The sequence below is a fragment of the Shewanella sp. HL-SH4 genome (assembly GCF_051164845.1).
GTDB classification, from domain to species: Bacteria; Pseudomonadota; Gammaproteobacteria; order Enterobacterales; family Shewanellaceae; genus Shewanella; species Shewanella glacialimarina.
Genome location: NZ_CP195037.1, coordinates 3,938,061 through 4,053,403 on the forward strand (window position 1 = coordinate 3,938,061; position 115,343 = coordinate 4,053,403).

At 41.1% G+C, this 115,343-nt stretch carries 101 protein-coding genes and 2 pseudogenes (2 of these 103 cut by a window edge); 55 read left to right on the forward strand and 48 right to left on the reverse strand.

Translation table 11 applies throughout. From position 1 onward, the window contains the following. From ACRWQL_RS18260 to ACRWQL_RS18295, 8 genes are all read right to left on the reverse strand, one after another. Positions 1-1,339, reverse strand: partial view of a tryptophan halogenase family protein gene (locus tag ACRWQL_RS18260; RefSeq protein WP_434951454.1) — the 5' portion only. 149 nt of this gene lie to the left of the window's left edge; 1,339 of the gene's 1,488 nt are visible here — the first part of the coding sequence; it begins with the start codon at positions 1,337-1,339; its stop codon lies beyond the left edge, outside the window. 99 nt (positions 1,340-1,438) lie between these two features. Continuing rightward, a complete protein-coding gene (locus ACRWQL_RS18265) occupies positions 1,439-2,515 on the reverse strand; it encodes a cupin-like domain-containing protein (RefSeq protein WP_434951456.1) in 1,077 nt (358 codons plus the stop codon). A gap of 4 nt (positions 2,516-2,519) precedes the next feature. After that, a complete protein-coding gene (locus ACRWQL_RS18270) occupies positions 2,520-3,251 on the reverse strand; it encodes a SapC family protein (protein ID WP_434951458.1) in 732 nt (243 codons plus the stop codon). A gap of 64 nt (positions 3,252-3,315) precedes the next feature. After that, positions 3,316-4,923, reverse strand: a complete 1,608-nt coding sequence (locus ACRWQL_RS18275) for a tryptophan halogenase family protein (protein WP_434951460.1) — start codon at positions 4,921-4,923, stop codon at positions 3,316-3,318. A 327-nt stretch (positions 4,924-5,250) separates the two neighbouring features. Next, positions 5,251-8,250 (reverse strand): TonB-dependent receptor, encoded by a 3,000-nt coding sequence (locus tag ACRWQL_RS18280; RefSeq protein WP_434951462.1) that lies wholly within the window; start codon positions 8,248-8,250, stop codon positions 5,251-5,253. A gap of 395 nt (positions 8,251-8,645) precedes the next feature. Continuing rightward, on the reverse strand, positions 8,646-9,647 hold the full coding sequence (locus ACRWQL_RS18285) for a LacI family DNA-binding transcriptional regulator (protein ID WP_434951464.1): 1,002 nt from the start codon (positions 9,645-9,647) through the stop codon (positions 8,646-8,648). Positions 9,648-9,775: 128 nt separating this feature from the next. Continuing rightward, entirely contained in the window at positions 9,776-11,101 is a 1,326-nt protein-coding gene (locus tag ACRWQL_RS18290; RefSeq protein WP_434926445.1) for a glycoside-pentoside-hexuronide (GPH):cation symporter, read from the reverse strand. A gap of 34 nt (positions 11,102-11,135) precedes the next feature. Further along, positions 11,136-12,464 (reverse strand): GH1 family beta-glucosidase, encoded by a 1,329-nt coding sequence (locus ACRWQL_RS18295; protein WP_434951466.1) that lies wholly within the window; start codon positions 12,462-12,464, stop codon positions 11,136-11,138. Between the two features lie 311 nt (positions 12,465-12,775). Between ACRWQL_RS18295 and fucP the strand changes: the two genes are divergently transcribed. From fucP to ACRWQL_RS18335, 8 genes are all read left to right on the forward strand, one after another. After that, positions 12,776-14,089: an L-fucose:H+ symporter permease gene (gene fucP, locus ACRWQL_RS18300; protein ID WP_434951468.1), complete on the forward strand. Its 1,314-nt coding sequence runs from the start codon at positions 12,776-12,778 to the stop codon at positions 14,087-14,089. A gap of 68 nt (positions 14,090-14,157) precedes the next feature. Next, positions 14,158-16,779: a glycoside hydrolase family 3 protein gene (locus tag ACRWQL_RS18305; RefSeq protein WP_434953423.1), complete on the forward strand. Its 2,622-nt coding sequence runs from the start codon at positions 14,158-14,160 to the stop codon at positions 16,777-16,779. A gap of 149 nt (positions 16,780-16,928) precedes the next feature. After that, positions 16,929-19,013, forward strand: coding sequence for a family 16 glycosylhydrolase (locus ACRWQL_RS18310; RefSeq protein WP_434951469.1), 2,085 nt, complete (start codon positions 16,929-16,931; stop codon positions 19,011-19,013). Between the two features lie 233 nt (positions 19,014-19,246). Beyond that, positions 19,247-20,044, forward strand: coding sequence for a 3'(2'),5'-bisphosphate nucleotidase CysQ (cysQ, locus tag ACRWQL_RS18315; RefSeq protein ID WP_434951471.1), 798 nt, complete (start codon positions 19,247-19,249; stop codon positions 20,042-20,044). Between the two features lie 73 nt (positions 20,045-20,117). Further along, entirely contained in the window at positions 20,118-21,014 is an 897-nt protein-coding gene (mak, locus tag ACRWQL_RS18320) for a fructokinase (protein ID WP_434940655.1), read from the forward strand. 165 nt (positions 21,015-21,179) lie between these two features. Beyond that, a complete protein-coding gene (locus ACRWQL_RS18325) occupies positions 21,180-21,983 on the forward strand; it encodes a YdcF family protein (protein ID WP_434951473.1) in 804 nt (267 codons plus the stop codon). Further along, positions 21,984-22,655, forward strand: coding sequence for a DUF2982 domain-containing protein (locus ACRWQL_RS18330; RefSeq protein WP_434951475.1), 672 nt, complete (start codon positions 21,984-21,986; stop codon positions 22,653-22,655). Continuing rightward, the gene (locus tag ACRWQL_RS18335) at positions 22,656-23,084 is read left to right on the forward strand and encodes a GFA family protein (RefSeq protein ID WP_434938119.1); all 429 of its coding nucleotides are present in this window, start codon (positions 22,656-22,658) and stop codon (positions 23,082-23,084) included. 43 nt (positions 23,085-23,127) lie between these two features. On the opposite strand, the gene ACRWQL_RS18340 is transcribed toward ACRWQL_RS18335, so the two are convergent. From ACRWQL_RS18340 to galE, 3 genes are all read right to left on the reverse strand, one after another. Next, a complete protein-coding gene (locus ACRWQL_RS18340; RefSeq protein WP_434951476.1) occupies positions 23,128-23,478 on the reverse strand; it encodes a bactofilin family protein in 351 nt (116 codons plus the stop codon). Between the two features lie 111 nt (positions 23,479-23,589). Next, positions 23,590-24,072, reverse strand: coding sequence for a ferredoxin-type protein NapF (napF, locus tag ACRWQL_RS18345; RefSeq protein ID WP_434938116.1), 483 nt, complete (start codon positions 24,070-24,072; stop codon positions 23,590-23,592). 40 nt (positions 24,073-24,112) lie between these two features. Then, positions 24,113-25,126, reverse strand: a complete 1,014-nt coding sequence (gene galE / locus ACRWQL_RS18350) for a UDP-glucose 4-epimerase GalE (RefSeq protein ID WP_434951478.1) — start codon at positions 25,124-25,126, stop codon at positions 24,113-24,115. 317 nt (positions 25,127-25,443) lie between these two features. Here galE and phhA point away from each other — a divergent pair, with 317 nt between their 5' ends. From phhA to ACRWQL_RS18385, 7 genes are all read left to right on the forward strand, one after another. Beyond that, on the forward strand, positions 25,444-26,241 hold the full coding sequence (gene phhA, locus ACRWQL_RS18355) for a phenylalanine 4-monooxygenase (RefSeq protein WP_434951480.1): 798 nt from the start codon (positions 25,444-25,446) through the stop codon (positions 26,239-26,241). A gap of 72 nt (positions 26,242-26,313) precedes the next feature. Next, positions 26,314-26,652 (forward strand): 4a-hydroxytetrahydrobiopterin dehydratase, encoded by a 339-nt coding sequence (locus ACRWQL_RS18360; protein ID WP_226415150.1) that lies wholly within the window; start codon positions 26,314-26,316, stop codon positions 26,650-26,652. Between the two features lie 161 nt (positions 26,653-26,813). Continuing rightward, positions 26,814-28,352 (forward strand): transcriptional regulator TyrR, encoded by a 1,539-nt coding sequence (gene tyrR / locus ACRWQL_RS18365; RefSeq protein ID WP_434926434.1) that lies wholly within the window; start codon positions 26,814-26,816, stop codon positions 28,350-28,352. A gap of 272 nt (positions 28,353-28,624) precedes the next feature. Continuing rightward, complete coding sequence (locus ACRWQL_RS18370) at positions 28,625-29,611, forward strand: fumarylacetoacetate hydrolase family protein (RefSeq protein WP_226415152.1); 987 nt, start codon at positions 28,625-28,627, stop codon at positions 29,609-29,611. A 71-nt stretch (positions 29,612-29,682) separates the two neighbouring features. Further along, complete coding sequence (maiA, locus tag ACRWQL_RS18375) at positions 29,683-30,333, forward strand: maleylacetoacetate isomerase (RefSeq protein WP_434938110.1); 651 nt, start codon at positions 29,683-29,685, stop codon at positions 30,331-30,333. Next, on the forward strand, positions 30,333-31,040 hold the full coding sequence (locus tag ACRWQL_RS18380) for a nucleotidyltransferase family protein (protein WP_434951482.1): 708 nt from the start codon (positions 30,333-30,335) through the stop codon (positions 31,038-31,040). The genes maiA and ACRWQL_RS18380 overlap by 1 nt, the downstream gene beginning before the upstream one ends. Positions 31,041-31,184: 144 nt before the next feature. Then, positions 31,185-33,194, forward strand: a complete 2,010-nt coding sequence (locus ACRWQL_RS18385) for a DNA topoisomerase III (protein WP_434951484.1) — start codon at positions 31,185-31,187, stop codon at positions 33,192-33,194. A 468-nt stretch (positions 33,195-33,662) separates the two neighbouring features. Here the strand turns inward: ACRWQL_RS18385 and ACRWQL_RS18390 are convergent, their stop codons facing one another. Next, on the reverse strand, positions 33,663-34,208 hold the full coding sequence (locus ACRWQL_RS18390; RefSeq protein ID WP_434951486.1) for a hypothetical protein: 546 nt from the start codon (positions 34,206-34,208) through the stop codon (positions 33,663-33,665). A 278-nt stretch (positions 34,209-34,486) separates the two neighbouring features. Here ACRWQL_RS18390 and ACRWQL_RS18395 point away from each other — a divergent pair. Then, a pseudogene (locus tag ACRWQL_RS18395) lies at positions 34,487-34,933 on the forward strand (YidC/Oxa1 family membrane protein insertase). A 113-nt stretch (positions 34,934-35,046) separates the two neighbouring features. Here ACRWQL_RS18395 and ACRWQL_RS18400 read toward each other — a convergent pair. Further along, positions 35,047-37,527 (reverse strand): TonB-dependent receptor, encoded by a 2,481-nt coding sequence (locus tag ACRWQL_RS18400; RefSeq protein ID WP_434951488.1) that lies wholly within the window; start codon positions 37,525-37,527, stop codon positions 35,047-35,049. 501 nt (positions 37,528-38,028) lie between these two features. Next, complete coding sequence (locus tag ACRWQL_RS18405) at positions 38,029-39,318, reverse strand: alpha/beta fold hydrolase (protein WP_434951490.1); 1,290 nt, start codon at positions 39,316-39,318, stop codon at positions 38,029-38,031. Positions 39,319-39,481: 163 nt separating this feature from the next. Here ACRWQL_RS18405 and ACRWQL_RS18410 point away from each other — a divergent pair, with 163 nt between their 5' ends. From ACRWQL_RS18410 to ACRWQL_RS18440, 7 genes are all read left to right on the forward strand, one after another. Then, the gene (locus ACRWQL_RS18410; RefSeq protein ID WP_434951492.1) at positions 39,482-40,126 is read left to right on the forward strand and encodes an MBL fold metallo-hydrolase; all 645 of its coding nucleotides are present in this window, start codon (positions 39,482-39,484) and stop codon (positions 40,124-40,126) included. Positions 40,127-40,314: 188 nt separating this feature from the next. Further along, on the forward strand, positions 40,315-41,367 hold the full coding sequence (locus ACRWQL_RS18415; protein ID WP_434951494.1) for an XdhC family protein: 1,053 nt from the start codon (positions 40,315-40,317) through the stop codon (positions 41,365-41,367). After that, the gene (locus ACRWQL_RS18420) at positions 41,367-42,089 is read left to right on the forward strand and encodes a nucleotidyltransferase family protein (protein ID WP_434951496.1); all 723 of its coding nucleotides are present in this window, start codon (positions 41,367-41,369) and stop codon (positions 42,087-42,089) included. The genes ACRWQL_RS18415 and ACRWQL_RS18420 overlap by 1 nt, the downstream gene beginning before the upstream one ends. A 3-nt stretch (positions 42,090-42,092) precedes the next feature. Continuing rightward, the gene (locus tag ACRWQL_RS18425) at positions 42,093-42,557 is read left to right on the forward strand and encodes a (2Fe-2S)-binding protein (protein ID WP_434931701.1); all 465 of its coding nucleotides are present in this window, start codon (positions 42,093-42,095) and stop codon (positions 42,555-42,557) included. 2 nt (positions 42,558-42,559) lie between these two features. Then, positions 42,560-44,803: a molybdopterin cofactor-binding domain-containing protein gene (locus ACRWQL_RS18430; RefSeq protein ID WP_434951497.1), complete on the forward strand. Its 2,244-nt coding sequence runs from the start codon at positions 42,560-42,562 to the stop codon at positions 44,801-44,803. 207 nt (positions 44,804-45,010) lie between these two features. Continuing rightward, positions 45,011-46,453, forward strand: coding sequence for a methyl-accepting chemotaxis protein (locus ACRWQL_RS18435; RefSeq protein WP_434951499.1), 1,443 nt, complete (start codon positions 45,011-45,013; stop codon positions 46,451-46,453). A 104-nt stretch (positions 46,454-46,557) separates the two neighbouring features. After that, a complete protein-coding gene (locus ACRWQL_RS18440; RefSeq protein ID WP_434951501.1) occupies positions 46,558-46,962 on the forward strand; it encodes an ACT domain-containing protein in 405 nt (134 codons plus the stop codon). A 238-nt stretch (positions 46,963-47,200) separates the two neighbouring features. Here the strand turns inward: ACRWQL_RS18440 and ACRWQL_RS18445 are convergent, their stop codons facing one another. Beyond that, positions 47,201-48,883, reverse strand: a complete 1,683-nt coding sequence (locus tag ACRWQL_RS18445; protein ID WP_434951503.1) for a sensor domain-containing diguanylate cyclase — start codon at positions 48,881-48,883, stop codon at positions 47,201-47,203. 426 nt (positions 48,884-49,309) lie between these two features. Continuing rightward, positions 49,310-50,929 (reverse strand): NAD(P)/FAD-dependent oxidoreductase, encoded by a 1,620-nt coding sequence (locus ACRWQL_RS18450; RefSeq protein ID WP_434951505.1) that lies wholly within the window; start codon positions 50,927-50,929, stop codon positions 49,310-49,312. 232 nt (positions 50,930-51,161) lie between these two features. Between ACRWQL_RS18450 and ACRWQL_RS18455 the strand changes: the two genes are divergently transcribed. From ACRWQL_RS18455 to ACRWQL_RS18465, 3 genes are all read left to right on the forward strand, one after another. Continuing rightward, a complete protein-coding gene (locus ACRWQL_RS18455) occupies positions 51,162-52,031 on the forward strand; it encodes an EamA family transporter (protein WP_434926417.1) in 870 nt (289 codons plus the stop codon). Positions 52,032-52,116: 85 nt separating this feature from the next. Beyond that, positions 52,117-52,455, forward strand: a complete 339-nt coding sequence (locus tag ACRWQL_RS18460) for a MerR family transcriptional regulator (RefSeq protein ID WP_434951507.1) — start codon at positions 52,117-52,119, stop codon at positions 52,453-52,455. Positions 52,456-52,593: 138 nt separating this feature from the next. Continuing rightward, a complete protein-coding gene (locus ACRWQL_RS18465; protein WP_434951509.1) occupies positions 52,594-53,103 on the forward strand; it encodes an NAD(P)H-dependent oxidoreductase in 510 nt (169 codons plus the stop codon). Positions 53,104-53,327: 224 nt separating this feature from the next. Here the strand turns inward: ACRWQL_RS18465 and ACRWQL_RS18470 are convergent, their stop codons facing one another. Further along, positions 53,328-54,038, reverse strand: a complete 711-nt coding sequence (locus tag ACRWQL_RS18470; RefSeq protein WP_434951511.1) for an SIMPL domain-containing protein — start codon at positions 54,036-54,038, stop codon at positions 53,328-53,330. A gap of 178 nt (positions 54,039-54,216) precedes the next feature. Between ACRWQL_RS18470 and ACRWQL_RS18475 the strand changes: the two are divergent. Both ACRWQL_RS18475 and ACRWQL_RS18480 read left to right on the forward strand, forming a co-directional pair. Beyond that, positions 54,217-54,705 (forward strand): annotated as a pseudogene (locus tag ACRWQL_RS18475) (HD-GYP domain-containing protein); the annotation flags it as partial. Continuing rightward, positions 54,691-55,332, forward strand: a complete 642-nt coding sequence (locus ACRWQL_RS18480) for an HD-GYP domain-containing protein (RefSeq protein WP_434953424.1) — start codon at positions 54,691-54,693, stop codon at positions 55,330-55,332. The pseudogene ACRWQL_RS18475 and the gene ACRWQL_RS18480, both read left to right, overlap by 15 nt. Positions 55,333-55,492: 160 nt before the next feature. Here the strand turns inward: ACRWQL_RS18480 and ACRWQL_RS18485 are convergent, their stop codons facing one another. Together ACRWQL_RS18485 and ppsR are read right to left on the reverse strand one after the other, a co-directional pair. Beyond that, the gene (locus ACRWQL_RS18485; protein WP_434951513.1) at positions 55,493-56,554 is read right to left on the reverse strand and encodes a 3-deoxy-7-phosphoheptulonate synthase; all 1,062 of its coding nucleotides are present in this window, start codon (positions 56,552-56,554) and stop codon (positions 55,493-55,495) included. 272 nt (positions 56,555-56,826) lie between these two features. Continuing rightward, entirely contained in the window at positions 56,827-57,639 is an 813-nt protein-coding gene (ppsR, locus tag ACRWQL_RS18490) for a posphoenolpyruvate synthetase regulatory kinase/phosphorylase PpsR (RefSeq protein ID WP_434926414.1), read from the reverse strand. Between the two features lie 126 nt (positions 57,640-57,765). Between ppsR and ppsA the strand changes: the two genes are divergently transcribed. The 5 genes from ppsA (at position 57,766) to ACRWQL_RS18515 (ending at position 64,901) form a co-directional block, all read left to right on the forward strand. After that, a complete protein-coding gene (ppsA, locus tag ACRWQL_RS18495) occupies positions 57,766-60,135 on the forward strand; it encodes a phosphoenolpyruvate synthase (RefSeq protein ID WP_434953426.1) in 2,370 nt (789 codons plus the stop codon). Positions 60,136-60,292: 157 nt separating this feature from the next. Continuing rightward, positions 60,293-63,337, forward strand: coding sequence for a D-2-hydroxyglutarate dehydrogenase YdiJ (gene ydiJ / locus ACRWQL_RS18500; protein ID WP_434951515.1), 3,045 nt, complete (start codon positions 60,293-60,295; stop codon positions 63,335-63,337). Positions 63,338-63,372: 35 nt separating this feature from the next. After that, on the forward strand, positions 63,373-63,789 hold the full coding sequence (locus tag ACRWQL_RS18505) for a DUF1285 domain-containing protein (RefSeq protein ID WP_434953427.1): 417 nt from the start codon (positions 63,373-63,375) through the stop codon (positions 63,787-63,789). A gap of 108 nt (positions 63,790-63,897) precedes the next feature. Next, positions 63,898-64,314 carry a MarR family winged helix-turn-helix transcriptional regulator gene (locus ACRWQL_RS18510; protein ID WP_434951517.1) on the forward strand — a complete coding sequence of 139 codons (417 nt, stop codon included), beginning with the start codon at positions 63,898-63,900 and terminating at the stop codon, positions 64,312-64,314. 86 nt (positions 64,315-64,400) lie between these two features. After that, positions 64,401-64,901, forward strand: coding sequence for a GNAT family N-acetyltransferase (locus ACRWQL_RS18515; protein ID WP_434953428.1), 501 nt, complete (start codon positions 64,401-64,403; stop codon positions 64,899-64,901). Positions 64,902-65,022: 121 nt separating this feature from the next. On the opposite strand, the gene fur is transcribed toward ACRWQL_RS18515, so the two are convergent. Beyond that, positions 65,023-65,454, reverse strand: coding sequence for a ferric iron uptake transcriptional regulator (gene fur, locus ACRWQL_RS18520; protein ID WP_226415204.1), 432 nt, complete (start codon positions 65,452-65,454; stop codon positions 65,023-65,025). 404 nt (positions 65,455-65,858) lie between these two features. Here fur and cobB point away from each other — a divergent pair, with 404 nt between their 5' ends. Together cobB and ACRWQL_RS18530 are read left to right on the forward strand one after the other, a co-directional pair. Further along, entirely contained in the window at positions 65,859-66,593 is a 735-nt protein-coding gene (gene cobB, locus ACRWQL_RS18525) for a Sir2 family NAD+-dependent deacetylase (RefSeq protein WP_434951519.1), read from the forward strand. Between the two features lie 143 nt (positions 66,594-66,736). Next, positions 66,737-67,162 (forward strand): AAA family ATPase, encoded by a 426-nt coding sequence (locus ACRWQL_RS18530; protein ID WP_434953430.1) that lies wholly within the window; start codon positions 66,737-66,739, stop codon positions 67,160-67,162. A 66-nt stretch (positions 67,163-67,228) separates the two neighbouring features. Here the strand turns inward: ACRWQL_RS18530 and ACRWQL_RS18535 are convergent, their stop codons facing one another. After that, positions 67,229-68,515 (reverse strand): citrate synthase, encoded by a 1,287-nt coding sequence (locus ACRWQL_RS18535; RefSeq protein WP_434926411.1) that lies wholly within the window; start codon positions 68,513-68,515, stop codon positions 67,229-67,231. Positions 68,516-68,931: 416 nt separating this feature from the next. On the opposite strand from ACRWQL_RS18535, the gene sdhC reads away from it, so the two are divergent. The 11 genes from sdhC (at position 68,932) to ACRWQL_RS18590 (ending at position 80,613) form a co-directional block, all read left to right on the forward strand. Beyond that, positions 68,932-69,327, forward strand: coding sequence for a succinate dehydrogenase cytochrome b556 subunit (gene sdhC, locus ACRWQL_RS18540; RefSeq protein ID WP_226415282.1), 396 nt, complete (start codon positions 68,932-68,934; stop codon positions 69,325-69,327). After that, positions 69,321-69,668, forward strand: coding sequence for a succinate dehydrogenase, hydrophobic membrane anchor protein (gene sdhD, locus ACRWQL_RS18545; RefSeq protein ID WP_434926410.1), 348 nt, complete (start codon positions 69,321-69,323; stop codon positions 69,666-69,668). Before sdhC ends, sdhD begins: the two co-directional genes overlap by 7 nt. After that, positions 69,669-71,435, forward strand: coding sequence for a succinate dehydrogenase flavoprotein subunit (sdhA, locus tag ACRWQL_RS18550; protein WP_434926409.1), 1,767 nt, complete (start codon positions 69,669-69,671; stop codon positions 71,433-71,435). 15 nt (positions 71,436-71,450) lie between these two features. Further along, a complete protein-coding gene (locus ACRWQL_RS18555) occupies positions 71,451-72,158 on the forward strand; it encodes a succinate dehydrogenase iron-sulfur subunit (protein ID WP_226415291.1) in 708 nt (235 codons plus the stop codon). A 222-nt stretch (positions 72,159-72,380) separates the two neighbouring features. After that, positions 72,381-75,203, forward strand: a complete 2,823-nt coding sequence (sucA, locus tag ACRWQL_RS18560; RefSeq protein WP_434951521.1) for a 2-oxoglutarate dehydrogenase E1 component — start codon at positions 72,381-72,383, stop codon at positions 75,201-75,203. Positions 75,204-75,231: 28 nt separating this feature from the next. After that, complete coding sequence (odhB, locus tag ACRWQL_RS18565) at positions 75,232-76,431, forward strand: 2-oxoglutarate dehydrogenase complex dihydrolipoyllysine-residue succinyltransferase (protein ID WP_434926407.1); 1,200 nt, start codon at positions 75,232-75,234, stop codon at positions 76,429-76,431. A gap of 76 nt (positions 76,432-76,507) precedes the next feature. After that, on the forward strand, positions 76,508-77,674 hold the full coding sequence (gene sucC / locus ACRWQL_RS18570) for an ADP-forming succinate--CoA ligase subunit beta (RefSeq protein ID WP_226415298.1): 1,167 nt from the start codon (positions 76,508-76,510) through the stop codon (positions 77,672-77,674). Further along, a complete protein-coding gene (sucD, locus tag ACRWQL_RS18575; RefSeq protein ID WP_434926406.1) occupies positions 77,674-78,546 on the forward strand; it encodes a succinate--CoA ligase subunit alpha in 873 nt (290 codons plus the stop codon). Before sucC ends, sucD begins: the two co-directional genes overlap by 1 nt. 106 nt (positions 78,547-78,652) lie before the next feature. Next, complete coding sequence (locus ACRWQL_RS18580) at positions 78,653-79,579, forward strand: AEC family transporter (RefSeq protein WP_434926405.1); 927 nt, start codon at positions 78,653-78,655, stop codon at positions 79,577-79,579. A 123-nt stretch (positions 79,580-79,702) separates the two neighbouring features. Beyond that, entirely contained in the window at positions 79,703-79,900 is a 198-nt protein-coding gene (locus tag ACRWQL_RS18585; RefSeq protein ID WP_434951523.1) for a hypothetical protein, read from the forward strand. A 308-nt stretch (positions 79,901-80,208) separates the two neighbouring features. After that, complete coding sequence (locus ACRWQL_RS18590; protein WP_434951525.1) at positions 80,209-80,613, forward strand: NUDIX hydrolase; 405 nt, start codon at positions 80,209-80,211, stop codon at positions 80,611-80,613. A 103-nt stretch (positions 80,614-80,716) separates the two neighbouring features. Here ACRWQL_RS18590 and ACRWQL_RS18595 read toward each other — a convergent pair whose 3' ends face one another. From ACRWQL_RS18595 to ACRWQL_RS18610, 4 genes are read right to left on the reverse strand one after another with little or no spacing between them, the layout of a single operon-like run. After that, positions 80,717-81,118: a CBS domain-containing protein gene (locus ACRWQL_RS18595; protein ID WP_434951527.1), complete on the reverse strand. Its 402-nt coding sequence runs from the start codon at positions 81,116-81,118 to the stop codon at positions 80,717-80,719. Further along, positions 81,115-81,465 (reverse strand): P-II family nitrogen regulator, encoded by a 351-nt coding sequence (locus tag ACRWQL_RS18600; RefSeq protein ID WP_434926403.1) that lies wholly within the window; start codon positions 81,463-81,465, stop codon positions 81,115-81,117. Before ACRWQL_RS18600 ends, ACRWQL_RS18595 begins: the two co-directional genes overlap by 4 nt. Then, positions 81,455-82,249: a DUF1538 domain-containing protein gene (locus tag ACRWQL_RS18605; protein ID WP_434926402.1), complete on the reverse strand. Its 795-nt coding sequence runs from the start codon at positions 82,247-82,249 to the stop codon at positions 81,455-81,457. The genes ACRWQL_RS18600 and ACRWQL_RS18605 overlap by 11 nt, the downstream gene beginning before the upstream one ends. A 9-nt stretch (positions 82,250-82,258) precedes the next feature. After that, positions 82,259-82,993, reverse strand: a complete 735-nt coding sequence (locus tag ACRWQL_RS18610) for a DUF1538 family protein (protein ID WP_434931714.1) — start codon at positions 82,991-82,993, stop codon at positions 82,259-82,261. A 239-nt stretch (positions 82,994-83,232) separates the two neighbouring features. Between ACRWQL_RS18610 and ACRWQL_RS18615 the strand changes: the two genes are divergently transcribed. Continuing rightward, a complete protein-coding gene (locus ACRWQL_RS18615; RefSeq protein WP_434938039.1) occupies positions 83,233-83,664 on the forward strand; it encodes a PliI family lysozyme inhibitor of I-type lysozyme in 432 nt (143 codons plus the stop codon). Continuing rightward, positions 83,657-84,826, forward strand: a complete 1,170-nt coding sequence (locus ACRWQL_RS18620) for a lipid-transfer protein (protein ID WP_434951529.1) — start codon at positions 83,657-83,659, stop codon at positions 84,824-84,826. The genes ACRWQL_RS18615 and ACRWQL_RS18620 overlap by 8 nt, the downstream gene beginning before the upstream one ends. Before the next feature lie 148 nt (positions 84,827-84,974). Here the strand turns inward: ACRWQL_RS18620 and ACRWQL_RS18625 are convergent, their stop codons facing one another. The 5 genes from ACRWQL_RS18625 to ACRWQL_RS18645 all read right to left on the reverse strand — a co-directional run bounded on the left by ACRWQL_RS18625 (position 84,975) and on the right by ACRWQL_RS18645 (position 90,012). After that, positions 84,975-85,319: a hypothetical protein gene (locus ACRWQL_RS18625; RefSeq protein WP_434938035.1), complete on the reverse strand. Its 345-nt coding sequence runs from the start codon at positions 85,317-85,319 to the stop codon at positions 84,975-84,977. Between the two features lie 202 nt (positions 85,320-85,521). Beyond that, positions 85,522-85,944 carry a CBS domain-containing protein gene (locus ACRWQL_RS18630; RefSeq protein ID WP_434926397.1) on the reverse strand — a complete coding sequence of 141 codons (423 nt, stop codon included), beginning with the start codon at positions 85,942-85,944 and terminating at the stop codon, positions 85,522-85,524. A 120-nt stretch (positions 85,945-86,064) separates the two neighbouring features. Beyond that, positions 86,065-87,798 carry a GNAT family N-acyltransferase gene (locus ACRWQL_RS18635; RefSeq protein WP_434938033.1) on the reverse strand — a complete coding sequence of 578 codons (1,734 nt, stop codon included), beginning with the start codon at positions 87,796-87,798 and terminating at the stop codon, positions 86,065-86,067. Next, positions 87,798-88,766, reverse strand: a complete 969-nt coding sequence (locus ACRWQL_RS18640) for a UDP-2,3-diacylglucosamine diphosphatase (RefSeq protein ID WP_434951531.1) — start codon at positions 88,764-88,766, stop codon at positions 87,798-87,800. The genes ACRWQL_RS18635 and ACRWQL_RS18640 overlap by 1 nt, the downstream gene beginning before the upstream one ends. 214 nt (positions 88,767-88,980) lie before the next feature. Continuing rightward, entirely contained in the window at positions 88,981-90,012 is a 1,032-nt protein-coding gene (locus ACRWQL_RS18645; RefSeq protein WP_434938029.1) for a Glu/Leu/Phe/Val dehydrogenase dimerization domain-containing protein, read from the reverse strand. 392 nt (positions 90,013-90,404) lie between these two features. Between ACRWQL_RS18645 and ACRWQL_RS18650 the strand changes: the two genes are divergently transcribed. After that, the gene (locus ACRWQL_RS18650; protein ID WP_235084457.1) at positions 90,405-90,845 is read left to right on the forward strand and encodes a DUF4826 family protein; all 441 of its coding nucleotides are present in this window, start codon (positions 90,405-90,407) and stop codon (positions 90,843-90,845) included. A gap of 112 nt (positions 90,846-90,957) precedes the next feature. Here the strand turns inward: ACRWQL_RS18650 and ACRWQL_RS18655 are convergent, their stop codons facing one another. The 6 genes from ACRWQL_RS18655 to ACRWQL_RS18680 all read right to left on the reverse strand — a co-directional run bounded on the left by ACRWQL_RS18655 (position 90,958) and on the right by ACRWQL_RS18680 (position 96,746). After that, positions 90,958-92,094, reverse strand: a complete 1,137-nt coding sequence (locus ACRWQL_RS18655; protein WP_434951533.1) for a JmjC domain-containing protein — start codon at positions 92,092-92,094, stop codon at positions 90,958-90,960. Positions 92,095-92,199: 105 nt separating this feature from the next. Beyond that, entirely contained in the window at positions 92,200-93,570 is a 1,371-nt protein-coding gene (purB, locus tag ACRWQL_RS18660; protein ID WP_226415337.1) for an adenylosuccinate lyase, read from the reverse strand. A gap of 47 nt (positions 93,571-93,617) precedes the next feature. Then, positions 93,618-94,238 (reverse strand): high frequency lysogenization protein HflD, encoded by a 621-nt coding sequence (gene hflD, locus ACRWQL_RS18665; protein ID WP_434951535.1) that lies wholly within the window; start codon positions 94,236-94,238, stop codon positions 93,618-93,620. Positions 94,239-94,250: 12 nt separating this feature from the next. Next, positions 94,251-95,366 carry a tRNA 2-thiouridine(34) synthase MnmA gene (gene mnmA, locus ACRWQL_RS18670; protein ID WP_434951537.1) on the reverse strand — a complete coding sequence of 372 codons (1,116 nt, stop codon included), beginning with the start codon at positions 95,364-95,366 and terminating at the stop codon, positions 94,251-94,253. 152 nt (positions 95,367-95,518) lie between these two features. After that, positions 95,519-95,977 carry an NUDIX hydrolase gene (locus ACRWQL_RS18675; protein WP_434951539.1) on the reverse strand — a complete coding sequence of 153 codons (459 nt, stop codon included), beginning with the start codon at positions 95,975-95,977 and terminating at the stop codon, positions 95,519-95,521. Positions 95,978-96,044: 67 nt separating this feature from the next. Next, entirely contained in the window at positions 96,045-96,746 is a 702-nt protein-coding gene (locus ACRWQL_RS18680; RefSeq protein WP_434951541.1) for an rRNA large subunit pseudouridine synthase E, read from the reverse strand. 585 nt (positions 96,747-97,331) lie between these two features. Between ACRWQL_RS18680 and ACRWQL_RS18685 the strand changes: the two genes are divergently transcribed. Continuing rightward, entirely contained in the window at positions 97,332-99,557 is a 2,226-nt protein-coding gene (locus tag ACRWQL_RS18685; protein WP_434951542.1) for an NADP-dependent isocitrate dehydrogenase, read from the forward strand. 124 nt (positions 99,558-99,681) lie between these two features. Here the strand turns inward: ACRWQL_RS18685 and cspD are convergent, their stop codons facing one another. Further along, positions 99,682-99,888, reverse strand: a complete 207-nt coding sequence (gene cspD / locus ACRWQL_RS18690; RefSeq protein WP_226415349.1) for a cold shock domain-containing protein CspD — start codon at positions 99,886-99,888, stop codon at positions 99,682-99,684. A 195-nt stretch (positions 99,889-100,083) separates the two neighbouring features. Here cspD and clpS point away from each other — a divergent pair, with 195 nt between their 5' ends. Beyond that, complete coding sequence (clpS, locus tag ACRWQL_RS18695) at positions 100,084-100,392, forward strand: ATP-dependent Clp protease adapter ClpS (RefSeq protein WP_434951544.1); 309 nt, start codon at positions 100,084-100,086, stop codon at positions 100,390-100,392. Positions 100,393-100,451: 59 nt separating this feature from the next. Next, a complete protein-coding gene (gene clpA, locus ACRWQL_RS18700) occupies positions 100,452-102,710 on the forward strand; it encodes an ATP-dependent Clp protease ATP-binding subunit ClpA (protein ID WP_434926386.1) in 2,259 nt (752 codons plus the stop codon). Positions 102,711-102,914: 204 nt separating this feature from the next. On the opposite strand, the gene infA is transcribed toward clpA, so the two are convergent. The 3 genes from infA to aat all read right to left on the reverse strand — a co-directional run bounded on the left by infA (position 102,915) and on the right by aat (position 104,627). Then, positions 102,915-103,133 (reverse strand): translation initiation factor IF-1, encoded by a 219-nt coding sequence (infA, locus tag ACRWQL_RS18705; protein WP_011496276.1) that lies wholly within the window; start codon positions 103,131-103,133, stop codon positions 102,915-102,917. Between the two features lie 77 nt (positions 103,134-103,210). Next, on the reverse strand, positions 103,211-103,930 hold the full coding sequence (locus tag ACRWQL_RS18710; RefSeq protein ID WP_434951545.1) for an arginyltransferase: 720 nt from the start codon (positions 103,928-103,930) through the stop codon (positions 103,211-103,213). Next, the gene (gene aat / locus ACRWQL_RS18715) at positions 103,920-104,627 is read right to left on the reverse strand and encodes a leucyl/phenylalanyl-tRNA--protein transferase (RefSeq protein ID WP_434951547.1); all 708 of its coding nucleotides are present in this window, start codon (positions 104,625-104,627) and stop codon (positions 103,920-103,922) included. The genes ACRWQL_RS18710 and aat overlap by 11 nt, the downstream gene beginning before the upstream one ends. A gap of 54 nt (positions 104,628-104,681) precedes the next feature. On the opposite strand from aat, the gene ACRWQL_RS18720 reads away from it, so the two are divergent. Next, positions 104,682-105,170, forward strand: coding sequence for a glycine zipper 2TM domain-containing protein (locus tag ACRWQL_RS18720; RefSeq protein ID WP_434951549.1), 489 nt, complete (start codon positions 104,682-104,684; stop codon positions 105,168-105,170). A gap of 87 nt (positions 105,171-105,257) precedes the next feature. On the opposite strand, the gene ACRWQL_RS18725 is transcribed toward ACRWQL_RS18720, so the two are convergent. Together ACRWQL_RS18725 and ACRWQL_RS18730 are read right to left on the reverse strand one after the other, a co-directional pair. Next, the gene (locus ACRWQL_RS18725; protein WP_434951551.1) at positions 105,258-105,635 is read right to left on the reverse strand and encodes a hypothetical protein; all 378 of its coding nucleotides are present in this window, start codon (positions 105,633-105,635) and stop codon (positions 105,258-105,260) included. A 120-nt stretch (positions 105,636-105,755) separates the two neighbouring features. Then, complete coding sequence (locus tag ACRWQL_RS18730) at positions 105,756-105,938, reverse strand: hypothetical protein (RefSeq protein WP_434951553.1); 183 nt, start codon at positions 105,936-105,938, stop codon at positions 105,756-105,758. A 174-nt stretch (positions 105,939-106,112) separates the two neighbouring features. Here ACRWQL_RS18730 and ACRWQL_RS18735 point away from each other — a divergent pair, with 174 nt between their 5' ends. Then, entirely contained in the window at positions 106,113-106,865 is a 753-nt protein-coding gene (locus tag ACRWQL_RS18735; RefSeq protein WP_434953431.1) for a Nif3-like dinuclear metal center hexameric protein, read from the forward strand. Between the two features lie 126 nt (positions 106,866-106,991). Here ACRWQL_RS18735 and ACRWQL_RS18740 read toward each other — a convergent pair whose 3' ends face one another. The 6 genes from ACRWQL_RS18740 to ACRWQL_RS18765 all read right to left on the reverse strand — a co-directional run bounded on the left by ACRWQL_RS18740 (position 106,992) and on the right by ACRWQL_RS18765 (position 112,978). Then, a complete protein-coding gene (locus ACRWQL_RS18740) occupies positions 106,992-107,312 on the reverse strand; it encodes a YdbL family protein (protein WP_434926380.1) in 321 nt (106 codons plus the stop codon). A 12-nt stretch (positions 107,313-107,324) separates the two neighbouring features. After that, positions 107,325-107,483 (reverse strand): YnbE family lipoprotein, encoded by a 159-nt coding sequence (locus tag ACRWQL_RS18745; protein WP_226415897.1) that lies wholly within the window; start codon positions 107,481-107,483, stop codon positions 107,325-107,327. Positions 107,484-107,526: 43 nt separating this feature from the next. Then, positions 107,527-110,682, reverse strand: a complete 3,156-nt coding sequence (locus ACRWQL_RS18750) for a YdbH domain-containing protein (protein ID WP_434951554.1) — start codon at positions 110,680-110,682, stop codon at positions 107,527-107,529. 93 nt (positions 110,683-110,775) lie between these two features. Further along, positions 110,776-111,621, reverse strand: coding sequence for a D-hexose-6-phosphate mutarotase (locus ACRWQL_RS18755; RefSeq protein ID WP_434951556.1), 846 nt, complete (start codon positions 111,619-111,621; stop codon positions 110,776-110,778). A 95-nt stretch (positions 111,622-111,716) separates the two neighbouring features. Next, entirely contained in the window at positions 111,717-112,319 is a 603-nt protein-coding gene (locus ACRWQL_RS18760; protein ID WP_434951557.1) for a DUF938 domain-containing protein, read from the reverse strand. Further along, the gene (locus ACRWQL_RS18765) at positions 112,316-112,978 is read right to left on the reverse strand and encodes a response regulator transcription factor (protein ID WP_434926376.1); all 663 of its coding nucleotides are present in this window, start codon (positions 112,976-112,978) and stop codon (positions 112,316-112,318) included. Before ACRWQL_RS18765 ends, ACRWQL_RS18760 begins: the two co-directional genes overlap by 4 nt. A 384-nt stretch (positions 112,979-113,362) precedes the next feature. Between ACRWQL_RS18765 and katG the strand changes: the two genes are divergently transcribed. After that, positions 113,363-115,343, forward strand: the 5' portion of a protein-coding gene (gene katG, locus ACRWQL_RS18770) for a catalase/peroxidase HPI (protein WP_434951559.1). 176 nt of this gene lie beyond the right edge of the window; 1,981 of the gene's 2,157 nt are visible here — the first part of the coding sequence; the start codon lies at positions 113,363-113,365; its stop codon lies beyond the right edge, outside the window.

Here is a 115,343-nt window from a genome sequence, read left to right on the forward strand (position 1 = left end):
TAGGCATTATGCCTTGTCCCATCATGACTTGGATCCACGAGCTTTCACCAAACAATTCATTGCCGTATTTATACACTTTGCCCGATTGACTGAACATATCGATACGATGCTGTAATGAGGCTGGTATCGGCATGTTTTTACAGTAGCGCCAAAAGCGGCTGTCTTCACGGTCGGTGACTTTATAATGCAAAATGATAAAGTCGCGAATATTGTCTACTTCTAGCTTAGTTTGCTGATTGAATTCATTAATATCAGTAATATCAATCCCCTGCGATGGGAATAACTGCATTAATCGTACTATGCTGCGTTGAATAAGGTGAATGCTGGTGGATTCTAATGGCTCTAAAAAACCGGCAGATAAACCGACTGCAACGCAGTTTTTATTCCAGTGTTGACGACGCGATCCGGTTTTAAACTTGATCACTCGGGGTTTATTTAAGGGTTCGCCTTCAATGTTAGCCATTAGGGTGTCAATTGCTTCATCGTCAGTCATGTATTTACTGCAAAATACAAAACCATTACCTGTGCGGCTTTGTAATGGAATACGCCATTGCCAACCAGACTCGCGTGCAATGGAGCGGGTATAAGCAAGCGGCGCGTTAACTGATTTAGTTTGCACTGCAATGGCACTGTCGCACGGTAAATAATGGCTCCAATCGTCAAAGCCAGTATTAAGCGTACCTTCTATTAATAACGCTTTAAAGCCGGTGCAGTCGATGAATAAGTCACCTTCAATGAGTTGGCCATTATCTAACTGCAATGCTTTGATATAGCCATTGCTGTCATGTTGCAAAACGTCGGCTATTTTACCTTCAATACGGGTTAAACCATTACCTTCTGCCATTTTGCGTAAATACTTAGCATATAAGCTGGCATCCATATGGTAGGCGTGGTTGTAGTCTTGATTAGGTAACACGGCAAAACGCCCCTGGCGCGCAGCTAAATGTTCGGTGCAATAGTCGCCAATTTCGCTGACCAATCCTTGCTGTTTGCCTTTTAGCCAAAAGTGCTGAAACCCACAAGCCCAGCAATCTTTACCTAAAAAACCAAATGAATGCAGATAATCTTTACCTTTGTCGTGCCAGTTTTCAAAGTTAATACCAAGTTTAAAGGTAGCATTAGTGGCGGCCATAATATCTTGTTCTTTTAGGCCTAATAAACGGTGAAAAATATGCAATGTGGGAATCGTCGCTTCACCCACACCGACAGTGCCAATCTCATCTGATTCTACTAGAACGACTTCAATATGCTTACCCATTAATTTGGTTAGCGCCGCTGCGGCCATCCAGCCAGCAGTACCACCACCGGCAATAACCACTTTTTTAACTGCTGTATTCATTTGGTGTACCTCATGCGTGATATTTTTATTGTTGCGCTTTAAATAAACAGCCGTTTTAGGTATTCAGCACTGCTATGTTATAAACCCTAATTGCGCCTGTTAGCGCTTAAGTTTATTGGTTAAGTCTGCTCGTAGCTTTCGCGCATTCAGTTCATCTAGTGGCTTGGTTAACATGCCCTTAGCGCTATCGGGGATATGGCTTTCATCCACGTCATCATGGTCGAATATGTAATATTCAAACATGGCTTTCCAGGCTTGGCGTTGTGCTTTAGGCAAAGATCGTAGGCTAAGCATACTTTGTAATAGGGCGTTATTTGGCCGACCCAGAAAACCTGGAGTATCTCGCCACCAATGGGTAATGAGTACATTAAAGTTTTCTATACCGCGCACATGGTGCCACCACATGCTGGGGATAAATAACACATCACCAGGCTCAAGTGCTGCGGTGAATGATGCTGCTAGTGCTTGTTCGAATTTTGGAAAGCGTTCAAAGTCTGGCTTATCAAAATTCACCATGCTGATTTCTTGACCGCCTGGGGCAAATTCCATGGGGCCAATGTATAGGTTGCCGATTTGATCTGGCGGGAAAAGGGTGAAAGTACGTTTACCCACCATATTACAGGCTAGATTATGCGGGAAATCAAAGTGAGCTGCCACGCGGGTTTGATTGCCTAACCAGATATTGGTCATCGGGTTAACTTGCTCAAGCTGTAAACAGTTTTCGGCAAATAAGCTTGGAAAATACTGATGTATATTGGTTGAGCCCATATACACACTGGCGGGTTCAGCTTCAGTCGACTCAGCTTGTAAGCGCGCCAAAATTTGGCTTAAGGCTAACTTACCCGCTTGATAGTTAAACCCATCAACCGCCTCGTTATAAAATACTCTGCCTTGTTGCTCTGGCGGTAAATAATAGGCTGTTAACGGCTGCTCAGTGTCATGCTTGAGTAAATAATCCATCGCAGACTGACTAGATTCAAGACCTGCTTGCACTAGCGGGAAATGACGGCACAATCCTTTAAATATCATCGGTGTGTCGGCATCTTTAATGCGTTCATACAATGCTGCGATTGTGCAGTCGGTGTATTCAGGCACTCGATGAGTTGATGCTTGATTGACAGGAGCTTGCGACGAAGGCTTCCCCGAGCGGTTACTCGTATTCAATGGTGTATTCATCAGGCTATGCAGCTTTATTTTGCGCATTTTTACGGTCTAATAGGTTACGCATATTAGACTGTGATGCCATTGACATGTATATCGCTTGTAGGTAGCCATGCTGGTGCAATGTCGCCAACACATCAGCACTAAGTTGGTTTAATTTATCTTCATTAATAGTATAAAAACCAATCATTTGATGCTTATCACCGTTATCTAATTCGATATCTAAGGTGAATGATTCAAGTAAGTCATGTTCGAGTAACATGGCTGTAAAGGCGCTGTTATCATTTAACCCCTGATGAATAGCGGCGAGCATATCGCCAACTTCGTCTAAATAATCAGTATTACCCCCAAAAGGATGGAATACCGCTTCACCTTCAGTAGTGCTGACCCTTGGGTTATCTAAATCGACGTGAATAACATGCTGTTGCTGCTCAACACCATCTTCTTGCACCATTTGCTTGCCAATAAGAAATGGCTGACGACGAATGGCTAGTGGCACATAAGAAGCGTCCCACCCTTTATCTGATAAGAATAAGTTTTGTTCACTTTGAAAACCAAATAAAGCCACCGAGTTAAATAGTCCTGTAGCGGGATCTTTTTGGAAAAAAATAGGATAGTGGGCTTGAATACTTCTAAATTCGAGCGGGAAAGTGACTGAGTACCATAAGTTGTCACCATACTTGGCCGAGCGCTCGGTAATGATTTTAAGGTCTTTGTGGTCGACACTATTGAGTAATACATGTTGGGTCATGTTGTTGTCCTATTCTTATTGTATTTCTATCTGAGTTAATGCTGACTTTCTCACGTCACATTGACTAAATTTTAGCAAACCCGTTCAGTTTGAGCTTATTAAGTAACGCTCTGTTGGTCGGTAATATTTGGGTTAATTGCTGTGTTCGTTGGCTATTTTCAGTAAATAACTGCTGGGCCTTATGCTTCATAGACGGCTTAAGTTGTGCAGGTATTTGGGTGTCATATTGCATACCGTAGAGTACAAATTGATAGCTTGCCGCGGGGAATAACATTTCACGGTAAATAAAGTCTTGCTGGCTTGGCACCTGATGGCGCCATAAAGCTAATTGTTGCTGTAAGGCATCTGGTATTGAGCTTGCTTGGCGATGATCATGCCAATAGTCACTGTCGGTTCGATGGCTAGTAACATAATGCAGCTTTAAGAATTCGATAATTTGTTGCCAGTGATGCTGAAACTGCTCATTAACCCGTTCTGCAATCATGTTCATCGTATCTCTTGTTGGAGGAAGTTGAGTCGCAACCGCTTTGGCGGTCCACTCTACCAGTGCGAGTGCAGAGGCTTCTAGTGGCTCAATAAATCCTGCTGCCATACCAATAGCTACGCAGTTGTTTTTCCAACAAACTTGATGATGTCCTGGACTGATATTGAGTTTACGTGGGTTGATATCAGCGGCTTTTTTACCCAGTGCAGGGGTAAGATAATCAATCAGTTGGCTCAAAGCTTGTTCATCACTAGTGTGCGATGATGAATACACGTGGCCTACACCACGGCGGGTAGGTAAACCAATGTCCCAAATCCAACCATTTGTTTGTGCAGTTGAATGGGTGCATGAAGCAATAGGGCTGTTGTCATCACTATAAGGTACTTGCACCGCAAGTGCCGAGTCATTAAACAGTACCTTTTTTTGACAGATAAACGGCACGCCTAAGGTTTCACCTAACAGCAGTGATTTAACCCCGGTGCAGTCGATAAATAAGTCAGCACTGATTTCACCATTTTGTTTGGTCAGCACATGGCTAATATCACCCGCTTGTAATCCACTCTGGTCAGCTTGATTTGCAATTTTGATGTCCATGACATGATCAACAATATGCTTTACTCCCAGTTTTTCAGTGCAGTGTTGTTGTAACAACTGACTAAATTTAGCGGCGTTTAAGTGATAACCATAGTTATTAATAAAACTAAACTCAGGTGTGGTGATCAGCTTTGGTGCTAACGCCAGTTGACTGACTTTATTTTGCTGGCAAACGGCGTCGGCAAAGCTGACTTGATCTTGGTGTGCTAACCAAAAAGGCGCGATAGCAAATTGAGGCTCACCAATGGGCAAACTAAAAGGGTGCACATAACTGTGTGGTTGATGACTTTGAGAGTTTAGTTGGTTTTGCCAATGAATAAAGCGTGAACCTTGCTTAAAACTAGCATCGCAGTGCAGTAAAAATGTGGTTTCATCGATACCAATTTTTTGCAGGGTTGAACGCATAGAAGGCCAGGTGCCTTCGCCAACACCAATTGGGGCCACATCGGGTGATTCAATTAAGGTGATATCGAGTTTAGGCGAGGGTGACACTTGACCATTGTCGGCATTGTGTTCGGCAGCAATTAATCCAGCAGTTATCCAGCCAGCTGAACCGCCGCCCACTATGACTATTTTGGTGATTGCTTTTTGCATTTACTTAGCCTACTACATGTTATTATTTTTAGTTTTAAGCGTTCAATTAAGCTTTAATATTAGAATAATGGCATTCACGTTTGTTGATAATACTGACAGGTTAATGTACTCAGCAAAACACTTAATCTAGGGTGTTGTTTAGAATTCATTAAAATATAAGCACTTTCAAGTGTTAATTTTATTGGGGTGAAAGTCAAAAAAATTGGCAATATCCCTATCGCCGAGTTTTATAATCCTTATAAAGAAAGGGGCGACTGTATCGGCGCCCCAAGCGACCTAAAAGGGAAATAAGCTCATCCAATTGAACGATATTGAATGAGCTATTGCTTAGAAGGTGTAACGTGCTCCTATGCCATAACGTGCACCTGTTTGGGTGTAGTTTAGGACTTGCTCTGTGGCTCGACCATGAACACGTGTAGATTCATTAGTAATGTTTAAGCCTTCAAAGAAAACCGTTAAGCCTTCAACTTGCTCAATATCATAGCCCACACTAAAGTCGATTTGTGAGTAAGCTTCGGTGTACTGAGGGTTTGCACCTGTTCCGTTACCGGTTGCATTTAAGAACTCATCACGCCAGTTCCAGGCAACACGGGCGGTTACGCCATAGTTTTCATACATAGCCACTAGGTTAGCCGTGTCACTAATACCCACTTCAACATTTTGTGGTAAATCGCCAGGGCGATTTAAGTTGCTGTTGTCGTAGCTGTCACCTGCGTTAACTAAGGTGTAGTTAGCTTGTACACCAATCCCTGATTCACCAAAGAAGTGCTGTACCGCAAATTCCCAACCATCAATTACAGAACTTTCGCTGTCATTTGTTGGTTGATTAATTAAGAATATTAAATCGTCATCACCCGCATTACCGGTGATTTCAATATTGCCGTTAGCAGGGTTAATGGTCACATTCGGATCAGTTGCACCGTAATTGTCATAAATCCATTGACGTTGTTGTACTGCCGTGGTTTGACCCGCTGCTATGGCTTCATCAACATAAGCACTGTGTGATGGGTCAGCAATATTATAAATATTAGACTCAACTACACCGTTATCGATAAAGTTGGTGACATCTTTACGGAAGTAACCCATTGACACATAACTACCTTGATCGAAATACCACTCAGCAGATAAATCATAGTTAGTTGACTCTAAAGGCAACAATCCTGGGTTACCACTTGTGCCACTACCACCGCCACGGTTAGCCAATGTGCCTATGACTGTACCACCTTGAATCGAGGTGTAGTCTGGGCGACCAATGGTTTCGCTGTAGGCTGCACGAACGTACACATCTTCCACCACTTCAATATTGAAGTTAACACTCGGTAAGAAGTAGTCGTATTCGCCGGTTTGAGTTTGGAATACGCGCTCGCCCGATGGATTAATTGCAATTTCAGTTTCAGCAATCCAGGTTGCACTGTTATAACCCGATACTGCAGAGGTTGATTCCACATCAGTTTGCTCATATCTAACACCTAAGTGAACATCAAATGGCATATTAGCCATTTCGCCGAAGTAGTTATATTGTAAGTAAGCTGATTGTGACTGCTCTTGAGTGAAGCGGTCAGTGTCACTGGCATAATCAGTAGATGGGCAGAAACCGTTACCGCAATCACCCACAGCGCTTGAGGCATACAGTTCAGCTGCACGAGCGCGAACAGCTTCAAAGTCCCATAGGAAAATAGTGTTTAAAGGATCGGTTGAGGCTGTACCTTGGTAATTAGAAAACGTGCCTTTTGAACCATCAAATTTATCTTGAACAGTATCAGCAGGGAACCACGCGGCGTCTAAATCACCCGCTGCGCCAATTCCGCCCCAATCATTACGTTGCACGTTAACCGATTGAGAGTGGTTATTGACATCAGTTGCTGCAATACCAAAATCGATGCTGCCAGCATCTTCTAAATCATAGCTACCAGAAATTTGCAGTTGTTCTATTTCAGAACGATTTACAGCGTTACCAAACACTGAACCTGTAATACGCATATCTTCAGGGCGAACATTATTTCCATTGCCGACAGCTAGTACAGGTACTTCACCACTAAAATCAGTTGCTGCACTGGTACGGATAAAGGCTGCAGTACTTAAATTACTGCTACTACCATTAGGGTTATTTGGGGTGCGCTCTGCATATGAATCGTGATAATCGACTTCAAGTAATAGTTTCTCAGTCACATCCCATTCAACATTAAAGCCTAAAGAGCCACTTTGATCGCGAGTACCGAAATCACCAGCAGCCATAGATAAATCTGCGCCGCCGTCTGGGTAAGTTTCAGAATAAACTAGCGGTGAAGATACTGGGCCATCAGACCAGGTGCTTTCTTGAGTTGGCACAAAGTTAAACCATGCTGAAACGTCATGTGACTGAGTATCAACATCGTTTTGCATGTAATTATAGTCGAGGGTGGCACGCACAGAATCGATCGGTTGATATTGAAGGACTAATTGACCATTTGTACGGCTACGTTGTTGTTCTTCAAAGCGGTAAATAGTGGTTTGTGGTACAGAATAAACGTCATTGTCGCCAGGACGGTTAATTTGGTTGGCATCTTTTGGCACGCCGCCCCATTCAGGGTTTGCACCAGGTGAACCGCTCCAGTCCTGGTCAACACTGCCAGGAAAGCTGCGCCAACCAGTGCCGACTTGGGCTTGCTGATTGCCACTTTCGCGGTCTTGATAGCTACCAGAAATTAGAATACCAAATTTGTCATCACCAAATGTATTTGAGTAAAGGCCTGATAATTCAGGGGTAACAGAGCCATTGTCAGTTGATGTATCATCAACGGCTTTAACCCCAAACGATGCCTTTTGACCCGGAGAGCTAAGTGGGCGCTGGGTTAATACATTGATTGTTGCACCAATACCACCGGTTGAATTTTTTGCTTGGCTTGTTTTTTCAACTTCAACGGCACTGATTGATTCAGAGGCTACGTTGGCAAAGTCAAATGAGCGCGAACCTGTAGTGGTTGGCATTTGACGGTTATTAAGGGTGACTAGGTTACGATCTGGACCAAAACCACGTACAGTGACCTTGCTACCTTCACCATTACTTCTGTCAATGGACACACCAGTAATGCGTTGTAATGATTCAGCTAGGTTAGAATCTGGAAACTTGCCAATGTCTTCGGCGTTAATAGCATCGACAATACCATTTGAGCTTCGTTTCAAATCCATCGATTTAATTAAACTACCACGGATCCCCGAGACCTGAATAACTTCAATATTTTCTTCACCAGCTTCATCAGCAGCATGAGCTGGCATCATTGAACCGAGACCAAGCACAAGTGATAGACTCGTCGCTAGCTTAGTTTTGGTAAATGTTCTTGTTTTCATCTAGGAAATCCCCATTGACTAGATTTTACTATTTTAATAGTTCACCCATAAAAAAAGTGCAAACCGATTTGTAATTCTCTATTAGCGTCACATTGTTGTTAATAGTTATGTAAGCGCTTACATAAAACTAGATTAATTTGTGACCTGAGTCAATATAAATGGTAATTAAAATCAACAATTCATTAACTTTTGTGAGGTGTTATATAGGTTTTTTATATAGGTGTCTGTATTTAATAGCAAATACTTAGTGTTGCTTTGATGTTGGATTTGTAAGCGCTTTCTTTGTGGTATTGAGGATATGTTTCAAGTAGCAGTAAGCAGAGTTGACTCAGCTGATGTGTAAATGGCCATTTACACAAGTTTTAGTTACATTTTGGCTTTTATGAGGACAAAGATTACTTTGCCGTTATTGCTGATTCTCTAACGAAAAGTGCTGGTGAGAATGAACAATCGACAGTGACCTTGTCATTTTTATACACATTTTTTAATACCCAAAATGCTGCCATTTTACCCATTTCATCAATCGGGTTACTGACTGTGGTGAGCTTGGGTGATATGTATTGAGGGAAGGGGGTGTTATCGTAACCGATAAATGAGATATCAGCAGGCACGCGGATACCGTTATCTAAACAGATAGCTATCGCACCTGATGCCATTTGGTCACTTGCACACACTACAGCGGTAAATTTTTTATTTAAGCTGAGCAAATGCCTCATCCCATCGCTACCGCCAAATTCACGGAAGTTTCCCTCAAAGCACAAAGCAGGGTCAAACATGACTTTATGCTCTGCTAATGCTCTTTGGTGACCTTGGAGTCTGTCTCTGGCATCTCGTTTGTACATAGGCCCAGAAATGTAGGCGATATCTTTATGACCTAAAGATAAAATGTATTCTGTTGCCAGATAGCCACCACGTTCATTTTCAAGATAAATACAATTGTCTTTTAACGCTTCTATGTAACGGTTGATCAACACAACAGGGGTTTTTTGTTTATGCAGTTCGATCAGGTATTCATCAGAAACCGCTTCTACATCTAAAATGAGAGCATCGCAGCCTCGACTCAATAAAAACTCGACACCGTCTTTTTCTTGCGCCTCATCAGCGTGCCCTGCTGCAATGATGACGTGTTTATTGGCTGTGCGAAGTGCCGTTTCGATTTCGGTCATCATTGGGCCATAAAATGGACCATCGAGTTGAGATACCAAAACCCCGATGCTATTTGAACAACTAGAAGCAAGCGATTGCGCAATAGTATTAGGGCGATAACCTAATGATGCCATAGCATCTAGCACCTTTTGTCGAGTTTTATCACTGACCTTGGTGTTGTTATTCATCACCCGCGATACGGTCGCGAGTGAGACACCTGCCAGTATTGAAACATCGTAAATTGTCGCCATATTTTTGCTTGCTTCTTGTATAAATTAAAATCGGCAGAAGGTTAACATGGTTTCTATTACATTTGGAAATCAAACAAATAAAAACCAAAAATATTGAAAGTATTTGTGATTAAACTCATCGATAACCACTAGGTTTGCTTATTCAGTTGCAAATGAATTTCATCTACCTTGGCAGAGTCTAATTTATACCAACTCATCACAACGGCAACAAGAATTGAGCCAATAGCAGGAAATAAGGTAAACGACATTAATATACCCTCTAAGGTTTCAGGTGTTTGAGCTGTATCAGCTTGATAACCATAACCAGACAATAACCAACCTGCAGCAGCGCCGCCAACAGCAACGCCCAACTTAATAAAGAAAATTATTGATGAATAAATCATCCCAGTAATTCTGACGCCGGTTTTATATTGCCCATAATCAACGGCATCTGCCATTTTTGCCCATAAAAGGGGAGTGGCCATGTTGAAGGTAAAACCCCAAGCAATAAACATAATAAAGGCAAGTGTCGTTTGGTCTGCGGTGACAAAGTAACTGGCAATACATAACGCAGCTGCAATAACCTGTAAGCTTATATAGGCTTTAACTTTACAGACTTTTTTGGCTAGCGGCTCTGCTAACATACAACCAAAAATGTTACCCAACATACCTAAGGTAATAAATAAGGTAATAGAATCAGGCATGTTCAAAAAGTATTTAACGTAGTAAATCGCCAAGCTGGTTCTGAGTACCATACCAGAAAGCAAACACACAGAAGCTATTGACAGTATTCGCCATTGATCATTTTTTAACAAATTAGCTAAATCCTGTTTAAAGCTAGATTGCTGATCAATAGGTGGATGTAAACGCTCTTTAGTGCCCCAAAAGCAAGTTAGAAACATCGCTACGCCTAAAATACTCATCGCAGCAATCGTCAGTTGATACCCTTTGGCTTGATCGCCTTGGCCTAAAAACTCGACCAGTGGGAGAGTTAATCCAGATACCAGTAGACCGCCTAACATAGCAAACACAAAGCGATATGATTGCACCGATACACGCTCTTTAGGATCGGCAGTTAATACGCCACCTAACGCACAATAAGGTATGTTGATAGCGGTATAAACCATCATTAATGCCGTGTAAGTGACAAAGGCATAAATCATTTTACCATCTTCAGACAAATCAGGCGTGGTAAACGCCAGCACACTGATCACCCCAAATGGCAACGCAAACCACAGTAAGTAGGGGCGAAATTTACCCCACTTAGTATTGGTTCTATCTGCTAACGCCCCCATTAAGGGGTCGGTTATCGCATCAATTAAGCGAACAGCTAAAAACATCGTGCCCACAAATGCGGGCGATATACCAAAAATGTCGGTATAAAAAAAGGTGAGAAATAACATCACAGTTTGAAACACAATATTACTGGCAGTATCACCTAATCCGTAGGCGATTTTCTCTTTTATGCTGATCATACTAGCCTCTTATTATTCTGATTTTATGACGCTTCTAACGAGAGCTAATTAAGTCACGGTAGGCTTTACCGCTGGCTTTTATGGTACGTTGTTGAGTGTGATAATCAACATATACAATACCGAATCGTTTTAAATATCCTTCCGCCCACTCGAAATTATCCATCAAGCTCCAGGCGAAATAACCCGCCACATTAACGCCCTGGGTTATAGCATTGTTTACTGCATTGAGGTGCGATTGATAATACTCGATACGATCGACATCATTGACCTGACCGTCAATTAACTGATCAGGCATTGCTGCACCATTTTCGGTAATGTAAATAGGCGGTAAAGGGTAAGTTTGACTCAGCGACACTAATAAATCGGTAAAGGCTTGTGGGTATATTTCCCAGCCCATGTCCGTTTTCGGCGCATTGACCATGTCCACTTGAGCGTAAATGGTTTCTGGATGGGCTTGATATACTGCACGAGTATAGAAATTAATGCCTAAAAAATCGATTTTATGCGCAATGATATCAAAGTCGCCAGCTTCAACCACCGGGCGGACATCATCAGATAAGTCATTAATGATATCCGGATAGCATTTATCAAAAAGCGGCTTGATGTACCATTGATTCATATACTCATCGGCTTTTTTGGCTGCGTTAATATCAGCGATGTTATATGAGTGTGGGTAGCAAGGGGTAAAATTAAGCACAATGCCATTAAGAGTATGAGGACTTTGTTTTTGTAGCACTTGCATACCTAAGCCATGCGCTAACAATATATGGTGTGCAGCTTGACGACCATAAGCGACCTTGGCTTTGCCTGGTGCATGGATACCAATTTCGTAGCCTAAAAATGCGCTGCAAAAAGGTTCATTAAAGGTAGCGTAAGAATGCACTCTGTCACCCAATGCTGCCACTATTTTGCTGGCATAGTCTTGAAATAAATATGCAGTGCTGCGATTGAGCCAGCCACCGTTGTCTTCAATATGCTGCGGTAAATCCCAGTGATATAAAGTGACATAAGGTTTTATGCCCTTAGCAAGTAAGCTATCTAATAACTGGATATAAAAGTTAACACCCTCTGAGTTCAGGCTGCCGTCTTGCTTTATGACTCGAGGCCATGAAATAGATAAACGATAAGCATCAACCCCCAGTGATTCAATAAGCTCAACATCCTGTTGCCATAGCTTCACATGCTCACATGCTTGCTTTCCATCAGAACCGTCACTAATTTTACCGGGGGTTGCACAAAATGTATCCCAAATAGACGGTAAGCGATTGTGTGCGCTGCCTTCAATTTGAAATGAGGCGGTAGCCACTCCAAATGTAAAATCCTTAGAAAGCATAGGTGATGTAGCGGGTAAGGTTATTTTCATATTTCTATTCACTTAGTTTTGTTTGAATTGACCCATGTTATGTCGAAACGAAATTGGCTGAGTAAAGTCTTTAAGTGCGCGTTTGCATCACTTCACGGTTTATCTTCGTTGTTGACCAATCACGTCAAAAAATGTTTAGTTTGAATCAAAAATCGTTGACATCGGTTATCGTTATGTTAAAAATGAAAGCGCTTACATTGAGACTAGTGATTAATTATCAAAAGGTCAATACAAGTTTTAAGCGTAAAAACGCGATAACTTGTTTTACACACGCTTTTAAACAAACATATAACTATAACAGGTGGAAACATATGGCCGGGGCAACTTCTGATGCATCAATTCAAACTACCGTGGCACAAGATGCACTGCATCAGCCAGGGAAGTATCGTTTTGCGTTAATTGCATTAACGTCACTATTTTTTATGTGGGGATTTTTAACGTGTTTGAATGACATCCTCATTCCGTATTTAAAAAACATGTTTGATTTAAGTTATACCCAGGCCATGTTGGTGCAGTTTTGTTTCTTCGGTGCATACTTCATTGTATCTATTCCTGCAGGTAATCTAGTCGGTAAAATCGGCTATCAAAAAGGTATTATCGCTGGTTTAATTATTGCCTGCATAGGGTGTTTATTATTTTATCCTTCTGCCAGTTTAGCTTCTTACAATATGTTTTTATTTGCTTTTTTTGTGTTGGCCTCTGGGATTACTATTTTACAGGTTTCTGCTAATCCGTATGTCAGTACTTTAGGGCCAGCAAATACTGCTTCATCACGTTTAACTATGACCCAAGCATTTAACTCATTGGGGACAACAGTTGCGCCATTCTTTGGCAGTTGGTTAATTCTATCAACTATTGAACATCCTGATTCGGTTACTGAGCTAGATCAAGCTATCGCTACTTTAACGGTTGCTGAGCAAGCCAGTACGGTACAAGTGCCATATTTAATTCTTGCGGCCGCATTATTTCTGCTAGCAATTATTTTTATGTTTTTAAAATTACCCTTGTTAGGTAAAAAGGATCCAAGCGAAAGCCATCAATCTGGCTCTGGTAGCGCATGGCGTTATCCACATTTAGTGTTAGGCGCGGTGGGGATTTTTGTCTACGTGGGGGCAGAGGTGGGTATTGGTAGCTTTTTGATTAACTTCCTAACCCAAGATGAAATTGGTGGGTTAACAGAATCACAGGCGGCTAAATACATAGCTTACTATTTTGGTGGTGCCATGGTCGGACGCTTTATTGGCGCTTTGGTAATGCAGAAAATTAACGCCGGTAAGGTGCTAGCGTTTAACGCTATTTTTGCTTGTTTACTGGTGGCTACGGCGATATTTTCCCAGGGTACGACGGCGATGTGGGCGTTACTGTTAGTCGGGCTTTGTAATTCAATTATGTTCCCAACGATATTCAGTTTGGCGTTACAGGATTTAAAACAATATACCAGCCAAGGTTCAGGCATTTTATGTTTAGCCATTGTCGGTGGCGCTGTAGTGCCATTGTTACAAGGGATGTTAGCCGATTCATTTGGTATTCAAGTAGCGTTTGTATTGCCACTGCTTTGTTATGGTTTTATTGGTTATTACGGACTCATTGGCTGTAATGCTAACCGTCCTAACGAGTCAATTTAAAGGATCTTAAAATGTTATTTAACACAACAAAAAATGATTCTGCTGTGCGCCATAGTTTATCCGCAGTGATGCCGTTGAGCCGTACTATGCTAACCTTATCGACCTTAATGGGTTTGGGATTAATCGGCTGTCAGCCTCAGGCTGTATCTACTCCGGTAGAGGGTGCTGATAAGACTCTTGCGGTTGTAGTTGATACCTCTGCGGCAAATTTGCAGGCTGTGCCAGCTAAAGATATTAGTCTTTGGCCTCAGCAAGCACCGGCTATAGCAGTTGATCCTGTATTAGAGGATAAAATTGCCAAATTATTAGTGACCATGACACTTGATCAAAAAGTGGCGCAAATGATCCAACCTGAAATTCGTGATATCACGGTTGAGGATATGCGTAAATATGGTTTTGGCTCATACCTAAATGGCGGTGGTGCTTATCCCAATAACGATAAGCATGCTACGCCAGCTGATTGGATAAAACTGGCTGAAAATTTTTATCAAGCATCGATAGATGATTCTGTTGACGGGATAGCGATTCCGACAATGTGGGGCACTGATGCGGTTCATGGCCATAACAATGTGATTGGTGCGACTTTGTTTCCGCACAACATTGGTTTAGGTGCTGCAGATAATCCAGCGTTAATCGAAAAAATAGCCGCAATTACCGCCAAAGAAGTCATGGTAACGGGCATTGATTGGGTATTTGCACCTACAGTTGCCGTGGTTCGTGATGACCGATGGGGCCGTACTTATGAAGGGTATTCTGAAGATCCTCGTATTGTCAGGGATTATGCCTTTGCGATAGTTGAAGGTCTGCAAGGTGCTGTAAATGGTGATTTTTTAAGTGATCAACATGTGTTGTCAACGGTAAAGCATTTTATCGGTGACGGCGGCACAGAAAAGGGCATAGATCAGGGGGATAATGTTGCTTCCGAACAAGATTTATATGCTATTCATGCCCAAGGCTATGTCGGTGGTTTATCTGCTGGCGCTCAATCTGTTATGGCTTCATTTAACAGCTGGCACGGCGATAAAATTCACGGTAATCAATACTTACTAACGGATGTACTAAAAGGTCGCTTTGGCTTTGATGGTTTTGTTGTGGGTGATTGGAACGGCCATGGACAAGTGCCTGGTTGTACTAATGAATCATGTGCGCAAGCGGCGAATGCCGGACTGGATATCTTTATGGTGCCAACCGCTGCGTGGAAACCCCTGTATTACAATACAATTGAGCAAGTTAACAGTGGTGAAATTGCCCAGTCTAGAATTGATGATGCAGTGACGCGTATTTTACGGGTTAAATTTCGTGCTGGATTATTTGATAAACCTAGTCCTGCTAAGCGACCACTTTCGGGGAAAACTGAGTTAATTGGTCAAGCCAGTCATCGTGAAGTTGCAAGGCAAGCGGTGCGTGAATCACTCGTGTTGTTAAAAAATAAACAAAATTTATTGCCATTATCGCCTAAGTTGACCGTATTAGTGGCTGGTGATGCTGCAGATAATATCGGTAAGCAATCAGGTGGTTGGACAATTACTTGGCAAGGTACTGACAATGAAAACAGTGATTTTCCTGGGGCAACGTCTATTTTCGCTGGCATTGATAATGTCATTACCCAAGCTGGCGGCAAAGCGATATTAAGTGCCAATGGTGAGTTTGAATTGGCGAAAAAGCCGGATGTGGCCATAGTGGTGTTTGGTGAAGAGCCTTATGCCGAAGGTAATGGCGACATTGATAATGTAGAATATCAACGCGGTGATAAACGTGATTTAGCATTACTTAAAAAGCTTAAAGCACAAGGCATACCTGTGGTGTCGGTGTTTATCAGCGGCCGACCAATGTGGGTTAATGCAGAACTTAATCAGTCGGATGCTTTTGTTGCAGCTTGGTTACCCGGTTCGGAAGGTAATGGGATTGCAGATGTATTGTTTACTGATGCAGAGGGTAAAGTTAACTATGATTTTGTCGGTAAGTTATCATTTTCATGGCCGGCTAACCCGCAACAAACTTCAGTCAATGTGCCTTTAGAAACGGAAGCATTAGTTGCGTTAAACAGCAATTATCAACCACTTATTCCCTATGGTTACGGTTTAAGCTATCAATCCGCACCAACAGATGTCATCACCTTAGATAATTTATCAGAAGATAATTTGTCATCAACTCAATCTCTTGAAGATTTAGCGTTATTTGAACGTGCGGTTAAATCGCCATGGTCAATGTTTATTGCTACAGCAACGCAGCGAGAAGGACTCAGCAGCAGTGTGGCTAAAAATAGTGCGCTTAAAATTCGCACCATGGACAGAGTTGTTCAAGAAGATGCCCGTTTAGTGACATTTAATGGTACTGAACTAGGTACAGTGGGTTTACTGAGTAATTTCCCAAGAGATTTTCGTGCCTATAGTAATACTGATTCGGCGTTGTCGTTTAGTATTAAGGTTGACACTGCATTAACTCAACCTTTGTGGCTGGGTATGGCGTGTGAAGGCGATTGTCGTCCTCAGTACGACATTAGCAAGCAAGTGACTGTTGGCGAGTGGAACAATGTCAGTGTGGCATTGAATTGTTTTGCATCTGAGTCAATGGATTTTGGCAAAATTGTATCGCCTTTTTTCCTTGCAACAGACGCTAAGGTTGAACTGAGCTTTAGCGATGTCATTATTCAAGCAAACTATCAACCAAATACTATTCAATGTAATTAATCATTAAGCCACAGTGCGGCTAAGCTTTGCTGATGTCAGTAAAGCTTAGCTAAGTGCATGCAAAAATGTGCCGAGTGAAAGCAGTTGATGGGCCCTGAGTTGGGCGCCGTTATTGACAAAGCGCGATTAAATTTCGTTCAGGAGCAAAAATGAACCAGCAAGTAAATTGGCTACCTTTTAAGCTTAATATCACCGCGATTGCCTTGTCAGGACTGTTTTTATTAGGGTGTGGTTCAGACAACCCCACCGATATTGAAGAAGTTGAAGCAACACCTCCCACAAGCATTACGGGTTGGCAAATGGTTTGGCAAGATGAATTTGACGGTACTGAAGTTGATAGCAGCAAGTGGAGTTTTGCAGTTGATTGTTTTGGTGGTGGTAATGACGAAGCCCAATGTTATACCGCAAGATCTGAAAACTCGCAGGTGGCGCAAGGGTTATTAACCATCACCGCCCTAAGAGAGACATTCTCTGGGCCTGCGGTGAATGACTCTGATCCAAATTATGATCCTTTAGATACTTCTAAAACTTTGGACTATACCTCGGCAAGGTTAGTCTCCAAAAATAAAGGTGACTGGAAATATGGCCGTTTTGAAATTCGCGCTAAATTACCGCAAGGCCAGGGCACATGGCCTGCTATTTGGATGTTGCCAACTGACTGGGTATATGGCCCTTGGGCGGGATCGGGTGAAATAGATATCATGGAAGCCGTTAACTTAAAAACGGTGACCAATGGAGGCGAACCTGAATCAGCGGTTCACGGCACACTGCATTTTGGCAAAACCTGGCCGAATAATGTTTACAGTGGACAAGATTACGCTTTACCTAACGCACAAAACCCTTCCGATGATTTTCATGTTTACGCCCTAGAATGGCAAGAAGATGAGATCCGTTGGTATGTTGATGATGTTCATTATGCGACGCAACGCTCATCTGGTTGGTATAGCCAATACATTGATGAAAATGGCAATACTGTCAATGCACCCGATGATGCACCTTTTAATCAACAATTTCATATGTTATTGAATCTTGCAGTTGGCGGGTCTTGGGCGGCGAATGTCAATAATACGGGTATTGATGAAAGTGTGTTCCCTCAGGCAATGCAAATTGATTATGTGCGTGTGTATGAATGCGCCGACTCTCCAAATACGGGAGCAGGTTGCGCCACTATTGATGATGCGGCGATTATTGTGCCGGGTCACAGCGCCCCAGAGATTGTGATACCGGATACGCAATTTGGTCAAGGGCCCACTTTTAGCCTATTTAGTTATGCCGATGCCATTGCACTTAACACAGATTTATCTTTTGGAAGTTATAATCCTGATGGTGCTATATCCTATCAAGTTGGCAGCGATGATGTGCGTGGTGAGGTCCTAGAAATTACCAAAACAGCAGCGGTAGGTAATCTATTTTTTGAATATTCTCCTCGAGTTGATTTATCCCATTGGCAAGAGCTCGGTGAGCTAGTATTTGATATCAATGTGACCTCAATTGGAGAGGGAACAGAAGTATTGGTTAAAGTGGATAGTGGTTGGCCAAATACTGGCGATATCAGTATTTCACTGCCGGATAACCTCAATCAATGGCAAGAAGTCAGAATATCATTTGCCAGTCTTGTGGACGGTGGTAATCGCTTTTCACCCGGCAGTACGGTCAATTTAACCGATGTTGTTAATCCATTTGTTATCGAACCAACAGGACCTGTGGTATTAAAACTGGATAATATTCGTTATGAATACCAAGTGGCTCAGCAGACTGAATTGGTGGTATATGATGATGCCGCTGTGGCGCCCTATGCTTTTGGTCTGTTTGCTGCATCTGGACAATTACTAGAGGAGCAAGTTGATGTTGGAGGCGAACATAAAATAGTGACCCAATTAACCTTTAACACCAATGAAGCTGTAGGATTTTATCAAAGCAGTGGCACTGTGATGGATTTCAGCCGGTTTAACTTCTTATCATTCGATTTGAATGTGGTGACAGATCTGCGTGAAGTGCGAAGTATGAAGATTAAAATGGACTGTCAAACCCCGTGTAGTTCTGGAGATTTTGACATAATGCCTCCCGACGTAGGTGTATGGACCCATTATGATATTGCATTAACTGATCTGGTGGCTAACAACGGCTCAAGTCTGGATTTAGCCAAAGTTGATACCCCGATTGTTATTTTTCCTAAGTGGGGCGACCAACAAGGTGTGGTGTTGCAAATTGATAATATTAAGCTGACCCAATAAGCTCAGGGCTACACTGATTTAAGTGCATCTTATTATGAGTGTTTTTATTGAATACGAATGCAAAAACGCACTGTTTTCTTTGCCTGACTCAGTGCTTAGCATAGTATCAAGTCCAAGTTAGTTGTTTTTGATAGAAGTACAATCAAATAGTTATAAATCAATGATCTTAATAATGGCATAATATGCCATTGTTGAATGTTTTAATGAACCAAGCGTTTTGCTAAGGAATTGATTTGTCTAATTTTGTACTTTCTCAAGCCGAGCTGCAGCAAATAGTGACTATTACCAAGCAAGCGGGTAATGCCATTATGGATGTTTATGCCCAAACCGACCTGCAGGTAGAGATTAAACAGGATGATAGTCCGGTTACCGCTGCCGATATTGCTAGCCACAATGTGATTATTAAAGGGTTAACAAGTCATTTTGCTGATATCCCTGTCATGAGTGAAGAAGATGCCAACATTTCCTGGACGACGCGTAAGCAGTGGCAGACTTATTGGTTAATCGACCCGTTAGATGGCACTAAAGAATTTATAAAGCGTAATGGTGAGTTCACCGTCAACATCGCCCTGATACATCAAGGGCAAGCAATAGCGGGTGTGGTATATGCGCCCGTTTTAGGTAAATGTTATAGCGGTATTGTGGGGAATGGTGCCTGGCTTGAACATAATGGCCAAGTTAGTCGTTTGGATATTAGCCAGCGCAGTATTTTGCCTATACCTGTTGTTGTCGGTAGTCGCTCACATATAAGCCCTGATGCTGCTGCATATTTACACACTGTGGGCGAGCATCAAATGCTCAGCGTCGGCAGTTCGTTAAAATTTTGTATGGTGGCCGAAGGTCAAGCTGATGTGTATCCAAGACTTGGATTAACCAGTGAGTGGGATACCGCAGCTGCACAAGCGGTTTTAGAAAGTGCTGGTGGTGTTGTGGTTGAATATCCGGCATTAACGCCTTTACAGTACAACCAAAAAGAAAATATTTTAAATCCGTATTTTATTGCTGCATCAGCGGCATGGTTTGAGCGTTAGTCTAATAAATCATTTGTTTACGTCAGCCAAATACGACACCAGAATGAATAATAATTAAATGGAGAGACAAGTTATGATGCGCATGGGCGTTGACCTTGGTGGGACTAAAATTGAATTAGTGGCGTTGGCTGACAACGGTGATGAGTTATTTCGAAAACGTATACCGACACCACGAAATTATCCTGACACCTTAGATGCGATTATCGACCTAGTGAATGAAGCCGAAACCACACTGGGCCAAAAAGGCTCGGTAGGTGTAGGTATTCCTGGGGTTATTTCGCCATTTACAGGCCTAGTCAAAAACTCCAATTCGACTTGGATTAATGGTCATCCTTTAGACAAAGATTTAGGCGCTCGTTTAGAACGCGAAATCCGAGTCGCTAATGATGCAAATTGTTTTGCGGTATCAGAAGCCGTAGATGGCGCTGCGTCGGGTAAAGGTGTGGTATTTGGTGGCATAATAGGCACCGGCTGTGGCGCTGGCATTGCTATTAATGGCCGAGTGCATGCCGGTGGTAATGGTATTGGCGGTGAATGGGGTCATAATCCACTCCCTTGGATGACGGCAGAAGAGCATCATTCAACCGAGTGTTTTTGTGGTAATAAAGATTGTATTGAGACCTTTATTTCGGGTACTGGGTTTGTGCGTGATTTCCGTGCGGCTGGCGGCGAAGCAACTAGCGGTATTCAAATTGCACAAATGATGGCTGAAGGTGATGAGTTTGCTAAGCAGGCTTTTGATCGCTTTATTGACCGTTTAGCCCGTTCACTAGCGCATGTGATTAATATGATGGACCCTGACGTGATTGTGTTAGGAGGTGGAGTATCTAATATCGACGCCATTTACACTGAGTTACCAAAAGTATTACCCCAATATGTGGTTGGTCGTGAGTGTCGCACGCCTGTGGTTAAAAACCTCTTTGGTGCTTCATCGGGTGTTCGTGGTGCGGCGTGGTTATGGGGTAAGTAAGTTCGAAGCCCAATGCTGATCAGCCTAAAAATGCCATTGATGATTCAATGGCATTTTTGTTTTTGTGGCCCAGCTAAATAATTGTAAAACCACTCAAATTACTTTCGCTAATTTGAGGATGAGTCGTTACACTATTGCGATTATTCTCAATTGGATAGCTATTGAATGTTTTGGCTTAAAAAAATCATCTCACAATTATTTATGCCTATTCCGCTAACGGTGTTATTCATTTTACTCTCTTTGTTATTAATGACATTTGCGGCATCAAAATTAAAGTCTATTGCAAAGTTAAGCTTACTCGCAGCACTGGCAATACTGGTTGGTTTCAGCCAATCTGATAGCAGCTATTATTTAGCCAACTCTTTAGAATCCCAATATCCGGTTAACTCAACACCCATAGCCCCTAGTGAGCAATGTGTAGTGATGGTATTAGGCTCAGGCCACAATGAAATAGCAGGCCTAACCGCGGTGCATAAATTGTCGGCTGTTGCCTTGGGGAGATTAACCGAAGGTGTGCGTCAGTTATCACTGGGACAAAATTGTCAGTTAATCGTCAGTGGCTGGGATGGCGGTTATATGTCCACTGCGCACGCGACGATAATGAAGCAAGCTGCAATCGAGTTAGGGGTTAATCCTGGCACTATTGTTAGCTTTCCTGAAGCAAAAGACACTATTGAAGAAGCAATGTTTTTATATAGACTTATTGGACAACAGCCGTTTAGATTAGTCACATCTGCAACCCATATGCCGCGCTCTATGGTGATATTTAGCGCTTTGGGAATGCACCCGCAAGCCGCACCAGCAGATTTTATTGCGCAAAAAAGTGTGTGGTGGCGTATTGATGCTAGTAATTTGTTGACATCCCAAAGAAGTATTCATGAGTACGTGGGGATGTTGTGGCTGAGTATTAAAGGTGTGTCGGCTGATCAAATGGTAAATCAACTGTCACTTGATAAGGAATTGAATTAAATGACTGAAGCTTTAGCGATATACCCACATACAAAACGTAATGGGCTGACGTTTACATTAGCGGGCGCGACAGGATTGTTGATTAGCTTTGTGCTATTTATTCAATACAGTAGCTTATTTCCATTTTCATTGGTGCTGTTTGGGTTATCAAGTGTAAGCGTGTTGCTGGGCGCCGCTAAACTAAACGAACCTTTGATAAGCCTTGAATTAAATGAAACAGGAGTGACGTATTTTCACCGTCGTGGCCAAGTGACGCTTGAGTGGCTCAATTTACAGCGGATCGATAATGTCAGAGTAACCCAAAATATGGAGTTAATAGAGCTACCCTATATTGGCTTTAAAGTGAAAAAAATGAACCCTGTGTTAGATTCTATTTCACCTCGACTTGCAACGGGTTTATTGACTGAGCAGCGGCCGCTATTAATGACAGCGGCGACTCATGATGAAGATTTACACAGTTTAGAACAATACTTAAGTGCAGAGTTTAGCCCGTTTGTGAGCCATGGTGAACGTTACCGTGGAGTATTAGCTATGTTTGGCCGCAGAAGTGAAACCTTAGCAGAAAATTTGGGTTTTCATTTATACGTATCCCATGATGCACTAGACCGAGACTCAAAAGAGATGCTCACTTTATTGCATGAGTGGCAGCAAAAAGCGATGCGAGGAATGTAAATGAGTGATGACATCATTTCTCAAGGAGGCTGTCTATGTGGCGCGATTCGTTACCAGATAGTTGGTCAGCCGTTTGATGCGGATTATTGTCATTGTCGTCAATGCCAACGTTCATCTGGTGCTGTCGTCATGTCATGGATGGATTTTAAGGTTAACAAAGTCACTTGGCTTATCGGCAAAGTAACAGAGTTTGCTTCTTCAGAAAAAATTAAGCGTGGCTTTTGCCAACATTGCGGTTGCAGTTTGAGTTATCGGCATCAAGATTATGCTGAATATATCACTCTATCGATTGCCAGCTTAGATAATCCTAACTTAGTTTCACCTAATTACCATATTTACACCAACAGCCAAGTAAAGTGGTTAAAGATTGACGACAATTGTAAAAGGTACTCGCAGGCGAGAAATGAAAGCGTTTCAAAAACATTATAAAACGCATTTACGGTGAGTTAAATGGGATGATGATACCTAGTAGTTAGTTTTTTGCATGCTTTGATTCTCGGTGGCGTTGGCCTAAAAACTGCCCACCATCAATCACTTCTAATTTTTCACTGTAAGCATCACCGTCAAATAAGCCAGTTGATGAAATGAGTAACTTTTGACATTGCACAGTGCCTTTTACTAGGCCAGTAATGCTGACATCCTGACATTGAATATCGCCATTTACCTCACCACCTGCTTCGACGACAACGTTACCTTGGGTAATAATATCCCCGAGTATTTTACCGCTTATCATCACGTCGCCATTAAATTGAAAATCTCCGGTGAGCTCGCAGCCTTGGGCAATAAAACTTAATTGGGGGGGGTCTTTTTTGGGATTAAACATCAGTTGCTCTTATTGTTTTTTTAACATCATTATTTGCAATGGATATTAATATAATCATTTTGACTGACATGTAAATTAAAAATCAGTATTAAGGTGAGTTCGAATATTACTTTAAGGTGCTGCTAATGCAATGGCATTTGAAGGGCAGGGCGACACACATGCTCCGCAACCAGTACATGCACTGGTATCAATAATCGGTTTTGGCACTTGCCCTACCGCCATGACAAAACTTATCGCGCGCGGATCGCAAGCATCCTTACAGCTTTGGCACCATACGCCATTGTAAGTTAGGCAGGTTTGTTTGATATTGGCTACAATCAACCAAGGTGCGTGTTGTTCAGTGTCGAACAAAGGTTCCTCACATGCTGTGACGCACCTTTCACAAAAAGTACACTCGCCAAGGGTAAAGTCAACCTCAGGAAAACCGCCATCCCCTCGCTTAATAATATTGGTTTCACAGACTTTAATGCAGTTATCACAACGAGTACAAATATCAGTAAATTCAATATCTGTTTTTACCCAAGGCGGCCTTAATGCATTACTCTTTCGACGGCTAAATAAACTGCGGCGACCTTGGTTGACATATTGACTCATTGTGACTCCTAGATTGTCCTGATTTTTAACGCCTAATAAATCAGGATTTATAACCATTAGGGTTATGTGACTGCCATTTCCAGCTGCTATTGGCCATATCTTCAATAGTATGAGTAGCATGCCAATTAAGCTCGCTGGCAGCATAACTTGGGTCTGCGTAGCAAGAGGCTATATCGCCAGCGCGGCGGTCGACTATTTGATAAGCTAATGTTTTATTACATGCTTTTTCAAATGCCTTAACCATTTCTAACACACTGTAACCAATCCCTGTACCTAGGTTATAAGTGACTAATCCAGGGCGGGTTGAGAGTTTATCTAAGGCTTTTAAATGTCCCATGGCTAAATCAACAACATGAATATAATCCCTCACTCCAGTGCCGTCAGGGGTATTGTAATCACCGCCAAAAACGCTCAATTTATCACGTTTACCCACGGCAACCTGTGCGATAAATGGCATAAGATTATTAGGAATATCATTAGGGTCTTCGCCAATTAAGCCTGAATCATGGGCACCTACAGGATTAAAGTAGCGTAAACAGGCAATATTCCAGCTGTTATCTGAATGATATAAATCAGCTAAAATATGTTCAACTATCAGCTTTGATTGTCCATAAGGGTTAGTTGCACCTGTCGGGAAGTCTTCCTTAATGGGCAAACTGGCAGGGTCGCCGTACACAGTTGCAGATGAACTGAAAACAAGATTTTTAACATTATGTTCAGCCATCACTTGACATAAAATGATGCTACCAGTGACATTGTTTTCATAATATTTGAGCGGTAAAGCGACTGATTCACCCACAGCTTTTAGTCCAGCAAAGTGAATAACTGAGTCAATTTCATGATCGGAGAATATTTTTTGCAGCAAGGCTTTGTTTAGTACATCACCCTGGTAGAAAGTCACCGTTTTATGGCTAATACGTTCTACACGCTTTAACGCTTCAACGCTTGAATTAGACAAATTATCTACAATAATGACTTCCTGTCCTATAGCCAATAACTCTATAACTGTATGGGTACCAATATAACCTGCACCACCGGTCACTAAAATTGCCATGTTTATATCCTAAATTATCTAAAGTTTTGAATTTGCCTTTAGTGCTTATTGTAAATCAGTTGCTTAGAATTACTATAAAAAAACCGATTTAACGGGTAATTATGATGGTTTATTTCGAGTCGTTACCAAGTTTGTCAAAAATCCTATCCATTATATTAGTCTGATATAATTAGGTATTTTTTAAGAGCATACGCCAATGTATGCTTATGTTTACAAAAAGCTAACATTGTTGACCCGACTATAAAGTGTGAGGGAGTTAACAAAATCGATGGCATAGCACAATATGAAGGGAGTGAAGTTGACGTAAAGTGGAATTAATGAGCAACGTGACAAAGTATATTTCTCATCAACCTGATAGCCAAGGGTATATTAATTATTCAGAACAAGAGAATAATTTATGGCAGCAATTGTATCAGCGCCAAATTACTAACTTACCAGGGCGAGCATGTGATGCCTATTTACAAGGTATTCAGACATTAAATATGTCAGTTGATAAAATACCTCAACTGCCTGATCTCGATAATGTCTTAACAGAATTAACTGGCTGGAAAACCGCCGCGGTTCCGGCATTAATTCCATTTGGTAAGTTTTTTGAATTACTGGCCAGTAAGCAATTTCCGGTAGCAACCTTTATTCGTACCAAAGAAGAATTTGATTATTTACAAGAACCTGATGTATTCCATGAGGTTTTTGGTCACTGCCCTTTATTAACTAATCCAGCATTTGCCAATTTTTCACATATTTACGGTCAATTAGGATTAGCTGCATCAAAAGAAGATCGCATTTTTCTGGCTCGGTTATACTGGTTTACCGTTGAATTTGGTCTAGTACAAGCTAAAGGTGGCCCTTTAAACATCTATGGTGGAGGCATTTTAAGTTCCCCTGGCGAAACCTTATATGCGCTAAGTGATAAGCCAGAGCTTAAACCGTTTGATTTATTAGATGTATTGAGAACACCGTATCGCATCGATATCATGCAACCGATATATTATGTCATCGAAGATATAGAATATTTGGATGAAATTTCCAAGATGGATATTATGGCTTATGTGAAAAAAGCCCGTGAACTGGGGATGTTTGAACCTAAATTTGCCCCCAAAGTAAAAGCAAGTTAAGCCATTTGTGGCGAACTCTGCAGTATTATTTTTTAATTCTTATTCATAAATTAGTCGTATTTAGGAGTCCCAATGACTGCACTATCTGAAATGAAATGTGAAGCATGCCAAGCAGATGCCCCAAAAGTAACCGATGCCGAGTTAGGTGAATTGGTACGAATGATCCCTGATTGGGGTGTTGAAGTGCGTGATGGCGTAATGCAATTAGAGCGAGTGTATAAATTTAAAAACTTCAAATTAGCCATGGCATTTAGTAACAAGCTTGCTGATCTGGCAGAAGAAGAATTTCATCACCCAGGTATTTTTACCGAATGGGGTAAGGTCACTGTAACCTGGTGGTCGCACTCAATTAAGGGCTTACACAAGAATGACTTTATTATGGCCGCCAAGACCGACCAGTTGTTAGACTAACAACAAGATCAAATAATTCAGCATGTTACGTAAACGTAATGTGCTGAATTCTTTCTCTGTTACAATTCTGCTGTAAACTTCACTTGCCACCTCTATCATAACACTCTACCGTATGCGCAGTTTCCAAAGAAAAAACTAATAAATTAGGGAATCACAGCATTATGCGTTTGGAAGTGAGTTGTAACGATCGCGTCGGCCTCGCGAAAGACATCCTCGTCGTACTTGAAAAATATGGCATTAATTTAATTGCCATTGATGCTAGCAACAAAGGCTTTTTGTATCTGCAATTTGCCGAAATCAGTTTTGAAATGTTGCGCGAGTTAATGCCCCTTATCCGTAAGGTTGAAAGTGTGCACGATGTGCGTACCGTTTCCTTCATGCCTTCAGAGCAAGAGCATTACGCGTTAAAAACCTTATTAAAAACCCTACCAGATTCGGTATTTTCCCTTGATGCTAAGGGACGTATTCGTATTGTCAACGAGTCGGCTTTATTGACCCTAAATATGGCCGAACATGAAGTCGTAGCTGAATCATTAAATCATTGGGTGCAGGGTTTTAACTTTGTGCGTTGGTTAAGCGAGCCTCAAGTGCCTGCCATTGCATCGCGAGTTACCATTAATGCCAGTGAATACTTAGCCGAAATGCTGCCCATTTATCTACCTGATGATAATGACAAAACCATTCTTGCTGGCGCCGTAGTATCACTTAAATCGCCAGCTAGGGTAGGTAAACAGTTTAATGCGTTACAGAACCAAACCACGGGTTTTGATAATGTGCTTGCGGTCAGTGACAAAATGAAAGATGTGCTTAAGCAAGCTAAGCGAATGGCGCAATTAGATGCACCGTTACTTATCACGGGTGAAACTGGCACAGGTAAAGAGTTAATGGCGCGAGCCAGTCATGACGCCAGTATGCGCCGTGAGCATCCATTTATAGCCATTAACTGCGCCGCATTACCCGACAGTGTGGCTGAAGAAGAGCTATTTGGTTTTGTTAGTAATGGGCAAATTGTCAAACGGGGCTTTTTTGCTGAAGCAAAAGGTGGCACGATATTTTTAGATGAAATTGCCGAAATGTCTAAAGCCGCTCAGGTTAAGTTACTGCGTTTATTACAAGATGGTGCATTTAGGCGCATGGGCGGTGATGAAGAAGTGCGTGCGGATGTGCGAATTATTTGTTCGACTCAAAAAAATCTCGCCGAGCTATGTCAATCTGGTGAGTTTAGAGAAGATCTTTATTATCGTATTCATGTGCTGAGTTATCACATGCCATCATTACGTGAGCGTAAGGTTGATGTCATTCCGTTAACTGAAATGTTTTTAGAGCATTACAGTCATCAATTATCAAGTCCGCTTCGTCGCATTTCAGCCTCTTGCCGTGATTATTTATTTACCTATGCATGGCCAGGTAACGTGCGTCAGTTGAAAAATGCCATTTTCCGTGCGGTTTCTATGTGGGATGGTTCGGCTGAATTAACGGTCGAGCAACTTAAATTACCCTCATATGCTGAAGGATTTGGCTATTTTGATGAAGAATTTGAAGGCACATTAGATGAAGCGATGAAAGAGTATGAAGCGAATTTGTTACGTCGTTTATATCCTGCTTATCCAAGTACCAGGCAACTAGCCAAAAAGCTAGGTGTATCGCATACCGCAATTGCAAATAAATTACGTGATTACAGTATTTCAAAGAAACGTTAGTCAGGCTGTTTAAACAACACTGTAACGTTTTTATGCCACAGTTTTGTTGGCAATTTAGCCAATGTATGGCCTGAAAATCACCATTTTCAGGCCTTGTTTATAAGTGTATACAAATATTTACAAAATCAGGGTTGAAAGTAGAATATGTGATTCAGCTCACAAGCTGTTTATTGCACGGTTTATCGGTTATTTCTATCATCAATCAAGCTGTATTTTCTGATTGGCTCGCATTCTTATACGGCCGACAGACTTTTCGAATATTAGGAGCAATAATGAAACTTGCAAGTTATAACAACGGTCGTCGTGATGGCCAACTTATGTTAGTAAGCAAAGATTTAACTAAAGCTGTCGCGGTACCTGCTATTGCTCACACTATGCAGCAACTACTTGACGCGTGGGATTTATTAAACCCGCAATTACAAGAATTATATGAAGCGTTGAACGCTGGCCAAATGGACAATGCGATTGCATTTGACGAAAGCAAATGTTTATCACCATTACCACGCGCTTATCAGTGGGCTGATGGCAGTGCTTACGTGAATCACGTTGAGTTAGTGCGTAAAGCTCGCGGCGCTGAAATGCCAGAAACATTCTGGACAGATCCATTAGTCTACCAAGGTGGTTCAGACAGCTTTATCGCTCCTAAAGCCGATATCGAAATGGCCAGTGAAGAGTATGGTATCGATTTCGAGTCAGAAGTTGCTATCATCACTGATGATGTTGCCATGGGTGTAAGCAGTGAAAACGCCGCTAAGCATATTAAATTATTGATGTTAGTTAACGACGTATCTTTACGTAACCTTATTCCTGGTGAGCTAGCTAAAGGCTTTGGCTTCTTCCAGTCTAAACCGTCAAGTGCTTTTTCTCCTGTGGCCATTACGCCTGATGAATTAGGTGATAAATGGCAAGACAGCAAGGTTCATTTGCCGTTAGTGACGCATTTAAACAGTGAATTATTTGGTCGCCCAAATGCTGGCGTGGACATGACATTTGATTTTAGTCAACTAGTGTCTCATGTTGCGAAAACACGTCCTTTGGGAGCAGGTGCTATTATCGGTTCAGGTACTATTTCTAATTATGACCGTAGTGCCGGTTCAAGCTGTTTAGCTGAAAAACGTATGCTTGAAATTATTGCAGATGGCAAAGCAAGCACGCCATTTATGCGTTTTGGTGACACGGTTCGTATCGAGATGTTTGACGATAACAATGTCAGCATTTTTGGTTCAATTGACCAAAAAGTAGTTGAGTACAAAGGTTAATTCATTATCAATTAAGATGATATTTAGGCAATAACAGACCATGTTATTGCCTTTTTTATAGGGAAAATAAGATGAAATTGTATGGATATTGGCGTTCTAGTGCCGCATACCGAGTTCGAATAGCACTTAATCTTAAGCAATTAAGCGCAGAACATATTTCAGTGCATTTAGTGAATAATGGTGGTGAGCAACATTCAGAGGCATTTCATCAACTTAATCCCCAGCACTTAGTACCTGCGTTAGTTGATAGCAACGAACAAGGCGAGTTTAGCCTGACCCAGTCTTTGGCGATTATTGAATACCTTGACGAAAAACACCCACAAATTAATTTACTACCGACTAATTTAGAAGATAAAGCCGTGGTGCGCGCCATGTCGCAAGCTATTGCCTGTGAAATCCACCCACTCGATAACCTGCGGGTATTACAATATTTAGTCAAAGAAATGGGCGTAGATGAAACCCAAAAAATGACCTGGTACCATCATTGGGTTCATGTTGGTTTTAGCGCATTAGAATTGCAGCTTGAACGTTTTTCTGGCCAATTTTGTTTTGGCGATAAGGTCACTCTGGCTGACATTTGCCTGGTGCCACAGGTTTATAATGCCGAGCGCTTTAAGGTGCCTTTGGATGCTTACCCAAACATTGTCCGTGTATGGAAGAACTGCAACCAACTTGATGCCTTTATTCAAGCAGCACCAGAACAACAAGCTGACGCGAGTTAATGCCTAATGCCTGCGCCACACAATATTGTAAACTAGCCGCTGACAAGCCCAGTGTAGAACACTCAGCACCGTTAGCTGATTTAGCTAAATTAAATCAGTGGTTTGAGCAAGATGCAATGCGAATGCAGGCTTTAACGGTTTGTGCACAAGTGTTTGCTAAGCTCAATATCACCGACTGGGCAATCGCTGCCGGCTTTGTGCGTAATCTGGTGTGGGACAAATTGCACGGTTTTTCAACCAGTGAGTTAAGTGGGTTAAATGATATTGATGTCATTTACTATTGCGAAAAAAACATCACCCAAGCTCAAGACAAGCACATTCAGCAAATACTGTTAAGCTTGATGCCGCTAAATTGGTCGGTTAAAAACCAAGCCAGGATGCATATTCGTAATCAAGACCCACAATATCATTCATGTCTCGATGCAATGGGGTATTGGCCTGAAAAGCAGACTGCGATAGCGGTTAAATTGAATGCGGTTAATGTGAACCCGCAGCATGCCAGTTATAGCGTTAATGTGAAAACTGGCTCTTGCATTAGCGCCAACACATTGGAATTTATTCATGCCTTTGAATTAACATGTTTATTTAATTTTAGTCTGAGCCATAACCCAAAGCGCTCATCAAGTATATTTGAACAGCGTGTCATCCAGAAAAAGTGGCTTGAACGCTATCCAAAATTAATACTGCAGCCAACGGTTAAAACATAGAACATCACGCAATAAGTACTCACCAATAGCATTGAGCCATTTACATATTTCAATTAATGGTGTGTATCTTTAATGGCTGATAACTTGCTAAACACGGATCAATCCGCTATTTTACTGTTAATATATACAGTGCTTGAGTGTTGAATGATTTTATACATTGCAGAAAAACCCAGTCTAGGCCGAGCCATTGCTGATGTATTGCCTAAACCGCATAAAAAAGGTGAGGGCTTTATTACCGCAGCCAACGGCGATTGTGTGTCCTGGTGTATTGGTCATTTGCTCGAGCAAGCTGAGCCTGATGCCTATGATGCAGCGTTTAAATCATGGAAACTCGAGCATTTACCGATTATTCCGCAAACCTGGCAATTAAAACCCAAACCTAAAACCCGCAGCCAATTAACCGTGTTACGTAAATTGGTTAAGCAAGCATCATCGATAATCAATGCTGGTGATCCCGACCGTGAAGGTCAGCTTTTAGTCGATGAAGTGATTTCTTACCTAGGCGTAAAAGGCAACAAGCTGAATGATGTACAACGTTTACTCATCAGTGATTTAAATCCACAAGCGGTTAAAAGGGCGTTAGGGCAACTGCGCAGTAATCGAGACTTTATTCAATTATCAACCTCAGCATTAGCCCGCAGCCGTGCAGATTGGTTATATGGCATGAACATGACAAGAGCTTATACCATTCAAGGTAAGAAGGTCGGTTATCAAGGTGTGTTGTCAGTGGGCAGGGTGCAAACCCCCTTACTGGGGTTAGTGGTGCGCCGTGATGATGAAATCGCCGATTTTAAGCCCAAGTCTTTCTATGAAGTATTAGCGCATTTAGTTACCGATCAACAACAAACCTTTAGTGCTAAATGGCAACCTAGCGAAGCCTGCCAGCCTTATATGGATGAAGACGGCCGGGTATTAGCCAAAGGCTTGGCCGAAAATGTGGTTAAGCGTATTGATGGTCAACCCGCAGAAGTCACCAAACTTGAGGCCAAAGATAAACGCCAAAACCCACCATTGCCTTACAGCTTATCAGCATTGCAAATCGATGCAGCAAAGCGCTTTGGGCTATCGGCAAAAGAGGTGTTAGATACCTGTCAAAGCTTGTACGAGCGGCATAAATTGATTACTTATCCACGTTCAGACAGCCGCTATTTACCCAAAGATCAACATAGCTTGGCTCCTAAAGTATTGGATTCGGTACTTAATGGTGCGGCCGGATTAGTTGATGGTTGCGACGTGCCTAACGCCAAGCTTAAATCTAAAGCGTGGGACGACAGTAAAGTAGATGCTCACCATGCCATAGTGCCTACAGAGAAAGTGGCTAATTTATCATCGTTATCCACTAATGAGGCCAAGTTATATCAGCATATTGCGCGCCAATATCTAGCCCAGTTTTACCCAGCTTATATTTATGCAGAAACCACAGTTGAAGTCACTATTGCTGGTGGTCTTTTTGCCACTAAAGCACGTCAAGACAAAAGCTTAGGTTGGAAGCAACTGTTTAAACGGCTAGCTACGGCAAGTCATACCAATACACATTCAAACAACAGTGAAGACGATAACGACGATGCGGTGCAGTCGTTGCCACCCTTGCTTAAAGGGCAAATACTGCAATGTGATCGCGGCGAGTTATTAGAAAAAATGACCCAGGCACCAAAGCATTTTACCGACGCCACCTTATTAGGCGCGATGACTGGGATTAGTCGTTATGTCACCAACAGTGACATTAAGAAAATTCTTAAAGAAACCGACGGCCTAGGCACCGAAGCGACTCGCGCAGGGATTATTGAATTGTTATTTAAGCGTGGTTATTTAGTTAGACAAGGTAAATCGATATTGGCTACGCCTGTGGGAACGGGTTTAATCCGCAGTTTGCCAGAATCAGCCACTACTCCTGACATGACGGCTTTGTGGGAAAATAGCTTGGATGCTATCAGTCAAAAACGGCTTAAATATGAGGCATTTATGCAGCCATTATTGAGTCAATTAGAAGGTTTAATCAGCCAAGCATCTAGCCAGTTACCGTCTGCATTACAAGGTGTTGCTAGCCCTCATAAGGGCGCGAAAAGGTCCTTTAAGAAGAAAGTTACTGCAAGTAATAGATCAAGCGCCAAATCAACCATTACACCAAGGGCTAAAACACAAACTAAGCGCTAAATTACTCAAATTAAGCGCTAAATTACTTAAATTCGGTAGATTAGTGACACCACAAAGTCTCTGCCTTTTACAAATGACCAGCCACTCGCTGCAAAACCAAACTTGAAAGATCAACAGACCCTATAAGGTTTAAAATAACTAGGCTTATCTTCACCAAGCTATTACACGTTTATGTCTGCCATAAATGCAAAAATATCATTATTGTCATTAAGTTTTAAATACACGTTTGATTCATTATTTTTTGCAGGCTATTGAACGCTTCGCGAAACAAAATAAACTTCATTTTAGTAAAGTCATTACTACTTTTTACATTGTTATTTAGTGCTATTGGTTGCAAGGTCTTGTATATAAACTTTTGTATACAAAGTACTGTAAAGATAATGCGTTGATGTCCGCATTTAGTGCTTTCCTGCGTTAGTCGATTGATGCACTAACGCAGAGGCTTCTGTAATGTGTTAGTTAATGGGGTTAGTTAAGCTGCTTAGCTTCAATGATGGCGCTAAGCTCTGTGGGCCAAAGGGGGACTTGCTGAGCCAGTTCATCTTTACCCGCTTGTGTTATTTGCTCTTGAGTCTGTTCAACTTTGGTGTTGACCGTGTCTTTCACCAGTTTCTCAGCAAAAATCTGCGGTGAACCGCCAGTAAGTAACATCACTGCCATCTGGTTATTATCTGCATTCCACACAAAGCCTGCTTTGTCGGCAATATCAGGAATTGGGCTGTGGTTGGAAATCACATAATACAAGGGGCCTTGTTGTTGAATTTCATCGGCCGTTGCCAGTATTTTCATGGCATTGCCATATTGCGGCCCTAAAATCGCCTGCATTCTGTCTTTGACCATGGGCTGCTCAAACAGGCCGACATCGTTAGGGTCTAATCCAACTAAAGGCTTCATTAATGCCCACATCATTTGCCCTTGTGGAGACAACAGTAGCAGTGGCATTGCACAGGCATTTAATAAAAAAACTAACCAGATAAGGTGGAGCTTGTTGCGGATTAAGCGTGTGTTACCCAAGATGGCAACTCCTAGTTATTACCCGCAAATTCGGGCAAAGGAGTGTAGTCATTTTTTGTACAAAAAACGAGTGCTTCATAGCAAAAATATCACTATTTGTTAGTGCAATCTATCGATTTTTTTATTCACGAAGTTGGTGTTGGTGTTAGTGAGGCGGTAGCCATTATTCAGTGTACGCTAACAGGTCGCTTGATTTTAATGCCTGTTAATCTTTTCGCTATGGCAAATATGTATAGAAATAAAAAACAATATCCGCCATAAAACCAGAGTTAGAAACAATAAAAACACTCTATAAAGATAACCCTAGTGAAATAGCTAAACGTACAATGACACTATACAAACAGCACAAGATTAACATCGTGGATAAAAACAGTATTATTAATATTGTAAGCCAAGGCGTTTTTGGTTTTGGGATGTTTCAAGCCCTTCAATAGACAGTGTTTAGTAGTCAGTTTGCTTGGATTGCGAATATTGCAAAACCAGATGTTGCACTCGCATTGCTTGTCGGGGCTATTACCTATTGCTCTATGATCATGATGCCCGGCAGCGCAGAGCAAGCGAGTACCTTATTATTTTTAATCCCCGCAATTATTTGTATTATTACCTTAATCAACTTTCCATCTGCTATCGGTTTATATTGGGCAACATCGAGTGTTACAGGCTTACTTCAATCATTAGTATTGAAAAAATATTTCCGCAACCAGGAAGCATCGACAGCCATTTAATTGCAGCCTTTAAAGATGCATCGCTCTACTTGCACCCTCAATACATAGCGCAATAAAAAGCGGCACAAGTGATGAACTGTGCCGCTTAATTCTGTTTATGTTAGAAAAGAGTCTTATAGACGATAAGTTAAGGTTAACTTGGCGTTGCGTTCTTCCCCTGGCATACCCCCTAGGAACATGGCTTTTTCGTAATAGACTTTGTTAAGCAAGTTATTAAGATTTAGTTGTATTTTATAGGTCTGGGCATCGTAGCTGATGGCGGTGTCCATCACGGCGTAACTCGGCACGTGACCGTCTGGGATCCCAAAAGAGCTTGAGTGAGTGCTGCGCTCACCAACATATCGGCCACCAAGACTGAAGGATACCGCTTCACTTAAGCCAAGGTCTGCAGCGTAGGTTGCCCAAGCTCCCGCGGTGACATAGGGAATGCCTTTTTGACGTTGATTCGCATCTTTACTCGTAGGGTCTTGGTTGTCTCTGGCATCTTGATAGACGGTGTTGATATTGACGCTCCACTGTTCGTTTAAGTACGCATTAAGGTCAAGTTCTACGCCTTCAGTATCTTCACTGCCGTTATTGAAAAACTGCGCAACTTCAGGGCCTGACAACGCTGAATCATAAAGTGGGTTGGTGTATTGCAAGTTAGTACGCGATGTTTTAAAGACCACTAATGAAGCCAATAATTGATCGTCAAAGCCTTTGGCTCTTATACCAAAATCATCATTGATGGATTCAGAGTCTTTACGATCACTTTGATCGCCTTTGATATCCCCCAGTACGCTAAAAGCCGTGCGGCCTTTTGCATGGTTGACAAAAAAGGACAGGTCGTCGGTAGGCATATAAGTTAAGCCAAGGTTATAGGTGACGCCGTTATCTGTAGTATCAGCCAATGGGGTGGGTTCAGCTTTGCTTGAGCTGTAACGGGCATCGACACCTAAATGCTGATAACTTTGTTTGATTTCGTTAAATGCGACCCCAACACGGCTGGTAAAGCCATTGCCTAAATAACCTACGTGCTGCATACCCACGCCCCAAGCACCGATAGTTTTGTCATAGTTACTGGTAAGCAGCGGGTCGTAGTCTTCAAATTGCCCTGTGCCCCAGTTTGGGTTACGAATATCGTAGATATAAGGCAAGCTACCTTGGTAGAGCTGTTGACCTTGTTTGTCTTTGATAACGTAATCTTTATCCCAAATCGAGTATTGCTGTGAGCGTATGCTTCTGTCTTCAAAGTTAGCGTTAATTAATAACTCATTTTCTATACCCGCGAGGTCAAAGTCGTAGCGTAAATCGGCAAAGTACTGCCATGATTTTTCATCGGCAGTGGCTTTACGATATTCTTGACGACGGGCGGCGAAGGGATATAAGGTGTCGTTTTCAAGTAAGGGTGCGCGAGGGTCGGCATTAATGACACTGCCGCGTTTCCAGTAAACATAGTTATAGGCACCTGTTTGGCGAGCAAAACCGGTGTCGTAATGACGGTATTGTAATTGCTGATTCAAATACAGGTTATCGGTTAGGTAAATATTATGGGTCAGTTTAAGCCTTAATTCTTCGCCTTCGTTAGCCTTTGCCATAGGAGAAATTAAACCATTGTGGCCGAATGAGTAGGGCGTTAAACCATCACTTGGGTTTAATGAATCTGCAAGTTGCTGACGCTGATCATCGTTAAGTAGTATGCCTTTGTTAGCGGGGTCATTAATTAAGTCTTGCCAAGAAACTTCACCAGCGGTTTTACCGTCAACAGATTCGGCATTGAAAATACGAATAGGGTGCCCGATAGAGTCAACCGGAATAGCATCTTTGATATAAGCTGCGGATAACATCAGGTTTTGCTCATCTGTAATCACAAACTTTAATGAGCCATAGACTTCATCTCTGTCTGTGCCCATGTCACGATAACCCTCGCTGCGGGCACTTTTGGCGACTAGGCGGTAAGCTAAATCGTCAGTAATGCCTCCAGTGGTGTCCGCTAGCATTGAATAACTGTCCCATTGACCCAGTTCTAATTCAAATTCATGATTGCTGGTGAACTGTGGTTTTTTCTCAATAAGATTGATCACCCCGCCTGCGCTACCCATGCCATAAAGCCCTGTAGCAGGGCCTTTTAACACTTCCACTGAACTGACGTTAGTCAATGATCGGGTTGGGTTGAAGGTATTGCCTAATCCGGCACCGCCATACATACCATCGTAGGTGTAATTTGCGCCTAGTCCGCGGATCACTAAGTTGTCGCCTATGCCGTAGTTATTACCAGCCTGAGTGACACCACTGATATTGCGCACTAGCTCTTGCATGTTGGTAAGTGCTTGAGCATTGATTAAGGCTTCATCGACAATCACTACCGCTGCAGGTGTTTCCATCAGTGACATGTCTGATTTTGTCGCAAGGCCTGAGCTCATTACGACTTGGTTTTGTCTGCCGTAGACAGTTATGCGCTCATAGTCCTTATTGTTTTGTATGGTTTCAGTCTGATCTTTTGACTGAGTCGAAGTCTTAATAGACTTGTCTGTTTGTATCGCTTGCGCGGCGTAAGCAGGGATAAATGCACTGTGACATGCAAGGGCTATAAGGGATAAACGTAACGACTTCATATTTGACACCTTCATTAATAATGGTGCGAATGATAATGATTATCATAAAGGTTTCAAGTTTAATTTTAGTCATTGCTAACATTTGCCGCAAAAGTAAACATTATGTCGTATTAATAATGGGGGAATTAAACTTTGGTTAGATAATCAGGTGAGATCTTATGCATCTTATTTGTGTTGATAATAGCCAGATTATTAGTTTTTTTGCAGTGACTTTTTGCCCATAACCCATGGTAGATAGTCTGAATATAGGTAAGTTTAAAAGTAAAAAAAGGTAAACCAATGGGGTTTACCTGTATACGGGAAGGGTTTAAAAATTAATGTGGTGGGTTAAATATCAATCATTAAACAGAAATAAATGTACAAAGAGTGTGTAGAACGAATCTATCTTACCCATTGATACTTAACTCATACTTAATTAGAAATGAAGTGCGTGTTAATCAGTATTTAATGGCCAATAGTATAATCACTCTTGTAATTATGGCTCTCAGTCTGGTGATAGTATCAGCGCAAGCAGTGGCCACGATTAAGGCTAATCAACTTATCTAAAATATGTTCACCATCAATACGAATACCATTGTGCTCGTATTCAGATGTTAACCAATACTTTAAATTACCGACTTGTCTGGCTGTTTCTAAGCTGTATTGCATTTCTACATACATGTCTTCGCTATAAATAGCTGCAGCAATAGGAACCGAGTTATTTGCAAGTTGATGTAAATCATATAGCTTAGGCCAATCATTTTTGCTGGCGATTAATTCTGCTGCAGCCGTTAGCGGCTTTAACGCATCAAATTGATTGAACATCCACGGATAAATCATCTCGCCAGTAAAAAGTAGTGGTTGTTCTGGTTGATAATGGAACTCAGGATAATTATCACGCACCCTATGTGCTGCCCATTTTGATGCGGTTTGTTGGCAATAGATAGATTCATGCAATAGGGCAAATATCGGGTTGGTGTTGTAATCTAAAAACTGACTAAATTGATGTAAAAAGAGTGGATTAACATCAATGCCATGGCTGGTTTCAATTAAGGCTTGTTCTAGCAAATAATAAACCGCTTCAGGGCCTTGTTCCATGCCTAAATTAATTCCCAGTAGCTGGAACATTTCTACGGTGAGCTGCTCACCGGTTGCTAAGTAGACTTTATGCTCATACAAATATTGGGCGATATGGTCTACTAAGGTTCTAGCGTCAGTAAAACGGGTGAAGAAGTCAGCATTTTTAGCCAACACACGTTGATAAGTGGCTTGGTAAACTTCATCTGCGCTGCGTGTTAGGGAGGGAATACCGCCTGTGATATAGGCTTCTTTAACGCCCTGTGGTGCAGCAGATAAATAATGCAGCACGCAAAAACCGCCAAAGCTTTGGCCTAAAATGCTCCATGGCTGGTTTGCCGATAATTTAGTACGGATAAACTCTGCGTCACGAATAATATTGTCGGCGCAAAAATGACTTAAATACTCCGCTTGTTGGTTAGCCGTTAAATGACTTAACGATACGGCATTAACAGGTGTAGAGAGCCCTGTACCACGTTGATCGAGTAACAATACACGGTATTCTTGTAAGGCGCGCTTTATCCAACCGCTATTCGTCACAGGCCGAGCGGCACCAAACCCTGGACCACCCTGAAAAAATACTAAATATGGAAGCGCTTTATGTTGATTTGCGACACTCACGATTTCACGGGCAAAGACTGAAATTTGCTGGCTTGAGTTGGACAGATAGTCCAAAGGCACTGAAAAGGTGTGTTTTTGAACAACAATGTCTTTTAAAGTTTGTGAAATAATCATATGAGCTTATCGTTATTAATTTGAGTGTGATTGTATGTGCCCGCTTGTTTTATCACAATCAATCTGACTGATTAAATTTAAGTAAATTGCTATCAAGATCAAGTTAGCAAAGGTAAAATTAAATAATAATGATAACTTAGCAACGGCATTTAGGAGAGTTTAGATGAAATATCAAATCATACCGGTTACCCCGTTTCAGCAAAATTGCAGTGTGATTTGGTGTGAAGCTAGCCTAAAAGCTGCGGTTGTTGATCCCGGTGGTGATATAGACCGAATTATAACTGAAGTAAAAAGACTGGAGTTAACGGTTGAAAAAGTACTGTTAACCCATGGGCATATCGATCATGTCGGTGGCGCTAAGAAACTTGCTATTCAATTAAATGTTCCCATTATTGGCCCGCATATAGCTGACCAGTTTTGGTTGCAAGGACTTGTTAAACAAAGTCAAAATTTTGGTTTTCCGCTTGTTGAAGCGTTTGAGCCGGATCAGTATCTGAATGACGCAGATGTGGTTCGCGTGGGTGAACAGTCTTTATCGGTATTACATTGCCCAGGACATACTCCGGGACATATTGTGTTTTATTCCAAAGTTTCAGGATTGGCTTGGGTTGGGGATGTTCTCTTTAGACGATCGATTGGCCGTACAGACTTTCCGCAATCTAATCATCAAGATTTAGTCAGCTCAATTACCCAAAAACTATGGTCTTTGGGTAGCCATGTTAGTTTTATTCCTGGTCATGGCCCTATGTCTACTTTTGCTGAAGAACGTGAACATAATCCTTTTGTTGCCGATCAATTACTCAGTTAGTTTTCATTTTTACAGGTTAAGTTAGTCGCTTGGCTAAAGGCTCAGTTATAGATTCAGCTATAGGTGTTCATAACGCATTCCCCAAACTAGATAAAACGGCATTACATACTTTTATACATCTTCATGCTTTTCATACATAGCGTACAGTGTTAGGTTTAATCTACATAGCACTGTAGTTCGAGTTCTGAATGCGCCAACACTTGGTTGATTTATTAGATGTTTGGCAAGCTGATTATCAAGATGATTGGGTTGTCGCCATCCTTACACATGTACAAGGTTCTTCGTATCGAAAACCCGGAGCTATCATGTTTTTTCATCCGCTAGGGAAAACATTAGGAATGCTCAGTGGTGGCTGCTTAGAAGCCGATTTACGCCGACATGCACAGCGCGCTATTCAAACCCAGCAAGTTGTGCAATTAACCTATGATGCCACTGACGAGTCAGACACTAGCTATCAATTAGGTTGCGGTGGCATTGTTAATATTATGATGTTACCGATCAATTCATCAAATCAGTATTTAGGCCTGCAAAAGCTCTATTTTGATTTAAATAGCGGCAAAACGGGTGAGTTTCAAATTGACATTGCTAAGCAAGGCACACCGTCAAGTCAAGTGCGCGGTAAATGGCAGATAAAACCTAAAAATCAATTGGTTGCTAAAACGACATTTATTCCATCAGATGATCAGGACAAAAGCTTAACCGCTGACGGTACTCACACTAATACACACATAGATGGTCAGTTGATTATTGCGATAACTCCGCCAATTCATCTTGGTATTTTTGGCGGCGGATTAGATGCACAACCTATTGCACAAATGGCCGCTATTTTGGGCTGGCAAGTGACTATTTTTGATGAACGCACTGCCTATGCTCGTCAATACGATTTTCCCAGCGCCAACATAATGAAAATGCCGTTTGATGGTGTTAATGATGAGGTGTATCAAACTTTGGACGCCGCCTTTGTAATGACCCACAACCTTATTCTTGATGCTAAGGCGCTTAACCAACTGGTTAAGTTTAATTTAGGGTACATTTCCTTATTGGGGCCAAACCATAGGCGTGATAAAACGCTTAATATAGCCCAATTGAATATTAATGATTTTAGTGGCTATTTTTCAGCCCCAGCAGGGCTAGCATTGGGCGGTGAGTTACCAAGTTCGGTAGGATTAAGTATGTTGGCACAATGCCATGGGATATTACATAACAGCCAGTTAATTAGCTTAGATAAAGTGATGCGTTAATGTCACTCATCAAAATACCTAATCCAAACCAACAGGATGATATATCACTCGTTGCGGTCATTTTAGCCGCAGGTAGCAGCAGTCGATTTGAAGGTGTGAAACAAATCGCGCAAATTAATGCGAGTCATTCCATACTGGTCTCGACAATTGAGGCTGTTAACGCCGCGCAGCAGGCATTTAATCATGTCGACGTTAATAGAAATAGTGCAGAGCAAGCCAATATTATCCGTCAAAGTGCATTTACACTGGCGAAAGTGGCAGTGGTATTGGGCGCAAATCAACAGCAAATAATGGACGATAAATTATCCTCCATGATGATTAACCAAGTAGAACTGGTGGTTAATCAACAGTGGCAACAAGGTTTGTCCACCTCGATACACAGTGCGGTTCATTATGCGCTTGAACAACAAGCCTGCGGATTAATGCTTATATTAGCTGACCAGGTCGCATTAACTCGTCAACACTACCTGACCTTATTGCAATCTTTTGCCATGCATAATCAGACAGTCTGTGCTTTTTATCAGCAAAGTGTGGGCGTGCCAGCTATATTTTTACCAGATGATTTTGAACTATTGTTAGGGCTAACTGGTGACAGTGGCGCTAAAAAAATATTAAAAAAACGACAACAATCACATCGCTTAGTGGCAATAGATTTACCGCAAGCGAGCATAGATATTGATACCCGAGCCGATCTAGCAAGATTTTTGGCAAACAAGGAGTGAGTGATGACAATTCCAACCCAAACCCTATTAGTTAATGGTAAAAACTTTACCATAGAAGCAGACCCTAATATGCCAGTTCTGTGGGCATTACGCGATATTATAGGTTTAACCGGCACCAAATTTGGATGTGGTTCAGGGCTTTGTGGTGCATGCACCATTCATGTTGATGGTGCGCCAATGCGTGGCTGTTTAACTAGTCTTAAACAAGTTAGCGGTAAGCAAGTGACGACTATTGAAGGTGTCGAAGCTGACAAGCTAAAAGCCAAATGGGCTGAACATAATGTGCCACAATGTGGCTACTGCCAAGCGGGGCAAATTATGTCTGCTGCCGCATTAATTGCACAAACTCCTAAACCAACAGATAGCCAAATTGATCAAGCTATGTCAGGCAATTTATGCCGTTGTGGTACATATCCACGTATTAAAGCTGCCATAAAAGCGACTACAACTGACAGTGCGGGGGCGTAATCATGACAACATTTACCGCAGTAGAAAATATTAGTCGCCGCGATGTATTAAAGCTTTTTGGTGCAGCAGGTGGTGGATTAGCATTAGGTGCGACAGGCCTAGCCTGGAGCCCAATGGCATTAGCACAAGATAAGCTGGCGATGATGAATATGTTCATCGCTATTGGCGAAGATAATAAAGTCTATTTAACCTGTCATCGTTCAGAAATGGGACAGGGGATCCGTACCGGAATTCCACAAGTCTTAGCCGATGAGTTAGAAGCGGATTGGGACAATATTGTTGTCGTGCAAGGTTTAGCAGATAAACGTTATGGCAGCCAAAATACCGATGGTAGTCGCAGTATTCGTAAACATTACACCCGTATGCGCCAGATGGGTGCGATGGCCAGAACCATGTTGGAAATGGCAGCGGCTGAAAGATGGCAAGTAGCGCTTACTGAAGTTTATGCAAAAGCGAATAAAGTACACCATAAAGGATCAAATAAAAGCTTATCATTTGGCGAACTCGCCCTTGATGCAGCCAAGCAAAAAGTGCCAGAAATCGAGTCGTTAACCTTAAAGCCTGCAAGTGAACTTACCCATATTGGTCAATCTAAAACCATTGTTGATATGCAAGCTATGCTTGATGGCAAAGCGATATATGGCTACGACATTAAGCTCGACGGTATGGTGTATGCCAGTATTAGTCGCCCGCCAGTTTTGGGCAGTGATGTCGCCAGTTTAGATGACACTGAGGCCAGAAAAGTGGCTGGGGTTATCGATGTTATTCAGTTGCCAGTGCCAAAAGGTGCGCCGCTGTTTCATGCGTTAGGTGGTGTGGCTGTTATTGCCACTAATACCTGGAGCGCGATGCAAGGTCGTAAAGCATTAAAAGTGACCTGGACTGCGTCAGTAAATGACAGTCATGATACTGATAAATATATGGCTGAACTGGTCGTAAACGTTCAAAAACCTGGCAAGGTGATGCGCCAATTAGGCGACAGTGTCCAAGACTGGCCAGAAAAATCAACGCTAAATGCGGTGTATACAGTACCTTATTTAACCCATGCCATGATGGAACCTCCGGTTGCCACTGCGCATGTTACTAGTGAGGGGTGTGAGCTGTGGTCATCAACCCAGACGCCGCAAAGTACTCAGCAAAATGTGGCCGGTGCCTTGGGCATCGCAGAAGATAAAGTCAAAGTGAATGTCACTTTATTAGGCGGTGGTTTTGGGCGTAAATCTAAGCCGGATTTCAGTGTAGAAGCGGCGATTATTTCTAAGCGATTAAATAAACCCGTAAAGGTGTCATGGACCCGCGAAGATGAAATTCAGCACGGTTATTACCATGCTATTAGTGCTCAATTTTACCAAGCAAGGTTTGATGGTAAAAATAAAGTTGATGCTTTTTTAGCGCGAACAGGTTTTCCGTCAATCAGTTCAACGTTTGCCGAAGGTGTTGATATGCCATCAGCTGGTGAACTCGATTTAGGTTTTTCAGATGTGCCGCTTGCGTTACCACACATTCAGTTAGAAGCCGTTAAGGCAACAGCGCACACACGCATTGGCTGGATGCGATCAGTTTGTAATATTCAACATGCTTTTGGTATTGGCAGTTTTGTTGATGAATTAGCGGTTAAAGCCAATAAGTCTTGTATTCAAATGTGGCGTGATATACTTGGTGCTTCACGGAAAGAAACCTTTGCTAATCAAGGTTTTGAATACGGTAATTATGGTGAAAAATTAGCTGCTCATCCCGTTGATGTTGGCCGTTATCATCATTTGCTCGATATCATGGAAGACAAGTTAGCCAAGCTTCCTAAAGCAGCGAAAAACCAAGGCTGGGGTTTTGCTATTCACCGCAGTTTTGTCAGTTACGTTGCCGTGGCAACGTTAGTTGAAGTAATAGATGGCAAGCTTAGGGTATTAAAAACCATTGCCGCGATTGACGCGGGTTTAGTGGTTAATCCTGATAGGGTTAAATCACAAACTGAAGGCGCGGTTATCTTTGGTTTAAGTTTAGCAATGATGGGTGAAATTACCTTTAAAGAGGGTAAGGTGGAACAATCAAACTTCCACGATTATCTACTTTTACGTTTACCACAATGTCCAGATATTGAAGTGATACTTGTGCCCTCTAATGCCAACCCAGCAGGTGTTGGAGAGCCAGGTGTTCCACCCGTAGCGCCAAGTTTAACTAATGCTATTTATGCCGCGACAGGAAAAAGATATCGAGATTTACCCCTAAATCGTGATTTATCGCTCTAAACAGATCATTTAATTAAAGTATAAATAGATCTATGCCGACATAGATATAAGCCTAAGTGTTGGGTCAACACTTAGGCTTTTTATTGGTCTTGCGGTTAGGCTTTATCTCAACATATTTATCTGAGCAAAATTAAATTAAAAAATTAATACACTATACTTTGGTTCAGATTACTTTTTTGTGTACTTAAAGATTACTAGGGAAATCTTATGAAGGCTATTCAGTTTCGTAAAGTCGATGCTATGCTTATTAAGCTCAGTTTAAACGGTAAGTTTTGGGTTGTTTGCTCACTTGTTACCGTGATTACACTTGCCATAGCAGTGTTAAATCATCAGCATAATCAAGCAATGATACAAGCCAGTTCAATGGCTCAGGTCAGTGCGAGCGTGCAGGCGTTTGCAGATGTCGCAGCAAACCAGCAACTGTCTGCGGAACAATTAAATCAGTTTGCTGAAACGAACCAATTATCTGTGGTGACACAATCGTCTGCAACTAGACGAGGTGATTCCATCACGGTAACGGCACCAGTGGCTGGTCAATTTTTATCATTAACAAGAGATGTTGCACAATGGGAGCAAATGCAATCTGATAGCAGCTTATTTTGGTATGCCTTACTGGGTTTATTGCCGTTATTTCAATTATGCTATTGGATCTCCACCTCGTTAGGTGGCGGATTATGGGATATGTATGTCGCGATTAAACGTTTAGCTGATGGCGATTTAAGCAAAAGGCTTAACTTTTTTGGTACCGATGATTTTAGTTTAATTGCCACTGAAATTGATCGCTGCGCAGATAATATGAGTGAAATGGTCACCGCCATTGGTGAAAATGCTAAAACCTTAGCTATGGCAGCAAGCACTTTCAGCCAACAAGCCAGTACCAATGAAGACTTAATAAAACATCAACATCATTTTTTAGATTCGGTTTCACATTCTATGGAACAAATGACAGCAGCCATTGCAGATGTATCACATCACGCATCAACAACTTCAGGTCATACTAAAGAAAACTCAATCCAAGTGAATCAGAGTCGTAAAGGAATTAAAGATGCTGAAGAGCGTATTAATTTTTTAACTGCGCGCATTTCTGACGCCTTCGCCTCAGTAGAGAAACTGTCTAAAGATGCGACTCAAATTAATGTTGTAGTGACAACCATTAACTCTATTTCAGAGCAAACTAACTTACTGGCATTAAATGCGGCCATTGAGGCTGCGCGAGCAGGTGAGCAAGGCCGCGGCTTCGCAGTAGTTGCCGATGAAGTGAGAACCCTTGCTGGGCGGACGCAGAAAGCGACTGTTGAAATTCAAACTATGATTGAAGGGTTACAAACAGGTACAACCAAGTTAACTCAAATCACCAATGAAATAGTTGAGCAGGCAGACGAGGGAAGCGTCAGTATTAAAGCTGTAGGGGAAGAGATTAGCCATATGGCAGAATCGATTAATGTCGTATTTGATATGAGTAGCCAGATTGCTGCCTCAGCAGAAGAGCAAAGTGTGGCATCCGCTGACATCGTTTCACAAGTTAATGAAGTCAGAAGTCAATCCGATACTATTCTGGCTAATGCCAATCAGGCATTGGTTATTGCCAAAGACTTAAATGAGTCCTCAAAAGGGCTAAGCCAAATTTTGGCACAATATCGCACGAGTTAACCCACAGTAAGATTAATAATAACGGGCTCATGAATGGTTCTTGATTGAGCCATTTTTTGTTGTTAATTTAGTGCTTATAAATTGACAGCATTATGGAGTCATAAATGAATGGAATTATTAATTTATCGACATTATTAGCGACTATGGAGCCTGCTATTATGCCCGGAGATTGGGTGTTTTGTACGGTTAAAGGGACATTAGTGGATTACGTACACCTTAATCCGCTAGCTACTTTTGTAGAAGATGAAGGGTTAACGTTACTGCTTAGTCAAACTCAGGCCGATCAAAATAACATTGCCTATAGTGGTACTTTTAAACAAATTACTCTCACGGTCCATTCAAGTTTAGAGGCTGTTGGGTTAACGGCTGCTATTGCCACTCAATTAACCGAGCATAATATTAGTGCTAATGTGGTGGCTGCTTATTATCATGATCATATTTTTATCCCAATAGATAAAGCGCAATTAGCATTAACGGCTATCAATGCATTAAGCGCAGAGCATAGATAGAAAAAAGTGCAGCCTGTTTACGCTGATATTAAATGTTAATGCGGTGATGAAGATATTCTGTATTGTGAAACCCCGCATTAATGGATGATTTAGTGCCTGTAATGTAATATGCAGTTTAGTCTTTAAGTATTAAACCTTACGATGCTTTTTTAATAAAAAATGGATGTAGTTAGAGTAAGTTTTGGTTAACGAAATTCCGTGTAATTAACATGTTAGCTGATTGATCTATGGGTTAGCATCAATCTGCTTCTGAGGGAGGCATTTCACAAACAATATTTCGACCACTATGTTTCGCTTTATATAAAGCAATATCAGCAAGTTTTATAAGATCCTCTAATTCACTCATTTGATTATTAAAGTCAGCGACACCTAAACTTGCGGTGATAGATAGCGAGCCTCCATCATGCAAAACAACCATTTCTGCTATCTTGTTGCGGATCACATTCGCCAATGCGACCGCAGCCTGTTTATTGGTATTGGGTAAAAAAATAATAAATTCTTCACCGCCCCAACGGGCTAAAATATCATTATCTCTGATGTGTTGGTTTAACGTATCTGCAATACCTTTAAGTACAGCATCACCTGCAGTATGACCATGTTCATCATTTATTTTCTTAAACCAATCCACATCTAGTAAGATCATCGAAAAGTCTGTGTTATCCCTAATACCTAAATCCCACAATAGGCTGGCAGTGGCGGTAAACGCACGCCGATTATATAGCGCCGTTAAGTGATCGACCTGTGCGGAGACCTCTGCAGTGATACGGGCTTTATCGACTTCCTTTAAATTAAACGCCAATGCCAAAGCCAAAATTGACATTTCAATTAACATACCGATTTCAATACTATGGAATAACAATGTGTTGTACGGAATTACCCCACCAGTAGTTGCCGCCGAAATAGCAGCCCCTCCGGCGCCCATAAAGACCGCTGGGATAAAAAATTTCACCATTTTATGACCATTATTCAAGGCTAAAAAACCCAGAGATACAAAAATAATGACTAATAGCGACGTGAGTGCGACAGCCACCTTCACTGCGAGTAATTGATCAGCATTAATCAATAGACAGACAATGAGTAAAACCAGGCTGATGTATATCCAGTTATTAAGTTTGTATATTTTGGGTGAAAACACTTTTAATTTAAGAAATTCAAAACAAAAAGCGATACCAAAAATAATGTAAAAATACAAAAATAGGGTCATGAGCCATTGTTGTAAAAAAATATTGTTAGGCCAAATAAATTTAAAACCATGACCAGTGTAAGCAATATTTAAACTTAAAAATGATAGTAAATACAAAGCATAAAAAACGTAACTGACATCTTTTAGGCTGATGAAAAGTGCAATGTTATAAACAAATAAGATAAAAAATGCACCGTATAGAAATCCATAAAAGTAGCTTGAGGACACGAGGTTGTTTTGGATGGTTTCTTCGGTCGATAAGTAAAGTGGAATTAGCAGCGGGTCATTGGACTTAAATCGCATCAGTACCTGAGTCATACCCGGTTTAAATGTGTGTGGTTGCGATAACATGCGGGTTTGTTTTTTTCTGACGTGGTAGGGTAGCGCATCCCCTATAGAGGCCTTATCTGTCAGCTTATTTTGATGAATGAAATAAAAATCCGCATGATCTAACCATGCTGTATCGAGATAAAATACTCTTTTTACCTCCTCTGCTGACGCATTATTTATTAACACAGACGCCCATAACACATCATGGGTAAAGCCGAAGCTGACTTTTTTATCTCTGTTTTCAGTAAACAGTCCTTGTTTATACTGTGTTAAAGCATTTTGGTACGACAAATTCGCACTACTATCTTGTAGAATACTTAAGTGTTCGTTAATGAATAATTCACTAGAAACGTTAGATAATTCAATAGTTTTGCTTGTGGCACAAAGACTATAAAATAATAACAACAACCATAGAAAGCGGATGACGAATACTCTAAATAGTAAGGGGTTAATGTTAGATTAGCCTTTAGAATATCTTTTGTCTAACGGGGAAACTGATAATTGTTGCCGAATATTCAATTATTTGGGCTACTTGTGTTACAAGAGATTTTAGGTGCTTAGGTCGGTTAACGGTATGAGTCAGTTTCATGCTATTTGCTTTTTAATCCTCCTGCTAATTAAGGTGCATTGTCGCAATCTGAATGCATCATCATATTTAAAATAAAGCGTTATTAGCATCGTGGCACATTTTCAGTGTTTATTGGTCTCAGTAAAAAGAGCAGCCATACGGCTGCTCTTTTTATATTAATTGTGTCCAGTACTCAGATAATCTTTTTAAGATAACTTGCTGCAGATAAGTTGGCACATAATGATAAATAAAGCTTAAGTGCTAGCTTAATTGTTTGTCATCTGTTTTATCATGTTTAATGCCACAGCTTCAGCAATACTAATACCATCAATACCGGCAGATAAAATACCGCCAGCATATCCAGCACCTTCACCTGCAGGGTATAAGCCTTTGGTATTGATACTTTGATAATCAGCACCACGTTTAATTTGTAATGGTGAAGAGGTACGAGTTTCAACCCCTGTTAACATGGCATCTTTGCTGTCAAAGCCGCGTATTTTCTTGCCAAATGCAGGTATTGCTTCGCGAATAGCATCAATCGCAAATTGTGGTAGCGCGTCACTTAAATCGGTCATTTTGACATTAGGTTTATACGATGGCTCAACGTTTTCAAATGGCTTACCAGAACCTGCCGCTAAAAAGTCACCTACCATTTGCGCCGGGGCATCATAGTTACTGCCACCCATAATATAGGCGTGACGTTCTAATTTGCGCTGTAATGCGATTCCTTGAAGTGGGTCATTATTAAAGTCGCTTGGATCAATACCGACTACGATAGCGCTGTTAGCATTACGTTCACTGCGCGAGTATTGGCTCATACCGTTAGTGACTACCGCGTGTTCTTCTGAGGTTGCTGCTACAACCACACCGCCAGGACACATACAAAAACTGTAAACGCTGCGACCACTCTCACAATGATGTACTAGTTTATAATCAGCCGCGCCTAACAAAGGGTGACCTGCGTTAATGCCAAAGCGGTCTTTGTCGATCATTTCTTGTTTGTGCTCTATACGAAAGCCAATCGAAAATGACTGAGCTTGCATAAATACACCTTTATCATGCAGCATTTGGAAGGTATCGCGAGCACTGTGGCCTATTGCCGCAATGACATGTTTAGAGCGTAAAATTTCACCATTTCTCAGGGTGACACCTGTGACTTGTCGATCGCTAATATTGATTTCATCTACCCGTGTTTCAAAACGTATTTCACCGCCTAGTCGTATAATCTCACGGCGCATTTTTTCCACCATGGTCACTAACTTAAAGGTACCAATGTGAGGCTTGCTGACATAAATGATTTCAGCCGGCGCACCAGCAGCTACAAACTCTTGTTTTACTTTTAAGCCTTTAAATCCAGGGTCTTTAACTTGGCTATACAGTTTTCCATCCGAAAATGTGCCTGCTCCACCTTCACCAAACTGCACATTCGATTCGGTATTTAGTTCACTGGTACGCCAGAAGCGAAAGGTATCTTTAGCACGTTCATGAACAGATTTGCCACGCTCTAAAATAATCGGCTTAAAGCCCATCTGTGCCAATATTAGGCCAACAAATAAACCGCAAGGTCCCATGCCTATTACTATCGGCCGTTCGGTTAATCCTGTTGGCGCAGTGGCAACATACTTATAATCAGTGTCTGGCGATACGCGAATGTTGTGGTCATCAGCAAGGGACGCTAATAACGCTGCTTCGTCGACATTTATTAAGGTGACATCTAGGGTATAAATTAAGAAAATTGCACTCTTTTTGCGGGCATCATAACCACGCTTGAATACATGTATCTTAGTCAGCTGATCCGCTGTAATAGAAAGCCTTTGCAATACGACTTGTTGCAAAGCATCTTCATTATGGTCTAGAGGCAATTGTATTTGGTTTAAACGGATCATTATTTACCTAAAAAGAGACTTAAAAAATCAGCGCGTAGTTTACGTGATTTAGACTAAAAATGAAATTAACTATTGTGGTTATATACAAGGAAAACTAAGTCAGTTTTACCTATGGTATGTTTATATCAAGGGAGTTTTTATTATTTTGCAATTAATAATTGCTGCAGGGTTTAAGATGCGTCAGGTAGAATGACTAACTATGACTTTTTTATTTTTTTTGGATCTATTTAAAATGCAAATCAATCGTTTACTTCTAACGGCTATTGGCAGTGTTTTATTGGCTATGGTGACTATTCAGTCTGGTGCTTCTTTAGCTAAACAACTTTTTCCTATAGTTGGTCCAGAAGGAACAACTGCACTGCGCTTAGGTTTTGCTGCTGCGGTGCTTTGGCTAGTATTCCGCCCATGGCGCGCATTACCCCAAGGCAGAGATTGGCAAAGTATTATCATTTATGGTTTGTGTTTAGGTGGAATGAATATTTTGTTCTATTTGTCTATTGCACGTATTCCATTGGGTATAGCAGTAGCGCTTGAATTTACAGGGCCTTTAGCGCTTGCGCTTTTGGGGTCAAAACGAAAAACTGACTTGCTATGGGTAGGCTGTGCAATTGCAGGCATTTTACTACTATTACCTGATTCATCGAGTGCACAGGGGCTAGACCTTACAGGTGTGTTATTAGCTTTAGGAGCAGGGGCATGCTGGGCTGGGTATATTTTGTTTGGTACTCGAACTGGTAAGCAAGCATCGGGTGGTATTACAGTGGCATTGGGGATGACGGTTGCTGCCATTGTGCTGGTTCCTGTTGGCGCCGTAAGTCAGGGGTTAGCGTTAATTAGCTGGGAAGTATTACCATTAGGATTGTTAGTTGGCATATTATCGAGTGCGCTACCTTATTCTTTGGAAATGGTGGCATTAAGAAACATGCCTACTCAAACCTTTAGTGTGTTAATGAGTTTAGAGCCAGCAATTGCTGCATTGGCTGGTTTTATTATTTTAGCTGAGCAACTGACTTTACTGCAGTGGTCCGCTATTGGTTTAGTGATTGTTGCCTCTATTGGCAGCAGTTTTACCCCGAAAAAAGCTATTGAGATGGGCGTGTAAAAATTACTTCAATTGCTAACACGCTTTTTTATCACTGAATGTCTGATAGTTTGTTAGCCGTTAAATAAGATGAGGTTTTTCTAACATGTATATTGGTGAAATATCAAAACAGACCGGATTATCTATCAAGGCTATTCGTTTCTATGAGGAAAGGGGACTCATCCAAACGCCTGAGAGAAAAGGGCGTTATAGAATATACCGCCCAAAAGATATAGAACTGCTGATATTAATCAAGGAAGCTAAAGCATTAGGGGTTACTTTGTCTCAACTTGAAGGCGTAATAGTGTATAAAAATGGTCAAGTTGACTGGACCAAGATCAAGCTATTTCTTAGTGAGTTTAGAGAGCAACTTGTGGTTAAAATTAGCGATCTCAATAGTAAAATAGCCAATATCGATCGATGTTATGAGCAAATAACATGTTAGAAAGACTTGACTCTCCCCTAATAGGGAGACGCTAAGCTACATCTCAAATAGCCTTCTTTTGGATAATGAGATGAGTAAGAAAATATTAGTGTTATCAGCAAACCCAAAAAAAATAGTTTTATTAACCATTTAGCTTGCGTGTATGCTGATGCCGCAGACAAGAACCATCAAGTTAAACGACTCGATATATCGCAGATGGAGTTTAATTTGGATCTATCTGCAGGATATAAAGATAACATGCTAATGGAAGCTCCGCTTAAGGAGTTTCAGGCTGCACTTGAGTGGTGCGAGCATTTAGTGATTTTAACCCCAATTTGGTGGGGAGCCTTACCGGCAAAGCTAAAAGGGCTAATCGATCGTACTTTCTTACCTGGTTTTGCATTTCAATATGAGCAGGGCAAGTTAATCCCTAAAAAACTATTACAAGGTAAAACAGCTCGCATTATCATGACAATGGATACTCCACCTTGGTATTATATTTGGGTGCAAGGTGCTCCCGCGCTGAAGCAGTTAAAGAAAACCACGCTAGAATTTGTGGGTTTTCATTCAATCAAAAACAACATGATTGGCCCTATTATTAATTCAACCCAAGACACGAGAGCGCAATGGATTTTGCGGGTATCAAAACTTGGTTTTGAGGCGCGTTAATCATGCTAAAGCGCACCAGTAATACCTTCTTCAAGTCATTTAAGCTGCTAATCTCTTTAGCTGATCTTAGGCGGGGAATTTCACTTATTATTGTCTATTTCTTTTAGTGTTTTCTATCAACTCATTCTTTACCAATATAGCTGGCCTGGGGATTTAGATTTTTGGCAGTAAAACGGGGGCGTTCAGTTTGTCATTAGTGACTAGCTTTAGCCCCAGAGCATCATTTAATCTGCTAAATAGTATGCAATTGTTGAAACAACTCTAACTTGTTTAATGTGTGGGTTGTTCTTGTCGCGGTCATTAATTGAAAACTGTCCCTGTGACGCCTTTTTAATCTTACCTAATTGACTGTTTGAATCAGTTGCAAACTTTTCAGCAACCATGCGGGCATTAGTCGTTGATTGCTCAATCATTTGCGGTTTAATTTCATTTAGTCTGGTAAAGATATATTCAACTTGTGCATTGTAATCATTTTGACTTAATACAATGCCTTTTTTACCTAATTCTGTCAGTTTTGGCATGGCTTCGCGCACTAGTTGAATACTTTTAGAGTAAACAGTAATGGTTTGCAGTGCGGTGTAACGGAACTCAAAATCTTGCTGTCCACCATATTGCTGTGCCAATTTATCGTTAATAGTGGGAGCTGAAAGGCTGATCTCATCCATTGCGATATTCTGTGAGGTTAGAAAGTTAATAACTTGCTGTGCCTGGGAATCGACTTGATTATATAAGCCTTCAATATCGTTACTGGCAGCAGTAAATTGTATCGGCCAGATAACAATATCGGCAGGAAATTCTGCTTCAGCTAACCCTTTTACTGTGACACTTCTGTCATAGGTTTTTACTTCAATTAAGGCCTGTTTTATCAGTATGCCAAAAACGGTGAAGCTGAGGACTAGCATAAGCCCTAATATTGTTGCAGTTGATTTTTGCATTTATCTACCTCAATTATTGCTTATAAATTGTCATATCTTTAGTATAAAAAATATTCAACTGGCTAATTGAATATATCTAGCTAAGATAAGTTGGTGCCATTGCAAAGGACTGAACATGCCCGCCACGTTATTGAATCAGGATTCAGACCAAATCAAACTAGTATTACCGTCAGCGATTATGGCATGGCGTAAAACTGTTTTTGAACGCATTTTCAGTATTTTATCTCTCATTTGCATCCCCGTTTATATTACCAGTGTTTACCTGTGTATCAAGCTCGATTATTGGTGGCTAGTGGTGTTTGATACTTTTGTATATTGTGCCTTTTTAAGTGTTGCTTTTGGTTTTTTTATTCCGCTTAAAATACGCTTTATTATTGGCTGTGCAATGACTTACTTGATTGGCGCTGCTTTTTTACTGGCTATTGGGCCCTCAGGATCTGGTTTTTTTTGGCTCTTTATTTATCCACTATTGAGTTGTGCTTTACTCGGCAATTAGGCGGGTTATATTGCACAAGTGATTAACTTTTTTACATTGTCTGTAATAGGTCTACTTTTTGACCATCATGTATTAACGTGGCCAGAGATTGCCGATTATTCATTTTTTATTTGGTGCGTCGTCGCGATTAATTTTATGGTGACGAACATTCTAGCCATGGCTATTTGTGGTTACTTATTACAGGCAACGGTTAAGCAGTTAAAACAGACACAATCATCTCGCTACGCCTTTATCGTCAGCTTGGCCACATTGTCAGAATCGTATCATTCAAGCACTAAATTACACATTCATCGGGTGGCAATGTATATGCAAATTTTAGCAATGCAACTGGCGAAGGCAGCATCTAGTCATGATGAAATGATTGCAAACATTGATGAGCTCATGCTGGCCAGCATTTTACACGATGTAGGCATGCATGAGATCCCAGAGCGATTATTGTGTTACAAAGGCAACATATCTTTAGATGATGTTGAAAACATAAAACGTCACTGCATGAGTGGTGCATCTTCCCTAGAAAGCTTAAAACATTACCACTCGAACGATGAGTTGTTATTAATGGCTAGAGAGATGGCGTTATATCATCATGAAAATTGGGATGGTTCAGGATATCCGCAAAATGTGATGGGTACACTTATTCCGCTAAGTGCACGTCTTATGAGATTAATGGATGTGTATGACGGCATGACGAGTGAGCGACACTATAAGCAAGCGGCAGGGCATAAGGCTGCTGTTGAGTTTATCAGTCAGCAATCAGGCGTTTATTTGACCCAAATGTCGTTAATGCTTTTTTACTGGTAACAACAGATTTTTCCAAATTGAACCCAAAGTAGACCTTTTTGGGGCATAAAAAAACCAGCGTTAAACGCTGGTTTTACGATGTAAGCAGTTATGGTCTCTATTGCTTAAATCAGTACTGATAAAACGATAACAATTAGCAAGGTTGAAAACTTAATCGCTATTAAGCCAGTTTTGCTTTACGGTCGCGAGAAGCTTGCGCTAAGTCACGCAGTAATTTTTCAGAGTCGTCCCAATGCAAACATGCATCAGTAATGCTTTGACCGTATGTTAGCGGTTGGCCTTCAATCACTTTCTGATTACCTTCAATCATAAAGCTTTCTGCCATTATTCCTGCTATGGCTGTTGAGCCTTCGCGTAGTTGGGTAATAATACTGTCTGCAACATTTAATTGGTTTTTATGATTTTTCTGGCTGTTGCCATGACTAAAATCAACCACTATACGTTGGCTGATCCCTACATCTTCAAGTTGCTTACGTACGGCTTCTATATCAGCAGCTTGATAGTTAGGCTGTTTACCACCACGTAAAATAATGTGCCCATAAGGGTTTCCGTGGGTGCGGTAAACCGCCATAGCGCCATCTTTATCCGGTGAATAAAATATATGCGGCACTTGGGCTGCACGAACGGCATCAACGGCTATGTTGATATTGCCATCTGTGCCATTTTTAAAACCAACTGGACACGATAAAGCCGATGCCATTTCACGGTGAATTTGGCTTTCTGTGGTACGGGCACCAATAGCGCCCCAGGTGATAAGGTCGGCAATGTACTGACCATTTACCATGTCTAAAAACTCAGTGGCTATAGGCAGCTTTAATTCAGTAATTTGCTGTAGCAGTTGACGCGCCATGCGTAAGCCTTTATTTGGGCTGAAGCTGCCGTCTAAGTCAGGATCTGAAATCAGACCTTTCCAACCTACAATGGTTCTAGGCTTTTCAAAATAGACTCGCATAACAATGCATAAGTCATCTTTTAATTCATGGTGTAATGTCGATAAACGCTGGGCATAATCTAATGCGGCTTTAGTGTCATGAATCGAGCAAGGTCCAATAATCACTAACAGGCGTTGGTCTTCACCAGAAATAATAGCTTCTACTTCTCTACGCTGCTGAACAAGGTAGTCAGCGGCATTTTGAGTAAGCGGGTATTCAGACGCAAGTTGTGCGGGTGAAATTACTTTGCATAATAGGGATGTGCGTAGTTCATCTGTTTTAATCGTCATTCATCTTACCGCTAAATCGTGAGATGCTTCTTTGCACCATAATGGAGGCGATTATAACCTCAAATGTGCTGACGATGCGAGTTTCAGAGGTCAACTAATGCTTGAAAAATATCAATGATCTTCAGCGGTAAATCCGATTAGGCCCTTTTTCACATGCTTTCGAATAAATTCCAGACAGCTTTTGAAATAGCTTTGACGAATACTCCTTCATTATATAGATGAAATATTCGTCAAATCAGCCGTGTTAGAGATTGTTCTATATTAAAGACAACCTAGAACATGTGGCGCTCTAATCCTGTAATATCAAGAATTTTAGTCGCTATCTCTTCTACTGAATGATTAGTGGTATTCACAAAGGGAATACGCTCCCTTTTATACATCATTTCAACCTCTTTGACTTCTAAACGGCATTGTCTAAGCGATGAATAGCGGCTATTTTCCATGCGACTTTGACGAATTTCATGTAAACGGTTGGGATCAATCGTTAGACCGAATAATTTAGACTTATTTCGTTTAAGCGCATCGGGTAATTTAAGGTTATCCATATCATCTTCAGTAAAAGGATAATTCGCTGCTTTTATACCAAATTGCATTGATAAATAGAGACTTGAAGGAGTTTTTCCACATCGCGATACTCCTAAAAGAATGATGTCTGCTTTATCCATATGTTTCATGGTTTGGCCGTCATCGTTTTCCATTGAAAAGTTAATCGCTTCAATTCGAGCTTCATAACTGTGGTTAGCTTTACCATGAGTTCGATGTAAAGCGGGTTTAGCTTCGACACCTAAATGTTGTTCTAATGGCGCAACAAAGGTGTTTAAAAAATCATAATCCATTCCTTCAGACGAGAATATGACATTCCTGATGTCGGGGTTAACGATAGAATGGAACACCAAGGGTCTTTCTCCTGTGGTAATAAAACTATCATTTATTTGAAGCTTTACTTTTTCTGCTTTTTGGAGCGTTTCGACAAATGGAATGGTAAGTGCTTCAAATTGAATAGGAAATTGCGATAACACCGCATGACCAAAAACCTCTGCTGTGATCGCTGTTCCATCTGATATGTAGAATACTTTAGGTGCCATAATGACCTCTTGTAGTAATAAAATTACAAATAAAATTAATTATTTACGCGTCTTATAGGGGAGTGTAAAATGCTGCTGCCCTTATGTGAAGTGGCCACTGAAATAAAAACTTGCGGAGATAAAACTGTGCAGCAATACGTACTCTGGTATCAAGAATTAGGCATGGGTGATGTGAACAAGGTCGGCGGTAAAAACGCATCCCTTGGAGAAATGATCAGTAATCTAGCCAATGCAGGCGTTCAAGTACCTGGTGGTTTTGCAACTACCTCTCATGCGTTTAATGAGTTCCTTGAGCAAAGTGGAGTTAATCAAAAGATTTACGACCTACTCGAAACCTTAGATGTAGACGATGTAACCGCGCTAGCTAAAGCCGGTGCACAGATTAGACAGTGGGTTATTGAAACTCCATTCCATCCAGAATTTGAAGCCGCCGTACGTGAAGCTTACGAGCAGTTAGCTAGCGAAACTTCAGAGGCTTCATTTGCCGTGCGTTCATCGGCAACAGCTGAAGATATGCCAGACGCTTCATTCGCTGGTCAGCAAGAAACCTTCCTAAACGTAAAAGGTTACGATGCAGTTATTCTTGCTATTAAGCATGTGTTTGCTTCGCTCTTTAACGATCGTGCTATTTCATACCGGGTTCACCAAGGTTATGAGCACCAAGGTGTGGCGTTGTCTGCTGGTATTCAACGTATGGTTCGCTCGGATAAAGCGGCATCAGGCGTGATGTTCACTATGGACACTGAATCAGGTAACAACGACGTTGTCTTTATCACTTCATCATTTGGTTTAGGTGAAATGGTTGTGCAGGGCGCGGTTAACCCAGACGAATTTTATGTACACAAACCAATTTTAGCGCAAGGGCATCAAGCTGTTGTGCGCCGTAATATCGGCAGCAAGTTAATTCAAATGGTTTACTCTGATGAAACATCTCACGGTAAACAAGTTAAAATTGAAGATGTTGCTGCTGATCAACGCCGTATATTTTCAATCAATGATGCTGAAGTGATGGAACTGGCGAAACAAGCCGCTATTATCGAAAAGCATTATGGCCGTGCAATGGATATTGAATGGGCAAAAGATGGCAACGACGGTAAGTTATATATCGTTCAAGCCCGTCCTGAAACCGTGCGTAGCCGTGAAGATGTTCAGCTTATTGAACGTTACCATTTAAAAACCAAAGGCGACGTAGTGTGTGAAGGTCGCGCGATTGGTCATAAAATTGGTTCAGGTGTGGCAAAAGTATTAACGTCAATTGCCGACATGGATCAGATTCAACCAGGTGATGTACTAGTTACTGACATGACAGACCCTGATTGGGAACCTATCATGAAACGCGCTAGTGCAATCGTCACTAACCGTGGTGGCCGTACATGTCATGCCGCCATTATTGCGCGTGAGTTAGGCGTTCCTGCTGTTGTAGGTTGTGGCAACGTCACAGACCTTATTAAAAACGGCGAACTCGTTACCGTTTCTTGCGCTGAAGGTGATACAGGCTTTATTTATTCTGGTAAACAAGAGTTTGAAATCGTCACCAATCGTGTTGATACCTTGCCTGACTTACCAATGAAAATCATGATGAATGTCGGTAACCCTGACCGTGCATTTGATTTTGCTCGTTTACCTAACGAAGGTGTAGGTCTTGCGCGCTTAGAGTTCATTATCAACCGTATGATTGGTATTCACCCTAAAGCTTTGCTTGAGTTCAATCAACAAACTGCTGAGTTGCAAACTGAAATCAACGAAATGATTGCTGGTTATGACTCTCCTGTTGAGTTTTATATCGCACGTTTAGTTGAAGGTATAGCGACTATCGCTTCTGCTTTCTACCCGAAAAAAGTGATTGTACGTATGTCAGACTTTAAGTCTAACGAATACGCTAACTTAGTCGGTGGTGAACATTATGAGCCAGAAGAAGAAAACCCAATGTTGGGCTTCCGTGGTGCGAGTCGTTATATATCTGAATCATTCCGCGATTGTTTCGCGTTAGAGTGTGAAGCGATTAAACGCGTGCGCAACCAAATGGGCTTAACCAACGTTGAAGTGATGATCCCATTCGTACGTACCCTAGGCGAAGCAGCTCAAGTTATCGACTTACTTAAAGAAGAAGGCTTAGAGCGCGGTAAAGATGGGTTACGCGTTATCATGATGTGTGAATTACCGTCAAACGCATTACTTGCCGAACAGTTCTTAGAGTACTTTGATGGCTTCTCAATCGGCTCTAACGATTTAACGCAGTTAACTTTGGGTTTAGATCGTGACTCTGGCATTATCAGCCATCTATTCGACGAGCGTAATCCAGCCGTGAAAGCGCTTTTAGCTATGGCAATTAAAGCGGCTAAAGACAAAGGTGCTTACGTGGGCATTTGTGGCCAAGGCCCATCTGACCATGCTGACTTTGCACAATGGTTAGTCGAGCAAGGTATCGATAGCGTATCACTTAATCCGGATACTGTGATCGACACTTGGTTGTACTTAGCAAAAGATCATGCTTAATCAATTAAACTTATCAAAATAGCTGGTTTGAATTCGATTTAGCATTTAGCTTCGAAGCCAATTACAGCTATTTTTATCAAGTTGATAAAAAAGCCGCTATTTAGCGGCTTTTTTTTGTTTATAATGGCTGCAACTAATAATAAATAATAAGTCTGCCATGTTACCTCTACTTTCACATAAACAAACTTTAGAACCGATTTATCTAGCGTATTTAGACGTGCTGGAACAAAGTGATTTTAATGGTGAAATCGACAAACGATATAGCGCCAGACTTATTCAAGCCACCGACAATTCTGTTTATCAATTTTTGCCCCAAGCGGTCATTTATCCAGCCAGTCAAAAAGACGTTGAGCTGGTCTTACGTTTAGCTGCAAAACCTGAATTTAGGGCGGTAACATTCAGCGCGCGCGGGGGCGGAACTGGCACCAATGGTCAATCATTAACCCATGGACTTATCTTAGACGTATCTCGTCATATGAACCAAGTGATCGAGGTTAACGCCAAAGAGGGATGGGTTAAAGTACAAGCCGGTGTAGTAAAAGATGCGTTGAATGATGCACTCAGACCCCATGGCTATTTTTTCAGTCCTGACTTATCCACATCAAACCGTGCAACCATTGGCGGAATGGTTAACACAGATGCTTCAGGTGCAGGATCTTTAGTGTACGGTAAAACATCCGATCATGTTTTAGGACTTACCAGTGTATTAATCGACGGTAGTGTTTTAACGACTCGACCAATTAATCAAGATTCAACCCATTCTTCAGCGACAGAAAATGCACTAGCAGATAGTATTATTGCCAAAGTAGCTGATATTTGTCGTGATAAGCGTGAATTAATCGATAATCGGTTTCCTAAATTAAATCGTTTTTTAACCGGCTATGATTTAAAGCATGTCTGGGATGAAACCTTAAGCCATTTCGACTTATCTCGTATTTTAGCTGGTTCAGAAGGCACGCTTGCGGTGATCACCGAAGCGAAATTAAACATTACCCCGCTGCCAACCACGCGGATGATGGTTAATATAAAGTATGATTCGTTTGAGTCTGCTTTACGCCACGCTCCGTCATTAGTTCAAGCCAAAGCCACAGTAGTTGAAACTGTTGATTCCAAAGTATTAAACCTAGCTAAGAAAGATATAATTTGGCACTCGGTAGCTGATTTAATTCAAGATGTGCCTAACAAGGTTATTGAAGGGTTAAACATGGTTGAGTTTGCCGGAGATGATGCTGACGTTCGGGCCAAGGTCGCCAGTTTAGAAACGGTACTTACCCAGCAATTATCCGATGAATTGTATGGACTTGTTGGTTTTCAAATAACCAGCGATAAACCCAGTATTGAGCAAATATATGGTATGCGTAAAAAAGCGGTAGGTTTACTGGGCGCCACTAAAGGTCGTCGTAAACCTATTGCTTTTGCTGAAGACACAGCAGTGCCACCTGAAAATTTGGCCGACTTTATTATGGAGTTTCGAGCTTTGTTAGATGGCCATAAATTGCAATATGGCATGTTTGGCCATGTAGATGCTGGTGTACTGCACGTACGCCCAGCCCTTGATATGTGTGATGAAGCCGATGAAAAATTATTAAAGGTTATTTCTGATCAAGTGGCGGCATTGACCCTTAAGTATGGCGGCTTGATGTGGGGCGAGCACGGAAAAGGTGTACGCGGCGAGTATGGCCCTGCGGTTTTTGGTGAGGAGTTATATGGCGTACTGCAATATATAAAAGGCTTATTTGATCCAGATAATCGTTTAAACCCTGGTAAGTTAGTTGCCCCAGCAGAATCTGGGCCACTGATGTTTAATGTTGATAGCGCCAAACGAGGCAGTTTTGACAGACAAATTCCAGTGGTAGTGCGTGACGCTTTTCCCGATGTGATGAATTGTAACGGCAATGGCTTGTGCTTTAACTACAGTGCTTATTCGCCTATGTGCCCATCTTTTAAAGTTACAGGTGACAGAATTCAATCGCCTAAAGGGCGTGCGGGATTAATGCGAGAGTGGTTAAGGTTACTTGAAGCTGAAGGTGTTGATGTCAAAGCGTTAGCCGCATCAAAGTCATTAAGCTTATTGCAACGAGTGCAAAATACCATTAATGCTAAGCGTGATTATGATTATTCACATGAGGTGATGGAGTCGTTAAAAGGCTGCCTAGGCTGTAAAGCTTGTTCTAGTCAGTGTCCGGTAAAAGTCGATGTGCCGAAATTTAGGGCACAATTTTTTGACATTTATTACAAACGTTATTTACGTCCGGCTAAAGATTATTTAGTTGCCGGCATTGAAGACTCGCTGCCATTAATGGCCTCAATGCCAAAAGTGACCAACCTTGCGTCACAAAATCCGTTAAGCCAATGGATTATTAAAAAAACGATTGGTTATGTCGACTCTCCCAAGCTGTCAGTCCCGACATTAAAGCAACGTTTAGATGGTCACCCAAGTAGGGGTTATGACCTAGATGCTTTATACAGTATTCCTGAAGCAGATCGCGCCCAATACGTACTTGTTGTACAAGATCCGTTTAACTCCTTTTATGATGCCGATATTGTGTATCGTTTTATTCAGTTAATCGAAAAGCTAGGCTTTAAACCGGTTTTATTACCGTTTAAACCCAATGGTAAGCCTAGCCATATCAAGGGCTTTTTGTCTAAGTTTGCTAAAACGGCTCAAAGCAGTGCTGACTTTTTGAATAAGGTCCATTCCCTTGGAATGCCGATGGTCGGTTTAGATCCTGCTTTAGTATTGTGCTACCGAGACGAATACCATGAAGCTTTGGGGAAAAAGCGTGGCGACTTTGAAGTAAAACTCGCTAATGAGTGGTTAGTTACCGCCATTGAACATTTACCTAAAATCATTAAGCAGACTCCAGCAGAGTTTACCTGGTTTAGCCATTGTACCGAATCAACGGCTAAACCCAATACAGGTAAGGAATGGCAAACTATTTTTAGTCACTTTGGTGCTAAGGTAAGTAGTTTAAATTTAGGCTGCTGTGGCATGGCGGGCACATACGGTCATGAGTTAGAAAATCTTGAGCGGTCTAAAGCGTTATTTGACATGTCTTGGCAATCAAGTATTGATAAAGTGGGTCAAAAGAGCCAGATTCTAGTGTCAGGGTACTCATGTCGAAGTCAGGTTAAACGGTTTGCCAAATTTAATCCAAAGCACCCAATAGAAGCATTGCTAGCTTTGCTTGATAATAACTAGGTAGTGATGAAATGATAGATAACGAGACTGAAACAATGCCATCTATTGAGCAATTCACCCATAAAGACGGGGCGAAGTTATGCAGTGATGAGGTGTTATTCAGTATTTTATCTGATGGTAGTTGGCTGTATCTTAACAGTCCGCTACCGACTAAATTTGCGCGAATGTTTAGTCATATTTTACATTGCATCGATACTGAGTACTTCTTAATTACTCCTGTTGAAAAGGTGAAAGTATCTGTTAAAACCTGGCCACTGTTAATGGTTGATGTCGATAAAACAGAGCAAGGTTTTTGCTTTAAATCTAACCTTGATACTGACTTTAACGTGATACCATCAGATATTGAATTGGAACAGCAGAGAATTTTTGTTAGCCTTCCTAGGGGATTAACAGCAATATTAAACCGCGCTTGCTATTACCGATACATTAATGAACATGTCGATTTTGACTAAAATACTGTTTTGTAGCGTATGCTTTAACGTAAGTTTATACGATATGTTTTATGAGTGAAAATTGATCTTCGGAGTATTCGCAGTACACCCGCAGCGAGGAGGCATTAATTGAAACGATTCGAAAGTTTAAATTACTTGGTATCTCATTTAAATTTGACGCTGCAGCAAGCGTTAGATGCGCGCCTCAAGCGATATGAGTTAGATATTAAGCTATGGCCGGTATTGTTTACCCTGTGGCAAGAAGAAGGCTTGAGTCAAACAGAACTGTCTAAACGATGTGATGTAGCTAATTACACCATGACGCGGTTACTTGATCAGTTGCAAGTGCAAGGATTCGTCACTCGCCACCAAGAAGCCGATAATCGGCGCGCATTTCAAATTTATTTAACCGACAGCGGTAAAGCTTTAGAGCATGACCTCATCCATGAAGCAGAATGGGTCAATGAGCAATTTTTAGAATTACTTACCGATACTGAGCAACAAGAGTTAATGCGTTTGTTAAATAAAATCAACAAAACATGCTAAAATATCAACGTTTTCAATTATGATAATAGATTAACAATCAATAAATATTGAAAATGGAATAGCCAATCATGGTTGATGAAAATAGCATTATTGCTGAAACAGAACGTTTAATTTTGCGCCCTTTTACGGTATCTGACGTGCCTAGCCTTTTCTTACTGAACAGTATCCCAGAAATTCTTACCTATATTCCTGCAGAGCCAATGACTCAAGAGTCGCAAGCGTTAGATATTTTTGAAAATGTGATTACTGCAGACTATCAACTACATGGGTTTGGCCGCTGGGCGGTACATCATAAAGCAGACAATAAGGTCATTGGTTTTTGTGGGCCTAAATATTTACCTGAGTTTGATAAGGTCGAATTGGGTTACCGTTACTTACCAGAGTATTGGAAAAAGGGAATTGGTTATGAAGCGGCACAAGCTGCAATTAACACATTCAAGCCATCATATGGAATTGAACTTGCTATAGCATTAATTTTGCAAGGAAATGTTGGCTCAGAAGCGGTAGCTAAAAAGGTGGGAATGTCAGTTTTTGAACAGAGCGAGTATTATGGTCATAAAGTGCATGTTTATCAGCGCGATTTATAAATACCATTGAGGATAATTTTAGATACAAAAAAACCAGCTATGTTAGCTGGTTTTTATTTTGCTTGATGCAATAAATAGTTTACTAATCTTAATATTCTAGCTTTCTGAGCAATAGCATTAACTATTCGTCAGCGTGGTCGCAAGTATCATTAGTACAATGGCCGTAAAGGTACAAGCTGTGGTGAGTTAATTTAATATTATGACGCATAGCAATCTCGTCCTGGCGACGTTCAATAACATCATCAGAGAACTCAATAACTTTGTCACAGGTTAAGCACACTAAATGGTCGTGGTGCTTTTGAGTCGACATTTCAAATACCGCTTTACCCGACTCAAAATGGTGGCGGTTTAAAATACCGGCATCATCAAATTGGTTAAGCACGCGGTAAACAGTAGCTAAACCAATTTCTTCGCCTACTTCAAGTAATCGCTTGTACAAGTCTTCTGCACTGATGTGTTGATTTTCAGGGTTTTGCATTAGCTCTAGAATTTTAACTCTTGGCAGGGTAATTTTTAAACCGGCTTTTTTAAGCGCTTGATTTCCATCTGTCATTGCTAATCTCTTGATTGCAGAACCAATCGGTTCATCCGTGGGTAATTAATTCATTATATGTGTTGAATCGGAAAACTTAAACCTCTTAAACTGCTTAATCGACTTATTAGCCCAAAAATCGTCGTTATTAACAACGCTTAGCAAAAAAATAGCTTATTTGTGACAGTAAGCTTACTTATACTAAGGGATTATTGCCATTAATGGTCTTTGGATTAACACTAGAAAATATGTTTTATTTAGTCTATTGAAATAAATAAAACTAAAAATGATTGAAGTTAGTTGCAGGTTAAACCCTGCTATTGATAGTGTAAGCTTGATTACTTAGCCTGCTATTTGTCTGGCAGCGGCAGAGCTATTTCATTATATACCTTAAAAATACACCCTAATAATAAAAAGGAAGCACCATGTACCGGAATATTGTCGTGTTAACCGGCGCAGGCATTTCTGCAGAGTCAGGTATTCGCACTTTTCGTGATCAAGATGGTTTATGGGAGCAGCATCACATAGAAGATGTGGCGACACCTGAAGGCTATGCTAAAGATATTGCATTAGTTGAGCGATTTTATAATAACCGTTGGACACAATTACACTCAGGTGAAGTATGTGAGAATTTGGCTCATATTGCCTTGGCCAAATTAGAAGCTGAGTTTGAGGGCAATTTACTAGTGATTACCCAGAATGTAGATGACTTGCATGAACGTGCTGGTTCAAGACGTTTATTGCATATGCACGGGGAATTATCCAAAGGTCGATGCCCTAAATCACTGCAAACATTTATTTTGCGCGAACCCTTTGGTCCCGAAAATTGCTGTACCTGCTGCATTCCTGCAATGCGTTTAAGGCCACATATTGTCTGGTTTGGTGAAATGCCTTTCGGAATGGACCGAATACATGATGCACTGGACCGCTGCGACCTATTTATCGCTATCGGCACTTCAGGTACGGTTTATCCTGCAGCCGGTTTTGTTGATAGTGCTAATCATCATGGCGCGCAAACCGTTGAGGTTAATCTTGTTGCGCCCGATAGACATAGTCAATTCCAATACCATTTTACCGGTAAAGCAGGGGACATTATGCCCCAGTTAGTGGACAATATTTTGCAGGGTAAAACTATTGGCAGCGAGTCGATATCGTCATGAGTGCAAAGTCCGCAGACATTAAGTCAATAGATACTGAAACAATAGATACTGAAACAATAGATACTGAAACAATAGATACTGGGTCAGTGAGCACTGAGCACACATGCATTGATGGTGAGTTACCCCATAGGCTAGCTATCATTATGCGTGGCTTACCCGGAAGTGGTAAATCACATTGGGTAGAGCAATTTATTCAATCACAACCTTTGTCAGTTGCGTTGCAGACTAAGCAATATGGTTATTTCTCAACCGATAGTTTATTTGTTGTTGAGGGGATGTATCAATTTGATATCAGTAAATTATCTGAATATCATCAAATTAATTTAAGCTTATTCATTGAGGCCTTATCAAGAGGTGAACCCATAGTGATATGTGATAATACCAATGTGTGTCATTGGGAATATATCGCTTATAAAACTGCTGCTGTCGCATTGGGCTATAAGGTGAAAATTGTTATTACTGGTGAGCCAAAATCAGCATCGCATCAACAATTGTGCGCAAAACGCAACAAGCATAATGTTCCTTTGAAGCATATTCAAAGAATGGGGCAAGCGTTTGACCTAGGATGAATATTTGTTTTTTGAATACAAAAAAGCGCCTTTCGGCGCTTTTTTATTTAGACATCATTTAATGAATTAACGTTTGTCTAAACTCACAAATTCACGCGCTGACTCACCAGTATATAACTGACGAGGGCGGCTAATTTTGTGACCTGGTTGATCTAACATTTCTTTCCAATGTGAAATCCAACCAACGGTACGTGACAATGCAAATAGCACTGTAAACATATCATTAGGGATACCAATGGCTTTCATGATGAGACCAGAGTAGAAGTCAACGTTCGGATATAGCTTCTTAGAGATAAAATATTCATCTTCAAGTGCAATACGCTCAAGTTCCATTGCTACGTCTAGTAATGGATCAACAACTTTAAGTTCATTTAGAACTTCATGACAGGTTTCACGCATCACTTTTGCGCGAGGGTCAAAGTTCTTGTAAACACGGTGTCCGAAGCCCATTAAGCGGAATGGGTCATTCTTGTCTTTCGCTTTAGCGATAAACTCTGGGATACGATCGACAGAACCAATCTCTTCAAGCATAGCAAGACAAGCTTCGTTTGCGCCGCCGTGAGCAGGGCCCCATAGTGATGCGATACCCGCTGCGATACACGCAAATGGGTTAGCACCAGAAGAACCAGCTAAACGCACAGTAGATGTCGAAGCATTTTGTTCATGATCAGCATGGAGTACAAAAATACGATCCATTGCTTTTTCTACAACAGGGTTAACTTTATATTCTTCGCAAGGTGTTGCGAACATCATCGATAAAAAGTTACCCGCATAGCTTAAGTCGTTACGTGGATACACAAATGGTTGACCCATTGAGTATTTGTAACACATAGCAGCGATTGTTGGCATTTTTGACACCAAACGATAAGCTGCTATTTCACGATGCTTAGAATTGTTAACATCAAGAGAGTCTTGATAAAAAGCAGACAGTGCCCCTGTCACACCACATAGCATTGCCATTGGGTGTGCGTCACGACGGAAACCGCGGAAGAAGAAAGCGATTTGCTCGTGAACCATAGTGTGTTCTTTCACTGTGGCTTCAAACTTGTCGAAATCAGCCTTAGACGGTAGCTCTCCGTATAAAAGCAAGTAGCATAAATCTAAATAAGTTGATTCAGTTGCAAGTTGATCAATCGGATAACCACGGTGTAATAAAATACCTTGATCACCATCGATATATGTAATTGCAGACTCACAAGAAGCTGTTGCTAGAAAGCCTGGATCGAAAGTGAAATAACCTTTCTTCCCTAATGTACTGATGTCGATTACATCAAACCCTTCAGTACCTTTCTTGATTGGTAAGTCGATTGAATCGTTACCTGGTAACTCTAATTTGGCTATATTATCAGCCATACCCCGTTCTCCTTACGTCATTCTATATCTATGAGTGCGGCATGTTAAGCGGACATTACTTTACAGTGAATAGGGATCACAGATCAATTTAAATAAGCGTTTAAATTTGTTAGACCAAGGTATATATCTAGCTGAAAGCCTTGTGGTATAGGCTTTAGAATAAAAAAATCATAAAAAAACAGAATTTGCATAATGTGATGTTTGTATTTGACAATTCTCACGAGTATACTTGCCTACGTCCCTAAGGGCGACAAACATCACACTTTAGAAATGATTACTTTACAAACTAAACTAGTGATTTCTCAATTGCTTAGATGTTTGATAGTAATTTCTTTTTTGCTCAAATAATGTAATAAACATTTTTTGACCTTGATGCGTTTAAAGCAAAAAAGAGATACATAAAAAAATAATGCTCAATGGAGCTGAGTGAGCAGAACGTGAAAAAGCAAAGACCTGTCCATCTAGACCTGCAGACGATAAGCTTCCCTGCGACAGCTATCGCATCTATCCTACACCGCATTTCCGGTGTCATCATGCTATTCGCTATTGGTATTCTTTTGTGGCTGTTAAATTCAACTTTAACCTCTGCTGAAGGCTTCGCTAGCGTACAAACCTTGTTTGATGGTTTCGTAATGAAGTTCATCCTTTGGGGCATTCTAACCGCGCTTGGATATCACTTATTAGGTGGCATACGTCATTTGATTATGGATACTGGCCGTTGGGAAGAGCTAGCTTCAGGTATCGCTTCAGCTAAAGTGATGTTTGCTTTAGCAGCAACCTTTTCTATCATAGCGGGGATTTGGGTATGGTAACTAACGCAGCAAGTTTTGGACGTAGTGGTGTCCATGACTATATTTTACTACGCGCAAGTGCGGTAATCCTAGCTTGTTATACTATTTTCTTGGTGGGATTTATCGCGTGTAGTTCTCCACTGACTTTCGAAATTTGGCATGGCTTGTTTAGCACATTGCCAATGAAAGTATTTACACTGTTAGCCTTAGTTGCTTTACTCGTCCACGCTTGGATTGGTGTATGGCAAGTATTGACTGACTATGTAAAAAGCACATCGTTACGTGGTGTATTACAATTTACCTTCGTTGTGACCGCATTCAGTTATTTAGCGGCCGGCATCGTGATAGTGTGGGGTGTATAAGTGAGTATTCCAGTACGCGAATTTGATGCAATCGTGATTGGCGCCGGTGGCGCTGGTATGCGAGCAGCATTACAGATTTCTAAAGAAGGTAAAAGCTGTGCGCTTTTATCAAAAGTGTTTCCTACCCGTTCTCATACCGTATCTGCGCAAGGTGGTATCACTGTTGCGTTAGGTAATGCGCATGAAGATCACTGGGAACAACACATGTATGATACGGTGAAAGGTTCTGATTTTATCGGCGACCAAGAAGCCATTGAGTTTATGTGTAAAACCGGTCCAGAAGCGATTATCGAACTTGAGCAAATGGGTTTACCATTCTCTCGTTTTGAAAATGGTACTATTTACCAGCGACCTTTTGGTGGCCAGTCAAGAAACTTTGGTGGTGAGCAAGCTGCGCGTACCGCTGCTGCCGCAGACCGAACAGGTCATGCGCTACTGCATTGTTTGTATCAACAAAACGTCAAGCATAAAACAGATGTTTATTCTGAATGGTATGCTTTAGATCTTGTTAAAAATGAAGATGACGTTGTTGTTGGTTGTACTGCGATTGAAATTGAAACAGGCAACATTGTTTATTTCAAAGCAAAAGCAACTATTTTAGCAACTGGCGGAGCAGGGCGTATTTATGCGTCAACCACTAATGCGCACATCAATACTGGTGATGGCGTTGGTATTGCGGCTCGTGCTGGTGTTCAGTTACAAGACATGGAAATGTGGCAGTTCCACCCTACGGGTATTGCTGGCGCAGGTACATTGGTGACTGAAGGTTGTCGCGGCGAAGGTGGATATCTTTTAAATAAAGATGGCGAACGTTTCATGGAACGTTATGCACCAAATGCCAAAGATTTAGCATCGCGTGACGTGGTAGCACGTTCAATGATGACTGAAATTCGTGAAGGTCGTGGTTTAGATGGTCCGTTAGGTCCACACTTATTACTTAAGCTTGATCATTTAGGCAAAGAGACCCTTGAAGCCCGTCTTCCTGGTGTGTGTGAATTATCACGTACTTTTGCTCACATTGATCCGGCTGATGGTCCAATTCCTGTTATTCCAACTTGTCATTATATGATGGGTGGATTGCCAACTAAAGTCAGTGGTCAAGTTATTCGTCAGAATGCTGATGGTACTGAGCAAGACGTACTAGGTTTATTTGCTGTAGGTGAGATCGCTTGTGTATCTGTACACGGTGCGAATCGCTTAGGTGGTAACTCTCTTCTTGATTTAGTGGTATTTGGTCGTGCTGCAGGTCAGCACTTAGGTAAAGCTTTAGATGCTACGCCTGATCCAAAAGCGGCCACAGACGTAGAAATTAGTGCATCACTTGCTCGTCTTAATCGTTGGGAAAGCAACAAAGACGGCGAAGATCCTTCGGTTATCCGTAAAGAGCTTCAATTGTGTATGCAGTTAAATTTCTCTGTTTTCCGCAGTGGTGAATCCATGGCAGAAGGTCTAGAACAGCTACAAGCAATCCAAAAGCGTCTTGAGAAGGCTAAGCTATCTGATAACTCTGATGAATTTAATACTCAACGTATTGAATGTTTAGAATTAGATAATTTAATGTCAACAGCGCTGGCAACTGCCTATGCAGCTAACTTCCGTACTGAAAGCCGTGGTGCACATTCTCGTGAAGATTATTTAGACCGTGATGATGATAATTGGTTATGCCACAGCTTGTATGATCCAAAAACACAAGCTATGACAAAACGTGATGTCAATATGACACCTAAATTACGTGATGCGTTTCCACCGGTAAAACGTACCTATTAGGCAGGAGTTGCAAAGATGAAATTAACATTTGCATTGTATCGTTATAATTCTGATGTAGATACCAAGCCTTATATGAAGGACTACACCTTAGAAGTGCCTGATGGCTCTGATATGATGGTGTTAGATGCATTAATTAAGCTGAAAGAACAAGACCCAACAATTGCGTTTCGTCGTTCATGCCGTGAAGGTGTGTGTGGTTCTGACGGTGTTAACATGAATGGTAAAAACGGCTTAGCGTGTATTACGCCAATTTCGACCTTTAAAGGGAAGAAAATTGTAGTTCGTCCTTTACCAGGCATGCCAGTTGTGCGAGATTTGGTCGTTGATCTAACTCAGTTCTATAAGCAATACGAAAAAATTAAGCCTTATCTTATCAATGATGAAAAGGCCCCAGCGCGTGAGCATTTACAATCACCTGAAGAGCGCGAGCATTTAGATGGTTTATACGAATGTATCATGTGTGCATGTTGTTCTACGGCTTGTCCTTCTTTCTGGTGGAATCCAGATAAGTTTATCGGACCAAGTGGTTTATTACATGCGTATCGTTTCTTAATTGACAGCCGTGATACCGCTACTGAAGAGCGTTTATCTGAGCTTGACGATGCTTACAGTGTGTTCCGTTGTCACGGAATTATGAACTGTGTTGATGTTTGTCCTAAAGGACTAAACCCAACTAAAGCGATTGGTCATATCAAGTCAATGTTATTGAAACGAGCTGTTTAATGAACACAGAAGAGCCTTTAAATACGTTTAATTAGCTCTTTATGAGAGTCATCTTCATATTGGAGATGGCTCTTTTGTGTGTTTACGGATTACCTTTGTCATTAATTTGTTAGATCCGTTATTTAGTACAAGTCTTTGGCAGAGATAGAAGTTAAGCATGACGATTGTGTTAATTGTTATGCATTATGGCTAGCACGTGTATCAAGTTTGAAAGGAATAACAATGCACCAAGGCATCATGAAAGCCTGGCTCGAGTCGTCTCACTTAAGTGGTTCGAATGCGACCTATGTAGAAGAGATGTATGAAGCCTATCAAGAAAATCCGCAATCAGTTTCCGCTGATTGGCAGGTCGTTTTTGATAATCTCCCACCTGTTAATGGTAGTTCTGTTGAAGTACCAGAGGTTTCCCACTCTAAAGTTCGTGACTATTTCCGTAGTTTAGCCTTAGAAAGCCGTGCGAAAGGGGCTGCTCGTGTCAGTGACCCAGAGTTAGATGCAAAGCAGGTTAAAGTACTGCAATTAATTAACGCTCATCGTTTCCGTGGTCATCAAAATGCTAACCTAGATCCATTAGGTATGTGGAAGCGTGACGTGGTTCAAGAGTTAGATCCTGCTTACCACGGCTTAACCGCTGAAGATATGCAGCGTGAGTTCAACACGGGTTCATTCGCATTAGGCGGTGAGACCATGAAACTTGCGGATATTATTTTTGCCCTTAAGAGCAGCTACTGTGGCTCGATTGGTGCGGAATATATGCATATCACTGATACCGACGAAAAACGTTGGATCCAGCAACGTCTAGAGCCAACCTTAGGTAAGGCTAATTACGACAATGCGGTTAAAAAACGTATTCTTGAAGGCCTAAATGCTGCTGAAGGTATTGAAAAATACTTAGGTGCAAAATTCCCAGGCGCTAAACGTTTCTCTTTAGAAGGTGGTGATGCGCTTGTTCCAATGATGCGCGAAATCATTTACCGTGCCGGTGAAGCGGGAACTAAAGAAATCGTCGTAGGTATGGCTCACCGTGGTCGTTTAAACTTACTCATTAACGTGCTCGGTAAACGTCCTAGTGAATTATTTGACGAGTTTGCTGGCAAGCATGCCGACACGCATGGTTCAGGTGACGTTAAATATCACCAAGGTTTCTCATCAGATTTTGAAACGCCAGGTGGCAATGTTCACCTAGCGTTAGCTTTTAATCCATCACACCTTGAGATCGTTAACCCAGTGGTTATCGGTTCAGTACGCGCTCGTCAAGATCGTCGCGGCTGTAAAGATGGCTTACAAGTTATGCCTATTACCATTCATGGTGACTCAGCTATTACTGGGCAGGGCATCGTACAAGAGACATTTAACATGTCTCAAACCCGTGGTTTTACAGTGGGTGGTAGTATCCGCATCGTGGTAAATAACCAGGTTGGTTTTACCACATCTAACCATGCAGATGTCCGGTCAACAGAATACTGTACTGATATTGCTAAAATGGTTCAGGCACCGATTTTCCACGTTAACTCAGATGATCCTGAAGCGGTTGCGTTTATTTCGCAGCTTGCGGTGGATTACCGTAATGAGTTTAAGCGTGATGTGGTGATTGATTTAGTTTGTTATCGTCGTCATGGTCATAACGAAGCTGATGAACCTAGTGCAACACAGCCGTTGATGTACGCAAAAATTAAAAAACACCCAACGCCGCGTAAAATTTATGCTGACAAGTTAATTGCTGAAAACAGCATTGCTGCTGATGAAGTAACAGGCTTAATTAATCATTACCGTGATGCGCTTGATGCCGGTGACTGTGTGGTCAAAGAGTGGCGTCCAATGACGTTACATACCGTTGACTGGACACCTTATCTGAATCGCGAATGGGATGAAGATTACGCAGGTTCTATGTCAATGGAACGTCTACAAAACTTAGCTAATAAGTTAGTCGATATTCCTGAAAATCATACGCTGCAATCACGAGTTGCCAAAATTTGTGCAGACCGCCTATCAATGGCCAAAGGTGAGAAGTTGCTCGACTGGGGTTTCGCAGAAACTTTAGCCTATGCTTCTATCCTTGAAGATAAAAAACGTGTGCGTATTACTGGCCAAGACTCTGGCCGTGGTACTTTCTTCCATCGTCATGCTGTATTACATAATCAAAAAGACGGTACAACCTATTTACCTTTGCGTAATGTGGCAGAAGAGCAAGCACCGATTGATATTACTGACTCAGTATTGTCTGAAGCGTCTGTATTAGCATTTGAATACGGCTATGCCACAGCAGAACCAGGTGGATTAACCATTTGGGAAGCACAGTTTGGTGACTTTGTTAACTGTGCTCAAGTGGTGATTGACCAATTCTTATCGTCTGGTGAACAAAAGTGGGGCCGTTTATGTGGCTTAACAATGTTATTACCACACGGTTATGAAGGCCAGGGGCCTGAGCATTCCAGTGCTCGTTTAGAACGTTTCTTACAGTTATGTGCTAACCATAATATGCAGGTATGTGTTCCATCAACACCGGCGCAGGTTTATCACATGCTACGTCGCCAAGTTGTGCGCCCAATGCGTCGTCCACTTGTGGTGATGTCACCAAAATCTTTGCTACGTCACCCATTAGCTGTGTCTAGCCTAGAAGAGCTTGCTGAAGGTACTTTCCAAAACATCATTGGCGAGATTGATACTTTAGAGGCAAGTAAAGTTGACCGAGTTGTGTTTTGTAGCGGTAAGGTGTATTTCGAGTTACTTGAAAAACGTCGTAAAGAAAATATCACTAACATAGCCATTATTCGTGTTGAGCAGCTGTATCCTTTCCCTGATGTGGAAATGCGTGCGGCATTAGAAAAATATCAACATGTTACTGATTTTGTTTGGTGTCAGGAAGAGCCTCAAAACCAAGGTGCGTGGTACTGTAGTCAGCATCACTTCTGGGCTAACATTCCTGCAGGCGCTCAATTAACGTATGCTGGTCGTGAAGCGTCAGCTGCACCAGCGTGTGGTTATCCAGGGTTGCATGTACATCAGCAAGAATCATTAGTTAATAGCGCATTAAAACTGTCGTAAAGATAATTTATATAAAGGGAAGCTTTCCATGAGTATCGAAATTAAGGTACCCGTATTACCAGAGTCTGTTGCTGATGCAACTATTGCTACTTGGCATGTTAAGCCTGGTGAACAGGTGTCTCGCGATCAAAACTTAGTTGATATCGAGACCGACAAAGTTGTTCTAGAAGTTGTTGCACCAGAAGACGGTTCAATTTCTGAATTATTATTCGAAGAAGGCGACACCGTTTTAGGTGAGCAAGTTATTGCAAGATTTATTGCAGGTGCCGTGTCTGGACAAGAAGTGACTAAAGCTGAGGCGACTGCGCCTGCTGCTGAAGCTGCATCAGAGCCAAGTTCTGACGAATCAAACGATGCATTAAGCCCATCAGTGCGTCGTTTAATTGCTGAGCATAATCTTGATGCTGCAAAAATTAAAGGTACAGGTGTTGGCGGACGTATCACTAAAGAAGATGTTGAAGCGTTCGCTAAATCAGCACCAGCGGCAAAATCGGCTGCAGTGGCTGCACCAGTTGCACCGTTAGAAGGTCGTAGCGAGAAACGTGTTCCTATGACTCGTTTGCGTAAAACGATTGCAAAACGTTTGTTAGAAGCTAAAAACTCTACCGCGATGTTAACTACGTTTAACGAAGTTAACATGAAGCCAATCATGGATATCCGTAAGCAATATCAAGATATTTTTGAAAAGCGTCACGGTATTCGTTTAGGCTTTATGTCTTTCTACATCAAAGCGGTAACTGAAGCGCTAAAACGTTTCCCTGAAGTTAACGCTTCTATAGATGGCGATGATATTATTTATCACAACTATTTTGATATCAGCATTGCAGTATCAACTCCTCGTGGCCTGGTAACACCAGTGTTACGTGACACCGATACCATGAACTTAGCTGAAATCGAGAAAGCGGTTCGTGAACTCGCAATCAAAGGACGTGACGGTAAGTTGTCTGTTGCTGACATGACCGGCGGTAACTTCACCGTAACTAACGGTGGTGTTTTTGGTTCGCTGATGTCCACCCCTATTTTGAACCTGCCACAAAGCGCAATCTTAGGCATGCATGCTATTAAAGATCGCCCAATGGCAGTCAATGGTCAGGTTGAAATCCTACCAATGATGTACCTAGCACTCTCTTACGATCATCGTATTGTTGATGGTCGTGAGTCAGTTGGCTTCTTAGTTGCTATTAAAGACTTCTTAGAAGATCCAACTCGTCTGCTGCTTGATTTATAAGTAGTTAGATAAACCCCTCGTCGCTGGCTCATATTGAGCCAGTTGGATTTGATTAGAAGTATATGGATAGATCATCATGAATTTGCATGAGTATCAGGCAAAATCTTTATTTGCCGAATATGGTTTACCAGTCTCTGAAGGCTTTGCATGTGATACTGCTCAAGAAGCAGTAGAAGCAGCTGGCCACATTGGCGGAAACTTATGGGTTGTTAAGTGTCAAGTACACGCAGGCGGCCGTGGTAAAGCAGGTGGCGTTAAAGTTACCGGTAATAAAGACGAAATCAGAGCATTCGCTGAAAACTGGTTAGGTAAGAACTTAGTAACGTACCAGACTGACGCTAAAGGTCAGCCAGTTGCTAAAATTCTAGTTGAAAGCTGTACTGACATCGCCAACGAATTGTACCTAGGTGCAGTAGTTGACCGTAGCACGCGTCGCGTTGTGTTCATGGCGTCGACTGAAGGTGGTGTTGATATTGAAACTGTGGCTGAACATACGCCAGAGCTTATCCACACAGCTATCATTGATCCGTTAACAGGTCCTCAAGCTTTCCAAGCTCGTGATCTTGGCTTCAAGTTAGGTTTAAACCCAACTCAAATGAAGCAGTTCACTAAGATCTTTATGGGTCTTGCGAACATGTTCAACGACCATGATTTTGCGTTATTAGAAATCAACCCACTTGTTATCACCACTGAAGGCAATCTTCACTGTTTAGATGGCAAAATTGGTATTGATGGCAACGCATTATATCGTCAGCCAAAAATCAAAGCGATGCACGACCCATCACAAGATGATGCTCGTGAAGCGCACGCTGCTAAATTTGAATTAAACTATGTTGCTTTAGACGGTAACGTAGGTTGTATGGTTAACGGTGCCGGCCTAGCGATGGGTACAATGGACATCGTAAACCTACACGGTGGCAAGCCAGCTAACTTCTTAGACGTTGGCGGTGGAGCAACTAAAGAACGTGTTGCTGAAGCATTTAAAATCATTCTTTCTGACAGCAATGTTAAAGCAGTATTAGTTAACATCTTTGGCGGTATCGTACGTTGCGATATGATCGCTGAAGGTATTATCGGTGCAGTTAAAGAAGTTGGCGTTAAAGTGCCAGTGGTTGTACGTCTTGAAGGTACTAACGCCGAATTAGGTCGTGAAGTATTGGCTAAGTCTGGTCTTGATATCATCGCGGCAACAAGTCTAACTGACGCGGCTGAGCAAGTTGTTAAAGCTGCGGAGGGCAAATAATGTCTGTTTTAATTAACAAAGATACCAAGGTAATCTGTCAAGGTTTCACTGGTGGTCAGGGTACTTTCCACTCTGAACAGGCGATTGCTTATGGCACGCAAATGGTTGGTGGTGTTTCTCCTGGTAAAGGTGGTCAAACTCACCTAGGTCTTCCAGTGTTCAACACTGTTAAAGATGCGGTAGCTCAAACAGGTGCTACTGCAACTGTTATCTACGTACCAGCTCCATTTTGTAAAGACGCTATCCTTGAAGCTATCGATGCTGGCATTGAGCTGATCGTTTGTATCACTGAAGGCATCCCAACACTTGATATGTTACAAGTGAAAGTGAAGCTAGAAGAAACTGGCACACGCATGATCGGTCCTAACTGTCCAGGTGTTATCACTCCTGGTGAATGTAAGATTGGTATTATGCCTGGTCACATCCACTTACCTGGAAAAGTGGGTATTGTTTCTCGCTCTGGTACATTAACGTACGAAGCGGTTAAGCAAACTACTGATGAAGGTTTCGGCCAATCTACTTGTGTAGGTATCGGTGGCGACCCAATTCCTGGTACTAACTTCATCGACGTATTGGAAATGTTCCAAAACGATCCACAGACTGAAGCGATTGTAATGATCGGTGAAATCGGTGGTAATGCTGAAGAAGAAGCGGCTGCTTATATCAAAGCACACGTAACTAAGCCTGTTGTATCTTACATTGCTGGTGTTACTGCACCAGAAGGTAAACGCATGGGCCATGCTGGCGCAATTATCGCTGGCGGTAAAGGTACAGCTGAAGACAAGTTTGCTGCTTTAGAAGCTGCAGGCGTAACTACTGTTCGCTCTTTAGCTGACATTGGTAAAGCTTTACGTACTCGTACTGGTTGGTAATTCGTTACCCACTCGTTTAAAAGGCGCTTAGGCGCCTTTTTTGTTTTTAATTTTGACCATTATTGATGTTCTTTAAATCAATAAGCATAGGTTTGAGATAGCTGTTATGTCGATTTTTGGGATCATTTTTCCGTTAATATTTATGGTAACTTTGGGTTATCTACTGACACGTTTTGATTTTTTCACTAAAGAGCATATAAGCGGCATTAGTAAATTTACCTTTTATGTCAGTATTCCTGCCTTTTTGTTTATCAATATGCTGGCAGCACCTTTGTCTGAAAGTATCGACATCTATGCATTATTATCTTTCTATATTCCCGTACTGATCATTTTCGCTTTGGGTTATCGTATTAATCGCCGCTTTAATCCGGTTCAATTTAGAAGCCGAGACGCCAGTGCTGTTTTTGCCTTAGGCTCAAGCTACTCCAATACCGTACTAGTTGGTTTGCCGATAATTATTGCCGCATTAGGTCAGGCGATGATAGGGCAAGTATTTATGATTATTACATTTCATAGCGCTTGTTTGTTTGCGTTAACTTTTATTCTGGCAGCAAGAGCACACGAACAGGGTTTCTCTTGGAGAAAATTTACTCGTTCTATGGTGTTAAACCCGGTTGTGATGAGTATTAGTTTAGGGATTGCAGCCAACGCTGTTGGTCTCAATTTAGGCACACATTTACAGGAAAGCCTTACGTTACTTTCAAAACCAGCCTTAGCGTGTGCTTTATTTGTACTTGGTGCTAATTTAAGTTTTTATAAAATAGGCGACAGTTGGCGGTTAGCGTTATTGGCGAGTGGGTTAAAAATTCTGTTGCTTCCAGCACTTGTTTACCTGATGTCGGTGATGGTGTTTAATTTAGAAAGCCAAAAAACGACCATGCTTGTGTTGCTCAGCGCTTCACCTTTAGGGGTTAATGCCTACTTAATTGCCACTGAACTTAAACAACATGAGTCGACTTTAGGCAGTACGGTAGTGCTATCGACATTGCTCTCGGTATTCAGCTTTAGCTTGTGGTTATTTTTTTTGTTATAAATTTTAACGTTTTTTTGTTAACCGTTATTTGGCTTGTATGGGGTGTAAGTGCTGTATATATTGCTGATATATAATATAAAGTTAGATTAAGATTGTTATTTTTTATAAGACAAGGAATGAGTCATGCAATTAATAAACACCTATGAAACATATTTTAAGACCAATTTATTGCTTAAATTATTGGTGCTTATACTCGTGAATATAAGTTTTGCCATTCAAGCAAATGAATTTGTTTCGGGCAGGGATTATGTTGAATTAGAGAGCCCGCTAAGTGTTGAAAAAGAAGTCAGAGAATATTTTTCTTTTTATGCTAATCAATAATGTGTTTAATGATCAAATATTCAGCTAGTTCAACGTTAATTTGATGCTAATTAGTCATTTATTAGCAGCTCATTAAGCGCTAGAACTGTGCTTATTTAGTATTCGCTAGGTTCTTTGAACTCGATGTATGACTGCGACTTATCCTCAACTTAAGGTAAGGCACTTTTATACATCGAATTTTTTATAGTGTAGCGCTATAAAATCATCATTGAATGGCAGATAACGGCTGTTACAGCCGTTTTATGCTTAGAGCGTGTATTGATAAGATTTTATCAATCGATTGGTGCAAATATTAAAAGGGAATGCAGATGGCGTTTAATGATATGTTTCGGCTGAGTGCCCATGCGGTAATAACCAATCATGAAGGGCAGGTATTACAACTTAAAGCGACCTATGGCGCTAAACATTGGGGCTTGCCTGGTGGCGCGTTAGAATTAGGTGAAACCATACATCAAGCAGTTATACGTGAGTGTTTAGAAGAGTTAGGTTGCGATATTGAAATCGACTACCTTTCAGGCGTTTATTATCACGGTGCTTATCAATCACAGGTGTTTATTTTTAAATGTAGTATTATGGATGTAACCATGATTGCATTGAGTTCAGAACACAGCGAGTGCCAATATTTTGATATTGCTGATCTATCTACGGTGCAGCAAATTCGGGTCAAAGCTTGCTTAGATTTTTCTGGGAAAGTTGATAGCAAAGTTTTCTAAAAGTAGTGCTATCAACTGGTGAAACAATGCGTCTGCTAATAAACTCAGACTTTGACAATCTTTATGAATCCAGACGCATATAACAATTGATGTTCCGACCCATTTACTTGTCAATCATGCCTTTTAATACAATATCGTCATAGGTTACAAATCCTTTGATGTCGTTGTCTTCTAATACGGGTGCTTTGTTAATGCCAAAACGCTCAAATAATCTGGCGGTATAGCGCACATCCATATCAGCTGAAACAGAAAACACCGGTTTAATCATAATTTCATATACATTGGTGCGATCCGGTGACTTGTCTTTGGCCAAAACTTTTCGCGCAATATCACTCATCAAAACCAGGCCATACTCGTCGTGTTCAGTGCGTTTATTAACCACTAACACTTTGACATTATTGGCTACAGCGGTGGCAATTGCTTCTGACACTGTAATTGTGCCATCTACCATGGCATAGTCTTGATTTAACACATCACGGTTTCTTACAGGGGGTTTAACGTTCATATTTGGTCCTCAATCTCTTTAGTCAGCTGTTGTACTTGATGCGCCACACCCACGGCGTCTTCAACATCTATTTGAATGGCTATTCCGCGGCCTTTATTGGTATCAAATTTGCCCACTCTAGAAATTGTCTCCAAAATATGACGTGACATGTGCTCTTCAACTAACCAGAAAATAACATCACGCTGTACATCTAAGCCTAAGCCCATAAAGGTTTTTTTCTTTACCAGACCTTCACCTCTTGCATGATTAATTACCGTTGCCCCAGTTGCGCCAGCTTCACGGGCGGCATCTAAAATTTCATCGGTACAGTCGTCATCCACAAAGGCGACAATTAATTTAAAGCGCATCTGTATGCTCCTCTTGCTGCTCAGCGGCAGCTTTACGTTTAGAGATGTATTCGACTATTTGGGCATAGGCCATCACGGAAATAATCGGAAATAAACTGGCAAAAGCGATCAGACCAAAGCCATCAATTAAAGGGTTACGGCCTTCCACGTTAGTGGCTAAACCTAAGCCTAATGCGGCAACGAGAGGCACGGTAACGGTTGAGGTAGTGACTCCGCCAGAGTCATAGGCCAATGGAATAATCATTTTAGGGGCGTAAAAAGTTTGAATGACCACTATGATGTAACCGCCCATGATGTAGTAATGAATGGGGTCGCCAACTACGATACGAAAACAGCCTAATGCAATACCAAAGGCAACACCAATAGCAACCGATATACGCAGGCCTTGGATGCCAACAGTACCACCGGATACTTCATTGGCTTTAATTGCTACTGCAATCAGTGAGGGCTCTGCAATTGTGGTACTAAAACCTATTGCAGCTGCAAATACGTATACCCATAAATAATCTTGCCAAATAAACGGTGTGGGCGCGCCGTCAGGATGCAAAAATTCTGCTGTGGTGAGCTGATTGGCCATGCTTTCGCCTATAGGGAATAACGCCATCTCTAATCCGACTAAGAAAAAAGTCAAGCCCACAATGACATAAATGAAACCCAAGGCCACTTTACGCCAGTTAGGAATAGGGCGTTTTAGTACGCCTAATTGAAAGCCAAATAAGATAACCGCAATGGGGACCACATCTCTGGCTGTCAGTAATAAGGTTTCCAATAGCTGATAAAACATGTTGGCTCCTTATAGAAAGACCATGCCGTAAAGCATGACAAAAATCATTGGCGTTAAGCTAGCAAAGGCAATTAAACCAAAGCCATCCAGCATAGGATTTCTGCCTTTAATAACGGTGGCTAACCCTACGCCTAAAGCCGTCACTAATGGAACGGTTATGGTCGATGTAGTGACACCTCCAGAGTCGTAGGCAATACCAATAATACTTGCTGGGGCAAAAAAGGTCAGTATCATCACGATGGAGTAACCGCCGATGATCATGTAATGGATAGGCCAGCCTTTTAAAATACGAATAACACCGAGTAAAATGGCCAAACCAACGGATATTGCTACAGTTAAGCGCAAGCCCATAGCATAGTCATTTAAAGCAGCTTCATTGTTAGTTATGGCACCTGCTTCTGCGGCAACTTTAGCGGCTTCATTGGCTACGGCTGTCAATGCAGGCTCTGCCAGTGTGGTACCAAATCCCAGAGAAAAAGAGAAAATAACTAGCCAAAACAGACTGCCTTTTCTGGCTAAGGCTTCTGCTAAAGATTCACCGATAGGGAATAAGCCCATTTCTAGGCCAAAAACGAAGAATGTTAAACCTAGTACAATAAATACTAGCCCAATAAGAATTGAACCTAATTGATCGGGTGCTTGTTTTAGAATAAAAATTTCAAAAAAAACCACAACGACAATAATGGGAACTAAGTCTTTAAAACTACTGAACATAGAGGTTAATAGTTTGAGCAGTGCTGACATCCATCCTCCATTAAAATCAACAATCTAGCCAATTCGTTAGCTTATGTAATCAGTGTGCCTTAGATGTTAGAAATAACAACAATATGGTTACAATAGTTACCGTTTTTTTGATGTAAATCAAAAAAGAGTCAATTGATGTGAGCTAGGTGGAATAGATTAACGATTAACATTTTTTCAATACAGCGTATTATCATTACATTGCTACATTTTTAGATATGCACTATTTGGAGATATGCACTATGTTGAAGTTATTGGGTATTTTTAGTCTTTTTGTTGTGTTAGTTTTTAAATTATTTTATGCAAATGCCAATGAGTCCTTCATTAATCCTACTGGGAATTTGCTGCAATCGCGTTCTGCTGACAGCTATTTTCAGGTGTTCAGTTTAACTAAAGGCATGTCTCTAATCGTTGAGGAAGGACGATTAGAGCCTCGTTCTATTGGCAGTATTAGCGTTAAGTTATATCGCAATTTCGATGTAGGTGACTTTGCCGCGGGTATCACTTTTCCCCGTGATGGCACTATATCTAAAGTCTCGATTTCAAATGATGCCGAGGAGGAACAGCAGGTAACCATTACGACTGTTACCGCAGGCAGTGGACGCTATCGGTTGGAGCAAAAAGTATGCATTATCAATGCCACACTAAAGATGTGTGGAGTCAGCCATGAGTAACATTGTTATTGCTGGCGTAGGTATGACGCCTTTTTGTAAGCCAGGACAGCATCAGCCTTATCGTGTGATGGCAGCCAATGCAATTAAGTTAGCTTTGGCCGATGCCGGTATTAATGCTAAGCAAATACAACAGGCATTTGGTGCATATATTTATGGTGATAGTACCTGCGCGCAACATGCTTTTTATGACGTTATTCAAAGCGGGATACCTATAATTAATGTCAATAATAATTGTTCTAGTGGTTCAACAGCTTTGTACTTAGCTAGGCAGGCTGTGATGTCTGGTGAAGTTGAGTGCGTATTAGCCTTTGGGTTTGAAGAAATGCAGCCAGGTGCCCTAGGGTCAAATTGGCAAGACAGAGAAAGCCCATTTACTCGAATAGCACCGGTGTTAAGTCAGTTTAATGCACCCGATGGTCCAATCGCCTTACGGGCTTTTGGTGCAGCGGGTCGACATTACATGGATAAATATAATGTCACTGCTGAATTATTTGCCAAGGTTGCAGTAAAGTCCCGTCGCCATGCGATGAACAACCCTTATGCTTTATTGAAAATGCCATTATGTGCGGAGCAAGTATTGGCTGATAAGGTGATTTACGATGACTATTTAACTCGCCTTATGGCGTGTCCTCCCACTTGTGGTGCGGCAGCTGTCATTGTATGCAGTGATAAATTTGCTCAACAGCATGGTATAAGCTCCAAGGTTAAAATTCTTGCTCAAGCTATGGCAACCGATACCCAAGATTCTTGGCAAGATCCTATTAATGCAGTAGGCCAGAGCATGACTCAAATGGCGGCGCAAAAAGTGTATAACGCCGCAGGTATATCGCCACAGGATGTAAATGTGATTGAGCTACATGACTGCTTTACGCCTAATGAAGTTATCACCTATGAAGCTTTGGGGTTATGTGCAGAGGGTGAAGCTGAAAAGTTTATTAAGCAAGGAAACAATACCTATGGTGGTCAGTTTGTTATTGGCCCTTCAGGTGGCTTAATGTCTAAAGGTCATCCTATTGGTGCGACAGGATTAGCGCAATGCGCTGAACTTGTGTGGCATTTACGCGATCAAGCAGGTGCTCGTCAGGTGCAAGGTGCTCGCTTAGCATTACAACATAATGTGGGTTTAGGTGGTGCTGTTGTGATGACCTTGTATGGCCACTAGTCAATTTTTATAATAGGATAATCACGACTTTAAAATCGTTATCTATCGCTGTTATCAGCGAGTATTGGTTTCAATGTAATAAGGTTAGTGCAATATAGGTCTTTAAATATTTGCATGTTTCCTACGTTTGAATAAGCATTGAGTGACTTTAAGCAAGAATGTAAATGACGAGTAACGAGAGCAGTAGAGTCATTAAGCTTGCTTCTATTAGTCGCTGACTTTGCTGTAATTGTTTTTTCCCTTGCCTAAGTACTGTGACTAATCTGCGTTGATTATAGATCCTGCAGGTTAGTAAGTCAGTTTGAGGATCGACCAATAATTTACATTGATATTTATGACCGTCTTTCAATAAGATATCGTGGCAACTTAAAATGCCGAAATTGAATTTTTTCGACACGACTTTACCATTCAATATCACCTTTTCTAGTCCACACCAATCGCTGGCTTGCAGCTCAAAATTGTCTTGGTTTAAAAGATAATTAAACTTGATCATAGCATCACTCCTGTTTTGCTTTAACTGTTGCGGCTAGTACTAAGCTAAGCAGAGTAATATGACATTTTCCAGTGTCAAAATATGAAGGTTTAAAGAAAACAGGCTAATTGATTGGTGGCTAAATGAATTTTTATTTTCACTATATTTTCTTGCCTAAATGGCGGTTATACACTTATTTACGTTTGCGATGATAAGCCAAACGTTACTCCGACTCACTGTAACTTTTAAGCAAATCTTTCCAAGTAATAATGCCAACTAATGTACCATGATCCAAAACAGGTAAACTGCCTATGCCATGTTTAAGAATAATCTCACAAGCATGTTTGATTGATGTGCTAGGTGAGACTGTCATCGGGTTGTGGGTCATTACTTGGTGGACGCGCTTATTGAGCGTTTCAGTGTCGCGGATAAGTTCTGCAGCTGTGCCTAGGTTAGGACTGAGAGCTTTTAGAAAGTCTCGATGAGATAAAATACCTTGCAGTTTGTCATTTTCATCAATGGCTAATAAATGGTGAAAGCTGACATTGTCGAAAATGTTTTTTGCAACAGATAGCCTATCATCCATCGAAACGGTAACAATACGTGTTGTCATAATGTCGCGAACTAATATCATTGCTGCAGGCATATTTATCTCCTATAACACGGCGAATAATATAGGCGTAAGCCGTATTATTTATGTATATCAGATAAACTATAGTACAACAATGAGTTAGCTACATAATCTTAATCAGAAAAAAGCTAAACGCTATCTCGTTAAGCCAAGATATTTTTGTGCTTTAATCGGTTTGAGCTGATGAACATCAACCAACACTAGGCCATCAATACAATCACCAAACTCAGCATCAATGCCAAAGTCGATGAATTGCACGCCCTGATCTTCACACAATTCACCATATTGTTTAAATAAAGTCGGTACTGAAACACCCATATTAGCTAATGTCCTTTTCAGAATTTTAAAATTGTCAGCGTATGTCTCACCATTGAATTGACGACATAATTGGTGTGACCGTTCATCGGTAAACTGGTAACTGTTAAATGAGGTTGCGAGTATAGATTGGGTTGGAAATTGATTTTTATAAAAATAAATAAGTAATTCTTTAGCGGGCTCTGGATAGTTGTTACTAATCGAAACAGGGCCGAATAAGTAACGATATTGAGGGTTTTTGAGTAGAAATGCGCCAATCCCCTGCCATAAATATTCAAGACTTCTTCTGCCCCAATATTTAGGTTGCACAAAGCTTCGACCTAACTCTAAGCCTTGCTCAAAATAAAGGCTAAAATCTGGCTGATATTGAAATAGGGTTTGGCTATATAGTCCTGTGGTAGATATTTCACTATGAATACGCTTTGCACTTGCAAAACGATAAGCACCGACGATTTCTAAATCATCTTTATCCCATAATACAAGGTGCCAATAGTCATTATCATATTTGTCGGTATCTCTGCGTTTACCCGTGCCTTCACCTACAGCTCTAAAGGCTATTTCGCGTAATCTGCCGATTTCACGCATGATGGCACTGCTGGCATCATGCTGATAAAGATAGATGATTTTATTGTCTGATGTGAGTCCAAGTTGTTCACATTGTTGTAATTCATGTTGTAAAGTGGTGCGCGATTCTGGGTGAGCGATGGCATTTTGAGTACTAAACAGCGGTGGCCTATTTTTACCTATACGGTAGAGATGGTTTTTTAGTAGCTTAACCTGAGTTTTTAACGGAAAGTCATTATTAGACACGGTTTCTTTCGCAATCAGTTTGCCAATACGAACTGGCATCACTTGATTGATTTGGCGAAACATTTCCTTAACAAGTAACAGTGTTGCTAATGGCTTATAAATCATTGATGCGCCATAAAAGGTTGCTGAATTTTTCGCATCAACAAACATAGGTAACAATGGTGCATTACAGGCTTTGGCCATTTTAACAAATCCACTTTGCCATAATAAATCAGTTACCCCGCTTGGGCGTAATCGAGACACTTCACCCGATGGAAAGATTAATAATGCACCTTCACGTTTTAGATGTTGATGGATATTATCTAAATTTTGCTTCGGGGTACCGCCAGTCATGTTTCTGACGGGTAATAAAATTGAGTGCAGTGGTTTAATAGCCATTAATAACTCATTGGCGACCACTTTAATATCTGGGCGGACTTTGCTGATTAACTTGATTAATGCAAGGGCGTCAAGTGAGCCGATAGGGTGGTTAGCATAAATCACCACTCGGCCGTCAATTGGAATGTTTTCTATTTCATTATTAGGTACGCTGTAACTAAAATTAAAGCTAGCCAGTACCTGTTCAACAAAGTCTACCCCAGTTAAATGCTTATACTGCATCGCAATATCATTGCATTGCTGCTCATGCAAAAGGTAACGTAACATGGTTTTGGTCGGTCTAGATAACCAAGGGAATTTAGCCAGTTGAGGCAAGTTCTTGTCAACCATTTGATCGACAGTAAACATCATTTCTGCTGACTTCATTATGCTACCTTCTTATTAGGGTGTTTTTGGGATGAAGCGGTATGAAGCGGTAAGGGGTCAGTGGTGCCAATATTGTCGATAATTTGCGGTGTTTTAGTCAGTTCATTCCATTTTAATAATTGAAAGTCACCGGAGAGGGTTTCCGCGATTAAGGTACAGTTTTCAACCCAATCACCGTCGTTAGCATAGATAATCCTATGCTTACCCTTATGGTGAATAGAGAGCTCGGGCTGATGAATATGGCCACAAATGACCATATCGACTTGTTGTTTTAAGGCAAATCGTAGCACTGCATCTTTAAAACTATTAATGGCTTGTTGGGCTTTGTTTACTCTGAGTTTTATATAGCTGGCAAGTGACCAATAAGGGTAGCCAAGTTGGCTGCGTATACTATGAAGGTGTCGATTTAGCCATAACAAAACATCGTATAAATGATCACCTAATTTGGCGTAGGTGCGGCTGACACACACTTCAGAGTCAAATTGATCCCCATGTAACATCAGGCAGCGTTTGCCCAGAATAGATTGATGAATATAACTTGGTGCGATTGTGATACCACGAAAATGACTATCTACGTATGGTTTGAACATATCATCGTGATTACCTGGGATATAAAATACTTGGGTGCCATTTTGGGCTAATGACAGTATTTTGGTTAATACGGCTTGATGGCTATCTGGCCAGTAGACCCGTTTTTTTAATGCCCAAATATCGATGATGTCACCGACTAAATACAGGTATTGGCATGGGTGATTATTTAAAAAATCTAATAAAAAATCAGCTTTGCAGTCAATACTGCCTAAATGAACATCCGACAGCCAAACGGCATAAAATGACTGTTGCTCGGATGATGACTCCTCTTCGCTATCATTTTCTTGATGAAGGTGTTTAGTCGATATATGAGATGGGAATACAGAGTGAGCAGATGCTTGCGAGACTTGTTTAAATAACGCACTGATTTTATCCATTCGCTTAATCTCTACAAATAGTATTGCATTAAGATAATGAAAGCTTACTGGGGATTATTGACTAATTCGTGACGGATATATTGCATTTAGGTGAAGCTTACAAATTGCTACTGAGTTAATTGACTTGAACAAGTAACAAAAAGGGAAGCCTATGCTTCCCTTTTTTGATCCTGCTTGGGTAATGAATATGTAACAATCATTACTTTGAACTGATTTAACGGCCTGCATTAATAATGGCACGAGCCATTTCATCGGCGACTGAACCTGTTGTGCGGTTTTCAGCATCTGCGCGAGTAAACACAGTTAATAATGTTTGATAAATTTGCTCAACCTTAGCGGTTGCAGCTGCTTTATCATAGTTATTTTCAAAAGAGACATTAATAATACCACCGGCATTAATCACATAATCAGGTGCGTATAAAATACCCATTTCTTTGAGCTTTTCACCGTGACGCACTTCAGCTAGTTGATTGTTGGCACAACCTGCGACAATAGTGGCTTTTAATAAAGGTAATGTAATGTCATTTAACGTTGCCCCTAAGGCACAAGGTGCATACACATCAACATCTTGGTTGTAGATATCCTGCGGCTCTACTAGGGTAGCACCAAACTCGGTTGCGACACGGTCAAGAGACGCTTGATGAATATCAGTAACAATGAGTTTTGCACCGGCTTCATGTAAATGTTTACACAAATAGTATCCGACATGGCCAACACCTTGAACTGACACTTTAATACCTTCTAAGCTATCAATTCCACGTTGGTGTTTAATGGCCGCTTTAATGCCTAAATAGGTACCTAGAGCTGTTAACGGCGAAGGATCACCTGACTTGCCTTCAAGTCCTGCTACATAAGGGGTTTCACGGTTGGCTATCATCATATCTGATGTGGATACGCCAACATCTTCCGCAGAGTAGTATTTTCCGCCTAAACTATTAACAAAACGACCAAAAGCGAGGAACAGTTTTTCACGGTCTGTGGTTTTAGGATCCGCAATGATAACGGCTTTACCTCCACCCATAGTTAAACCAGCAAGGGCATTTTTATATGTCATCCCTCTAGAAAGACGCAAGACGTCTGTCAATGCTTCATCATCAGATTGATAATTCCACATTCTACAACCACCCACAGCGGGGCCTTTGTTGGTATTGTGCACCGCAATAATGGCTTTTAAGCCACTTTCTTTATCATGACAAAACACCACTTGTTCGTGCTCATCAAACGAGACATGATTAAATACCGCCACGTAAATTCTCCACTTGCTTTGGGTCGTGTGTTAGTTTTCCAACACTTAATTATTAGCATATTTGACAATACTTGAACACAGGAATAGACAAGAGTAAAAGTAACAATTCAGCAAGGGTAGATTGAGCTACACCAATGGCTTAGTACTACTTTGGTATGGTCTAAGGTCAAAATATCAAATATGTACCAAATTCGTTATTTGGTATTGCAGCAAGATAGCATTTAGCGATACTCTCAACAAAGCCTGATGTCGTAAATTTTGAAATTAAGCTGGCAATTTTGCTTGCCACTTTACGTAAACGTAAAGTATTTTAGGATGTGTGTTAAATTAAGTGTCGTTGGTGCTTGAATTATGACCGACGAATGCGTGATAACAATAAGATAGGAAGTGTTATGACTGATGAAGTAGTTGAGCAGGTTGCAACACCCGCTGTAGATCAAGAAGCATTAAGACAAGATTGGGTAAAAACACAATTTCAAAAAGCCAATCGTTTTTTAGCTGAAAAAGGTGTGCTGCCAAATAAAGTGTATGCAGAAGAAAGTCGTTACCTTGCACCTTATTTAGCGATTTGGAAGATGGATTCTAAACAACCGACTAAACAAACCTTTTGGGTGATGTCTGGTGATTTACCTACAGATTATGTCGATGTGAAAGTGGCTAAAACAGCTCGTGAAGCAATGCGTCACTTTTCAATGATGTGGCAACTTAAAGCTGAAAATTTACATAAATCTGGTGCAACGCGTGATCAGACCCAGCTTAAATTTGCTAATTTATTGGTAACTCGTGCAGAAAGTCTATACAGAATGCATGAAGATGAAAAGCTTTGGTCTTAAGCTCTGAACGTAAGCTCTGATCGTAAATTTTAGTAACATATGTTGACTGGGTTTATAGATTAAAAAAGGCACATTGAGTGCCTTTTTTATTTTATTCAAATGAGTTTAAACATTACTCAGCTAGGTAATACAGACCCTGATTTATCAGCTCAACTAATAGTTCTGCAATCGCTAAATTGTCGAACATTGTTGCAGCAAGTTCATTGTCTAAATTCACAGTATTAGCAAAGCTGACAAGTTCTGCTTCGGTAACATTTTCAAGTGCAAACACTTCACCATTAATAAACAAGCGGCTAATATTATCATTTTCTAAACGTAATACTTTTAAGCCGCCAATGCGCAATATGCTGGCGCCATCTTCAATGACTTGTTGTAATTCTTCTAAATCAAGCGGCTCTTCACCTTCACAAATATCAAGCTCAAAACGATTTTGACTTAATAGCTTACCTAACATAGTTTGATATTTTTCAGGTTGGGTAGCCAGCTCAGCTAATAGCTGCATAATCCCTTGTTGTTGTTCTTGACTCACTATTCCTGGTTCTAGGGCTTCTGAGTCTGAGGTGAAACGCTGGTGGCCACTGTTGTTATCAATCAGTGAATCCGCTAGCTGAGTTAGCAACTCTTGTTGGCTTGGTGCCCTGAAACCTATTGAATAGCTTATTGCTAAAGATAAGGTTTCACCGCAATGTGGGTATCCAGGTGGGATATATAACACATCACCTTTTTTCAATACCACGTCGATAATCGGCTCAAAATCTTCTACTAATGGCGAGTTTTCGTCACCACCTCGACGTTTATGATCGCCTTTATTACCCACTTTCCAGCGACGTTCACCTTCACCTTGAATAATAAACACATCATAATTATCTATGTGTGGTCCGACTCCGCCTAATGGGGTCGCAAAGGACACCATTAAATCATCAAAACGCCAATCAGGTAAAAAGCGGAAAGCATCAACTAATGGTTGCGAGTCTGGATACCAATGATTAACGGCCTGAACTAACAGTTGCCAGTGGGTCTCACCATAAGCATCATAATCTTCAAATGGACCTTGAATAACGTTCCATTGATTCTGGTTTGCTTCAGTGACCACAATACGTGATGAAATTTCTTCTTCACAAGCAAGACCAGCTAATTCATCTGCGGCAATAGGGTCAACAAAGTCCTCGAAGGCTTGTGTTAATACTACTGGGGTTTGTTGCCAGTGCTTTTTTATGAATGCTTGGGTGTCAAAAGTTAATTGATACATGGTCTTACTCTCTGTTCGGTGTGAAAGCATTATAAAAGAAAAGCGGCAACTCGAATATCGAACTGCCGCTAGATTCAGTGAGGTTAATACACCTCAGCTGACGTCTTATTTTAGTTCGTCAACAAAGGCTTCTGCACGGCCAATGTAATTAGCTGGGGTCATTTTCTTAAGTTCGATTTTTACTTCAGCGGGTAGCTCAAGTCCATCGATAAATACCGCTAATTGTTGTGCATCTATGCGCTTACCGCGGGTTAATTCTTTTAGCTTCTCATATGGCTTTTCAATGCCATAACGACGCATAACGGTTTGCACGGGCTCAGCAAGTACTTCCCAGTTAACATCTAATTCTGCACGAAGATGCGCTTCGTTGACTTCTAGCTTGCTAATGCCTTTTAACGTGGCTTGATATGCAATCAATGAATGTGCAATACCCACACCTAAGTTACGTAATACCGTTGAGTCGGTAAGGTCGCGCTGCCAGCGAGAAACCGGTAATTTGGCCGCTAAGTGTTGCATTAATGCATTGGCGATGCCTAAGTTACCTTCAGAGTTTTCAAAGTCGATAGGGTTAACTTTATGTGGCATGGTTGAAGAACCAATTTCACCAGCAATGGTACGTTGTTTGAAGTGACCTAATGCCACATAGCCCCAAATATCACGATCGAAATCGATTAAAATGGTGTTAAAGCGCGCGATAGCATCAAATAGCTCTGCAATATAATCATGCGGTTCAATTTGAGTGGTGTAAGCATTCCAATGAATACCTAAACTGGTCACAAAACGTTGTGACAATGCATGCCAATCTACTTCTGGGTATGCTGATAGGTGGGCGTTATAGTTACCTACCGCACCATTAATCTTACCCATAATTTCTACGGCTTTAATTTGCTTCAATTGGCGCTCTAAACGGACAACCACGTTAGCCATTTCTTTACCTAAGGTAGAAGGTGAGGCTGGTTGTCCATGGGTACGCGACATTAAAGGCACGGTTTTATTGTCATGGGCTAGTTTTTTAATAGCATCAATAATTTGCTGACACTGAGGAACAAGCACTAATTCACGTGCTTCTTTTAACATTAACCCATGTGACAGGTTGTTGATGTCTTCAGATGTACAAGCAAAGTGAACAAATTCATCTATTGCGACTAATTCAGCATTGTCAGCAATTTGTTCTTTAATGAAGTATTCAACGGCTTTGACATCATGGTTAGTGGTGCTTTCGATAGCTTTAACACGTAATGCATCTTGCTCACTGAAGTTATCTTTGATGCTGTCTAATAAAGCCAGTGCTGTTTCACTGAACGGTGGCACTTCTTCAATGTCAGGACAGCTAGATAACAATTTTAACCAGTTGATCTCAACTTGTACGCGGTACTTAGTAAGACCGAACTCGCTGAAAATCCCTCTTAATGAGGCGGTTTTACTACCATAGCGACCGTCTACCGGCGAGATAGCAGTCAGTGCGGAAAGATCCATTTGAAGCTCCTTGATGAACTTTTATATTGTAGGGTGATTCGAATTATTTATTTTTGCTGGCTGCTGATAGCCATATCAAATATTGCTTTACGAGCAAACACTAAGTGGCGACGTTTGCCGCCTAATTGACGCCACAGTACCGCGCTGCGCATAGCCGATAATAATAGGGAGCGAATTTTATGCTGCACATGTGTTTGCTTTAAAAATGCAGGATTACCCGAAATTTGTAATTTAGGGCCAAGGGCGCTAATCACATCGCTGTAAATACTGGCAAAATTAGCCAATACTTGTTCATCGGTAATCGCAAAATGGTGTAGTTGACGATGCACTTGACTTATACGTTCAGCAAGCATACCTAAGCCGTTAGGTGAGCGAGATAGCTTACGCTCTAATGCCAATACACCAACCAGATAACGCGTCGTTTCAACGTCTTTATTGCTGCCGTCACCTAGTTGGTTTTGAATAAGCTGATAGCCTTTATCCAATAAATCCTTATCAGGATACACATCGGTAATACCATCAGGATTAGTCACCAAAATAGTATTAAGGCTTGCCGCTAGGGCTTGCTCGTCACTCTCACCATGGCGGGCGATATATTGTACTTGCCCGATGGCCTGTAAAATGCCTGCAAAAGCCATAGTGCGTTCATATAATATATTGTCAGTCACTGTGCGGCTTACCTATTCCTTAATTAAATTATCAATGATGCCGCCGCCTAAGCATACTTCACCATCATAAAATACTGCTGATTGCCCAGGTGTAACAGCGGCAACAGGTTCATCAAAAATGACTTCGATAGTGTCATTGTTGATGTGTTTGATTTTGCAGTTAACATCACGTTGACGATAACGAGTTTTTACGCTGATACTGCTTGCATCAGCAGGGCCTTTACGATCTACCCAATCTAACTGATTCACTATCATGCCAACAGACATTAACAATGGATGATGACCACCTTGGCCAACCACAAGCACATTGCGGTCTAAGTCTTTATCAACTACATACCAAGGGTCGTCATTACTGTTTTTTAAGCCGCCGATCCCCAAGCCTTTACGTTGACCTAAAGTGTGGTACATCAAGCCTTGGTGGGTGCCAATAACTTCACCTTCAGCGGTTTCAATGTTACCTGGTAAGGCAGGAAGATAAGTGGCTAAAAAGTCGGTAAATTTACGTTCGCCAATAAAACAAATACCTGTACTGTCTTTTTTGTCATGGGTAATTAAACCCATTTCTTTAGCAATATCACGTACCTGGTGTTTCTCTAGCTCGCCGACAGGGAATAAGCTGCGTGCGACTTGCTCATGGCTAAGCGTGTATAAAAAATAGCTTTGATCTTTATTGCCATCAACACCACGTAGCATTTGGGTAGTACCATCGGCATTGTCACGTCGGCGGACATAATGACCCATAGCGATGTAATCAGCGTCTAAAATTTCATCAGCGAATTCTAAAAACGCTTTGAATTTGATTTCTTTGTTGCACATGATATCGGGGTTAGGTGTACGGCCAGCCTTATACTCGGCTAAAAAGTACTCAAAAACATTATCCCAATATTCAGCGGCAAAGTTGACAGTATGTAATTTAATACCTAGCTTGTCGCAAACCGATTGTGCATCTTTAAGATCATCACTGGCAGCACAATATTCATCGGTGTCATCTTCTTCCCAGTTTTTCATAAATAGACCTTCAACCTCATAGCCTTGCTGCATAAGCAGATAAGCTGAAACTGAAGAGTCCACACCGCCGGACATGCCAACGATGACTTTTTTACCATTAGTGGGTGTGATTGATGTCATAGATCCTATAAACCGTTCAGTGTATCAATGAAACGCCCTTTTAGGGCATTGCAAAAAGGGAAATTGTGTAAATTCTGCGGCGCATATTCTATCACGCATTAGCCTTTGGGGCTATCTTGAAGCTGGTTTTGTGTGTTTCATGTATACCGCGTTCAAAAGTAGTCTGCATTCAGCACATCTAGCGGGTAATGTTGGCCTTGTTGGTCTAAAAAATCATCGATAGATTTAAGCACTAATGGGCTGCGCATTTGCGTCGATTTTGAACTTATTTCATCGCGTGTAAACCAGTGGGTAGCAGTAATTGCGCTGTCTTGTGGAATAGCAGTGACCTGCACAGGTAGCTCGACACAAAAACTAAACCTAACAAATGCGACATCATTGGCGGCGGTAAATTGATAAATGCCGACTAACCCAGATGGGGTGATATTAAGGCCTGTTTCTTCCAGTACTTCACGTTTGCAGGCGGCTATAATGGTCTCGTTAGCTTCTAGATGCCCAGCAGGCTGGTTATAACGTATTTGTCCATCAATCCATTCTTCAACCAATAAAAACTTACCGCTACAATGAATGACAGTAGCCACGGTGGTGTTAGGTTTATATCGCGGGCTCATAAATTTCTCTTAAATTGATCATGATTGTAATAGTAATAAGCCTAGTTTATACGCCGCTTTATTGCCGTTATGTACTGCTTGCTGGCAGTACCGAAAATTCACCACTTTGAAGATCATCCAAACACCATTGACCTATTTTATAACGGATTAATCTAAGAGTCGGGTAACCTATATGTGCCGTCATTCGCCTTACCTGGCGATTTTTTCCTTCGCATATTTGAATTTCTAACCAGCTGGTCGGGATCGCTTTGCGCTCTCTTACTGGAGGTGTGCGTGGCCAAACATCAGGTGCAGGCATTAAACGTACCTTTGCAGGTAAGGTCTTACCGTCTTTTAATTCAACGCCTAATTGAAGCGCGGTTATCGCATCTTGGGTAGGCTCGCCTTCAACTTGTACCCAATAGGTTTTAAATGTTTTTTGGTTTGGCTGGGTAATTTTTGCCTGTAATTGGCCATCATTAGTGAGTAGTAATAATCCTTCACTGTCTCTATCTAAGCGTCCCGCGGCATAAACATCGGCTATGGGGATAAAATCTTTTAAGGTCTGCCTGCCCGCTTCGTCAGTAAACTGGCATAGCACATCAAAGGGTTTATTAAACAACACAATGACTGGGTTTGACGGCCTTGGCTTTACTTTACCCGAGTGAGGTGAAGTAGGAGATGGTTTTTTATATATTTGTTTTTTATCAGCAAAAAAATTTGAAGCAGCTTTAGATGCTTTACTGTTGAGCGGTTTTTTAGTCGATTTTTTATTTGCGGGAATCGCCATAATGGGAACTGAAAGCCTTTGTGTGTTTATGCAATTGTCTCAATTTAGCCAAAGTAAAGTCGGCTATTGAAAACCAAGGGTTAACTTAAGTTTAATCAGCATTAAAACAGTAAAATAAAATGAACAGAAACAAGTTTACTGCTTATTCGCCATAAGTGGAATTTGAATATTATTCAGAATGCTCTATGATGTTGGCCTGAAAATTGTGATCTGCACCTAATTTTTTTAAAAAATGGGTTTACTGTACCAGTGACAATTGATCTTTCGATATGATTTTTGACGATGAAAGCTCAACGGTTGCTATGAAGCAAGTAACTGATTTTTCATTGCTTGGTATCTAAAGCAATGCAGCAAGTACTAATAATAATAAAAAATGGGATTGGGGATTTCACCAGCGTTGGAACAAATAACACAGGTTAGCGATGCACATTTAATGGGTACTCACTAATAGGGTGTATTGGCTCAACTTCATTTCATCAATGTATACAGATTATGCTTGCATGATGACATAAGCGTGAAATCGACTTTATATCCGCACCAAAATATTCTAATAAATTATTAATTTACAATAATGTAGGAAAAACCATGAAAGATAACTCTCCAACGATTATTTATACTGAAACCGATGAAGCACCAGCATTAGCGACACTTTCTCTGTTACCTATTATTCGTACCTTTACTAATGCCGCTGGCGTTAAAGTTGAAACACGTGACATTTCCTTATCTGGTCGTGTGCTTGCTAACTTCCCTGAAAATTTAACAGCAGATCAGAAAATTGCTGATGCATTAACGGAGTTAGGTGAATTAGCTAACCAGCCTGAAGCTAACATCATTAAATTACCTAACGTCAGCGCGTCAGTGCCACAGTTAAAAGCGTGTATTGCTGAGCTTCAAGCTAAAGGCTATGACATTCCAAACTATCCGGATGAGCCAAAAACTGACGCTGAGAAAGAAACTCAGTCACGTTATGACAAAATTAAAGGCAGTGCAGTAAACCCTGTATTACGTGAAGGCAATTCAGATCGTCGTGCGCCAACGTCTGTAAAAAATTACGCCAAGAAAAACCCACATTCAATGGGTAAATGGGCGAGTGATTCTAAGTCACACGTTGCTCATATGAACGAAGGCGATTTTTATGGCAGCGAATTATCAGTGACGTTAACGGCTGCTGACAAAGTCAGTATCGTTTTGGCGAAAGCCGATGGCAGCGAGCAAGTATTAAAATCAGGTTTAGCGTTATTAGCTGACGAAGTGATTGATACTGCAGTAATGAGTAAGAAAGCATTAATTGAATTCTATACCCATGAAATTGAAGCTGCTAAATCAGAAGATATTTTATTATCGCTTCACTTGAAAGCAACGATGATGAAAGTATCTGATCCGATTTTATTTGGTCACGCCGTTAAAGTGTTCTTTAAAGCGGTATTTGATAAACACAGTGCCTTGTTTGCTGAGTTAGGCGTTGATGTTAATAATGGTTTTGGCGATGTATATGCCAAAATTAAATCTTTACCAGACGCACAGCGTGCTGAAGTTGAAGCAGATATTGCTGCAGTTTATGCTGCACGTCCAGCACTTGCTATGGTTGATTCAGATAAAGGTATTACCAACTTACACGTGCCAAGTGACATCATTATTGATGCTTCTATGCCTGCAGCTATTCGTTCTTCAGGCCAAATGTGGGGCCCAGATGGTCAATTGAAAGACACTAAAGCGATGATCCCAGATCGTTGTTATGCCGGTGTTTATCAAGAGACTATCGCATTCTGTAAAGCCAATGGTGCATTCAATCCAACAACAATGGGTAGTGTACCTAACGTAGGTTTGATGGCGCAAAAAGCAGAAGAATACGGTAGCCACGACAAAACATTTGAAATCACAGCAGCTGGTACCGTTAAGGTTATCAATCAAGCGGGTGATGTCATTATGAGCCACGCGGTTGAAGCGGGCGATATTTACCGCATGTGCCAAGTGAAAGATGCCCCAATCCGTGACTGGGTAAAACTTGCTGTTAAGCGTTCACGTTTAAGCAATACACCTGCGGTATTTTGGTTAGACAGCAACCGTGCTCACGATGCTGAGATCATCAAAAAAGTGAATACCTATTTAGCTGACAGTGACACTGCTGGGTTAGATATCCGTATTATGTCACCAGTAGATGCTACCCGTTTCACATTAGATCGCATCATTAAAGGTGAAGATACAATTTCTGTTACCGGTAACGTTTTACGTGATTACCTAACAGATTTATTCCCAATCCTTGAATTAGGCACAAGTGCCAAAATGCTATCTATCGTGCCATTAATGAACGGTGGTGGATTGTTTGAAACCGGTGCAGGTGGTTCAGCGCCAAAACACGTGCAACAAGTTGAAAAAGAAAACCACTTGCGTTGGGATTCTTTAGGTGAGTTCTTAGCACTTGCAGCTTCACTTGAACACCTAAGCCAAACAACGGGCAATACAGAAGCGCAAGTACTTGCCGATGCGTTAGACGTGGCTATCGGTCAATTCCTTGATTGTAATAAGTCTCCATCACGCAGAGTGGGTGAGTTAGACAACCGTGGTTCGCATTTCTATTTAGCACTTTACTGGGCACAAGCACTTGCAGCACAAACGACTGACGCAGTTCTTGCCGCTAAGTTTACAAAGTTAGCGACAGACTTATTGTCAAATGAAGCGGTTATTGTTGCTGAACTTAATGAAGCACAAGGCCCAGCAGTTGATTTAGGCGGATATTACCGTTTAGATGCTGTTAAAGCTGAACAAGCAATGCGCCCAAGCAAAACGTTAAACAGTTTAATTTTGGCGTAAGACATTACTTAAGCTAATAAAAAACGCGCCTAGTTGGGCGCGTTTTTTTTTTCAAATTTATTTACTAAAAATAAAAAAGACAGGGATTAAAATCCCTGTCTTTTTGCTTTATAGTTCCATCCAACTAATTAGTTGGTGAAATGGCTGAAGCATGCATCCCTTTAGGGCCTGCTTCTATTTCAAAAGAAACTGGTTGTCCCGCTTTAAGCGTACGGTAACCTTCCATTTCTATAGTTGAATAATGCGCAAATACATCTTCGCCACCCTGATCTGGGCAAATAAACCCGAATCCTTTGGCGTTGTTGAACCATTTAACAGTTCCGCTTGCCATACTTCCACTTCCTTCTTTTGTCTACTTACCAGTAAGATAGTAAAACTTATTATTCAGCGGTCTTTAAACGCCGCCTGACAAACAGAATGAAATTTGTACGAAAAGAAGTCAAGCAGAAATTAACAAAAAGACAACATTAAATTAATTTATTATTATCATGTGGTCGGTATTGAAATGAGAGGCTAGTATTAAAGCATGGCTAAAATAGGCAGCATTGAAAAAGTTGAAGAAAAAGTTGAATCAGACATTAAAAGACCCAATCTCTATAAGGTAGTCTTAAATAATGATGATTACACGCCAATGGATTTTGTCGTTGAAGTGTTACAACGTTTCTTTGATAAGAATGAACAGCAGGCAGTGGATATCATGTTAGCTATTCATCACCAAGGAAAAGGACTCTGTGGTGTTTTTCCATTCGGCATTGCTGAAACTAAAGTGTTACAAGTAAATCAGTTTGCAAGAGAAAACCAACATCCGTTACTGTGTAGTTTAGAGAAAGAATAGTGTAGCTTAAGACATAATAATCTTACTCTGCAGTTTGTGGTTAATTTGAGGGGGTGCTTATGCTGAACAAAGACTTAGAAGTCACCTTGAACCTAGCGTTTCAGCAAGCTAGAGATTCGCGTCATGAGTACATGACGGTAGAACATTTATTATTAGCGCTATTAGACAACCCCGCAGCTTATGAGGCGTTGATTGCTTGTGGGGCCGACATTAATAAACTTCGTGAAGAAGTGCATAATTTTATTCAACAAACCACGCCAATTATTGCAGATAGTGCAGATGAAAAAGAAACCCAACCAACATTGGGTTTTCAGCGTGTTTTGCAACGAGCAGTATTTCATGTTCAATCATCTGGGCGTAATGAAGTCACCGGAGCCAATGTTTTGGTTGCCATTTTCAGTGAGCAAGAGTCACAGGCGGTGTATTTATTACGTCGTTGCGAAATTACTCGTCTAGATGTGGTTAATTACATTTCCCACGGTTTTTCAAAAGATGAAGAAAAAGCCGATGATGGCGGCAGTGAACATTCAGAAGATCAATCTGAGTCAGCTGAAGATCGCAGCATGTTGTCGCAATTTGCAGCCAACCTAAATCAGTTATCAATAGACGGGGTCATTGACCCACTCATTGGCCGCGATGCAGAAGTTGAGCGTGCGGTACAAACATTATGTCGTCGCCGCAAAAACAATCCCTTGTTAGTGGGTGAGGCCGGTGTCGGTAAAACTGCTATTGCCGAAGGGTTAGCCTATCGTATTGTCAATAAGCAAGTGCCTGAAGTGATGGCGAATGCCACTGTGTATTCATTAGACATGGGCTCATTATTAGCGGGTACCAAATACCGTGGTGATTTTGAGAAACGCTTTAAAAGCTTGCTCAAAGAACTAGCCGCAGATGAACATGCCATTTTATTTATCGATGAAATTCATACCATTATTGGCGCTGGTGCGGCCTCTGGCGGCGTCATGGATGCCTCTAATTTACTCAAACCATTATTGTCTAGTGGCAAATTACGTTGCATGGGTTCAACCACGTTCCAGGAATATCAAAGTATTTTTGAAAAAGACCGGGCATTGGCGCGTCGCTTCCAAAAAATTGATGTCAATGAGCCTTCTGTTGCTGAAACCACTAAAATTTTGATGGGTTTAAAGTCTAAATACGAAGAATATCATGGTGTTCGTTATACCCAAGCAGCAATCAGCAGCGCGGCTATTTTATCCGCCAAGCACATTAATGATCGTCACTTGCCAGATAAAGCGATTGACGTCATTGATGAAGCGGGTGCTCGCATGGTGATGATGCCCGCAAGCAAACGCAAGAAAACCATTGGCCAAGCTGAAATCGAAGCCATTATCGCTAAACTTGCGCGTATTCCTGAAAAGTCGGTATCCTCGTCTGACAAGGACTTACTTAAAAACCTTGAGCGGAACCTTAAGATGGTGGTTTTTGGCCAAGATAAGGCCATTGAGAGCTTATCAGCTGCTATCCGTCTCTCTCGCAGCGGTTTAGGTAGCGATAAAAAGCCGGTTGGTAGTTTCTTATTTGCAGGCCCTACAGGGGTGGGTAAGACGGAAGTGACCAATCAATTAGCCGCCGCGTTAAGCTTAAAGCTAATTCGCTTTGACATGTCAGAGTACATGGAACGCCACGCGGTCTCACGCTTGATAGGCGCACCTCCAGGCTATGTCGGTTATGATCAAGGTGGTCAATTGACCGATGCTGTGATTAAAAACCCACATTGTGTTGTGCTTTTAGATGAAATTGAAAAAGCGCATCCTGAAGTATATAACTTGTTACTACAGGTTATGGATCACGGTACCTTAACCGATAACAATGGCCGTAAAGCTGATTTTCGCAATGTCACATTAGTGATGACAACCAACGCGGGCGTGCAAGAAACCATTCGTAAATCGATTGGCTTTCAACAGCAAGATCATACCCAAGATGCGCTTGCTGAAATCAATAAAGTGTTCACACCTGAGTTTCGTAACCGGTTAGATTCGATTGTGTGGTTTAACCATTTAGACTTAACCGTGATTGCCAAAGTGGTCGACAAGTTCTTAGTTGAACTTCAAGCTCAGTTAGATGATAAACGTGTCACCTTAGAGGTCAGTGATGAAGCCCGTACTTTGCTTGCTGAGAAAGGTTACGACAAAGACATGGGAGCGCGTCCAATGAGCCGTGTGGTGACTGAATTGATTAAACGCCCATTAGCGGATGAAATCCTATTCGGTAAGCTTGAAGCCGGTGGCATAGCGCATATCGACGTTAAAGATGGTGAGATTTATATCGAGTGTGAAACACCTGAAAAAGTGTCTTAATATATCGATTTAATGAGTTTTATAAAAAGATGGCCACTGCCATCTTTTTTTATGGCTTTATAATGATACGAGCTTGCTGAGTTGGTTTTTGTGAAGTAAAAATTGCACCAGAATACCAATCAGCTTTATGCCTACATTATCGTAAAAGTGACTATAAAAAAACCGACACAAGAGTCGGTTTTTTTCATACGAAAACTATAATCATTAACGTGCGCGGAAGACGATACGTCCTTTAGATAAATCATAAGGAGTCAACTGAACAGTGACTTTATCACCCGTTAAAATACGGATGTAGTTTTTGCGCATTTTGCCAGAAATGTGGGCTATCACCACATGTCCATTTTCAAGCTCTACGCGGAACATTGTGTTGGGCAAGGTCTCAAGGATAGTCCCTTGCATTTCAATGTTGTCTTCTTTCGCCATTAATAAATTATCCCATTAGCCTTCAAATATGAAAATCGGGCGTATCATGCCGCAAAAACGCCTTGCTGTAAAGGCCGTTAACAAGATAACGGCTTAACTTGCTCTTCATTTTGCCAACCGTCAGCAGTTAATATTTGGTAAGGGCGATATTGGCGCTTATAAGACATTTTACGATTTTCATCGATTTGATAACCCAAATAGATGAAGTGTTTACCTAGGGATTTTGCCAGCTGGCACTGGATTAAAATCATCAAAGAACCTAATGAATTTTTTTCATAGTCTGGATCAAAGTAACTATAAATTGCTGATAAGCTGTGGGCAAGATTATCTGTGACAGCAACGCCAATCAATTTATCTTGATCGTAGAGTTCTATAAAGGTTGATGGTAGCCAATCACACAATAAAAAATCATCAAATTGAGCCTGTGAAGGTGGGTACATCGGCCCATCGTGATGACGTGCACTTATGTAGCGGTCATATAATGCATAATGAGCAGGAGTGCTGTTTTCAACCACTTTCCAATGCAAGTGTTGATTTTTTTTTAAGGTGCGTTTTTGACGTTTTGACAACATAAATGTTTGCACGGGCACACGGATAGACTGGCATGCCTGGCAAGCAGGACAACGCGGTTTATAAATCGCATTCCCATTACGTCTAAAGCCCATCGCGAGTAATTGTTCAAACAATTGCCCATCAAGATGAGACTCTTGAATAACCAGAAGTTGCTCTTGATTACCAACGATATAGCTGCAATCAAAAGGTTTACTAATTCCTACTGTGACAGATTTAGAATTCAAATTTTACCTCTTGCTTGAGCCATATATTAGGTGAAACATCTTGTTCTCTATTTTGTCTTAAAGTCGTCAAAAATGAGGTTCTATTAACTGTCTCTGCGCCTAAATTAATCAAGTGTGGGTTAACTAATTGAGCGTCAATAAGCGCAAAATCATGCTTTGCCAAATGTTGATTTAACATGGTAAATGCTGCTTTTGAGGCATTGGTTTGCCGATGAAACATCGATTCACCGCAAAACACCTTACCTATTGGAATACCATATAGGCCACCAATTAGCCGATCTTCGTCCCATACTTCAAACGAATGGGCGAACCCTTGTAAGTGTAACTCGTAATAAGCCATTTGAATTTCTGGGGTGATCCAGGTGCCATTTTGATCGGCTCGAGGCTGAGCGCATCCTGCCATCACATCCAAAAAAGCATGATTGATGGTATATCGCCAAGGTACTTTTTTTAGATACTTTTTTAAACTTTTACTGCCAAAATTCATTTTGGGAGTAAATACTGCTCTTGGATTAGGAGACCACCATAATATTGGGTCATTTACGTTAAACCAGGGGAAAATACCATGATAATACGCCTCCAATAATCTTGCTGGAGATAAATCCCCCCCTACAGCTAATAAGCCGTTAGGTTCAGATAAGGCCTGTTCTGGTGGGGGAAAATTAATTAACTCATTTAAATAAGACAGTGATTTCACAATTGATTATAGTTAGCATATAGACCTTACTTATTAAGTTAACGGAAAAAGCGTATGTTGAACATCTCAGCGAGTAAATTATCTGGTTTTTTACTGTTCATATTTCTGTTCGGCAGCGTAAATTCGCCAGTATTGTCAGCTTACGACAGAAACCAAGCAGTACCCGTAGAAAAAGTACTCTATGGTTATATTGAATCGGTTAAAAATATTACCGAGAAACAACTGGTCGCCGATAAAAACCAAGGGTGGCGAACTTTTGGTGGTGCGCTTATTGGCGGGGTTATTGGTCATCAATTTGGTGGTGGTTCCGGACAAGATGTTGCCACAGTACTTGGGGCACTATTAGGTGGTGGAATTGCAAACCAATATGGTAGTCAAGAATATTATCTTGAGTACAAATTAGTTGAAATGATGATTAAACAAGAAGACGGTACTCAAGTGATGATCATTCAAGACTTAGACCCTGGAATGGTGTTTAAAGCCGGAGATGAAGTCAGAGTTGTTTACTTACAGGGTTATGTTCGAGTTGATGTAGCGATGTAACTTTAGCAATGTAATCTATTTAAACATATCACGTTTAGAAATAACAAAGGCGCATAAAGCGCCTTTATTGTTGGAATTTAAATCAATTTAAAAACCACGCGGTAAGGTATTTTTACCTTTGGCATTTTCAAGTTTTGCACGCCATAGCTCTTTTGGGCTTAAGCCTGAACCTTCACTCCCTTGAGCTGATTTAACTGTCGTAGAAGAGGTTTTTTTAGCGGCAGCTGGTTTTGCTTTTGTCACGGTGGCTTTTTTAGCTGCGGATTTTGTTGCCACCTTCGTGACGCTTTGTAAACCACTATCCATTGCTGCTAGCATTGATTCTAGCTCACTAAAACGAACTGATTTTCCGCCATCAATTTTATACCAACTTCCAGATTGTTCGATGTTAACTGCAGTACCTGACTGTTTTTCTAATGCAGCCTGCAATGAACTAATAACGTCTTCCTTTGATAATGTTGTCATAATTTAACCTATTTTTAGCTAACTTACTTTTTGGTTTGAGCTAATTTTATAGGTTAAATGACACAAAAGTCCAATTTAGGGTGTTTTTTATGTTAAGCAGTATTTGTTATTGTTGGTATTTTAGGTGTTGTTTTGTCTGCTTGAACCACGCCTTTTAACAATGATAAGTCCCCAAAACAACACCTCGAATAATATTCCTAAACCTATAAAAGCGGCAATGCCAGATGAAAATCCCATTGCATAACAGGCTAACGTAGCCAAAATACAGAGCATTAATATCCCAAATCGTGATAAATGTTTCACATACCGTCCCTGACACCATTGATAAATATTAATTCATCTTAGTCTTAAGCATTAAGGTACTCAAATGAATCATTTTTCATGCTTTTTACAGGGTGTCACTTGATTAGCAGATACTGTAAAATAATATGATTAACCCAGCATCAATAATGGATTACTACCATGAGTCATAACGAAATAGATCGTCATTCTTTGTCAACTTACTTAAATGAGTTTTTGAATGTCGCAAAATTTAAAGATTATGCGCCAAACGGATTACAAGTGCAGGGCAAAAACGCTATTCGCACAATTGTGACTGGGGTGACAGCCTGCCAACCATTAATAGAACAAGCCATTGCTTTGAACGCCGACGCTATTTTGGTTCACCATGGCTTTTTTTGGAAAAATGAGCCTGAAGTATTAACTGGAATGAAATACAAACGCATTAAAGCACTCATGGATAATAACATTAACTTATTTGGCTATCATCTTCCGCTAGATGCTCATCATGGTGTCGGTAATAATGTGCAACTTGCACAGCAACTAGGTATTTTAAATCCAACTGTTTGTGAAAATGTTCCGCAAGATTTATTATGGCATGGTCATTTAATGCAAACCATGAGTGCCAGCGAGTTCAATGCTCACATAAGTCAGGTGTTGAAAAGACCAGCGCTACATATTGGCGATAGCAGTAAACCTATTAATACCCTTGCCTGGTGTACTGGTGGGGCGCAAGACTATATTGATTATGCCGTTAAGATGGGTGTAGATGCATTTATCAGTGGTGAGGTGTCAGAGCGAACTTACCACAGTGCAATGGAGCAAAATATTCATTATTTTGCAGCAGGCCACCACGCAACTGAGCGTTATGGTATTCAGGCTTTAGGTCAGCATTTAGCGGATAAGTTTGGCTTAACTCATCATTTTGTAGATGTGGTTAATCCGGTTTGATTTAGGATGTTTCAAGCAAAAGCCCAGAAGTTTCTGGGCTTTTTTATTGAAAAATTTGATGCGTTAATTTGATTCGGTAGTTAAATTAAAAATTATCTCAGTGGTTATGGCAAAGTATTTGTGTCTTTACTTAGTTTGCCATATGCCTTTTTTATCCTGATAGATATGGCCTGTGTTAGCCGCTTCAATGGCTTTTTCTGCGGCGAGTTTTGCTACGCTGGCAGTACTGAGGCCATTCTTTTGAGCTATACGTTGATAATGTTGTAAACGCTTAGCATTAATATCAGTGACTAATGCCTCAACCTCGGCAGAGCTTGTTATTACCGCCAGGTAACCGTTAATTTGTTCACCCACAAGTGCATTATTTTTAGCATCCTGTAACGTCATCGCCGATGCATTGAAACTGAGCAGTAAGCTAACTAATAGGGCGGGTAAGGTATATTTCATATTAAATTCCTATTAAAATAGCTGCTCGTTTTCTAATAAATTATCGAGTTCTTTATCCACTTTTATTCTAATATCATGCTCAATTTTAACGTTTAAATTGATCACAATAGGCTTATCTGATGGCTCAATTCTAACCGTGGGCGTACAGGCTGAAACTAAGCTGATTAACATCAAAGTTGAAGCAAACAGGGCGGCAAGTTTCACAGTGTCTTCCTTATTTAACGGACTTCTCTATATTCGATTGTAGCTGATTACCAATTTGGGTGCTGCGGTACAATTGAATCAAATTTTCTTCATGGGTGTAGTTAAGATGAATTGGCCGAGCAATATCCAAGCTTTTACCTTTAATGGCAACATTAATTTGTGCATCGCCATTAGAGCGCATTGCAAATTTACCCGATAACTGACGATAGTTTAAATGTTCTAAAGCACCGAAGACTAAGTTCAGATAAGGCTGCGATTGTTTTAATTGTTCAATGGCTTCATTATTATCCACTTTAATTAGGCCACCAGGTTGTCGTGCGGCTATATGTCCATCTGAGATAGTCAGTTCACCGTTGATAAATTCGGCGGGTAAAACGCCATCAAACAAGCCATCAGCATACACACCCACTTGCGGTTGCTGCTCGAGCAACTGTTCAAGGCTTAAGCCTTGTAACAGTAAATAGCCATGGGATTTATCATGCAGTTTGAATACAAACTCTGGCACAAGAAATTGGCCCCCCAAAGCATCACCTCTAAGGGTCATTTTGATATCTGTTTCACTCAGTCCTGTTAGCTTTTGTAACCAATTATTCAGTGGCTTAGTCGGATCCATGTTGAGTTCAATATTAGCTTGTAAATTCAAATTGCTAAACAGTAATCCTGCACGGCCTTTTGCGATATTAATGTTGGTTTCAGGGCATGTTAGCTGACTTGTTGATATTGAATCTTCAATGTGTTGTTGCCAATTAAATTGGCATTGAGTATTGATCCAAGAGTCTGAAATATAATAGTCGATATAATCAAGGTTTAAATCGGTCAGCTGAGGCTGAATTAACATTTCAAAATATTGGATTCCATCCTGCTCTCTCATTGAATAGCTGCTCGCTACCTTAACCCGCCCTGCGATGTTTAAACCTGGTGCAATAGGCTGATTTTTACCTATGGTAGGTAATGCTTGGCTAATATCGGTTTCTAGCAGCCATTGTCCTGCTAGCGATTGAGATTTAGGCTGAAAGAAGTGTTGGCTGGTGGCATTGATATTATCAAATTGCCATTGTTCTTGGCTTTGAATTAAGCCTTTATCTACAGATGTTTGCTGTTTTAAACTGACATTATCTAAATTAAGTAACGTCTGTTTTCGCTGTTTTGGGAGTGTCTGGCTGAGTTTGATATGATCTAATTGACTACTAATTTTATATTGACTGCTTTGCGCAAGGAATTGATCAATAAGGCTGTTAGTTGTGTTTACTTGCCATGTAAAATGAGTTGATGGCAGCCAATCAAATTGAGCACTCTTAGCAGAAAATGATTGCTTTTTACCCATGGAATCGATTGCTACAGCGTTAACTTTTTGCAGTTCAAGTTGTAATGGGGCTAACGTTAGCTGAGTATAACCTGTTGTCGATTCAAGTTTACTTTGTTGGTGAAATTGAATACTCATTTCTGTACTAGTAAAGCTTTGTGAGCTCGTTTGGGCGATGGTCGATTCTAATGCGGAGTTATTTTTATTCACATATAACTGAGACATTAAAATTTGGCTTGAAGGCATAATAATGAGCTTATCAGTAAAGTCTTTATTTAGCGTATGTTGTTCACTGTTATTATGCCTATTTAATAAACGTTCAAATTCTGCTTCAAAGGTTACGCGTGCTTTAGACAAGGTGAATTCATTAAAGGGTAATGTTAGTGCTAAGGGGGACTCGGTTAATGGCGCAAATAGCTTCACCATATCAACTGCTTGAGTGATGTCTAATTCAACAGAAGGGGCGATATGGATTTCGCCTAAATCATTGACCTGAACATCAGTTAGGCGAAAGGTGTTGTCGATAATACCGCCTGAGACACTGGCAATAATTTCAGGTGTGAAAAAACTGACTGGCACTACAGTGCTAGTATTATCATTTGAATGTTCATCTGTTTCTAATGCCGCTAAAGGTAACCACAATAAACTTGGTTTAGGCACTGATACCACTAAACCAATCTGGCTAGTGGCGTCGCGCGAGTCAACTTTTAGACCGTCAATAAACGCATTAAGCTGAGACGCGATATTATCCGCAAACAACTGTTTAAGAAGTTGACTAAGCTGAAGTTGATTAAAACTGATTTGTTGTTCAAATGGCGCTATATCGATTTTGGCTGCAAAAATATTTTGCGCACCTTGGTTTATACCTGCAGGAACAGGTTGTTGTTTAACATCCACTTCTATTTTAAAGTCATCAGGTACATTAAATGCTAAGTGCTCAAATTTTTGTGACTCAACTTTGAGTGCGCTGAAATGATTAACCGAATAAATTTCATTATTGGTTAAGTTAATTTGGGTATCGGCATGCCAATTACCATCAATATCAATTTGATATTGATTAAGAGGGGCTAAAACAGTGGCTAATTGTTGTTGGATTCCAACAATCATGCCGTATGTTTCCTGCTCACTTCTCTTAGCTTTAAGCGAAGTAATAGCGGCCGTGAGATAGTCTGATAATGCATTTAATCCCAGCTGACTTTGTTTGAGATTCAATTTGGTGGACAAGTGCAATTGTGTTGGCATTATTTGCGCATTAACGTTAAATAATTCATTGTCATCGAATCGCCACAGGGTAGATAAAGCGCCTTGTGGGTTAAGAGTAAATGTATCCATTTTTAAACTGTGGCGAAAATGAGTTACAACACCATTAGCCGTGGTTAATTCAGGTCCGGCAGCGGGCAAAGCGGGTAAGCGAATTATCGTTTCACCTAAATCAATGTCGGGGATGTGGTTAAATACTAATTGCCATGCTGCACTGGACTCGGTTTTTTGCTGAGTTTGACGGTTAAAAAAGCTAGCGCCTAAATCAACATAAACGCTTTTACTACTCAACTTAACAATGTCACTGGGATCGAGTTGTTGTTTTTTTGCTATGGCAAGGGTGTCTGTTAGGGTGAGTTCAAAACCTTGTATGGAAATGTAACTGTCTTCTATTTGTAAGATAAGCCGAGGAATGCGCAGTTGATTTATCGATATTAACTGTGTGTCTAAGTTCAGTACTTGAATATCATAGGTTGATAACAGTTTGTTGAGCACCTTGACACTGATAGAGTGAATATTTTGGCTGACATACCAAGCTGCACCGATAATCATCAGCAGTAAAAGTAGTAATATTCGCTTAACGGTGAATATGCCTTTAATCATTAACACTTCAAGAAGTTAAATAAAAAGCCAGCGTATCAAACTCTGGCTTAAAAGTAATGTTATCTATTGTTGAATTAATGCAGAATTAACCGTTTAAACCCAGCGAATATGAGTTGTTAGGGTATGGGTTTCGCCGGGAGATAAGGTCACCTTGTCATCTAATACATTGGCGGCTTCTAAACATACCATAGTGAGGTAGTCATCTGCTTTAAAACGAGAAAGGCGAGTCGACTTTTCTATCCACGGATTCCACAATACTGCCGATTGGCTGTTCTCTCGGCTAACTTCGATAATCCCAGTTGGCATGTGTAAGTGCTGAACTGGCGATAAATCCGTGTAAACTCGATCTGTTTCTTTATCAAAGTTCACTTTATCATTGGGTTGTTGATAAGGACCTTCACCAAATTCAATATACTTAGAACCGTCAAAACCTGTGGCTGACAGTTGATGAATATCATTAATAGGTAAATAGGTATGGAGTGCTTGGGTTAAACTGACAGGATAGTTAGCATTATTTTTATTAACGATACTGACGGATAAAGTATCACTTAGGGTAAATAGCACTTTAACTTCGGTATCATGTGGCCAATATTGGCGGTCTTGTTCTGTGAGCTTTAGGCTAAATATCAAATCCACTATTTCATCGTGCATATTGATAGAGTCAAGACTCCAAAGCCGAGTACGGGCAAAACCGTGTTGAGGAAATCCGTCATTGCCACTCATACCAAACCATGGCCAACAAACGGGTATACCGCCGCGGATCCCATTACCTACTTGATAATCGTCTGCTGCTGATACCCATAATAATGGTGCTTTGCCAGTCGGGGTGAACTGGTCAATTTGTGCCCCTTGAAGAAAGATCCGTGCTTGGCATAAATCGGTACTGACCTCGACATAATCAAGACCATTTTGATGTTTTTTGGTGGTCACTGAACCCATAATACATTTCCTTGTGTTCAACTTCGTGGTGTTTTAAGGCTTTGTAGTAAGTTAACGTTTTTTATTCAAAAAAGTAAGTTATTCAACTGTGGAAATTATCGCTTGATAAAATGCAATAAACGGTTGTTGGCAGGCATACTAAAGTCGTCAATTAACATTAATTGCTGTGCTTTGGCTAATTCGAGTATCCATTCAATATCTCGTATTCCACTTGAGGGATCATTTTGTTTAAGCCACTGTTCAAAATTGGCATTACTGTCGCTGGTGAAATGTCCGTTATAGTTAAATGGCCCGTATATAAATACTTGGCTATTTACTTTAGTTACTTGCCCGACACCGACAAAAAAAGCTTCAACTAGCTTGCTACTCATAATGTGCAAGGTATTGGCAGTATAAATAGCATCAAATATTTGCTTAGGCCACTGCTGACTAACATCCAAGGCAATTGCTGCGGGTAAATTAATGATATTAGCGTGCGCAATACGGGCATTGATATGATTTAAGTTAACGACTTGGTCGCTGGCTTGCCAACAAATATGCGGTAATTGACGGGCAAAAAATACCGCATGTTGACCTGTGCCAGTTCCCACTTCCAATAAATGAAGTGGGTTAATTAACCGTGGCGCAATAATATCTAAAATGGGTTGTTTGTTGTTTTCACACGCTTGAGAAAAGGGTAAAAGCGCTAACTCAATCAAGATAAATTAACCTTATCCATAAGCAGTTGCTGTAACGCTATAACCGCTTGCGTGCGATTACGAACCCCGAGTTTACGAAAAATAGCCGTAGCATGGGCCTTAATGGTCGCTTCTGACACACCAAAGTCATAGGCAATCTGCTTATTTAATAATCCTTCGGCAAACATTTGTAATACTTTGTACTGCTGCGGGGTTAAATCAGATAAACGGCTGGCCATTTGGTCTGTCGGATCATCACTTACTGGTAAAATTTGGGTGCCAGCGGGCAACCAAATATCGCCATATAAAACGGCATTTAGGGCTTCTGCTAAGGTTTCCATTGATGACGATTTCGGGATGAAACCGCTGCTACCATAATGTATTGCACGGCTAATGGTATTGATGTCTTCATGTGCGGAAATGACCACAACAGGAATATTAGGGTAATGACTGCGCAAATGAATAAGCGTCGAATAACCATGTGAACCCGGCATTTGTAAATCTAACAAAATAAGGTCAACAGGGACTTCGGCTGAGTCCATTAATTTTTGTAATGCTTCTGCGCTGTCAGCTTCAAACCATTGGGTGTTATTAAAAGCTAAGCTTAAAGCTTGTCGCAAGGCATTACGAAATAAGGGGTGGTCGTCGGCAATAATGATACTTAAATTTTCTAGCTTCATGGCTTTTATATTCGTTGTTGCGCTTGAAGATTAAATCAATGTAACAGAAAAGTTATCTGGTATTCCATTGCTTTGTGCCTAAATGAACCGAGAACAGCGCAAAATTACAACAAAAGTAGACTTTGGTCTAATTAAATTGGCTATCTTAATCGGTTGAATGGTCTATACATGGTGGTTGAGTAGAGAAATATTGAAATTCATAACGCATTAACTAAGCTTAATACTTGATAAAGGTTGGTTTTTTTGATCCTAACCCCATGTTATTAAGTATATAGCTGCTAAGTTAGTGCGTGAGTTTAAGTAAGTGATTTAAAAAGAAGAGTTTCAATGTTACTGACGCAGCACAATTAAATGCCTTTTTAAGTAACTAATAGGAGACACACAATGTCAGCAGGTAAATGCCCAGTTATGCACGGTGGCGCGACACAGAGTGATATGTCACATATGGAGTGGTGGCCTAAAGCGCTAAATCTAGACATTCTTCATCAACACGACAACAAAACCAATCCGATGGGACTTGATTTCAATTATCAAGACGAAGTTAAAAATCTCGATGTTGAGTCTCTTAAAAAAGATCTTCACTTACTCATGACTGACAGCCAATCATGGTGGCCAGCGGATTGGGGCCATTACGGTGGACTAATGATCCGTATGACTTGGCACGCTGCAGGAACATACCGAATTGCCGATGGTCGAGGCGGAGCCAGTACGGGAAATCAACGTTTTGCCCCAATCAATTCATGGCCAGACAACGGTAACTTGGATAAAGCACGCCGTCTACTTTGGCCGATCAAGAAAAAATACGGTAATAAGCTAAGTTGGGCCGATTTAATTGCCTATGCAGGCACCATAGCTTATGAATCTATGGGATTGAAAACATTTGGTTTTGCCTTTGGTCGTCAAGACGTTTGGCATCCAGAGAAAGATATCTACTGGGGCGCTGAAAAAGAGTGGTTAGCACCTTCTGATAACGCGAATAGCCGATACTCAGGAGACCGTGAGTTAGCCAATCCGTTAGCCGCTGTGATGATGGGGCTTATTTATGTTAACCCTGAGGGCGTAGACGGCAACCCTGATCCACTTAAAACAGCTAAAGATGTACGTGAAACCTTTGCCCGCATGGCAATGAATGATGAAGAAACGGTAGCACTAACTGCTGGCGGTCATACTGTAGGTAAAGCCCATGGTAATGGCGATGCCTCATTATTAGGCGCTGAGCCTGAAGGTGCTGAGATTGAAGACCAAGGCTTTGGCTGGTTAAATAAAACCAAACGTGGTATAGGCCGTGATACTGTCACCAGCGGCATAGAAGGCGCATGGACAACTCATCCAACCCAATGGGACAACGGCTACTTTGACATGCTACTCAATTATGATTGGCAGCTTAAGAAAAGCCCCGCAGGCGCCTGGCAGTGGGAACCTGTAGACATAAAAGACGAGCACAAACCTGCTGACGTTGAAGATGCATCGATTAAATGTAATCCAATTATGACCGATGCCGATATGGCCATGAAAATGGATCCTGAGTATCGTAAAATCACCGAACGATTTGCCAAAGACCCTGCATATTTCTCTGATGTGTTTGCTAGAGCCTGGTTTAAATTAACCCACCGTGATTTAGGACCTAAAGCTCGCTACATTGGCCCTGATGTGCCAGAAGAGACCTTAATTTGGCAAGATCCTGTACCAGCAGGTAAAACTGACTACGATATTCAGGCGATTAAAGACAAGATTGCCGCCAGTAATTTAACAATCAGCGAAATGGTCGCCACAGCATGGGATAGTGCGCGAACCTTTAGGTCATCTGATCTTCGTGGTGGTGCTAATGGCGCTCGTATTTGTTTGGCGCCACAGAATCAGTGGCTGGGTAATGAGCCTGCACGCTTATCTAAAGTGATAGCGGTATTGCAGCCAATAGCAAAACAAAGCGGTGCAAGCATGGCTGATGTCATTGTTCTGGCTGGTAATGTCGGTATTGAAAAGGCGGCTAAGCTTGCAGGTAGTGATGTATCAGTACCATTCACGCCAGGTCGGGGTGATGCTACAGCTGAAATGACCGATACTGAGTCATTTGATGTGCTAGAGCCCATTCATGATGCTTATCGTAACTGGCTTAAAAACGATTATGCCGTGAGCGCGGAAGAGTTAATGCTAGACCGTACTCAATTGATGGGGCTAAACGCCCACGAAATGACAGTATTAGTTGGCGGCATGCGGGTACTTGGTACTAACCACGATAATACCAAACACGGGGTATTTACTGAGCAAGAGGGCGCGTTAACTAACGACTTCTTCGTCAATTTGACAGATATGAATTATTCCTGGAAACCAGCAGGCAAAAATCTGTATCAAATATGTGAGCGAG

Excerpts from the sequence above, each read along its gene's own strand:
- ACRWQL_RS18265 (WP_434951456.1), bottom strand. The coding sequence starts at position 2,515 with ATGAATACACCATTGAATACGAGTAACCGCTCGGGGAAGCCTTCGTCG.
- ACRWQL_RS18270 (WP_434951458.1), bottom strand. The coding sequence starts at position 3,251 with ATGACCCAACATGTATTACTCAATAGTGTCGACCACAAAGACCTTAAA.
- ACRWQL_RS18275 (WP_434951460.1), bottom strand. The coding sequence starts at position 4,923 with ATGCAAAAAGCAATCACCAAAATAGTCATAGTGGGCGGCGGTTCAGCT.
- ACRWQL_RS18280 (WP_434951462.1), bottom strand. The coding sequence starts at position 8,250 with ATGAAAACAAGAACATTTACCAAAACTAAGCTAGCGACGAGTCTATCA.
- ACRWQL_RS18285 (WP_434951464.1), bottom strand. The coding sequence starts at position 9,647 with ATGGCGACAATTTACGATGTTTCAATACTGGCAGGTGTCTCACTCGCG.
- ACRWQL_RS18290 (WP_434926445.1), bottom strand. The coding sequence starts at position 11,101 with ATGATCAGCATAAAAGAGAAAATCGCCTACGGATTAGGTGATACTGCC.
- ACRWQL_RS18295 (WP_434951466.1), bottom strand. The coding sequence starts at position 12,464 with ATGAAAATAACCTTACCCGCTACATCACCTATGCTTTCTAAGGATTTT.
- fucP (WP_434951468.1), top strand. The coding sequence starts at position 12,776 with ATGGCCGGGGCAACTTCTGATGCATCAATTCAAACTACCGTGGCACAA.
- ACRWQL_RS18305 (WP_434953423.1), top strand. The coding sequence starts at position 14,158 with ATGCCGTTGAGCCGTACTATGCTAACCTTATCGACCTTAATGGGTTTG.
- ACRWQL_RS18310 (WP_434951469.1), top strand. The coding sequence starts at position 16,929 with ATGAACCAGCAAGTAAATTGGCTACCTTTTAAGCTTAATATCACCGCG.
- mak (WP_434940655.1), top strand. The coding sequence starts at position 20,118 with ATGATGCGCATGGGCGTTGACCTTGGTGGGACTAAAATTGAATTAGTG.
- ACRWQL_RS18325 (WP_434951473.1), top strand. The coding sequence starts at position 21,180 with ATGTTTTGGCTTAAAAAAATCATCTCACAATTATTTATGCCTATTCCG.
- ACRWQL_RS18330 (WP_434951475.1), top strand. The coding sequence starts at position 21,984 with ATGACTGAAGCTTTAGCGATATACCCACATACAAAACGTAATGGGCTG.
- ACRWQL_RS18335 (WP_434938119.1), top strand. The coding sequence starts at position 22,656 with ATGAGTGATGACATCATTTCTCAAGGAGGCTGTCTATGTGGCGCGATT.
- ACRWQL_RS18340 (WP_434951476.1), bottom strand. The coding sequence starts at position 23,478 with ATGTTTAATCCCAAAAAAGACCCCCCCCAATTAAGTTTTATTGCCCAA.
- napF (WP_434938116.1), bottom strand. The coding sequence starts at position 24,072 with ATGAGTCAATATGTCAACCAAGGTCGCCGCAGTTTATTTAGCCGTCGA.
- galE (WP_434951478.1), bottom strand. The coding sequence starts at position 25,126 with ATGGCAATTTTAGTGACCGGTGGTGCAGGTTATATTGGTACCCATACA.
- phhA (WP_434951480.1), top strand. The coding sequence starts at position 25,444 with ATGAGCAACGTGACAAAGTATATTTCTCATCAACCTGATAGCCAAGGG.
- ACRWQL_RS18360 (WP_226415150.1), top strand. The coding sequence starts at position 26,314 with ATGACTGCACTATCTGAAATGAAATGTGAAGCATGCCAAGCAGATGCC.
- tyrR (WP_434926434.1), top strand. The coding sequence starts at position 26,814 with ATGCGTTTGGAAGTGAGTTGTAACGATCGCGTCGGCCTCGCGAAAGAC.
- ACRWQL_RS18370 (WP_226415152.1), top strand. The coding sequence starts at position 28,625 with ATGAAACTTGCAAGTTATAACAACGGTCGTCGTGATGGCCAACTTATG.
- maiA (WP_434938110.1), top strand. The coding sequence starts at position 29,683 with ATGAAATTGTATGGATATTGGCGTTCTAGTGCCGCATACCGAGTTCGA.
- ACRWQL_RS18380 (WP_434951482.1), top strand. The coding sequence starts at position 30,333 with ATGCCTAATGCCTGCGCCACACAATATTGTAAACTAGCCGCTGACAAG.
- ACRWQL_RS18385 (WP_434951484.1), top strand. The coding sequence starts at position 31,185 with ATGATTTTATACATTGCAGAAAAACCCAGTCTAGGCCGAGCCATTGCT.
- ACRWQL_RS18400 (WP_434951488.1), bottom strand. The coding sequence starts at position 37,527 with ATGAAGTCGTTACGTTTATCCCTTATAGCCCTTGCATGTCACAGTGCA.
- ACRWQL_RS18405 (WP_434951490.1), bottom strand. The coding sequence starts at position 39,318 with ATGATTATTTCACAAACTTTAAAAGACATTGTTGTTCAAAAACACACC.
- ACRWQL_RS18410 (WP_434951492.1), top strand. The coding sequence starts at position 39,482 with ATGAAATATCAAATCATACCGGTTACCCCGTTTCAGCAAAATTGCAGT.
- ACRWQL_RS18415 (WP_434951494.1), top strand. The coding sequence starts at position 40,315 with ATGCGCCAACACTTGGTTGATTTATTAGATGTTTGGCAAGCTGATTAT.
- ACRWQL_RS18420 (WP_434951496.1), top strand. The coding sequence starts at position 41,367 with ATGTCACTCATCAAAATACCTAATCCAAACCAACAGGATGATATATCA.
- ACRWQL_RS18425 (WP_434931701.1), top strand. The coding sequence starts at position 42,093 with ATGACAATTCCAACCCAAACCCTATTAGTTAATGGTAAAAACTTTACC.
- ACRWQL_RS18430 (WP_434951497.1), top strand. The coding sequence starts at position 42,560 with ATGACAACATTTACCGCAGTAGAAAATATTAGTCGCCGCGATGTATTA.
- ACRWQL_RS18435 (WP_434951499.1), top strand. The coding sequence starts at position 45,011 with ATGAAGGCTATTCAGTTTCGTAAAGTCGATGCTATGCTTATTAAGCTC.
- ACRWQL_RS18440 (WP_434951501.1), top strand. The coding sequence starts at position 46,558 with ATGAATGGAATTATTAATTTATCGACATTATTAGCGACTATGGAGCCT.
- ACRWQL_RS18450 (WP_434951505.1), bottom strand. The coding sequence starts at position 50,929 with ATGATCCGTTTAAACCAAATACAATTGCCTCTAGACCATAATGAAGAT.
- ACRWQL_RS18455 (WP_434926417.1), top strand. The coding sequence starts at position 51,162 with ATGCAAATCAATCGTTTACTTCTAACGGCTATTGGCAGTGTTTTATTG.
- ACRWQL_RS18460 (WP_434951507.1), top strand. The coding sequence starts at position 52,117 with ATGTATATTGGTGAAATATCAAAACAGACCGGATTATCTATCAAGGCT.
- ACRWQL_RS18470 (WP_434951511.1), bottom strand. The coding sequence starts at position 54,038 with ATGCAAAAATCAACTGCAACAATATTAGGGCTTATGCTAGTCCTCAGC.
- ACRWQL_RS18480 (WP_434953424.1), top strand. The coding sequence starts at position 54,691 with ATGGCTATTTGTGGTTACTTATTACAGGCAACGGTTAAGCAGTTAAAA.
- ACRWQL_RS18485 (WP_434951513.1), bottom strand. The coding sequence starts at position 56,554 with ATGACGATTAAAACAGATGAACTACGCACATCCCTATTATGCAAAGTA.
- ppsR (WP_434926414.1), bottom strand. The coding sequence starts at position 57,639 with ATGGCACCTAAAGTATTCTACATATCAGATGGAACAGCGATCACAGCA.
- ydiJ (WP_434951515.1), top strand. The coding sequence starts at position 60,293 with ATGTTACCTCTACTTTCACATAAACAAACTTTAGAACCGATTTATCTA.
- ACRWQL_RS18505 (WP_434953427.1), top strand. The coding sequence starts at position 63,373 with ATGCCATCTATTGAGCAATTCACCCATAAAGACGGGGCGAAGTTATGC.
- fur (WP_226415204.1), bottom strand. The coding sequence starts at position 65,454 with ATGACAGATGGAAATCAAGCGCTTAAAAAAGCCGGTTTAAAAATTACC.
- cobB (WP_434951519.1), top strand. The coding sequence starts at position 65,859 with ATGTACCGGAATATTGTCGTGTTAACCGGCGCAGGCATTTCTGCAGAG.
- ACRWQL_RS18530 (WP_434953430.1), top strand. The coding sequence starts at position 66,737 with ATGCGTGGCTTACCCGGAAGTGGTAAATCACATTGGGTAGAGCAATTT.
- ACRWQL_RS18535 (WP_434926411.1), bottom strand. The coding sequence starts at position 68,515 with ATGGCTGATAATATAGCCAAATTAGAGTTACCAGGTAACGATTCAATC.
- sdhC (WP_226415282.1), top strand. The coding sequence starts at position 68,932 with ATGGAGCTGAGTGAGCAGAACGTGAAAAAGCAAAGACCTGTCCATCTA.
- sdhD (WP_434926410.1), top strand. The coding sequence starts at position 69,321 with ATGGTAACTAACGCAGCAAGTTTTGGACGTAGTGGTGTCCATGACTAT.
- ACRWQL_RS18555 (WP_226415291.1), top strand. The coding sequence starts at position 71,451 with ATGAAATTAACATTTGCATTGTATCGTTATAATTCTGATGTAGATACC.
- sucA (WP_434951521.1), top strand. The coding sequence starts at position 72,381 with ATGCACCAAGGCATCATGAAAGCCTGGCTCGAGTCGTCTCACTTAAGT.
- odhB (WP_434926407.1), top strand. The coding sequence starts at position 75,232 with ATGAGTATCGAAATTAAGGTACCCGTATTACCAGAGTCTGTTGCTGAT.
- sucC (WP_226415298.1), top strand. The coding sequence starts at position 76,508 with ATGAATTTGCATGAGTATCAGGCAAAATCTTTATTTGCCGAATATGGT.
- sucD (WP_434926406.1), top strand. The coding sequence starts at position 77,674 with ATGTCTGTTTTAATTAACAAAGATACCAAGGTAATCTGTCAAGGTTTC.
- ACRWQL_RS18580 (WP_434926405.1), top strand. The coding sequence starts at position 78,653 with ATGTCGATTTTTGGGATCATTTTTCCGTTAATATTTATGGTAACTTTG.
- ACRWQL_RS18585 (WP_434951523.1), top strand. The coding sequence starts at position 79,703 with ATGCAATTAATAAACACCTATGAAACATATTTTAAGACCAATTTATTG.
- ACRWQL_RS18590 (WP_434951525.1), top strand. The coding sequence starts at position 80,209 with ATGGCGTTTAATGATATGTTTCGGCTGAGTGCCCATGCGGTAATAACC.
- ACRWQL_RS18595 (WP_434951527.1), bottom strand. The coding sequence starts at position 81,118 with ATGAACGTTAAACCCCCTGTAAGAAACCGTGATGTGTTAAATCAAGAC.
- ACRWQL_RS18600 (WP_434926403.1), bottom strand. The coding sequence starts at position 81,465 with ATGCGCTTTAAATTAATTGTCGCCTTTGTGGATGACGACTGTACCGAT.
- ACRWQL_RS18605 (WP_434926402.1), bottom strand. The coding sequence starts at position 82,249 with ATGTTTTATCAGCTATTGGAAACCTTATTACTGACAGCCAGAGATGTG.
- ACRWQL_RS18610 (WP_434931714.1), bottom strand. The coding sequence starts at position 82,993 with ATGTCAGCACTGCTCAAACTATTAACCTCTATGTTCAGTAGTTTTAAA.
- ACRWQL_RS18615 (WP_434938039.1), top strand. The coding sequence starts at position 83,233 with ATGTTGAAGTTATTGGGTATTTTTAGTCTTTTTGTTGTGTTAGTTTTT.
- ACRWQL_RS18620 (WP_434951529.1), top strand. The coding sequence starts at position 83,657 with ATGAGTAACATTGTTATTGCTGGCGTAGGTATGACGCCTTTTTGTAAG.
- ACRWQL_RS18625 (WP_434938035.1), bottom strand. The coding sequence starts at position 85,319 with ATGATCAAGTTTAATTATCTTTTAAACCAAGACAATTTTGAGCTGCAA.
- ACRWQL_RS18630 (WP_434926397.1), bottom strand. The coding sequence starts at position 85,944 with ATGCCTGCAGCAATGATATTAGTTCGCGACATTATGACAACACGTATT.
- ACRWQL_RS18635 (WP_434938033.1), bottom strand. The coding sequence starts at position 87,798 with ATGAAGTCAGCAGAAATGATGTTTACTGTCGATCAAATGGTTGACAAG.
- ACRWQL_RS18640 (WP_434951531.1), bottom strand. The coding sequence starts at position 88,766 with ATGGATAAAATCAGTGCGTTATTTAAACAAGTCTCGCAAGCATCTGCT.
- ACRWQL_RS18650 (WP_235084457.1), top strand. The coding sequence starts at position 90,405 with ATGACTGATGAAGTAGTTGAGCAGGTTGCAACACCCGCTGTAGATCAA.
- ACRWQL_RS18655 (WP_434951533.1), bottom strand. The coding sequence starts at position 92,094 with ATGTATCAATTAACTTTTGACACCCAAGCATTCATAAAAAAGCACTGG.
- purB (WP_226415337.1), bottom strand. The coding sequence starts at position 93,570 with ATGGATCTTTCCGCACTGACTGCTATCTCGCCGGTAGACGGTCGCTAT.
- mnmA (WP_434951537.1), bottom strand. The coding sequence starts at position 95,366 with ATGACATCAATCACACCCACTAATGGTAAAAAAGTCATCGTTGGCATG.
- ACRWQL_RS18675 (WP_434951539.1), bottom strand. The coding sequence starts at position 95,977 with ATGAGCCCGCGATATAAACCTAACACCACCGTGGCTACTGTCATTCAT.
- ACRWQL_RS18680 (WP_434951541.1), bottom strand. The coding sequence starts at position 96,746 with ATGGCGATTCCCGCAAATAAAAAATCGACTAAAAAACCGCTCAACAGT.
- ACRWQL_RS18685 (WP_434951542.1), top strand. The coding sequence starts at position 97,332 with ATGAAAGATAACTCTCCAACGATTATTTATACTGAAACCGATGAAGCA.
- cspD (WP_226415349.1), bottom strand. The coding sequence starts at position 99,888 with ATGGCAAGCGGAACTGTTAAATGGTTCAACAACGCCAAAGGATTCGGG.
- clpS (WP_434951544.1), top strand. The coding sequence starts at position 100,084 with ATGGCTAAAATAGGCAGCATTGAAAAAGTTGAAGAAAAAGTTGAATCA.
- clpA (WP_434926386.1), top strand. The coding sequence starts at position 100,452 with ATGCTGAACAAAGACTTAGAAGTCACCTTGAACCTAGCGTTTCAGCAA.
- infA (WP_011496276.1), bottom strand. The coding sequence starts at position 103,133 with ATGGCGAAAGAAGACAACATTGAAATGCAAGGGACTATCCTTGAGACC.
- ACRWQL_RS18720 (WP_434951549.1), top strand. The coding sequence starts at position 104,682 with ATGTTGAACATCTCAGCGAGTAAATTATCTGGTTTTTTACTGTTCATA.
- ACRWQL_RS18725 (WP_434951551.1), bottom strand. The coding sequence starts at position 105,635 with ATGACAACATTATCAAAGGAAGACGTTATTAGTTCATTGCAGGCTGCA.
- ACRWQL_RS18740 (WP_434926380.1), bottom strand. The coding sequence starts at position 107,312 with ATGAAATATACCTTACCCGCCCTATTAGTTAGCTTACTGCTCAGTTTC.
- ACRWQL_RS18745 (WP_226415897.1), bottom strand. The coding sequence starts at position 107,483 with ATGTTAATCAGCTTAGTTTCAGCCTGTACGCCCACGGTTAGAATTGAG.
- ACRWQL_RS18750 (WP_434951554.1), bottom strand. The coding sequence starts at position 110,682 with ATGATTAAAGGCATATTCACCGTTAAGCGAATATTACTACTTTTACTG.
- ACRWQL_RS18755 (WP_434951556.1), bottom strand. The coding sequence starts at position 111,621 with ATGGGTTCAGTGACCACCAAAAAACATCAAAATGGTCTTGATTATGTC.
- ACRWQL_RS18765 (WP_434926376.1), bottom strand. The coding sequence starts at position 112,978 with ATGAAGCTAGAAAATTTAAGTATCATTATTGCCGACGACCACCCCTTA.